Source organism: Allobosea sp. 05T438 (genome assembly GCF_056396025.1).
In genome coordinates this window covers 1-115,343 of sequence record NZ_JBFTKQ010000012.1, presented here as the reverse complement: position 1 = coordinate 115,343, position 115,343 = coordinate 1, and the positions used below count along the sequence as shown (strand labels likewise).

The following is a 115,343-nucleotide window of genomic DNA, read 5'->3' as shown; positions in this document are numbered from 1 at the left end:
GCCGGCGCCCTGGCGGGCCGGCAGGAAGCCGCCCGCAACGCGCAGGTCGACCACGCCGCCGATCGCGGTGCCCTTGGCCTTGTAGCGGATCAGCGTGCCTTCGCGGGCCGCTTCGGTGAAGCCGAAGACATCGCTCAGGATCGCTCCCGTCGGGGCCGCATCGGCCAGCAGCAGGCTGACGCTGTGGAAGCCGCGGATGGCGTTCTCCGGCGCGATGCCGCCTTCGGACCAAGCCGGCTCCTTCTCGACGCCGGGCAGACCGACGAGGGCGAGCCTCATCCCGTCCGGATCGCGGAAGCTCAGTACGCTTTCGCCGAAGCGCTTGGCCGGCGCCTCATGCGGCACACCAAGCTCGACGAAGCGGTGCGTCCAGAAGCCGATCGAGCCTTCGGGAACCCGGAAGACCGTTTCCTGGGTCTCGCCGACGCCGAGCCGGCCGGGAGCGGCATGCTCCCACGGGAAGAAGGTCAGGATCGAGCCCGGCGCCGCATCGGCATCGCCGAAATAGAGATGATAGGTGCCGGGATCGTCGAAGTTCACCGTCTTCTTGACGAGGCGCAGGCCGAGCACGCGATTGTAGAAATCGAGATTGCGGCGGGCCGGACCGGCGATGGCGGTGACGTGGTGAATGCCGTTGATCTGCATGGCTTGGATCCTCCGTGAACTGTGGGCCGCTGCCCTGTTGGCCGAAAGATTGGCCCGGAAGCGGAAAAGTGCCAGAGGGATTTCATTGCAGTAATGCAATGTACGATGCGTCAAATTACAATTTGATTTGCGTCTATGCTTCTCCGAAATTCTGCCTCGAGACCAACCGGTCCCGTTTTCTGGAGGCACCAATGATCGACTCTCGTCTTGCTCCCTATGGCGCTCTTGGCCTGCGCGTCGCGCTCGGCCTGATGTTCATCGCCCATGCCTATCTCAAGCTCGTGATCTTCACCCCCGCCGGCTTCACCGGCTTCCTCGGCCAGGTCGGCCTGCCCGCCTTCCTCGCCTGGCCGATCATGCTGGCAGAGCTTCTCGGTGGTATCGCGATCCTCGTCGGCTTCTACGGCCGTTATGTCTCGCTGGCGCTGATCCCGATCCTGCTCGGCGCACTCTCGGTCCACGCCCCGAACGGCTGGGTCTTCAACGCCCCGAATGGTGGTTGGGAATACCCTGCTTTCCTGGCGCTCACCGCCTTCGCTCATGCCCTGATCGGCGATGGCGCGCTGGCGCTGAAGTCCGGCCGCAGCGATTGGCAGGCCAAGCCCGCCATTGCCTGAGCAAGCGGCACTTGCTGGGACCGAAAGCTTGGCCAAGAGTGCGCGGATGAATCAATCCGCGACACCCTTGGCCTGGGATGATTTTCGCCTGATCAAGGCTATCGCCGAGAAACGAGCGCTGCCGGCGGCCGCCGCAGCGCTCGGCGTCAATCACTCCACCGTCTTCCGCCGCCTCGGCCAGATCGAGGAGGCTCTTGGCGTCAGGCTGTTCGAGCGCCACCGCAGCGGCTATGTCGCGACGCCGACCGGCGAGGAGATGGTCCAGCTTGCGGGGCGCGTCGACGACGACATCACTGCCTTTGCCCGCAAGCTCGCCGGGCAGGAGATCAAGCCCGCCGGCGAGTTGCGCGTTGCCACCAACGATTCCCTGTTGGTCGACCTGCTGACGCCGCTCTTCGCGCAGTTTCTCCGGCAATGCCCGGATATCCGCCTCGACGTGCTGATCGGCAATCAGGCGGCCAATCTGTCCAAGCGCGACGCCGATGTCGCGATCCGCGCGACCGACAACCCGCCGGAAACACTGATCGGCCGCAAGCCTGCCCGGATCGCCTGGGCGCTCTATGGCCGTGCCGCGGATTTTTCCGATGCCGCGCTGCCGGGCGTGGAGAGCCTGTGGGAGCGCAGCTGGATCTCGCTCGGCGAGCAGTTCACCATGCTCAGCGCAGTCCGCTATCTCGCCCGCCACGTTGCGCCCGAGCGCGTGGTCTACAAGCTCAACACGGTGCTGGGGCTCGCGGAAGCGGTCGAGGCGGGCATCGGTGTCAGCTTCCTGCCCTGTTTCATCGGCGACACCCGCCCGGGCTTGACGCGGCTGGCGCCGCCCGATCCTGACCTCTCGGCCGATCTGTGGCTGCTCACCCACCCGGATCTCCGACACACGCCGAGGGTCCGGCTGTTCCTCGATTTTCTTGCGGTCGGGGTCGCGAAGCTGCGGCCGCTGATTGAGGGCGAACTCCCGATCGGGCGCAATCCGCCGCCGAAGGAGCCGATTGCAGAGGCAGGCGCCTGATCGGAGGGGCAGGGCACTTCAAAGCGGTGGGCGATTGCCGCGCGACCGCTGGGCGGGCTACGATCCCGACATGGAGATCCTGATCCCTCTCATCATCGGCCTGAGCCTGATCTGGTTGATTGGCCGGGGCGTGCCGTGGAATGCGAAGCTGATGACGATCGTGGTGGCGCTCGCGGTCGTCATCCTGATCGTCGCGCTGGACCGCGGCGGCTACTGGCCGGAGGCCTGGCGACGCTGAGTTGGACCCTCACGGCGAAACCAGCTTGAGCCCGACGATTCCAGCCACGATCAAGCCGATGCAGAGGAGCCGCAGGACGGCCGCGGGCTCGCCGAGCAGGATGATGCCGAGAATCGCCGTTCCGATCGTTCCGATGCCGGTCCAGACCGCATAGGCAGTGCCGACCGGCAGGGATTTCAATGCCAGGCCGAGAAGTCCGAGGCTGACGATCATGCTGATCGCCGTGAACAGTGTCGGCACCAGCCGGGTGAAGCCTTGCGTATATTTCAGGCCGATCGCCCAGCCGACCTCGAACAGGCCCGCGACAAAGAGATAGAGCCAAGCCATTCCGGCGCTCCTTGACGATGGGGCGCGGTCGTCCGTGCCCGATAGGGGAGTTGTCCGAGGTCGTCCTCGGGCCTTGAAGCTATGGCTCGTGGCGCTGTGATCAAGGACGGCTGCACCTGCGCGAATGCAAACGCCTCAGGCTGGATCGCAAGTGCTGCTCAGGAAGCGTCGGCGGCCGGCTCCAGGGCGCGCTCGAGGATGCGTCGGCACTCGCCGAGCTCCTTCATGACCGCGGTGAGCACGGTGATGTCGTCGAGCCCTTCCGGCACGACCTGCGCACGCGGCGGCACCCAGCCGGCCGCCTCGTCAGGCGGCATGGCGGACGGGGGCTCGGCCGCGGCCGCAGCAAGTGCTCCGCTGGCGGCGCCGATGGGCGCGCCGCGGCCGATCGCCTGGACATGGCGCGGCCCCTGTTCCTTCAGGATGCGCTGGAGGCCCTTGATCGTATAGCCTTCGCCGTAGAGCAGGCGCCGGATGCCCTTGAGCAGGGCGACGTCGTCAGGCCGGTAGTAGCGGCGTCCGCCGCCGCGCTTCAGCGGCTTGATCTGGCTGAAGCGGGTTTCCCAGAAACGGAGCACATGTTGGGGAATGTCGAGGTCTTCGGCGACCTCGCTGATGGTTCGGAAGGCATCTGGGCTCTTGGTGTCCAATTCGGCCTCGGTTTCGCCGGCGTGGAACTCCAGATTCACTCAGTCTCACCCTCGCCACTCTGCCCGTTGATGCGGGCCTTCATCACGTTCGAGGGCTTGAAAACCATGACCCGACGCGGCTCGATCGGCACTTCAACGCCCGTTTTCGGATTACGCCCGATTCGCTCGCCTTTGTCTCGCACGACGAAGGAGCCGAACGAGGACAATTTCACATTTTCGCCGCGCGCGACGGCATCGCAGATCTCGTCGAGCACCGCTTCGACGAGTTTTGACGACTCCGTCCGCGACAGGCCGATCTTTTGGTAGACAGCCTCGCACAAATCCGCGCGAGTGACCGTTTGCCCCGCCATTCATATCCTCCAAGGCGTATTGCAGGCATCGGCGGCAACCGCCGGCCTGTCGCCATTACGGATGGCGGACGCTAGGCGTCCGCGCCGCGCGGGTCAATCCTCCAGCAGCCTTGCCGGGCCGGATTTGGCCTGAATCAACCCAAATTGGCGATGAAATCTGACAATTTTCGCGAATTTGCTGCCGCAGCGTCACCAGCGGATCAAGGCCGAGCCCCAAGTGAAGCCGCCGCCCATCGCCTCGATGAGGACGAGCTGGCCCGGCTTGATCCGGCCGTCAGCATGCGCCTCCGCCAGCGCCAGCGGGATCGAGGCCGCGGAAGTATTGCCGTGGCGGTCGACGGTGACGACGACATGGTCGTGGCTGATGCCGAGCTTGTCGGCCGTGGCGTCGATGATGCGCCTGTTGGCCTGATGCGGCACGAACCAGTCGATGTCGGCGCCGGAAAGGCCCGTCTGCGCGAAGGTATGGCGCACGGTCTCGGCGAGATTGGTCACCGCGTGTCGGAAGACTTCCTTGCCTTCCATGCGCAGGAATCCGACCGTCTTGGTCGAGCCCGCGCCGCCATCGACATAGAGCTTGTCCTTGTAGCGTCCGTCCGAGCGGATATGGGTCGTCAGGATGCCGCGGTCGGCGAGGGTGCCTTCGCCCGGCACCGCCTTGAGCACCACCGCGCCGGCGCCGTCGCCGAACAGCACGCAGGTGGCGCGGTCTTCCCAGTCGAGAATGCGCGAGAAGGTCTCGGCGCCGATTACGAGCGCGGCCCTGGCTCCGCCCGTCGTCAGGAACTTGTCGGCCGTCGCCAGCGCGAAGACGAAGCCCGAGCAGACGGCCTGCACGTCGAAGGCGGCGCCGCCATGGATACCGAGCGCCGCCTGGATCTGGGTGGCGGTCGCCGGAAAGGTGTGGTCCGGCGTGGCCGTCGCCACGATGATCAGGTCGATCTCGGACGGGTCGATGCCGGCGTCAGTGATCGCTGCCTGCGCGGCCCTCAGACCGATGACCGACGTCGGCTCGTCATCGGCGGCGATGTGGCGCTGGCGGATGCCGGTACGCTGGACGATCCACTCGTCGCTGGTGTCGACTTGTTCGGCGAGCTCGGCATTGGTGACGACGCGGGCGGGCAAATAGGAGCCGCAGCCGACGACTTGTGAGCGCAGAATGGACAAGGAAACCGTTCCCTATTCGGCGTCGGCCGGCTGCGCGGCGGGCAGCTCGGGGCGCGTGCTTGCGGCGACCATCTCGCGGACCTTCGCCATCAGATCTTCTCGCGCCATCTCATAGCCGAGTTCGGCGGCGCTGGCGAAGCCGATAGCGTCAGTGCCGCCATGGCTCTTGATGACGATGCCTTCGAGCCCCAGAAAGACGCCGCCGTTCGATTTGCGCGGATCGAGCTTTTCGCGCAAGGCTGCAAAGGCGCCGCGCGCAAAGATATACCCGATCTTGGCCATGAGCGAGCGGTTCATCGCCGCGCGCAGGTATGAGGCGATCTGCCGGGCGGTGCCCTCGGCGGTCTTCAGCGCGATATTGCCGGTGAAGCCTTCCGTGACCACGACGTCGACCGTGCCCTTGCCGAGATCGTCGCCCTCGACGAAGCCGTGATAGGAGAGGTGCGGCAGGTTGCTCTCGCGCAGGATGCGGCCGGCCTCCTTCACCGCCTCGACGCCCTTGATCTCCTCGACGCCGACATTGAGCAGGCCGACGGTTGGCCGGTCGAGATCGAAGACGACGCGGGCCATCGCCGCACCCATCACCGCGAGATCGACGAGATGGCGTGCATCGGCGCCGATTGTGGCCCCGACATCGAGCACGATGCTCTCCCCGCGCAGGGTCGGCCACAGTGCCGCGATCGCCGGCCGATCGACCTGTGGCATCGACTTCAGGCAGAACTTCGACATCGCCATCAGCGCGCCGGTATTGCCGGCCGAGACAGTGACATCGGCCTCGCCGGTCTTGGTCGCGTCGATCGCCCGCCACATCGAGGATTTGTAGCGGCCGTAGCGCAGCGCCTGGCTCGGCTTGTCATCCATCTTCACCGAGACCTCGGTGTGATGGAACGTCGTCACCGCCTTGAGCTTCGGATGCTGCTCGATCAGCGGCAGCACCTGCTTCTCATCGCCGAAGATCACGAAGCGGGCGTCCGGGCGGCGCTCCAACATCAGGGCAGCGCCGGGAATGACGACGGAGGGGCCGTGGTCCCCGCCCATCGCATCGAGCGCGATTGTAACCGGTCTTGTCATGGAGTTCTGGCGTATCCCGGAAATGGCCGACCTTCGATCCGGGGCGGCTCACAGCCGGCCGGACAATAGCGACTTGGACGGATGCCGCAAGAAGCGCAAGGGCCAGTGAGCGTTTCAGTCACCGCGTTTCAGTTTCGCGAGGGCAGCAAAAGGCGATTCCGCACCGGCCTCGCCGGCGGGCGCCTCGAAGCTCACGCCCGGCTTGCGCGGATAGGGATCGAGCGCCAGTGCCAGGAATTCGAGCGTGACGCTGCCCAGGTCGATGATGCCGTCGACGAACGGCTCGGGCGGATCGTCCTCGTTGAGCAGCACCTCGATGTCGATTTCGGTATCGTCCCGTTCTGCGCGGTGCTCAGCAGCCTCTGCCTCGGGCACGAAGTCGAGCTTCACCGGGACGTCGAGCTGGACCGGGAAGGGCTCGAGCGTGACGACGCAGGTCTGATGCAGCCGTGCTGCAATCCGGCCTTCGAGCTTCACCCGGTCGCCGTTGCGCGAGAGCAGGTAGCGTGCTTCCAGGGATTCGAGCGAGGCAAGACCGAGCAGCCGCGCGATCGGGGCGACCTGCTCCGGCTCGGCTCGGACCATGATCTCGGTACCGCGCTGGCGGATCGTCTCGACGCGGATGGGATGGCGCAGTGGCGAAGCTGGCGCGTGCTCAGGGGTCATGGCGAGCCTCCTCATGGGGAAAGGCCGGGAACAAGGTGTCGCGCTCGAGAATCGCGGTTAGATCGAAGCGCGCGAGGGCTGCCTGCGCCTCGCGGACATAGGCGGCGAGGTACGGGGCGCCCTCCGGCGAGCAGGCATTGCGCCGCAAGACTTCGGCGAGGGCATCGACCCCGGGAGCAGCCAGGGCCGCCTCATAGGCCTGGACGCGGCCATAGAACATCTGCCCGATCTTTTTCATCCGCTTCGGCACCGCGATGTCGCTGACGCCGCCATTGCGGAAGCCCAGTTCGAGATAGGAGAAGCAGGCGTCGACCAGCTCCTGCGCCAGCTCGGAGGCCGGGGGCGGCAGCTCGCGCAGGCGCCGCAGCACCAGCAGGACATGCAGGGCGAGCGATTCGAAACGGCCCTCGAAGCTGTCGGGAATGCCGCCGGCCAGATACAGGCCAGGCTGGCGCGACGCTTCGGCAACGCGCCCGAACAACGCTTCCACAGGTGCACGCCGCTGGGCGCGCTTGCCAAACAACCCGAAAATCACCTGTTTGCCTCCGCCCGCCATTCATGCGGGCGTCCTCGCCTTGCCAAAGCCATCCTCGGGCGTTACGCCAACCCTCACCCTTTTGACAAGCGGCTTGGGGTTTTCCCGAGCCGTGCTGCCTTGGATCGTGCCCGCATGACCCACATCACCCGCCGCACGGCTCTGCTCGGAGCCCTCGCGACCTCTTCCCTTTTGCTTGCCGGCTGCGGACCCGATGCGGGCGGCTTCGTGCTGCCCACCTCGACCGGCATGAACGATACCTTCACCCGCGGCTTCGTGATGGATGACGGGCTGGTCGCGCAGATCAAGCCGGGCATGGACGTCCAGTCGGTGCTGCAAATCCTCGGCACGCCTTCGACGACCTCGACCGTCGGCAACCGCACCTTCTACTACATCAGCCAAACGATGCGGCGTCGCTTCCAGTTCCAGGATCCGCAGGTCATCGACCAGCAGGTGCTGGTGATCTACTTCAACAAGGGCTTCAAGGTGGAGCGCATCGCTCGCTATGGCCTGCAGGACGGCGTGATCTTCGACTTCATCAGCCGCACGACCGCGACCGGCGGCGAGGAGCAGAGCTTCCTGCGGAACCTCTTCCGCGGCGTTACCAAGTTCAACCCGCTCGGCAGCTGAGTTCGGTCTTCGCTTCCAAACACGAAAAACCCCGCGGCCTTGGTCGCGGGGTTTTTCGTTATGGCCGGAACGCTGGATTCCGAGGAAGGGCCGATTCGGGTCCGGCGGAGCGCGGGATTCGGCGAGAAGCGAACGAAGCCAACTCCGTCAACGCGCAGCTGCGGTCGCCGCACAGAATGGGGGCGTCCTGCAAACTGCTGAAAATCAGAGATTTTATGGCTGGAGCGAGGATTCGAACCTTATACGACGTCGGGGTGTGAAGTGTTCAGTAGCGCGCTGGCGGTGAGCCGGAGAAAATGATTCCAATCCGACGATGTCTGTCCGCGTCAAAGCTTGAGGCAAAATGGCAGCCGCAAAGCGGTCGTGGGCGGGGCAGCGCCGCGCCGGCTTGCGAGGCAATTATGTCGAAGTGCTGCCGGGCGTTCTTTTCCGGAATATGTGCGACAAACCGATGCCGGAGAGGTCGTACGGGCTGATCACTTCGCGAACCGCGAGAGCATAGCTCAGCGGGATGGCGCACCGGGGCCCCAATACGTCGTGCTCGCCGAGGACGACAAGAGGGCGCCATATGAGCTTCGCCGGCCAGTGACCGAAGCGAAGTGGTTCGCCACCCACAGCCAAGACGGACGATCGCGAAACACCTTGCCATCGCGATTCAGACCATCGGTGCTCTTAATTCTCAGATCGACGAGCGCAGTCCGGTGCTACTTGAAGCCAGGCCTCCGCCGCGCTTTCATGCTGACCTGCGCCGCGAGTGCTGCCTGCCTGTCGGAAGCCTCCTTGGCCAATCGCAGCCCACGCTGCCTGAGCATGTTGTCTGCCCGCTGCTGGATCAGCCTCTCCGTTTCGGAGACGATTCTGGCGTGAGAAATCGACCGGGTTTGGATCTTCAAGAATTGGTTGTCAGCGGCCAAGCGCTGCTTCGAGAGTTCGATCACATGGTTTCCGTTCGGATCCAGATGGAATGCAAAAAGGCCGAGCGAATGCCCGGCCTTTAGAGTGGCTGTAGTCGCTGGTGCCAGTACATCCGTGGTCAGCGGCGACCATTGCCAAATCACGCAGTCTGGAGCTGTTCCGCGGCCATCTTGCCTGACTTGTTGTCGCGTGCGACCTCAAATCCAAGCTTCTGGCCTTCCTGCAGGTCCCGCATTCCAGCGCGTTCGACAGCGGAGATGTGCACGAACACATCCTGGCCGCCGTCATCTGGCTGAATGAAGCCGAACCCCTTGGTGGAATTAAACCATTTCACTGTGCCGGTGGTCATCAGAAACCCTCCTTTTGGCAAGACCTGTCGCTCGCCGACAGAATGTTCGACGAGTTCAGAACGATTTCGAAAGGGGGGAGTTTATCAGAGCCGCGCCAAAGCGCGAAAATAACAACGGCCGTCCAAGCAATCTCGATAGAAACATTCCTACCCCAGATCGCCGATCAATGCAAGATAATTATCAAATGATCGAATTTTTCTTTCGAGTGTGACGGTTTAAACTATCCTTTTCGGGGAATTTATTCAGAGAAAATTATATCAATGCTCAGCCGCTTCAGATCGGTATCAGCAGGCGCTTCGAGGCGGACAACGCTATCTGGCTGCCCAGAAGCCAAGCACAAGTCCAACGGCAAACGCCCAGCCCACAGCCGCCCGGTGCGAAGTCGTTTCCGGGCTTGACGAATGGCCCGGGCCGCTAGGCGGCGCCGGGCACCTTATCAGGCACGGCCGCGTGAACCTTCCCTTCGGCAGCCGATGAACGCAGCGACATCGGGCGCGAGAAGATCGTGCTTTTCAGCCCATGACTCGAACAATCCGCGTGCCGTTTCCGGCTGGATCTCGCCGGCCACGAGCAGGACGAACATCTCCTTGTGGTAGTCGGACAGCCTCAGATTCTTGAAGATCGCGTTGGTCAGATCGATGACAGGTATGAGAGTGCCTGCGCTTTGACCCCCAGCATCCGGAAGAAGTTCACTTTCGTCGGCAGGGCCTCGAACTTCTCACTAACGGCCTGAGGCAAGTGGGTGAAATCCGGGTACTCGACTCAATTTTCGAGCTGATCCTGGCATTGGAGCCGGCTTCCTTGCCCATATTGCGTTCCTCTGCCGATCAGTTGTTCGTTTGGTCCGCTGGCACATCCTGAAGAAGGTCGGCGACGCCCTCCGCGCTGAACGGCAGGTTGAGTTCCGGGCCGATATTGTAGCTGGTCATCGACAACGAGCCGAGCGGTGCTCTTGATGCCGCGCAGGCCATCCTTCACGCCGTCCAGAGCTTCGTTGCAGTCGCCGAACTTCATGCCAGCGAAGTAGCGGATTTCACACTCGTGCTTCCATTGCTCGGACCACGTGGACACCTCGCGGCCGGAGAGGATGGAGAACAGGCGGGTAGGGCGTGCGCCGGCCGTGCAGATTCGAGTGCTGTCCGAAATGATCTGGCCGTCCGCGACGCTATCGCGCAGGTTAGGGAGTTGCCATAGCATCGTTCGGCGCCGTGCATGCTCCTTGCGCTGATGCGGACGCTCAGGATCCAATAATGTATTCTATACTTCGCTCCGTCCTCTCCCAACTGGTCTCGCGCGGCACATTGAAGGTGACCGGACCAGACGGCAGGAGCTTCAGATGCGGGGACGGCAGCGGCGATCCGGTTGCGATCCGTTTCATGGATGCCCGCGCGATCGTGGCTTTCCTGGCCGACCCAGAAATGAAGCTTGGAGAGCTGTTCATGGATGGGCGCCTTTGCGTGGAAGAAGGTTCGGTTCACGGCTTCCTCGCCTTGATATTGGCCGGCGCGCGCGAGCAGCCGCCGGGGTGGTGGGAAGGCGCGCTCGATCGGGGCCGCTTCCTGCTGCGGCATCTGACGACACGCAACACCCGAAGCCGTTCGCGCGAGAATGTCGCCCATCACTACGATCTCGACGACAGGCTCTATGCGCTCTTCCTCGATCAGGACTGGCAGTATTCCTGTGCCTATTTCGAGACGCCGGAACAGGATCTGGACGCAGCGCAGCTAGCCAAAAAGCGCCATGTTGCCGCCAAGCTCCTGATCGAACCGCAACATCGAGTCCTCGATATCGGCTGTGGCTGGGGCGGGCTTTGCCTCTACCTCACCGAGGTCGCGCAAGCCCGCGAAGCTCTCGGGGTGACGCTTTCGCGCGAGCAGCTCGAAGTCGCAAATCGCAGGGCGCAAGAGGCTGGAGCTGGCGAGCGGGCACGCTTCGCCTTGCAAGACTACCGCGACGTGAATGGCGAATTCGACCGCATTGTCTCCGTCGGCATGTTCGAGCATATCGGCCCGCGCTTCTTCGCAATGTTTTTCGAAAACTGCCACCGGCTGCTACGGGAAGACGGCGTGATGCTGCTTCACACCATCGGCTGTTCAGACGGGCCGAACCATCCCAATCCCTGGCTTAATCGCTACATCTTCCCCGGCGGCTATCTGCCCGCCCTGTCGGAAATCGTGCCCGTGGTGGAGAAAGCCGGATTGATCGTCACCGATGTTGAGGTGCTGCGACTTCACTATGCCAAGACACTGCAGGCTTGGCGCGAGCGCTTCATGAGTCGCAGGGCGGAGGCTGCGGCTCTGTATGACGAGCGCTTCTGCCGCATGTGGGAATTCTACCTGGCGATGAGCCAGGCCGCTTTCGAGCATCAGGATGTTGTGGTTTTCCAACTGCAGATCGCCAGGCGGCAGGACGCTGTGCCATTAACGCGCGACTACATGGAACATCAGAAGGCTCGCTTGCGCCGAGGGGAGCAGCAGTCGGCGGACTCAAGATAGCATTCCATGGCTTGGCGGATGTCTGGCAGGGCCGCTTCTCGGCTTTGGGCTCGCCCGCTGACCGCAGTGACCCGCCGAACGCCATTGCCGAAGCGGCCGGCATGCATGTGGATGGCCCATTGCCACTCTGAAGGCTCGTCTGAGCGGCCTCAGTGCTGGACGAGGGAGCCGACGTAATTGCCGTCGCAATCCACACACCAGAACCTGTCGTCGTCGGCTGGACTGGGGTGGCCATTGTAGGTTCGGCGCAGCGTGAGGTTCGGTCTCATCGTGCTCTGATCTGCTCTTCGAACTCCTCCGGAATGTCGCCGTGTCGGGCGAGGACATCGATCGACGCRACTTCRCCTGTCTCATCATCCGCGACSACATGSACGACCGCCAAGCCTTCGGTCGTGCGTCCAAGCCGCTCGCCCTCATTGAGCACGTGGTGCTTGGTTTTCGCCGGCACGCGCAGTGGAGGAGCGTGCGGAAGGTGAAGGAGGGCGATGTAACGGCCGATCTCTGTGCCTTCCTCACCACCGATCCGAATGCCGAGGTGAAGGCCATCCATCCCAAGGCGATGCCGGTCATCCTCACGACGCCGGAGGAGTGCGAAACCTGGATGACGGCGCCGTGGGAACAGGCGTGGGCGCCGCAGCGACCTTTGCCGGATGGCTCGCTGAACATCGTCGCCAGCGGTGTGAAAATGGACGGCGGAGACCCGGAGGTTGAGCGGCCGGCGCAGGCCTCCTTGATCTGTCGGAACCCTCGCCGCGACGCGCGTAGTCGCGGCATGCCGCTCCACTGGTTCACGCCTCCGGTTTACATCGCGGCCGAGAACGCGGGGGTGAGGTATGCCGTCCCCAACGTCGAGCGTGCCGCAGAATTCCTGCTCAGTTGGAACGAGCAAGGCGGCGAACAGCCTGGCGCCTTGCTGTCGCCACCTGCATGGCTGCCATGAAAGATCTACTGCCGGTCTCTGATGCGAGAGAGGCTTTTGAGGCCGCCGCGGCCCGATCTAGCGGCCGTCTCCTCTAGCGAAACCGTGCTAGCCGCCAGACGCCGACGAGTCTCACTACGTCAGGTTTTTTTGGCGGGCGCGGTCAAGCGGGCTGATGCCTCGGCAATCATTTCCCGACCATGTTGGGTCATGCCTTCGTTTCCAAGCACCGATCCTGCCAACTTCACAAAAGCTCCGCCCACCATGCTAAAGGTGCTGATGGTGGTGCGGGCCATGCTGCCGGCTCCCGCAACGGCGTCGAGTTCGGCATCGTTCAACGGAACAGATTTGTCGCTGTCATCGCTCATGATCAGGCTCCCTCGCAAAGCATTGCGTTTCACGGACTCGATCAGAGGATCTAAGCGTGCTCGTCCTTACGGGAGCCTTACTTCCCTGCGCCCGGATGGTTGCCAGACGATAAGGCCGGCCTTCCTTTGAGCGGTGGCCCTTCGCAGCAAGCCGCGCCAGGGCGCCGGCCGCAAGGGGATCGACGACTTCGACTGGAGCTGTGGCTACTGGCGCGAGGTGTCGGGCGTTGTTCCCGTGGTTCCGGCAGTAGATTCCTGCGCGAGCTGCTTGGCCAACTCCTGCGCCCCAGTCGGTGTCAGTGCGATGGTGACCGACTCCTTGGTGCCCGGCGCTGTCATCAATTCGAAGCGAACTGCGATGGCGTCCGGCCCTCGGAAAACCTGGAAACCGGCTACCCGAACTGCGGGAATCTCATTGCTTTCAGCCATGGGTTTTCTCCCGTTCCGAAGGTGTGACAATCCACTGCTGGCGTCCTCGGAGTCAAAGGCGGCTTGTTGCCGCTTGCTGGCGGTCGTCGACGGCCGGAGCCAGTACCGAGCGGGCTGGTATCGACTATTTCCAGTAGCACTTACCTGGCACGGCCGAGCTCGGGCTATTCCCGAAGACGCGGTGATAAGAAGGACGTGCGGCCGGCGCAGGGGTATTCTGACCAGTCTAATCACCAGCTAGCTCCGCCTGCCAGCTTTTTCGCTCTGCGATTTCAGACAGAGCGATCTGACGCAGATCGTACCCCTCTCGAACGGTGTGGTCGATCTGCTCGTTCAGATGCCCGAGAAAGGGGTTTTCGCGCATATCGGGCGGAGGAAGAGGTTCATTGTCGAACCAGCTCACTTGCGCGTGATTTCGGAGTTCTTGCAGACGCTGTGTCCAGAGCGAGTAACGAAACACAGCTTTGGAGTTTGGAATGAGGACAAAGCCGACATTCGTTGGAAGTGTCGCATGTTTCAGCATGGCGACAAGCCAGCACTCGCTCCGAGGGTTAGCGCTTTTTCCCGGCCCGGATCAGCTCGACGTCACGCGCGACCAGGACGGTCCGCTTCAATATCCCGACTGGTTTGTCCTCGCCGTAGCGATCTAACCGGAAGCGCGCCGTGACCCGGCATTTGCGCATGCTGGCCTCCAACTCGGTCTTGCACTCGCTGCGCAGGAAACGGGCATCGGTTGAGCTGACGCTCCGCGCGAGCAGCATGACATTGGTGTTGGCGGTGATCCGAACGTCATCATCGTCAGTCCAATAGACCTGAACATTCGCAAATTCGATATCGCGCCCCTGCCATTTGTCCGGCGCATTGCGCAGGTCTCTCGGGCTGACACGCTTATAGGTGCGTTTCTCGGCCCCTTCGGGAGGCGAGGCAGGTGCCCGGGCCGGCGTTGCTGGTGCCGGCGGCGGGGCAGCGACATCGTCCTGGTAGAGCACGAATGGCACGGCGGTTTTCCCATCAAACCGGCCAAGGCCGTACAAGAGACGACCGCCCTTGTCCGTCGAATCCGCCTCGACGGTCGCGTTCGCGTCGATGATCTTGCAAGAAGGGCCGACCGCCGCGAGGGCATTCTTGTATTCGCCCTTCAGCGTCTTCTCGAAGTCATTAATATCGGCGCACCAGAACCCGCCGCGCTTGCCGGCCTGGACTTTCTCAGCCGCAGCCGGACCGCATGCCGCAAGCACGACCGCCAATGCGAGAAGAAGCCTCACTTCACCCTCCAGCGCCACCGGGTGCGCGTATTCATGGAGCGTGACGTCGCGTTGCGTCAATCCAGCGAAAGCGGCCGACCGCGCAAGGATCGCCCGTCGCATCGAGATTGGTGATCGATGCTCCATCCGTGGAGGTCGGATGGTGCGGCGCCATGGATAAAGCGGCGAGGCCATGTCATTTGGCCTTTTCCACCAGATCGGCTCCGGGCGTCGGCGAGCATCTCGATCTCGCTGACCGACCGCTCTCGCTCTGGCTTGAGATGGCTCCGCTTCTCCTTGCGGTGCTTCGTCTTCTTGGCCGACCGATGTCGCCATATGCTGCGACACCGCTGGTGTGCGTGATGCAGACGCTGTTCGGTACACCGACGTGCTGCCCGCTCTTCTGGTGGATGCCGGGGATCGGGTAGACCTTAACCTTGATGTCTTCTGGCAGAAGCCTGCCCATCCCTCACGCCTCCCTAAGGGCCGCCAGAGCTTGCTTGGCGATATCGACGGGGTAGGACAAGCGGCTTGCTGTCTTCGCCGCCATAGCGCTCCCAGCGAGAGATGCGCTCCAACGCAGCCCTAAGCCCGACTATCTCCGGATCCTTGGAGAGGGTGGGGTTGAGGGATTTGGAGTTGGCATCCGCGAGTATCCCAGCTTCACCGGAAGGCGGGGGCGGCAGCGGCAACTGCGGCGCGGCGGCATAGCGAGTCGCATCCTCGCGCAAATGGACATAGGCGAGGGCGCACCGATCCTTGCCGGCCGCAGTCAAATGGTGGAACCCCGCGATCGTGCAGAGGCCTGATGATGGATCGTAAGCGGTCCCGGCGTGAGCATCGCCCGCTCACCCACGGCCGTCCCTCCACTGTGGAGGGGAGGGGCGCCAAGAACGTCAGCAGAACATCTGTCGGGACTTTTTGTCCCGCTATGGCCGATTCCCTCCCGTTCGGTGCCGATCTGTTCTTCGGCACCAGAAAACGGGTGGCTGGCAACATATTGATTTTGTGAGGTTTTATGGTCGGAGCGAGAGGATTCGAACCTCCGACCCCTTGTCCCCCAGACAAGTGCGCTAACCGGGCTGCGCTACGCTCCGACGGCTCGGCTTATAGTGGCGGGCCGCAGCAGATGCAATGCGCTTCGCTGCAATCTTGCTCGCTCTCGTGGAACGACTTGTGCGGAAAGGCCCCCCGCCTCGTTTTGCGGTGCGACAAATATGAATGGCGTCCCCCAAATGGGGGGTGTCGATCATGCTCCCCGCTGCAATCATCATTGCGCGGCGCGGGAATTGGTATCCATGAAACGCAGGCATCAGATGTCGCTGATCGTGCGGCGCGCACAGATTCGCCGCGCAGCCGCTAGCAGGAAAGACGCCTCTCGGGCTCTGGAGGCCGCGCGCCCCAAGCTTCGGCTGGTCTTCTCCAACGACAACGTCCAACACCTCAAGGCGACTTGCGGAGGCGACGGGCCGTCGCGGTCCTTCGAATAGGCTTGCCTCCGGTTCTCTTGCCGGCCAAGCGACCGTTCAGTAATCAGTCATCTGCCGTCGCCTTTGATGCGGTCGCGGTCGACGCTCCGTCGCCGTGCGAGAATGAATGCAGGCGAGGCCGTGTTGAGGCAGGACTGGTTCCATTGCGAGGATTGCGGTTCGCCGGGGGTTTCGATCCCCCAGGCTCTCACCGATGCCAGCATCGTTTCATGCGGCAATTGCGGTCGCAGGGTCGGCTCCTGGGCAGAGTATCGCCGTCACATCGATCTGGCTCTGCGGGCGGAGCAGGCGCGCAAGACGAGCCGCGTCATCGTGGCGGACCCGATCGGATGCGGTTCAGCCGGGGTCTGAGCTGCTGGCCCGGCGGCCTGCGTCCATGCCGGCGCCCGCGGGGCCACCGGCGTCATCCCTGATCGCGGCCGAGTTCGGATCGAGAGGCGCGTTCTGTCCGCGAGGTGGGCTTCGGCAGGGCAGCCAGACCCCAGATCAGGCCGAGCATCAGATAGAGATGGCGCCAATGGTCGGTGTCGATCTGAAGGCCTTGCAGGATCGTCACGAACAACACCGGCCACAGCACGACGGCATGCTGCTGCCACGGCCGGCGCTGAAACACGAGGCGCCAGCCGACATAGCAGGTCGCGGCCATCAACCCGAGCCACGCCACGCCGCCCAGCCACCCATAGGAAGCGAAGGCGTTGATGTAGACGTTGTGCGGATCTTCCGTGAAGTGCCAGCGGAAGCGCAGAGGCCCGAACCCGTTGGGCGCTTCGAGCAGAAGCGAGATCGAACGAAGCTGGTTGCCGAAGCGCCCCGTCACGCCCTGATCGTAGCTCTGGTCGAGACTCGCCCGGGTCTCGAAGACGTCGCGGATGTTCTCGAAGGAGAGCGCGACGGCAAGCGCGGCTGCCGCCGCCATGAACGCGACGAGCGTGAGGAGCGCGATACGACCGCGCTGCATGGCATTCGGGGCGGTCAGGAATGCCAGCCCGATCATGAGCAGGGCCGAAGCTACCAGATTGCCCCAGGCGCCGCGGGAGAAGGTCAGGAACAGCGCGAACAGCGGCATGCTGATCAAGGCTAAGCCGCGCACCAGCCCGGCCTGCCCGGTGAGGATGCGATGCAGGACGTAGAGAATGGGCAGGACGAGGAACGGGCCCAGCACGTTCGCATCCTTGAAGGTGCCGGACGCGCGCCCATAGAGCGTGAAGCTGCTGCCCAGACCGGCGACGTCGAAATAGCCGAGCACGCCTGCGATGCCCGCGTACCAGGCGGCGAAGAGATAGCCCTGCCACAGGGTTTCCAACCGGCCTGTCGCATCCTCCGCCATGATCGCCGCGAAGAAGATGCCGGTGATCATCAGATAGACGGAAACGGCCGTGAAGCGGACCGAATCGCCCTCGTCCATCCACGGTATCAGCGAGAAGATGCCACCGATATTGTAGAGGAGCAGCAGCACGGCCAGCGGCAGCAGCTTCTGCGAGAAGCGGATCCCGGTGACGGCGAAGACGAAGAGCGTCAGCAGGAAAACGAGTTCGTAGGGCGAGGGCTCTATTAGCGCGAAGCCGCTTGACGCGCCGAGGAGCCAGAGCGTCCCGCGCTTGATCGCGGCATATGAGATCGCGAGCCGGGGGCCCGGCGCCTCATGCGACGGGTGCTCGGCGACGGTGCTCAATACGCGTTCTCGTTCTTGGTCAGCAGCGAGAGCGGCGTCTTGAACAGGATGTAGAGATCGAGCAGCACCGACCAGTTCTCGATGTAGTAGAGATCGTGCTCGACGCGCCGCTGGATCTTCTCATCTGTGTCCGTCTCGCCGCGCCAGCCGCTGATCTGGGCCCAGCCGGTGATGCCGGGCTTGACCTTGTGGCGGGCGAAGTAGCCGTCGACGACCTGCTCATAGGCGCGGTTGGCCGTCGAGGCGTGGATGGCATGCGGGCGCGGCCCGACCAGCGACAGATCGCCCTTGAAGACCACGTTCAGCAGTTGCGGCAGTTCGTCGATCGAGGTCTTGCGGATGAAGCGGCCGACGCGCGTCACGCGCGGATCGTCTCGCGTCACCTGCTTGGCCGCCTTGAAGTCGCTCTTGTCGTGGTAGAGCGAGCGGAACTTGAAGACCTCGACGGTCTCGTTGTTGAAGCCGTAGCGTTTCTGGCGGAAGAAAACCGGCCCCTTAGAGTCGAGTTTGATGGCGATGGCTGTCGCAAGCATCACCGGCGAAAGCGCGATCAGCGCCAGCACGCCGACGACCTTGTCGAATATCCATTTGACGACGATGTCCCAGTCGGCGATCGGCCGGTCGAAGACATCCAGCACGGGCACGGTGCCGAAATAGGAGTAGGAGCGCGGCCGCAGCCTCAGCTTGGAGAGATGCGCCGACAGACGGATGTCGATCGGCAGTACCCAGAGCTTGCGCAGCATGGTCAGGAGCCGCGCCTCGGCCGAGATCGGCAGGGTGAAGATCACCAGATCGAGCTTGGTTCGGCGTGCGAATTCGACGAGGTCGTCGATCGTGCCGAGCTTGGGGTAGCCGGCGACAAGATCGGGGGAGCGTTCGTCATTGCGGTCGTCGAAGACGCCGCAGATGCGCAGGCCGGTGTCCTTCTGGCTTTCCAGGGCGCGGATCAGGGCCTCGCCCGCCTCGCCGCCGCCGACGATCGCCGTGCGTCGCTCGAGCCGGCCGTTGCGGGTCAGATGACGCACGCCGAGCATCACGACGATCCGGCCGCTCAAGAGAGCGCCGGCGCCAGCGAAATAAAAGCCGATCAGCCAGCCGCGGGAGACCTGATCGCTGATCTTGAGGATGAAGAAGACCGCCATCGTGATGAGGAAGAGTATCGTCCAGCCGGTCAGGAGCCGGACGGCACTGGCGATGAGGTTGCGCAGCGCGCCGATCGGATAGAGCTGCAGCGCCTGGAAGGTGCCGAGGGCTGTAACCGCCAGCGTCGGGATCGCGATTTGATAGGGCAGGGCGTATTCGTCCTTGCCCGCCACGTAGAGCCAGTAGATCAGGGCGCCCGTTCCGATCACCGCGAGCGCATCGACAAGCCGGGCGACTCCTTCGATCATCACGGGCGATAGCGTCGGCTTGACGGGGATGGCGGCGATGCGCTCGGCGAGGGGATGAAAGCGCCGCGTCGGGCCCGCTTCCGCTCCGCCGAACATCGCCGGCGTTGCCGAGGCGGCCGCGTCCGCCTTCATCATATCGCGGACATCGAAAGTCCCCATAGCGTCCAATCCTCAAGCCGGATCGCAGCGCCGGGCGCGGCGGTCCCGGTCGCGGTCTACCCGAAATTGCTCTCGGAACGCTTAACCCGACCGCGTCTTGTTTCGCAGGATCAGTAAGGGATCGGGCAAAACCGAGGCGTTCCGGACCTCGAAAATGCCTGAGCGCGGGGCTTAAAAAAACATGGCGTGAAATGCTGATTTTGTCTTGGAGGGCCAATGGCTTGCTCGGGGGTAAAGCTACGTATAAATCAGTCGGTTTCCCGTAAGTCGTTGTTATTGCAAGTTATCGAGAGTTGACATTAGCCGAGGGTGGCGGCATATTCCTCTTCGATGAGTGTCTGAGAAGCATATATCGCCCGCTTGGGGCATGGCGTCGGGATCGTTGTTTTTCCCATGACGCCGATTGTCGAGGTCGAGCCTCTGCAACTGCTTCTTTTCGGATCTGTCGATTTAAAACTCTAACGATTGCTTGGCTGTCCCTGCGTCGCATCTGCGATGTTCAGCGTCGGCTTCGCCCGTGTGCAAAATGTCTTTTCATTGGTTGGTTCTGCTCGCGGCCATTGCCGTCGAGATCGTCGCGACGGCCGCGCTGAAGTCGGTCGTCTCCGCACCCTGGCTCATCGGCACGCTGCCGCTGGTCCTGATCGGCTTTTCTTTCATCCTGCTCAGCATTGCGCTGCGCGTCATCCCGATGGCGGTGGCCTATGCCGTCTGGGAAGGGGCGGGCATCGTCGGCATCGCCGTCATCGGCCATCTCCTCTTCGGGGAGCACCTCACAGTTGGCCGAATGCTCGGTTTCGCTGCGATCCTGGTCGGCATCCTTCTCATCGAGAATGGCGTCGGCCATGGCCGCAAGCAGGACGAGCCGCTCGCTGGCGGGAGGCTTGTGTGAATGCCTCGTTCATTCAGGCCGCTCCCTTCCTCTGGCTGCTGCTGGCGGTCACTTTCGAGATCGCCGGCACCTACCTGCTGAAGCTGTCGGACGGCATGAGCCACCGCGTGGTCGGCGCCGGGGGCATCGTCTTCGTCATGGGGGCCTTCGCCGCCCTGGCGCAGGCGATCAAGGGCATGGATCTGGCTGTCGCCTATGCCGTCTGGGGCGGTGCCGGGCTGGTGATCACCGCGGTTGTCGGCGCATTGGCCTTCGGTCAGCGCATCCGGCCGGTCGGCTGGCTCGGTATCGTGCTGGTCGTTGCCGGCGTCGCCGCGCTGAAGCTGGTCTGACGCCGCTTCAGGCCATGCCGCGCGCGACCATTGCGTCGCGATAGGCGGCGATGATGCCGTCGACCATTGCGTCAATGCAGAAATTCTGCCGGACATGTGCGGCCAGGTCGACAGCCTGGGCCAGCCGCTCCGATTCCGGTGTTTCGAGCATGGTGCGGATCGCGCCGGCGAGGACCTGCGGATCGTCGGTCTTGATCAGTCGGTCGCGGTGCCGCGCTCCGTAGATTTCGGCGATCCCGCCGACATCCGTCGAGATCAGCGGCTGCGCCGCGGCCGCGGCCTCGAGGATGACGTAAGGGAGGGACTCGGCGCGCGACGGGATCACCATCACATGCGCTTGCGCCAGCGCCTTGCGGATGGGCCCGGGTGGTTCGAACACGCATTGATCGGCGATGCCGCGGTCCCGCGTCATCTGCTTCAGCTCGGCCTCGTCCGGCCCCGATCCGACGATCAGGATGCGCGGCCTCAGCCCGTCGCGCTGACGCAGCAGCTGCAGCGCATCGATCAGCGTGTCGACCCCCTTCGCCGAGCGCAGTTCGCCGAGATAGAGCAGGTCGAATTGCGCCTGCGCATGGTCGATCGGCTCGAACTCGGCATTCGAGACGCCATTCAGGACGACGCGGTGGCCGGTCCGCGGTGCGTGCCCGATATGCGCTTCGAAGCGCCCGGCGATGAAGCGGCTTTCGAACAGGAACATGTCCGTCGCGCCCTCGAGCAGGCGCTCGACCGCCATGTAGACTCTGTGTTCGCGGCTGCCGGGCTTGTAGTTGAAGCTGCCGCCATGCGGCGTATAGGCGGTGACATAGCGCCGTCCGGGCGAGAGCAGTGCCGGGAACCGGCCGTAGACCCCGCCTTTCGAGCCATGGCAGTGCACGATGTCGGGTGCCAACTTGCGCCGCAATGCGACGGCCGAGAGCTGCGCCTTGGCGTCGGTCAGGCTCGGATAGCGAGACATCGGCACGCGGGTCACGCCCAGTGCCAGCTGGCCCGACAGCTCCTGGAAGACTTCGTCGGCTCTCTGGCCGCCGGTGTTCGAGTCACAGAAGATGCCGACGGCGTGGCCGCGTTCCACCTGCCCGCGGGCTACATCGAGGACGTGCCGGAACAGCCCGCCGAGGGGGGCGCGAAAGACGTGCAGAATTCGCAAGGGGCGCGTGCCGGCGGCGTCCGTCATGGCAGGAATCCGCGGGGCTTCAGAACCAGCGTTCCTTGATGACGATCGTGTCTCCGGGCTGGACCGGGTAGGTGATCGGCACGGTCGCAGTCACGGTCTGGCCGTCGATCTGCCGGGTGACTTCCGCCGAGGAACGCTGTCCGCGCGGAGTGAAGCCGCCGGCGATCGCAACCGCCGTCTGCACGGTCATGCCGTTCACGAAGGGGAACTGGCCGGAATTGGTGACTTCGCCCAGCACGAAGAACGGACGATAGGTGTCGACCTCGACCGAAACCTTGGGCTCGCGCAGATAGCCGCCACGCAGCTTGGCTTCGATCGCCTGTGCGAGCTGCTGGGTGGTGCGGCCCTGCGCTTCGACGGTGTTGATCAGCGGCATGGCAATCCGGCCGGAGCCGTCGACCGCATAGATGTTCGACAGGTTGTCCTGCCCGAACACGATGATGCGCAGCCTGTCGCCGCTGGCGAGCCTGTAGGGACCCGCCGGCTCGGCAAGCGTATAGTCCGACGCCACATATCGGGGGGCGCATGCGCCCGCCAGCATGGCGGCGGCCAAGGCGAGAGAGGCGAGGCGTCGACTCATCACAAAGGCTATCCGTGCAGAATACCCCCGAGCTTTAGGCGTCATATGGTTAACAAAGGCTTCCCGGTGGCCAGCGGTAACCGCTCAGGAACCGTCTTAACCGGGCAATAACCTTACTGAGGCTTCAATGACGCCCGCGTCCCTGTCCGGGATGCATGAGTTTTGCGTCCAGAGGTGTGTCATGACCGCTCAGGCAGGGATTGAAGCGCGCAGCGCCGGCGATGGCCGGGGCGACATGCTCGACCTCTCCGCGTTGTGGGCCGCGATCAAGCGCCGCAAGCTCTGGATCATCGGGCCGACGCTTGCGGCGCTCGGCCTGTCGTTCCTTGCGGTCAATATCGTCACGCCGCGCTATACGGGCGAGGCGCGGCTGCTGCTGGAAAGCCGCGGCACCTTCTACGCACTGCCGGGCCAGTCGCTGCCGGATTCCTCCGGTCAGTTCGACGCTGAAGCGGTGCAGAGCCAGGTCCAGGTCATCATGTCGCGCGATCTGGCCCGCGAGGCGATCAAGCGCATCGGACTCGTCGGCAACCCCGAGTTCGATTCCGGCGTCGGCGCGCTCAGCAGCGTACGCAAGCTGGCGGTTATGATCGGGCTGGGTGGGCACCCTGCCGATCGCTCGCCGGAGGACCGCGTCCTCGAAAAATATTACGACCGGTTGCTGGTCTTCCCCGTCGGCCGTTCACGGATCGTGTCGATCGAATTCACCTCGGTCGATCCGGCGCTTGCGGCGAAGGCGGCGAACACCATCGCCGAGACCTATCTCGAGTTCCAGGAGGCGGCGAAGCAGGAAAACGCCCGCAGCGCCTCGAACTGGCTTTCGACCACGATCGAGCCGCTGCGCAAGCGTGTGGCCGAGGCCGAGGCGAAAGTCGAGGATTTCCGGTCCAAGAACGGCCTTTTGGTCGGTTCCAACAACACGACCATCACCTCGCAGCAGCTCACCGATCTCTCGAGCCAGCTTTCGGCGGCGCGCAGCCAGCAGACCGAGGCACAGGCCAAGGCAGGGCTGATACGCGATGCGATCAAGCAGGGTCGGACCTTCGAGATCCCCGATGTCGCCAATAATGATCTCGTGCGCCGCCTGATCGAGCAGCGCGTCAATCTGCGCGCGCAGATCGCGGCGGAGTCGCGCAGCCTCCTGCCCGAGCACCCGCGGATCAAGGAGCTCAACGCCCAGCTTCTCGACCTCGAAGGACAGCTGCGCGCCGCCGCCGAGCGGACCGTGCGGACGCTGGAGAACGAAGCCAAGATCGCAGGCCAGCGCGTCGAGAGTTTCCAGGCTGCGCTCGACGGACAGAAGAAGAATGTCTCGTCCGCCAATGACAGCGAGGTGCAGCTGCGGGCGCTCGAGCGCGAGGCGCGCACCCTGCGCGACCAGCTCGAGCAGTACATGCAGCGCTATCGCGAGGCGGTGGCGCGGGACACCATGAATGCCACGCCGGCCGATGCCCGCATCATCTCGCGTGCCGTGCAGCCGACCGAGCCGTCCTTCCCGAAGAAGGTTCCCGTCATGCTGGTCGCTACGCTCGCGACCTTCCTGGTCGCGCTGGCAACGATCGTCACGCGCGAGCTGCTCAACGGCCAGGGCCGGCCGCTGCCGGAGACTCCGCGCCGGCCGCGCTGGGTCTCTGCCGGCAAGAACGAGGACGAGACGGAGCAGGCTGGACCTGCGCCGCAGGAGCCCCGCCACGAGCGCGTCGCCGGCTTGCTGACCCATGCCGGGCGCCTGGGCCAGTTGCGGCTCGACCTCGACCGGCCGGAGCGGACCCTCGCGGAGATCGCCGAGCGGACGCAGGAGGCGCCGCGCGGCATGGCCCCGATGATGCTCGTGCTCGATGGCGGCGCGGAGGGGGCTGCCAACGCGCGCGACCTCGCCAAGCTGCTTGCGCAGCGCTGCCGCTGCATTCTCGTCGACCTGACGGTGGATGATGAGCACGACGAGCCGGGCTTCTCTGAACTCCTTGCAGGCGAGGCCTTGTTCTCCGACATCATCATGCGCGCGCCGGGCTCGCGTCTGCACAGCATCGGTCCCGGCCGGGCGGGGCGCGCTGCCGTGCTGGCGGCGCCCGACCTCGTGGATATTGCCCTCGATGCGCTCTGCGAGACCTACGACTGGGTGCTGGTTGCCGCTGCCTCCAGCGACGATGGCGCCATGCTGAGCCCCGTCGCCCGTCGCGCCCAGGGTGGCTTGGTGATGAGCGGCCAGTTCGGCAACGGTCACGCCCTCGAAGCCGCTTATCGCCTGAGCGAACTCACCGAAGCGCCGGTCACGCTCATCCTCGACGCCGAAGGCGGTGTTCCCAAGGCGCCTTCGGCGCGCACCGAGGTGCCGGCCGAGGCGTAGTCGCCCCGGCGGGCCTCAGTCTTCGTCCCGCTCCTTGCGGTGCAGCCAGCCCGAGGCTCGCTGCGCCAGCTTGAGCGCGACGGGCGAGGCCTTGATCCGCCGCTTCAGTTCGCGTTTCGCCCGGGCCATCATGGCGAAGAGCCGGCCCTTGAAGGTCAGCGGCAGGAAGGTGTCGACCAGATCGTCGTGGTCGTCGCAGAAGGTGGTTTTGTAGCGCGCTTCGCCCACGCCGAGATCGAAAGCGGCCGAGCCATCATTGCATTTCTGCCGGATCAGCTCGGCCAGCAGCAACTCGCCCGGGCTGGTCCGGACGGTCTCGCTCTCCATGTCGAACGAGGTCGCCATTCCCGAGAACCGCTCGCCCAGTGTGGCGCCGACATAGGTGGCGGTGCTTTTTCCCACCAGATCGAGCGAATAGAGCTCGATGGCGGGCGCAGCATTGCCCTCGCAGCTCGCCGCCCGTGAAAGGAAGCTGCGGACCGCCGGCTCTGCGAAGGGATCGGGCACGCCCATCGCACGAAAGCGCGCGGCCTTCTGTTCGAGGAAGGCCGAGAGAACGCGCTCGATCTCATCGGGCGTCCTCGCTCGGTTCATCGCCGACGGGCCGAAATCCCTGAAGCGGCTGTGCTTGTTCTTGAGCTTCTTGCGCGCATGACTGCTCATCGAACGCTTCAGCGTGGCATCGCCATCACCCGTGATCAGCGCGAGCTTGTAGGCCCGGCTCGGGCTCGGGCCGGCTGCAAGGAGGGCGGCCGGATTAAGATATCCGCGCCAGTGCGTCGGTTGGTTGACGAAGACGAGTGCATCGAGGCCGCCGATCGCCGCGCCGATCTCGGCCAGCATCTGCTGTGCGAGCGCTGCATCGAGCCTGGCGGCGAAGGCGGGAGCATAGAGCCCCATATGGTAATTGGCATGCTTGCCGCCGATGATTTCGGCGAAGCGGATACCGCTGCGCCGGGTGATGACCAGCGGCAGCAGCGCACAGAGGGTGCCCTGCGCATCACGCAGGAGCGAATACCGAAACGTCATCCCGTGGGCGGCGCCCATCGTCTCCACGAAAGGACGGATCCAGCCATAGGCCTGATAGGGGGTCGCCAGTGCCGTTGCTTCGAAGGGCCGCCAGATGTCTTCGAGCGACCGGATATCGCTTTCGATGGCGATCGACGCCCAGGCGCGCTCGCCCGCGCGACTGTCCATGGCCGCGGTTCTGGGATGCGATGTTTCGGCGGCAATGGCGGGCATGGTCCCTCGGCCCCTTGGAGGATTGAGGCCGTCCTCCTTAACCCGCCATTGTGAACGGATCGGTCATGATCGTTCGGCCAGGCAGCGCTATTGCGCAACAGCGTTAGCGGGCAGTTGCATGGATTGGCGATGAACGGACGTCACAAGGCCATCGCGGCCGCATTCAAGCTGATGGCGGCGACGGGGGCCGATCGTTGGAGCCGCGGCTTCGCGCAAGGCGCCGGGATGATCCTGACCCTGCACCATGTGCGTCCGCAGATGGCGCGCGGCTTCGCACCAAATGCCTTGCTGGAGATCACGCCCGAATTCCTCGACGAGGCTCTGAGCCTTATTAAGGCCGAGGGCTACGACATCGTTTCGCTCGACGAGGCCATCCTGCGACTGCGGCAGCCGAAGCGCGGGCGCTTCTTCGTGGCGTTGACCTTCGACGACGGCTACCGAGACAATGTCGAGCACGCCTGGCCGGTGCTGGCGAAGCATGGCGTGCCCTGGACGCTTTTCGTCACGCCCGGCTTCGCCGATCGTACGGCGCGGCTCTGGTGGCTGGAGCTGGAAAAGGCGATCCGTGCTCTGCCGCGCCTCGACATCGCCTTGCCTGACGGCCCCTTCGCCGCCCGCACCGAGACCGACGCCGAAAAGAACCGTGCCTTCGACAGCATCTACTGGCGCCTGCGCAAGGGGCCGGAAGCGGTCCTGCTGTCGGCAGCCTCCGAACTGACGGCCCGGGCCGGCATCGATCCGGCTGCACTCGTCGAACGCGAATGCCTGCCATGGGAGACGCTGCGCGCGCTCTCCGGCGCGCCAGGCGTTACCATCGGCGCTCATACCCTGACGCATCCGATGCTGGCCAAGCACGATGCCGGGACGGCACGCCGCGAGATCACTGAAAGCAAGGCGCGACTGGAGGCGGAGCTGGCCATGCCAGTCCTGCATTTCTCCTATCCCGTCGGCGATCCCGGCTCCGCCGGGCCGCGCGAATTCGCGCTGGCGCAGGACGCGGGGTTCGTCAGTGCGGTGACGACGCGGCCGGGGCATCTCTTCCCGGACCATGCAAGCCATTTTCACGCGCTGCCGCGCGTCTCGCTTAACGGGCTGCACCAGAACGAGACGGCGCTGCGGGCGCTGCTGTCGGGGTTGCCGTTCTGGCTGCGGAACCGCGGGCGCAGCCTCGATGTCGGGTGAGGCGAGGCCTCAAGCCTGGTCCTTGCGCTCCATCCACTTGATCAGCGGCAGCAGCGGCAGCACCCAGGCGAGGCCGAGCGCGATATAGGCGATCGTCTGCACGAGCTTCGGCGCCTCGGTGATCCGTCCCTGCGCCAGCGCCATCGCGACCAGCGCGTAGACGCAGACGAAGACAAGGATCAGCACCGTCCCGAGCAGCTTGCGGTTGCGTTGTTTCATCAGACTCTCCGCCGCGCGGACGCGGCTGCTGCGGCATTGCGGGCGTTGTCGCGCCGTCGCGAGGGGTCTATGTCACCGGCGAAGGCGCTTGTGAAGCGCCAGCCAGCTTCTGCGACCGAAAGCCCCGCACCCGTGACCGTTGCGCTCAACCAGACTGCCGGCGATATCGCCAAGGCCGATCATGCCGGCATCCGCCGCTGGCTCTGGACAGTGGCGGGCCTCGTCTTCGTGATGGTCGTGGTCGGCGGCGCGACGCGGCTGACCGGTTCGGGCCTTTCCATCACCGAATGGAAGCCGATCACCGGTGCCTTGCCGCCGATCTCGGCACAGGCCTGGGCCGAGGAGTTCGCCAAATATCAGGCGAGCCCGCAATACCAGATCCTCAACAACGGCATGAGCCTCGGCGAATTCCAGTTCATCTACTGGTGGGAATGGGGCCATCGTCAGCTCGGCCGCTTCATCGGGCTCGTCTATCTCGCCGGGTTCCTCGTCGTGGCGCTGCGCCGCCTGCTGCCGGCGCGCCAGATCGCGACGCTGTTCGGCATGGGGCTGCTGCTCGGCCTGCAGGGCACGATCGGCTGGATCATGGTGGCTTCCGGCCTGCAGCCCGGCATGGTCGCCGTCGCGCCGGTGAAGCTGACGCTGCACCTCACCTTCGCCGGGTTATTCTTCGGCTCGGTCGTCGCCTTCGCGACATGGCTGACGCCGCTGCGCCGGCCCGAAACCGTCGGCAGCCGCGCCATGGCCTGGCTGCTCCTTGCGCTGACCTTTGTCCAGATCGCGCTCGGCGGGCTCGTCGCCGGCTCGAAGGCGGGCTTCACCTTCAACACCTGGCCGCTGATGGACGGAGCGCTTGTGCCGTCCGGCTCGTTGCTCTTCGCCCAGACGCCGTTCTGGGAGAACTTCGTCGACAATGTCGCGCTGGTGCAGTTCAACCACCGCCTCGGCGCCTATGTGCTGTTCGCCTTCGCCCTCTGGCAGGCGGTTCACCTGCGGCGGGTCGGCCCTCAATCGAGCGCGGCGAAGCGCGCGACGGCGATCGCCGGCCTGATGACGGCGCAGGCTGCGCTCGGCATCGTCACCTTGCTGCTGGTCGTGCCGCTCTGGGCCGGGCTGGCGCATCAGGCGCTCGCCTTCGCAGTGCTGGCGATGGCGGTGGTCCATGTCACCCGGACGGGGCGGGTGGCGGGAGCATGAGGCTCGTCATGCTCGGGCTCGCCCCGAGCATCTCTTGACGGTGAGCTCCCGATTGCCAGCGCGGAAGGGCGCCCTTTCCAGCAGGAGATTCCCGGGTCGGCGCATGGCGCCGCCCGAGAATGACGCGGGACGTCACGCCAGCGCCTGATCGAGATCCGCGACCAGATCCTCGACATCCTCGAGGCCGATCGAGAGGCGGACGACCTGCGGGCCGGCGCCTGATGCCGCCTTCTGCTCGTCGGTGAGCTGGCGGTGGGTGGTCGAGGCCGGGTGGATCACCAGCGAGCGCGTATCGCCGATATTGGCGAGGTGCGAGAACAGCTTGAGGTTCGAGACCAGCTTCACGCCGGCGTCGTAGCCGCCCTTGAGCCCGAAGGTGAAAACCGAGCCCGCGCCCTTCGGCACATAGCGCTTGGCAAGCTCGTGGTACTTGTCGCCGGGCAGGCCGGGATAGCTGACCCATTCCACCGCCGGGTGCTTGGCAAGATGCTCGGCGACCTTCTGCGCGCTCTCGCAATGGCGCTGCATGCGCAAGGGCAGGGTCTCGATGCCGGTCAGCAGCATGAAGGCATTGAAGGGCGAGAGCGCCGGGCCGAGATCGCGCAGGCCGAGCACGCGGGTCGCGATGGCGAAGGCGAAATTGCCGAAGGTCTCGCCCAGCACCATGCCGTTATATTCAGGCCGGGGCTTGGAGAGCATCGGGTAGCGGTCGTCGCCGACCCAATTGAACGAGCCGCCGTCGACGATCAGCCCGCCGATCGAGTTGCCGTGGCCGCCGAGGAACTTGGTGGCCGAATGCACGACGATGTCGGCGCCGTGCTCGAAGGGGCGCAGCAGATAGGGCGTCGCCATCGTGTTGTCGACGATGAGCGGGATATTGTGCTTCTTGGCGATCGCGCTGATCGCAGCGATGTCGACGACGACGCCGCCGGGATTGGCGATGGATTCGATGAAGATCGCCTTGGTCTTCGGCGTCACCGCCTTGGCGAAGCTCTCGATATCGTCGGAATCGGCCCAGATCACGTTCCAGCCGAAGTTCTTGTAGGAGTGGTTGAACTGGTTGATCGAGCCGCCATAGAGCTTGCGAGCCGCGACGAACTCGTCGCCCGGCTGCAGCAAAGCGTGGAAGCTCAGGAACTCGGCCGCATGGCCCGAGGCCACGGCGAGCGCCGCCGTACCGCCCTCCAGCGCCGCGACGCGCTCCTCCAGCACCGCATTCGTTGGGTTGCCGATACGAGTGTAGATGTTGCCGAAGGCCTGCAGGCCGAACAGCGAGGCGGCATGGTCGACATCGTCGAAGACGAAGGAGGTTGTCTGGTAGATCGGCGTGGCGCGAGCGCCCGTTGCCGCATCGGGAGCCGCTCCGGCATGGATGGCGAGTGTGCTGAAACCGGGTGCACGATCGGACATGGCGTTCTCCCTGACACTTTTGATGAAACCGTTCGTTCGATTTAACGAACGCTGCCGGCAGCGTCAATTCAGGCGCGCGGCGCCAGCTCCGTCCCGATATGCTCGGGCCTGAAACCCATGCCTACGAGCCGTGCCGGTATCCGGCGCAGCAGCGGGAACCATTGCAGGAGCTTGAGCAGGAAGGGCGGCTGCACCGGTCCGCTACCGGCGAGGATAGGCGTGATGACGCGGTTCTGGATCGCGACCTGAAGGCCTTGCGTCGTCTTCGTGGGGAAGGTCCGGCGCTCCTGCACGGCGGCAAGGTCGCTGTCTGAGACTCGTCTCTCCCGCAACGGGGCCGCCAACTGGTTGGCGGCGGCCACAGCATCCTGGATCGCCAGATTCACGCCGACGCCGCCTATCGGCGACATCGCATGGGCGGCATCGCCGATGCAGAGCAGCCCCAGCTGCCACCAGCGCTCCAACCGGTCGACGGCGACCGAGAGCAGTTTGAGATCGTCCCAGCTCGCGATCTCGCCGGCGCGATCAGCCAGGATCGGCAGCAGTTCGGCGAGGTTCGCCTTGAAGGCGTCGAGGCCGGCAGCCTGAAGCTTTTCCAGCGTGCCCTTTGGGATCACATAGGCACATTGCCAGTAGTCGCCGCGGTTGAGCATCACCGCGAAGCGCCCGCGCGCGACCTGCCCGAAAGTCTGCGCCGCGTCGCTCTCGCGCCGGGACAGGCGGAACCAGAGCACATCCATCGGCGCGCCGATCTCGTTGACGGTGAAGCCGCCCGCCCGCCGCAGGTCCGAATGGCGCCCGTCCGCCGCAACGACGAGATCGGCCGTGATCGTCGTCTCGCCGTCCTCCGTTTCCGCGGTGATGCCGGTGACGCGCCCATCCTCGCGGATGAGCCCGGTCGCCTTCGCCCGCATCAGCAGGTTGAAACGCGGCAGGTCCCGGCCTCGATCGGCGAGGAAATCCAGGAAATCCCATTGCGGCATGAAGGCGATGTAGGGCGCCGCAACCGGCAGATGGCTGAAATCCGCTATCGGCACGTCCTCATTGCCGAAGCGCGCGACGATGCGCCGTTCCTCGGTGTGCGGCAGCTTCAGGAAGTCGTCGAGCAGGCCGAGTTCCTGCATCAACTGCATCGTCGAGGGGTGAATGGTGTCGCCGCGGAAATCCCGCAGGAAGTCGGCGTGCTTTTCCAGCACCGTCACGTCGACGCCGGCCCGCGCCAGCAGGAAGCCCAGCATCATCCCGGCCGGTCCGCCGCCGGCGATGCAGCAGGTCGTCGCGAGCTCGCGCATTGTCCTGCCTCTCCCTTGCGCGTCATTCTCGGGCTTGACCCGAGAATCTCGGATTTATGTCCCCGGCCGATTGATCGTCAGCTTCTGGAAGCCCTTGCCGGCCAGTACCGGTTTCTTGGCGGAAAGAATGCGCGAGTTGATGCCCTGCCAGCCGATCTCGCCCGACAGCCGGCCATACTCGATCTTCGGGCAGCGATTCATGATGACGGTGACGCCCTTCGCCTCGGCGCGGGCCGCGGCCTCGTCATTGCGCACCGAGAGCTGCATCCAGATCACCTTGGGCAGGGGATCGAGCGCCAATGCCTCGTCGGTGATCGGCCCGGCGGCTTGCGAGTTGCGGAAGATCTCGACCATGTCGATCGGGCCGGGGACGTCCTTGAGCGAGGCGTAGACCGTCCTGCCCAGGATGGTCTGCCCGGCGAGGCCGGGATTGACCGGAACGACATCGTAACCGCGGTCGAGCAGGTATTTCGTCACGATCCAGCTTGGGCGCGCCTCATTCGCGGAGGCGCCGACCAGCGCGATCCGCTTCGTTTCGCGCAGGATGCGACGGATCGCAGCATCGTCGTAGGAATCGTGGCTCAATTGCGGGCACTCGCAGAAAAGTGAAGGGTATCAAAACGCTCCTGCGGCATGTCAAGGCACGCTCAACATAGGCCCGCCATGCTTTCGTGCTTTGCTGATGCGTCGGGGATGGCCCCCGACCTGTCAGTGAAAAGGAGGGCCTGCCATGTGCGACTATAGCCTGCACAATGTGATGTCCACTCCAGCCAAGGTCGGCGACGAGCTGGTTTCGACCCGCTTTCCGCAAGCGAGCACCCGCGGCTTCTGCGCTGTCGGCCGGGCGGACGTGGCCGTCTGCGTCATGCCCGGGACGGAGCTGGCCTTCGCGGCCGATATCGAGTGTGATCGCGGCATGGGGCTGCTGCCCAACCGGAGATATCGTGCCAGGGTCGCGCGTTTCCGCCAGGTCGATCTCGACAAGCCCTATGTCCATCACGATGCGCTCGAACTGCCGGACGGCCGCTTGGTGATGGTGACGAGCTTGGTGGAGGGCCAGCGCGCCACAGTCCTGCAACTGCCGGCGGAGCCGGCTCGTGAGGGCGAGGCCGCCACGCCTGCACCGGTCGTGGAACACCACTATCGGGAAATCGTCTGAATACACTGCAGGACAAGCCCGGCAGTCGACGTGCCGGGCCTGCTATGACTCCCAGATCGGCGCGCGCTTTTCCATGAACGCGCCGATCCCTTCCTCGGCGTCGCGCGCGAGCATGTTCTCGACCATGACCGCCGAAGCGTGGTCGTATGCGGCCTTCAGCCCCATCTCGCGCTGCTCGTAGAAGGCGCGCTTGCCGATCTTGACCGTCGCTGATGACTTCGCGGCGATGGTCGCGGCGAGCCGACGGGCTTCCGCCGGGGCTCCGCCCGCCGGCACGGCGCGGTTGACGAGCCCCATCCGCAAGGCCTCGTCGGCTGGCACCATCTCGCCGAGCAGCAGCATCTCCATGGCGTGCTTGGCCGAGAGGTTGCGTGAGAGTGCGACCATCGGCGTCGAGCAGAACAGGCCGATATGGACGCCCGGCGTGCAAAAACGGGCGTCGCTGCCTGCGACAGCGAGGTCGCAGCTCGCGACGAGCTGGCACCCTGCGGCGGTGGCGGTGCCTTCGACGGCCGCGATGACCGGCTGGGGCAGGGCGGTGATCTGCTGCATCATCGCCGAGCAGCGCCCGAGGATATCTTCGAAATAGGCGCGGCCCCGATCCGCATCGGCACGATGGGCGGTCATTTCCTTCAGATCATGCCCGGCGCTGAAGACGGGGCCTGCGGCGGCAAGGATGACGGCCCGCACCGAGCGGTCGGCGGCGATGGCGGTGAAGGCCTCGCTCAGCGCGGCCAGCATTGCTTCGCTCAGAGGATTGCGAGCCTGCGGGCGGTTCAGCGTCAGCGTCGCGATGCCCTCGGCATCCTCGCGCAGGAGGATGGCGGTGTCCGGTTGGTGATGCGCGTTCATGACGATCCTTCCCGATACCGCCCGCGCCGCCATATTTGCGCGAGCCGCCTTCGTATTTTGCCCTATTGTCGGGGGCGGCCGACCATGCTGCAAGGGGAGAACTTCCGCCTTAGGCTTCGGTTTTTCGCATGACGATCCGTATGAGCGCCGCCGAGATCGAGAGCTATCTCGACGAGGTATTCCCGCAGCTCCACCATGGCGGCCGCACCTATTTCATCGAGGAGGTCGGGCCCATGACGGCCCGGATGCGCTGCGACTACCACGAGAAGCATCTGCGCCCGGGCGGGACCATTTCGGGGCCGACGATGATGGCGCTGGCCGACCTAGCGCTCTATGCGGCGATCCTCGCCCAGATCGGCCCGGTCGGCCTCGCGGTAACGACGAGCCTCAGCTTCAACTTCCTGCGCAAGCCCGGGCAGGCGGCCCTGATCGGCGAAGCGAAGCTCCTGAAACTCGGAAAGCGGCTCGCCGTCGGCGAAGTCCGCCTCTATTCGCAGGGGGAGACCGAGATGGTCTGCCATGCGACGGGGACCTATTCGATCCCGGCGGAGCGGTGAGTCGATGTCCGTTCTGGAAGCCTATCCCGTCATTGCGAGAAGCGAAGCGACGAAGCAATCCAGGAGGACTGGTTGGGACCGTTCGGCCCGGCTCTCCTGGATTGCTTCGCTGCGCTCGCAATGACGGGGGTGCACAAATTAATGCGGTATCATGATACCGTTTTTCTCAGGCAATTGAAAAATCGGCGTTTTCTGCTTTTGAGTGTCGACGGCAACGCTTGACAGCCGGCTTCCTTGCCCCTATCCCGACGCCACACCGCCGCCGGGCTCTCCGGCGGCTTGTCCTTTTTTACGCAACCGAAGGGGTACCGCGATGAAGACCGTCTCGCTCAAGCCCGCCGATGTCGAAAAGAAGTGGGTTGTGATCGACGCCTCCGGGCTCGTCGTCGGCCGTCTCGCCTCCGTTGTGGCGATGCGTCTGCGGGGCAAGCACAAGGCCGCCTACACCCCCCACGTCGACTGCGGCGACAATGTCATCGTCATCAACGCCGAGAAGGTCTCCCTGACCGGCCGCAAGCGTGACCAGAAGGTGTACTACCACCACACTGGCTTCCCGGGCGGGATCAAGGAGCGTTCGGCCAAGTTCATCCTGGAAGGTCGCTTCCCGGAGCGTATCGTCGAGAAGGCTGTCGAGCGCATGCTGCCGCGCGGCCCGCTCTTCCGCCAGATCCTCGGCAACCTGCGCGTCTACAAGGGCGGGGAGCATCCGCACGCTGCCCAGTCGCCGGAGGCGCTCGACGTCGCCGCGCTCAACAGCAAGAACAAGAGGGTCTGACCGTGGCCGAAGTTCTTCAGTCTCTCGCCCAGCTCGGCGACGTCGCCAAGCCTGAGCAGCCCGCTGCTCCCGTCCACGTCAAGAAAGTCGATGCGCAGGGCCGCGCCTATGCCACCGGCAAGCGCAAGAACGCGATCGCCCGCGTCTGGATCAAGCCCGGCTCGGGCAAGGTCACCGTCAACGGCCGCGATCAGGAGATCTACTTCGCTCGCCCGGTGCTGCGCCTCGTGCTCAAGCAGCCGCTGCAGCTCGTCGACCGTGTGACCCAGTACGACGTCGTCGTCTCGGTCAAGGGTGGCGGCCTCTCCGGCCAGGCCGGCGCGGTGCGCCATGGCATCTCCAAGGCGCTGACCTTCTACGAGCCGGAGCTTCGCGGTCCGCTCAAGAAGGAAGGCTTCCTGACCCGCGACTCGCGTGTCGTCGAGCGTAAGAAGTTCGGTAAGGCCAAGGCCCGCCGCAGCTTCCAGTTCTCGAAGCGCTGATTACACTCTTCAAAAGAGTTTCAAAATCAGAGGGTTGGCAGAAATGCCAACCCTCTTTTTTATTGACATAGGCTCGGAAACGCCCCTGACGGGGCCGGGATTCCAGCCTCGGTTTTTGACATCTCCACATTGAAACGATCGCGCCGCACGGTCCATCTCCGGTGCGATGGACCAAGCTTGTCGATGACTGGAATTCGGGCGGGGCACGTCAATGCGTCCGAGGGATTGCGGGAAATATAAGATGGCAGAATCTTTGGAAGCGCCGGTACCGGCTCTGATTGGCTTTCACAGGCGCTCCAGTTTTCGCAAATTGACCGAGAAGACCGGCAACCGGGTTCGACAGAGTGGAAACTTGAAGTCAGTTACGGAATGTAATAGGTTGAAACTACGATGAATTGTTATAAGCCGATTATATCGACATATAAATCAAGTTAAGCCGTGTAGTTGTCTTAAAAAGAGAGATTTTTATGAATTTTTAACGGGGCGCCAACTGCATGTCGAACAATCGGAGCAGTTACCAAAGGACGTCTGTGGCCGCATCGGCCTTTTTTTTAATAGCGATACTGGCCGGAAGTGCAGCCTTTGCTGTTCCCTGGCTCATTGCGATCCTGTTCTTCGTGTTTTGTTTGGCGGCCGCAGCCCTCGCTGGTCTCGTCGTGTTTGGCGGACTCATTGGTCTGTCCCGTGACGCGATGGAACTGCGCGGCCAACCCTACTACTCCAAGCGTCCGCGCGAATGCGCCGCGGGTGCTTTCGTTCACCTACGACGGAAGCTGCTAAGCCTGCTTCCCGGCTCGCCGACTCGATTGCGGCTCCGGCCGGGCGAGTGGGTCAAGGTCCGGCCCTTCGCGGAAATCGCGGCGACACTCGATGACGAAGGTCGGTTGGACGGCCTGCCGTTCATGCCCGAGATGTCGCGCCACTGCGGTAAACGTCTCCGCGTCTTTCGGCGTGTCGAGAAGATCCACTATTATTACGGCCCTACGGCACCTCATCTGCGGCGTTTGCAGGACGCGGTGCTGTTGGACGAATTGCGGTGTGATGGCGCAGGACACGGTGGCTGCCAGGCCGGTTGTCAACTCATCTGGAAAGAGGCTTGGCTCGCCCCCAGCGACAGCGCCGAGGTGGATTTGCCCGCGCTGGAAGCGGCCGACGCGTCGAGGCTGAACACATACACGAAGGTCAGATCGGCCGATGGCGAGGAGCGGTACGCTTGTCAAATGACCGAGCTGCCGACGGCGACAGCACGATTGAGTTGGCGTGATCCGAGGCACTACTGGCGTGAATTGCGTTCGGGCAATGTCCGGCTCGGTCCGTTCATCGTGGCCGTCGCACTCGCGCTGTTCAACACCGTGCAGCGCAAACTCCGCGGTGCGGAGGCGCCCTACCGCGAGCCGACAGACCGCAAGACCAGTCCAAAGGAAGTGCTCGATCTCCAGCCGGGAGAAATCGTGCGCGTGAAGACGCGATTGGAGATCGAACAAACGTTGAATTACCTGTCGAAAAATCGTGGGTTGTGGTTCGATCGCGAAATGCATCGGTTTTGCGGCGGGGAGTTTCGCGTCGCGTCGGTTGTGCGAACCATTGTCGACGAGGCCAGCGGAAAAATGTTGTCGATGGGCAGTGCTTGCATTGTCCTTGCAGGTGTGGCCGCGACCGGAGAATATCTCGGGCTATGCCCCCAGAATGAACTGATCTTCTGGCACGAGATCTGGCTCGAACGCGTCACATCACGTCCTTGACCGTCTCGACCGGTGGGAGCGCTCAGGCGGTTCGTGTCGAAGGCCGTGCGACGAACGCGTGATTGACCTTCGCGCGCGACGCTATTCGTTAATGTAAGATTCTATTTCTCGAAGCGCTGATCGTTTCCGGATCATCCGATATGCGGAGGGGCGGCTCGCAAGAGCCGCCCTTTTCGTATTCTCTGGCGCCTCTTCGACCGATCAACTGGAGCCCGCCATGACCCGCCCCGTCCTTCTCGTCACCGGTGGCAGCCGCGGCATCGGCGCAGCGACCTGCATCATGGCGTCGGGGCGCGGCTACGATGTCGCGGTGAACTACCAGAGCAACGACAAGGCCGCGGCCGAGGTCGTCGAAGCCTGCCAGGCCGCCGGCGCGAAAGCTGTCGCGTTGCGGGGCGACATGGCGAGCGCAACCGACATCATTCGCATCTTCGCGGAAGCCAAGGCAGCGCTCGGCCCGCTCACCCATGTCGTCAACAATGCCGGCATCACCGGCAAGTCGAGCTCGTTGGCCGAGGCTGATACCGCCGTGATCCGGGAGTGCATCGACGTCAACGTGACCGGTGCGATTCTGGTCGCGCGCGAGGCGGCCCGGGCGCTTCTCGCCAACGAAGCGGCGCCGGCACGGGCGATCGTCAACATCTCCTGCGTCGCGGCGGAATTGGGCTCTCCCGGCGAATATGTCTGGTACGCCGCCTCGAAGGGGGCCGTCGATTCCCTCACCATCGGCCTCGCCAAGGAACTGGCGGGCCATGGCATCCGCGTGAATGCGGTGGCGCCCGGCATCACCGAGACGGAAATCCACGCGCTTTCGACGGGGGAGGCCGGCCGTGTCGCGCGCATCGCGCCGCTGATCCCGCTGAAGCGCGCAGCGACTGCCGACGAGATCGCCGAGGCGGTGCTGTTTCTTCTGTCGGAAGCATCGAGCTACACGACGGGCGTGATCCTGAAGGTCTCGGGCGGCCGCTGATGTCGCCGCGCGGGCTTCCGCCGGAGGCTGTAGCTCGGCGGCTTCGAAGCGCGCAGGCCTCGTGATCCGGGCCTCGGAGCGAGCGGGTCGGATGACCCGCTCGCGACGCTACGCAACGCAACGCTACACTCAACAACTCGGTGCGGGGCAAGGATGGCCCCGAGCAACTCGAGATCGTCAGTCGCAGACCTCGACCTGCTTCATCACGCCATCGATGGGAGCCTGCGTGAATCGGCAGGGATTGGCCTTCAGGGGCGGCGAGTAATAGGCGTCCGTCGCCTGGTCGTGGTACTTCGGATATTCCTGCGGCTCCTGCTGGGTTTGCGGAGAGAGCTTGCTCTCGGCCGGCTGATGCGCCTTGGCGGCTACGGTGGTGACCAGGCCCCCGGTACCTATCAGCGTCGGATTTGGTGCTGCCGGATGGGCTGAGGCAGCCGATTGCACGGCGATGCCTCCAAGGGCGAGGGTCAGGGCGAACGCCGTTGCGGCCAGTGTCGTCTTCATAAGCTGCCTCCGAAACCACTGCATTGATAGGCAAGGGTTATTCGTTCCCGCAGGCTTGCAGGAACACCGAAGGATGCTTCCGGGAAAGAGACGCTCCTGCGGCTTGATCCGTGGCATTTTGGAGGCGGCGATCACAATCATGTGCTTCCTTATTATGCGGAGGCTTACGAATTGCGCTCGGGCGTGAAGGAGAGAGCTGCCTCTCGCGCGCTGTTCGCCCCTGATGTAGCAAGAGTCCATGCGCGTCATTCTCACTCTCATCGCCTTCGGCATGATTGCGGTGCCGGCTTTGCTGATGCTGGCGCGCGAGGATATGCCGCGTGCGCGGCGCATCGGCCGGGCGCTGGCCATCTTCCTCGCTCCGGCGGTGGCGCTCGGCTTCATCCATGGCGTGCCGGAGCTGGACGGCCGCGCGCTCAACAATCCCAACGCCTGGACGATGTTCCGGCTCGTGCTGACGGCGCTCGCGCTGATCCTGCCCTGGTGCCTGTTTGTCTGGTTCACCGCGCGCCGCTGATTCGAAGGACGATCATGACCGAAGCCAGCGACAAGCCGCCTATCGATCACGCCTTCACTGGCGGCAGGCGCGGCGGGGCTGCGGATCCGACCTATGCCGGCGCGCTGTCCTTCATGCGCCGGCCTTACGGCAAGGACGTCGCGGGCTGCGATCTCGTGATCTGGGGCGTACCCTTCGACATCGCCGTCACCAATCGGCCGGGCGCGCGTTTCGGGCCTCAGGCGATCCGGCGCGCCAGCGCGATCTTCGACGGCGATCCGCAATACCCGTCCGGTATCGACCCCTTCGCGCGGCTTTCGGCCGTCGACTATGGCGACTGCGCCTTGCCGCGCGGCGATCTGCCGGGCTGTGCCGCGGCGATCGAAACGGAGGCTGCTGGCATCCTCGCCACTGGCGCCCATCTCGTCACGCTGGGCGGGGACCATTTCATCACCCTGCCGCTGCTGCGCGCCCATGTCGCCCGCCATGGCAAGCTGGCACTGATCCAGTTCGATGCCCATCAGGATACCTGGGACGACGGTCCCGGCGGGATCGGTCATGGCAGCTTCGTGCTGGAAGCGGTCCGGGAAGGGCTGATCGATGTCGAGCGCTCGATCCAGATCGGCATCCGCACGGTCGCACCGCGCGACTGCGGCATCGCCAGGATTGACGCCTATGATGCGCATGCGCTCGGCGTCGCCGGGACGGCGGAGCGCATCCGGGAGCGGGTGGGGCAGGGGGCGGCCTACCTCACCTTCGACATCGATGCGCTCGACCCGGCCTTCGCGCCCGGCACGGGCACGCCGGTCTCGGGCGGGCTCAGCGCGGATCTGGCCCTGCGTATGCTCTGGGCGCTCCGCGAGCTCGACATCCGCGGCATGGATGTCGTCGAGGTCTCGCCGCCCTACGACCATGCCGACATCACCGCGATCGCCGCCGCGACCATCGCACAGCACCATATCCAGTCGCTGGCGCTGAAGAACGCGGGTTGAATCAGTTTGCGAAGCCGCGGATTTGAAGTCGGAGCCAGCGCCTGCAAGCCGTTGCAGCGACTCGGAAAAGACGAGCGCCGCCGTCGACCACCGGAGCCGCCGCGAACATGGCGCGGTGCCGTTATGCTTCAGGCTGCGCCGTGTCGTTATTGACAGGGGGCGGTGGCTCCCTCATATCGAGCCTATGGTCAGCAACCTTTCCCGACGTCGCTCGTTTCCGGCCGCTCCGGCGCGCCCGCGATGACGCTCGGCCTGTGACCGAACGCCCGCGACCGCGCCGTGAAGCGCGGTTTTTTTATGCCTGAAGCCCATCCATTGACGCGCGTGTCCAGCGATCGGGGGTCCTGATGAGCCAGAACCTGAAAACCATCTTCATTGACGGCGAAGCCGGCACCACGGGTCTCGGTATCCGCGAGAGGCTGGCGGCCGTGCCGGAGATTGCGGTCAAGAGCATCGACCCGGGCAAGCGCAAAGACCCGGCTGCCCGCAAGGACATGATGGCGAGCGTCGATCTCGTGGTGCTCTGCCTGCCGGACGAAGCTGCCAGGGAATCGGTTGCGCTTGCCGACCAGCTAGGCACGGACGCGCCCAAGATCGTCGATGCCGCGACCGCCCATCGCGTTGCGCCGGGCTGGGTCTACGGCTTTGCCGAGCTCGAGCCGGGCCATGCCGAGAAGATCGCCAAGGCCGATCGCGTCGCCAATCCGGGCTGCTACCCGACAGGCGCCATCGCGCTGCTGCGCCCCCTCGTCGATGCCGGGCTGATGGCGCATGACTATCCCGTCACGGTCAACGCCGTCTCCGGCTATTCCGGCGGCGGCAAGTCGATGATCGAGGAGTTCGAGACCGGTATCGCGCCGGCCTTCGAGCTCTACGGGCTCGGCCTGCGCCACAAGCACCTGCCCGAGTTGCAGGCCTATGCGCGGCTGACCCGGCGGCCGATCTTCGTGCCCTCCGTCGGCAATTTCCGGCAGGGCATGCTGGTTTCGGTTCCGCTGCATCTTGATACGCTGCCGGGGCGGCCGAGCGTCGGCGATCTCCACCATACGCTGGCCGAGCGCTATGCCGGCTCGACCTATGTCAGCGTGCACTCCCAGGACGGCATGGGCGGCAAGATCGAGCCGGAAGCGCTGAACGACACCAACAAGCTCGAGCTGCGCGTTTTCGGGCAGGACGATCTCGGCCAGGCCGTGCTCGTCGCTCGCCTGGACAATCTGGGCAAGGGTGCCTCGGGCGCGGCTGTCCAGAACATCCGCCTGATGCTCGGCCTGCCGGAAGGCTGAGCGCGCGCCGAGGGCTATCGACCGCCGATTACGTCTAAAGGCTAAGCTGGCCTCCCCCAATTGGGGGAGGCCAGCTTGCTGCGGCAAGGTTACCCTCCTGGGCAGAGGGAAATCGTGGCGGGCAGTGAGTTCGAAAACACGCTGATCGACGGCATTTATGAAGCCGCGATCGTGCCTGAGGGCTGGTCTCGCGTCCTGCGGGATACGGCCAGACTCGCCGGCTGCAAGGAAGCGTTGCTCGGCACCGTTCTTGATGAGGACGCGCGCCTGATCGCGTCCTCTCCCGAGTTTGGCGAGGCTTACGAGGAAGTGCTGCGGCGCATCCCGTTCGGCGTCAACGAGAGGGCGCAACGTCTGCTCGTCCATGGCCGGCATGGCTTCATCACGGACAAGGACGTTTTCAGCCCGGACGAAATCGCGAGCGCGCCGCTCTATCAGGACATCCTGATTCCGGCCGGCTATGGTTCCGCTGTCGCGACCGCCATCGCGGCGCCTTCAGGCGACATGACGATCGTTCATTGCGAGCGATCCTTGACCGAAGGCTATGTCGACGCCAGGGGCATATCCGCCTTGGACAGCCTGCGGTCGCATTTCGCGCGCGCTGGTTTGCTTGGGCGTCGGCTGGCGATGGAGCGGGCGCGAGCCGCCTCGCAGGCCCTCGAAGTGATGGGGCTTCCCGCCGCCGTCCTTGGGTTGCGGGGGCAGGTGATCGATGCCAACGCTCTGTTTCAGGATCTGATGCCCGGTGTCTTCCAGGATCGCGCGGCACGCCTTGCCGTGGCGCATGCTCCCGCGGACGATCTGCTGGCTGCCGCCATTGCGGCTCTGTCGCGGCCTGATCTGCCCCAACCGGTACGGTCTCTGCCGATACCGGCACGCCGTGGCGGGGCGCCGATGGTGCTGCATCTCTCGCCGGTACGCGGGCAGGCCCGTGACGTGTTTTCCTTCGCCAGCGCCATCGTGGTCGCGACGCCGGTAACGGCGGGGGCCGGGCCTGAGGCCGGGCTGATCGGCGGGCTCTTCGATCTGACGCCGGCGGAAGCGCGTCTGGCGGCTGCGATCGCGGGCGGGCACACGCCCCGCGAAGCGGCGCAGCGCCTCGGCGTGACCGAGGCGACGGCCCGCACGACGCTGAAGCGCATTCTGGCAAAAACGGGCTCACGCCGGCAGGCGGACCTCGTCGGACTGCTCAAGACGGCCGCGCCGCCGCGTTGAGTGCGGGACCCCCCATTTGGGGGATGTAAGCCCGTCGAAAGCGGGTGAGAGTGGCGAGGCAAAGACGGCGTGGCCGTCAGCGAACGTAACTTTGCGCCGTCAAGGCCGGGTCAAGCGGCTCTGGCGGCGTTTTTTATGCGCGCTGGCCACCGGTTGCGCCGCGCATCCATCGGATGGCTTGCCGCGTTTCCATCGATCAAACAAAAAGACGCCGGCAATGGCCGGCGTCTCATGCTGTCGCTGAGCGGGCGCCTGGCGCGTCCCGCGCGAGAACTCAGCCCTTGTAGGCGACGAAGTTCTGCTTCTGCTCGCCGAGGCCTTCGATGCCGAGCGTCACCACTTCGCCGCCCTTCAGGAAGCGCGGCGGCTTGAAGCCGAGGCCGACGCCGGGGGGCGTACCGGTGGTGATCACGTCGCCTGGATCGAGGCGCATGAACTGGCTGATATAGTGGACGAGATAGGCGGCGCCGAAGATCATCGTCTTGGTCGAGCCGTTCTGGACTCGCTCGCCATCGACCTCGAGCCACATGCCGAGGTTCTGGATGTCCTTGATCTCGTCGGCGGTCACCAGCCAGGGGCCGAGCGGCCCGAAGGTCGGGCAGCCCTTGCCCTTGGCCCACTGGCCGCCGCGCTCCTGTTGGAATTCGCGCTCGGAGACGTCGTTGCAGACGCAGAAGCCGGCGATCGCGGCCATCGCGTCCTTTTCTTCGATGTAGGAGCCGCCGTCGCCGATCACGATCGCGAGCTCGACTTCCCAGTCCGTCTTCTTCGAGCCCTTCGGGATGATGACGTCGTCATTGGGGCCGACGATGCAGTTCGGCGCCTTGTTGAAAAGGATCGGCTCTTTGGGGATCGCCGCGCCCGTCTCGGCGGCATGGTCGGCGAAATTCAGCCCGACGGCGATGAAGTTGCGCACATCGCCGACGCAGGCGCCGATGCGCGGCGAGCCCGACACCAGCGGCAGCGATTCAGGCGAGACCGCCTTGATCTTGGCGAGCGAGGCCGAGGTCAGCGCCTTGCCAGCAACATCGGAGATGACGCCGGACAGGTCGCGCAGCTTGCCCTGGGCATCGAGAAGGGCCGGTTTTTCCTGGCCGAGCGCGCCGTAGCGGAGCAGTTTCAAGGTGTTTCCCCCGTTTCAAACGATCTAAATGGGTTTTCGACTCTGAACGGATGTGACGGCGAAACACAAGTCCGTCTCCGTGCATGGCCCGCCCGCGGCAGCAGGGTGCCCAAGATGTTGCCCGATTGCAACGACGCGCTCCAAAGCGACTTTCTCAACGATGAGTGCGCGGCAGGCCGGGGAGATGCTGCCGGCGCAAAATCGGCAATAGTTCTGATATAAACCATCCTTTTCTGAACGATCGAGCGAGCGATATCGCGAAATCGGTCGCTTTTGGCCATTTTTGGCCTCTCGCAACCGCGAATAAGGAAATCGAGAGGCCGTTTTTGGGCGATGCCGGCGGGATTGCGGCAGGAAACCGCTCGCGGCATGCTTCGAATCAAGCGAGGGCGCGTAACCTCGAAGAACCTCAGCCGGGATGGATTCGATGAAGGGCCTCGTTCGTACTGCCGCAGCCGCCACGGTTTCGCTTGCTGCTCTCCTTGCTGCTGGCGCTGCTTCGGCGAGCTCCTTTGCGATCCGCAGCGGACAGAGCGCCGAAGGCCTCGGCATGGCGTTTGCCGGCGCGGCGTCCGGCGGCATCGGCATGGGCGCGATGGCCTGGAACCCGGCGACCATCACCATGTTCCCGGGGCGCACCAGCAACTGGAACTTCACCTACCTCAACGCCAATGCCAGCTACGATCCGACTTCGGTCACACGCCTCGGCTCGCCATTCGGGCCGGCCAGCCCGATCCAGAACGGGACGGGCAATATCGGCGGTGACGGCGGCTTCATCCCGGCCTCCTATTCGGCCTGGCAGCTCACGGATCGCCTCTGGATCGGTATGCACACCGGCGCGCCCTATGGCCTGCGTTCGAAGGCCGAGGATCAGGTGAATGCCGCTCAGATCTATGGCCGTTCCGCCAAGGTCACGACCATCAACGTCTCGCCGACCATCGGTTACCAGGTCAATGATTGGCTCTCCGTCGGTGCCGCTTTGCAGGTCCAGTACCTCAATACGAGCCTCAAGCAGGCAGCCGGCATCGGCCCGACGGCACCGCCGATCATCATCGAAGGCGACACGATCGATTTCGGCTACCGCTTCGGCTTCACGCTGACGCCGTTCCAGGGCACCAACATCGGCTTGGCCTATCGCTCGGAAGTGCGCCAGACGCTGGAAGGCACGCTGCGCACCCCACTTGCGGTCATCCCGGTCAGGGCCAATCTCAACCTGCCGGATTCGGTGGTGTTCGGCGTCTCGCAGGTCATCAACGACCAGTGGCAGGTGCATGCCGGCGTCGAATGGACGAACTGGAGCCGCTTCCGCAACATCCCGGTCGTCAGCAAGGCCGGCATCCCAGCGACGAGCCTGAACTTCCAGTATGACGATGCCTGGTTCTTCTCGCTCGGCGCGGAATACAAGTACAGCAACGCGCTGACCCTGCGCGCTGGCGTCGGCTATGAGCTCTCGGCCGTCAACGACCGCAACCGCACGATCTTCATCTCCGACAACGACCGGCTCTGGCTCTCCGCCGGCGCGAGCTACCAACTCACCGACAAGATCAAGCTCGATCTCGGCTACACCTATATCGATGTGAAGAAGGCCAAGGTGAACTACGACGGCGCGCACCCGCAGCAGGGCGCCGTGTTCTACACCGCCGAAGCGAAGCCCTATGTTCACGTTGCCTCGGTCGGCATCACCTATCGCTGGGACGACCCGACTCAGACCGTCCCGGTCCATCCGGTGGTTCGCAAGTACTGACTTCAGCGCAGAACGTGCTCGAAAAGCCGGCCCTCGGGCCGGCTTTTCTGTTTCCGATGCTGGCAAGGTCGTTGGCGGCGATCCGCCCCGAAGGGTTCAGGCCGATATTTCAGCCGCAGGCGCGGATCGGCCGCTCGTTCATCTGCTCGCGAGCGCGCCAATCCACCTGCTTATTCCGGGGCTCCGATGCCTGGCCCTCTCGATGACTTCGACGAGGCGGCGCGGGCTTGCGCAGCGTATCGGCCCATCCGCCGATGATGGCACGCCTCGGACCGTCTCAGACCCGGACCTTGACATAGGTGCCGGGCGCATCCGCGAGCGCCGGCAGCCTGCCGCCCCCCGGTTCGCGCGCCGCCACCTTCTTCGGTGCCTGCGCTTCGAGCCATGCGAACCAATGCGGCCACCACGAGCCCGGGTGTTCCTCGGCCTTCGCCTGCCAGTCGGCATAGCTTCCCTTGGCCGGGCCGCCCGTCCAGTACTGGTACTTCGCCTTGCTCGGCGGGTTGACGACGCCTGCGATATGGCCGGAGCCCGCGACGACGTGCTCCACCGGGCCGCCGAAACATTGCGAGCCGTTGAAGACGGATTGCGCCGGGGCGATGTGATCCTCCCGCGTGGCGAGATTGTAGACCGGCATCGTCACACGCCGCAGATTCAGCTTCTTCCCGTCGATCGTCATCTCGCCCTTGGCGAGCTTGTTGTCGAGATAGCAGTTGCGCAGGTAGAAGGAATGGTTCGCCGCCGGCATCCGGGTCGAATCCGAGTTCCAGTAGAGCAGGTCGAAGGCAGCGGGCGTCTTGCCCTTCAGGTAATTGTTGACCGCGTAGGACCAGATCAGGTCGTTGGGCCGCAGCATGTTGAAGGCGCCCGACATGCGCGAGCCATCGAGATAGCCGGTCTTGGCCATCTGCTCTTCAATCGCGTGGATCTGTTCTTCGTCCACGAAGACCGAAAGCTCGCCCGGCTGCGAGAAGTCGACCTGCGTGGTGAAGAAGGTGGCGCTCTCGATCCGCTTGTCGCCGATGGCGGCCATATAGGCGAGCGTCATGCCAAGTAGCGTGCCGCCGACACAGTAGCCGATGGCCGAAACGCGCTTCTCGCCCGTCGCGCGTTCGATCGTATCGAGGGCGGCGAAGATGCCCTCATGCATATAGCTTTCGAAATCCTTGGTGGCATGCCGGGCGTCGGGGTTGACCCAGGAGATGCAGAACACCGTCAGCCCCTGCTCGACACACCAGCGGATGAAGCTCTTTTCCGGGTTGAGGTCGAGGATATAGAACTTGTTGATCCAGGGCGGCACGATCAGCAGCGGTCGCTTCAGTACCTGCGGCGTCGACGGCGTGTACTGGATCAGTTCCATGACGTCGTCGCGGAAGATCACCTTGCCGGGCGTCATCGCGATGTTGACGCCGACCTCGAAGGCTTTGGCGTCGGACTGGCGAATCTTGAGCTCGCCGCCGCCGGCCTCGACGTCCTCCGCGAGCATCTTCATGCCGCGCACCAGATTCTCGCCATTCTGCCGCAGCGTCTCGCGCAGCAGTTCGGGATTGGTCGCGACGAAATTGGTCGGCGAGAGCGCTCCGGCGATTTGCTTGATGTAGAAACGCGCCTTGTTGCGCGTATGCGGGTCGAGGTCGTCGGCCTTTTCGACCATGGTCTCGGCCCAGCGCGAGCCGATGAGATAGGCCTGCTTGATGAAGTCGAAGGTCGGGAGGTTCGTCCAGTCCGGATCCTTGAAGCGATTGTCGCGCTTGTCGGGCTCGGCGACCGGGGCGACCTCCTCGCCGCTGGCGCGCTTCAGCGCCGCGCTCCACAAATTCATGAAGTCGCGGGTCAACGAAGCCTGCGCCTCGATGATCTTTGCGGGGTCGTTGACCCACTGCTCGGCGACACGGCCCAGCGTCTTGACCATGTCGCTCGCCTCGTCGGCCTGGCCGGTCTTGGTCTGGCCGCGTTCCAGAGGCTTCAGATAGGCGGCGGTGACCTTGCCGTATTCCTCTACGAGCCGTCCCATGTTCTGCGCGAACTGGTCGAAGTCAGGAACCGGAGACTCGGCGGAACCTTTGTGGTCCTTGGCTCGGTCGTCGACATGGCGGTTCATGAGTCGTCTTCCCCCTTGTCGTCATAGGATAGCGCATGGCTTCCCACTTTGGTCCTATTAAGGACGCAACCGCTGTGCTTTACCAAGCACATTCGACAAACTTGCTGGAAGAACCCATGCCGATCGAGATGCCTGCGAGGAAGCCGCTTCGGATTGCGGTGGTGATGGCCGCTGCTGGCATCGCCCTGGCGGGCTGCGCCGGGGATGAGGGCGTCAAGGGCGTGGCGGAAGCGGCCGGCATGGCGACGACGCCGCAGGAGGCAAAGAGCTTCGTCCGCGAGACGCGCCCTGCGGATGCGCAATACATCCCCGTCGGCAGCACGATCGGGGTCGATCAGCTTTGCCCGGGGCCGAATCCACCGGCTCCTTATGTGCCGACGGGGCAGGCGGCCCGCTTTGCGGCGCCGAAGCCGGCCCGCGGCCCCAATGACCCGTGCAAGAAGCGCTCGGACTTCCAGAAGATCGAGTCTCAGCTCGAGGCCAAGCGCCAGGCCAATGAAAGCGCCGGCACTCAGGCGAAGTCGCTGGGCGAGACGCCCGCTCCTCAGCCTGCGAAGATTCCTCAGAACTGATTTTCGGCCTCGGCGAAGAGAGGGGGTGTTCAGCGCTCGTGTCGCCATTTCGTCGCAGTGGCAAAATATTGCGTTTTTTGTTCTGTGCGGACGAAAGATGCGGTGCTAAGCACCTCCTGCGCAAAGAAGTGACATGCGCCCGAAAAGACACTGCCGGCGCCGCCGGCCGAGGACCTGTTCGAAATGACCGATTTTCACCGTATCAAGCGCCTGCCGCCCTACGTTTTCGAACAGGTCAACAAGATCAAGGCAGCCGAGCGCGCCAAGGGCGTCGACATCATCGATCTCGGCATGGGCAATCCCGACCTGCCGGCGCCGAAGCATGTGATCGAGAAGTTGGTCGAGACGGCCGGCAAGCCGCGCACAGACCGCTATTCCGCCTCGAAGGGCATTGTCGGCCTGCGCCGCGCCCAGGCGAATTATTACGAGCGCCGCTTCGGCGTGAAGCTCAACCCCGAGACGCAGGTCGTCGCGACGCTGGGCTCCAAGGAGGGCTTCGCCAACATGGCGCAGGCCATCACCGGCCCGGGCGATGTCGTGCTCGTGCCGAATCCGAGCTATCCGATCCACGCCTTCGGCTTCCTGATGGCGGGCGGCGTGATTCGCTCGGTTCCCGCCGAGCCGACCCCGGCGATGTTCCCTGCGCTGGAGCGGGCGATGGCGCATTCGGTGCCGAAGCCGATCGCGCTCGTCACCTGCTATCCCGCGAACCCCACGGCCTATGTCGCGACGCTCGACTTCTACCGTGACCTCGTCGCCTTCGCGAAGAAGCACGACATCATCCTGCTGTCGGACCTCGCCTATGCCGAGGTCTATTTCGACGACAACAACCCGCCGCCCTCGATGCTGCAGGTGCCGGGCGCGATCGACGTCGCGGTCGAATTCACCTCGATGTCGAAGACCTTTTCCATGGCCGGCTGGCGCATGGGCTTCGCCGTCGGCAACGAGCGCCTGCTCGCCGCGCTCGCGCGGGTGAAGTCCTATCTCGACTACGGCGCCTATACGCCGATCCAGGTCGCGGCCGCGGCTGCGCTTAACGGGCCCGACGACTGCATTCGCGAGATGCGCGACATCTACCGCAAGCGCCGTGACGCCCTGGTCGAGAGCTTCGGCAAGGCGGGCTGGGAGTTTCCAGCGCCGGAAGCCTCGATGTTCGCCTGGGTCGCGATCCCCGAAAAGTTCCGCCATCTGGGTTCGCTGGAGTTCTCCAAGCTCCTGATCGAGAAGGCCGAGGTCGCGGTCGCACCCGGCATCGGCTTCGGCGAGCATGGCGATGACTATGTCCGCATCGCCATCGTCGAGAACGAACAGCGCATCCGCCAGGCGGCGCGCAATGTCGGCCGCTTCCTGAAGGGCGCCGACGCCACGCTGCACAACGTCATCCAGATGCCGAAGGCGGGGTAGGGCGGATCTCCGGAGGGTGTGGTGCTGCGGCCTCTGGACACGGGGGCGCAAAACATGGGAACCGATGCGGTGCGGACAGCCTGCTCCGCACCGCGTCCGAGGCCCGTCTCCATGCTCCGAAAAGGCCGCCTGCTCGGCGTCGCTTTTGCCGTCTTCGCCCTGGTCTGCCTCGTTGCGACCTATGACTACTCGAAGGGGCGCATCCCACAGACCCGCTCGGCGCTGGTTTCCGACGTGCTGTCGGTCACGAACGGGCGTGAATGCGCCCGCGACGCGACCGAGATCGTCTCCCGTTTCATCCCCGTCGGGACGGAGCGGGCCGAGGCCGAGCGCAAGCTCACGGAGATCACGATCGATCCGCCGAAGCCCTGGTTCTGGACCCCGGCGGTCGAAAACAGCACGGTTTCCGAAGGCAACTCCATCGAGGCGTTGCACACCATCAAGGCGACGGCCTTCGGCAGCAACCTGCTGCGCATCTATCTCGGCTTCGAGGACGGCAAGGTGAAGCGCGTCGCTGCCGAGGTCGTCTGCCATTTCGGCTGAGACAGGTTGCGGAGATCGCTGAAGCGCCGCGTCCTTCGGGCCGGTGCTTCACCACCGCGCGCATGCGCGCGGTGGCTTGAACAATGCGGTTTCGTTACGTCAGTCGCTGAGCTATCCTGTCCGAGGGGTGCTGTAACAGGTGCTGCCATGGAAGCGACGGACAAGGTTTTCGCCGGTCCCATTCCGCAGATCTACGACCGGCTGCTCGTACCTCTGATCTTTCGACCCTATGCCGAGGATCTGGCCGCTCGCGTCATGGCCTCACGGCCCTCGCGCATTCTCGAACTTGCAGCCGGGACGGGCGCGCTGACGCGCGCGATGGCTGCGCGTCTCGATGGCGCGAGCATCGTCGCGACCGATCTCAATCAGCCGATGCTCGACCTTGCCGCTGCGCAGCTGGCGGGCGACGACAGGGTCGTCTGGCAGCAGGCGGACGCGCTCGATCTGTCGTTCGCCGACGAGAGCTTCGATGTCGTAGCCTGCCAGTTTGGGGTGATGTTCTTTCCCGACAAGCCGAAAAGCCATAGCGGAGTGCGGCGCGTTCTGCGGCCGGGCGGCCGCTATCTGTTCAATGTCTGGGACGCGGTCGGCAGCAACGACTTCGCGGGGGTGCTGCTGGACGCGTTGGCGGAGACATTCCCGGCCGATCCTCCTCGCTTCATCGAGCGCACGCCGCATGGTTATCACGACGTCGGAACGATAGAACTCGATCTCTTGGCCGGCGGCTTCGCGCGGCCGGTGATCGAGCGTGTCGAGAAGCGCTCCCGCGCCGAATCCGCGATCGATGTCGCGACGGGCTTCTGCCAGGGGACGCCGATCCGCGGCGAAATCGAGGCGCGGGGCGCGCCGGGGCTGATGGCTGCGACCGAGGCTGTGGCGAAGGCGCTGGAGCGTCGGTTCGGCTCCGGCCCGATCGAGGGAGGCATCGCCGCATTCGTTGTTTCGGCCCAGCGCGAGTAGCGCCGACGACATTTCGGAGGGCGGTGCAGCATTGCTCTCCGTTGACTTGCCCCGTGCCGCATGCCAACCCGGCGCCATGATCTCGACCCTGCCGCAAGCTTCATCGTCCCCTCTGCGCATCGGCCTCGCCGGCCTCGGCACGGTCGGCGCCTCGGTGCTGAAGATCCTGCAACGGCAGGAGAATGCGCTGGCGGCACGCTGCGGCCGGTCGATCCGGGTGGTTGCGGTCTCGGCCCGCGATCGCAAGCGCGACCGCGGCGTCGATCTTGGCGGCCTGGCTTGGTTCGATGATCCGGTCGCGCTGGCGAAATCCGACGACGTCGATTGCGTGGTCGAGCTGATGGGCGGCTCGGACGGCCCGGCCAAGGCGGCGGTCGAAGCCGCGCTCTCGGCCGGCAAGCACGTCGTCACCGCCAACAAGGCCCTGCTCGCGGCCCATGGCGTGGCACTGGCGGAACTGGCCGAAAGCAAGGGCGTAGCGCTAGCCTTCGAAGCCTCGTCGGCCGGTGGCATCCCGGTGGTGAAGACGCTGCGCGAGGCGCTGGCCGGCAACAATGTCGGCCGGATCTCCGGCATCCTCAATGGCACCTGCAATTACATCCTGTCGCGGATGGAACTGGAGGGGCTGACCTTCGAGGCCTGCCTGAGGGACGCACAGCGCCTGGGCTATGCCGAGGCCGATCCGACCTTCGACGTCGAGGGCTTCGACACCGCCCACAAGCTGGCGATCCTGACCAGCCTCGCCTTCGGTACGAAGATCGATGCCGAAGCGATTCATGTCGAAGGCATTTCCGCGATCACGCCGCTCGACCTGAAGATGGCCGATGAGCTCGGCTACCGCATCAAGCTGCTCGGCGTCGCCGAGCGCACCAAGACCGGCATCGAGCAGCGCGTGCACCCGACGATGGTGCCGAAATCCTCCGCCATCGCGCAGGTGATGGGCGTGCTCAACGCCGTCAGCGTCGATGCCGATGCGGTTCGCGAGATCACGCTGGTCGGCCCGGGCGCTGGCGGCGATCCGACCGCTTCCGCGGTGGTCGCCGACATCGCCGATGTCGCGCGCGGCACGGCCGGCCTGCCGTTCGGTTTGCCGGTTGCCCGTCTGGAGGAGGCCAAGCGCGCGCCGATGCAGCGTCATGAAGGCGGCTACTATGTCCGCCTCGCCGTCGCGGACCGGCCGGGTGCGGCGGCCGCGATCGCGACCCGCATGGCCGAGGCGGACATCTCGCTGGAGAGCATTGTCCAGCGCCGCTCGCCCGAAGCCGCCAACCGTGATCCGGGAGGCCGTTCCGGCGCGCCGGTTCCGGTCGTGCTGATCACCTATGCCACGAGCGAGACAGCCATCCGTGCCGCGCTCGAAAAGGTCACCGCGGACGGCCATGTCGCGGAACCGCCGCAAGTTATCCGCATAGAGCGGGAATAGGCCTTCGGGTCGATTCCACCCGCAGCATTGCAAGGGGAAACCATTTCATGTCCGTCGCTCTTCAAATCGCCCCCGATCAGATCATCGAGCGCTATCTCTCGATGGAACTCGTACGCGTCACCGAGCGCGCCGCCGTCTCCGCCGCCCGCCTGCGCGGCCACGGCAACGAGAAGGCCGCCGACCAGGCGGCCGTCGACGCGATGCGCCGCGAGCTGAACCGCCTGCCGATCGACGGCGAGATCGTCATCGGCGAGGGCGAGCGCGACGAGGCGCCGATGCTCTTCATCGGCGAGAAGGTCGGCAACAAGCAGGGCCCGAAGGTGCATATCGCGGTCGATCCGCTCGAGGGCACGACGCTCTGCGCTAAGGACATGCCGGGCTCGATCGCCGTGATGGCGATGGCCGGCGCCGGCAGCCTGCTCTATGCCCCGGACGTCTACATGGACAAGATCGCGATCGGCCCGGGCTATGCCAAGGGCGTGGTCGACCTCGATGCCTCGCCGGCCGACAACATCAACGCGCTGGCCAAGGCCAAGGGCGTGAAGCCGCATGAGATCTCGACGCTGATCATGGACCGCCCGCGCCATGCCAAGCTGATCGAGGAAGTCCGCAAGACCGGCTGCTCGATCCGCCTCATCACCGACGGTGACGTCGCCGGCGTGATCTTCTGCACCCAGCCGGAGAAGACCGGCATCGACCTCTATCTCGGCATCGGCGGCGCGCCCGAGGGCGTTCTGGCTGCTGCTGCCCTGCGCTGCGTCGGCGGCCAGATGCAGGGCCGCCTCATCCTCGACACCGAGGAGAAGCGCGTGCGTGCGGCGGGCATGGGCGTCAAGGACCCGAACAAGAAGTACGACATGTCGGAGATGGCCTCGGGCGACGTCATCGTCTGCGCCACGGGGGTGACCGATGGTGGCCTCCTCTCGGGCGTGAAGTTCGGCAAGGACATGATCGAGACCGAGACGCTGGTCTACCGCTCGATCACCGGCACGGTCCGCCGCATCTATGGCGAGCACCGCGAGTTCTCGAAGTTCCAGCTCGACTGAGCGGGTTTCACATGTCGAATGACATTCTAACCTAGCGGAACTTGTGCTAGCCCCGGAAAGCAATCTTTCCGGGGTTTGTTTTGCCCGCATTCGCCCGAGCTATCGACCTCGTCGGCGGCCTCGATCGGGCCGCGTCGCCGATGGCTGCAGGGCTTATTCTACGTCAGGCGCTGTCTCCGCTTGGAAGTTGCGGTTTCTTTGCGGGGTCGTTTCCCGCGTCTCCAGCGCTGCCCCTGGAGCGCATCGTTGCCGGCGGTCGGCGCTATGCGCAGTTCTCGCCGCCCGGCTGGCTGGACGAATATATGAGGCGCGGGCTCGATCGGGGAAACCCCGTGATCTTCGCGCCGGCAAGACGCGTCTCGCCCTTTCGCTGGAGCGCGCCGGGCTTTCCGGAGCTGACCGGTTGGCGCGGCCTCGAGCTTGCGCGCGAGATCGGCGTCGAGGATGGCCTGGCCGTTCCCTGTCACGAGCCGGACGGGCGCGTCGGTGTCATCAGTATCAGCTTCGAGCGCTTCGATTTCTCCCCGCGCGACATTCAGGTCATCGCCCTGGCTGCCGTGATGACACATGAGCGGATGACACGGTTCACCGCCATGCCCGCCCCGCTTGCGCTTGGCCTCAGCCAACGCGAACGTGACTGCCTTGCCTATGTCGCCGATGGCCTGTCCGATGGCGAGATCGCCGAAAAGCTCGGCATCGCGCAGACGACCGCCCACAGCCACGTCGAGAATGCCAAGCGCAAACTCGGTGCCCGCAGCCGCGCGCAAGCCGTGGCGCGGCTTTTCGGAAATACACCACCGTAAGTTGTTGATGGAAGGGATTGCGCCCTCAGGCTATGGCCGCAGCGGCCGCGCGCCCGGCGGCTCGGCCCGAGAAGATGCAGCCGCCGAGAAAGGTGCCTTCCAGCGCGCGATAGCCGTGGACACCGCCGCCACCGAAGCCGGCGGCCTCGCCAGCGGCATAGAGCCCCGGCACCGGCTCACCCGCCGCGTCCAGCACGCGCGACGACAGATCCGTCATCAGCCCGCCGAGCGATTTCCGGGTCAGGATGTTGAGACGCACAGCGATCAGCGGGCCGTGGGCCGGATCGAGGATGCGATGGGGCCTGGCCGTGCGGATCAGCTTGTCGCCGAGATAGTTGCGCGCACCGCGCAGCGCCGTGACCTGCAGATCCTTGCCGAAGGGGTTGGCGAGGGCCCGGTCGCGCGCCTCGATCTGCCCGCGCAGATACGCCTCGTCGATCAGCTTTTCACCGGTCAGTTCGTTCATGCGCTCGACGAGGCGGCTGAGATCGCTCTCGACGATGAAATCCTCGCCCTTGTCCATGAAGGCCTGCACCGGGCGGGGTACGCCTCCGCCGGCGCGACCGAGCACCTGCCGCCAGCTCTTGCCTGTCAGGTCCGGGTTCTGCTCGGAGCCCGACAGCGCGAATTCCTTGGCGATGATGCTGCGGTTCAGCACGAACCAGGAATAGTCGTAGCCGGTCTTCATGATGTGCTCGAGCGTGCCGAGCGTGTCGAAGCCCGGGAAGAGCGGAACTGGCAGGCGGTTGCCGCGTGCATCGAACCAGAGCGAGGAGGGGCCGGGCAGGATGCGGATGCCGTGGCGCGGCCAGATCGGCGCCCAGTTGGCGATGCCCTCGACATAGTGCCACATCCGGTCGCCATTGATCAGCCGGCCGCCGGCAGCCTGCGCCACGGCGAGCATCGCGCCGTCGACATGGTCGGGCACACCCGAGAGCAGCCGGGCAGGGGGCGTTCCGAGGCGCGCCGGCCAATGCGCCCGGACGAGCTCGTGATTGCCGCCGATGCCGCCGGAGGTGACGATCACGGCCTGCGCCTTCAGCTTGAAGGAGCCGGTGACACCGCGCCCGCTCTTTTTGCCGCGCGCGACGTCGCTCGGCTCCAGAACCTCGCCTTCGATGCCGTCGATCGAACCGCCGCGGCGTGGGATGCCGGTGACGCGATGGCGGAAGCGGAAGGAGAGCAGACCCTTTGCCTGCGCCTCCCTCGCCCGACGCAAAAAGGGCTCCAGCACACCCGGGCCCGTGCCCCAGGTCACATGGAAGCGCGGCACCGAATTGCCATGGCCGGTCGCGAGATTTCCGCCGCGCTCGGCCCAGCCGACGACCGGGAACCAGCGCATGCCCATCGCATGCAGCCAGCTGCGCTTCTCGCCGGCTGCGAATTCGAGGTAGGCCTCGGCCCAGCGCCGCGGCCATTCATCCTCCGGCCGGTCGAAGCCCGCCGAGCCGAACCAGTCGTCCCGCGCCAGTTCGCGGGAATCCCGGACGCGCAGCCGCCGCTGCTCGGGGCTGTCGACGAAGAACAGCCCGCCCAGCGACCAGAACGCCTGACCGCCGAGCGATTGCTCCGGCTCCTGATCAAGCAGCACGACCCTGCGCCCGGCTTCCGCGATCTCGCAGGCCGCGACGAGGCCCGAAAGCCCTGCGCCGACGATCGCCACATCGGTTTCGTGCTGCATGACCCGCCCCGGGCGCCGCCTTGGCTGGCGGCTTGGTGGCAGTATGGCGGCGGTAGAGAGCCGGGCCAAGGTCGACGCCGGTTGACCTTGCGCCCAGCTTGCGCGACGCCGTTGGGACGATGAGTCCGATGCAGCAATCCCGCGCTTTCCTTGGTGTGACCCGTTCGGCGCTTGGCCGCCCCTGGCGCGACCGGCTCGATACCGCGGGTCTCGGCCGGGCGGAGGCGCTGTCCCAGCGCGAGGGGCTGTCCGATATCCTGTCGCGCCTGCTCGCCTCCCGCGGTGTCGAGCCCGCCGAGGCTGCGCGCTTCCTCGAGCCGAAGCTGCGCGATCTGCTGCCGGACCCGGCCGTCCTCACCGACATGGAGCCCGCTGCGGCGCGGCTCGCCCAGGCGGCGATGAAGGGGGAGCGTGTCGCGATCTTCGGCGACTATGACGTCGACGGCGCCTGCTCCTCCGCGCTGCTCGCCGGCTTCCTGACACAAGGCGGAGCCCGCCCGCGGATCCATATCCCCGACCGGCTGATCGAGGGCTATGGCCCCAACAGCGAGGCGATCCGCATGCTCGCAGGCGAGGGCGCGACCCTCCTCGTCACGGTCGACTGCGGCACGACCAGCGAGGAGCCGCTGGCGGAGGCCCGCAGGCTCGGCCTCGATGTCGTGGTCCTCGATCACCACCAGGCGCCCGAGCGGCTGCCGGCTGTCGAGGCGCTGGTCAACCCGAACCGGCAGGACGATCTCTCCGGGCTCGGCCATCTCTGCGCCGCCGGCGTGGTCTTCCTCACTTTGGTCGCCACCAGCCGGGCGCTGCGCCGCCAGGGCCATTGGGCGGCGCGCGGCGGCGAGCCCGACCTGCTGGCGGTGCTCGATCTCGTCGCCTTGGCAACGGTCGCCGACGTCGTGCCGCTGCAGGGGCTCAACCGCGCTTTCGTGCGGCAGGGGCTGGCGATGATGCGCAGCCGCGCCCGGCCGGGCCTAGCGGCGCTGATGGATGTCTCGGGCCTCGACGGCCCGATCCAGCCCTGGCATCTCGGCTTCCTGCTCGGGCCGCGCATCAATGCGGGCGGACGCATCGGAGACGCCGCGCTCGGCGCGCGCCTGCTTCTGAGCGATGACGAGGTGGAGGCGCGCGGCATCGCCGCCGAGCTCAACCGCCTCAACCAGGAGCGTCAGGAGATCGAGCGGCTCGCCGTGCTGGAGGCGGTGTCGCAGGCCGAGCATGAGCTTGCCGGCATGGCCGAATTGCCGGTCCTGCTCGCAGGCAGCGCCGATTGGCACCCCGGTATCGTCGGTCTGGTCGCGGCGCGGCTCAAGGAGCGCTTCCGCCGCCCGGCCTTTGCGCTCGCGCTGAACGGTGAGGGGGGGGCAACAGGCTCCGGCAGGTCGGTCGCAGGCGTCGATCTCGGGCGGGCCGTGCGCTCAGCCGTCGAGGCCGGTCTGGCGATCAAGGGCGGTGGCCATGCCATGGCGGCCGGTGTCACGCTGGCAAGCGGGCAGGCCGCGCCGTTCCACGCGTTCCTGAACGATTATCTCGCTCGCGAGGTCGGCGCCGCCGGCGAGGCAGAGGCGCTCCTCGTCGATGCCGCACTCAGCGCGGGCGGTGCCAGCCCGCGCCTGATCGCCGAGATCGATAAGGCCGGACCGTTCGGCTCCGGCAGCCCGGAGCCGGTCTTCGTCTTTCCGGCGCACCGCCTGACGGACGCCATCGAGATCGGCAGCGGCGGCCATGTCCGCATCAAGCTGCGCTCGGGCGATGGCGCCAGCATTGGCGGCATCGCTTTCCGCGCGGCCCAGGAGCCGCTGGGGCAAGCCCTGCTGGCGGCACGGGGCGAGACCGTGCATCTGGCCGCGACGCTCTCGCTCAACCGTTGGGGCGGCAACGAAACGGCGGAGCTGCGCATCCTCGATCTTGCTCGCCCGGTCTAGCCGCCTGCCTGCCAGGGCACGTCATCCACATTTCTTGTGAACGGGCGCTTGCAGAGCGGCAGGCCTGCCACTATACCTCGCCCCGCTTCGGCACGGATCCACACGGTTCGAGACAAAGCGGTCTTCGTCTATCGGTTAGGACACCAGCCTTTCACGCTGGGAAGACGGGTTCGATTCCCGTAGACCGCGCCATTGATTCGGTGTGTGGCGTAAATTGCTGAAAGCAACGAGTCATGTTGTTGCGGGAATCGAGGAAGCCCCTCGTGCTGCCTCGTCGTTGAAGGTGCCGGCGACCAAGCCGCGAAAGCCAAACGCGATGGGCTCGCCTCTCGCCGTTCAGCCCGAGGGTTTGTAGGGCGCTCTTCGTCTGGATCTGGCGCGCCCGGCGGCCCGGGAATGACGCCGGGATGTGATCTCCGCGGTCGGCGCATCCCTCTATATCACGTCCGCCATGGCCTCATCCGGCGCCTCGCCTTATCTTCAGAGCATACGCGACGAATTTCGAGGTAATCCAGAAGGGCTACCTCATTTGTGCGGGCGGGAATCCCTTTGCTCGCTTCGTTGTGCACTGCTCCAAGCGTAAGCTCATTGCTCTCGTGGGTTGAGTAGTGAGGATGTAATCGTGGCATCGGACGCAGAAATCTCCGCGACGGAATTGCATGATGCCGCACAGAGGATCAAGGCACTTCGACGGGCGGCGACTGAACACGCTGTCGAAATCGGGCGTGAACTTCTCTGCATTAAAGAAAAGATGCCCCATGGCGCTTTCGTTAAATGGGTCGAAAAGGCGTGCGAGTTCAAGATAAGGACCGCGCAGGACTTGATGAAGCTTGCGCGTGAGGCAGAGTCCGATACGAAACTTGTCGCGCTGATGGTCCCCTCGACGCTTCGCGTCTACCTCTCCAAGAAAACTCCGCCTGCGGTCCGTAACACCATTCTGAAGCGGCTCGAGAGCGGCGAGCGCGTGTCGCGCAGCGATATTTATTCTCAGGTTTCGGATTCAAGGACGAAGGAAAAGGTGGACGCAGGTGATCGCCCGGTGCGCGAAGAGATTGCCTCGTCATTCTTCTCCAAGCCCGAACTTCTGAGGAGGACCGAGGAGAAGCGAAGCAATGCGGGCGGCGACCGCGCCCGGATGGTGGCTGAACTGATTCTTCGTCGTCTCAGCCCGCAAGACTACGAGAGCATCATGGAAGGAATGAGTTGGGAAGTGTGGAACCGGGCTTTCGTCTGGATGAGGGCCGCGCGGATCGTGGATTCCGAACGGGTAGAGCTCACTTTGTCCAACGCTCCTGCCGCTCAGAGCTTCGAGGCGCTGCCGGCCAAGTTGCAGTGACAATTGTTGCGGTTGTTTTTTATTCGTTCTCTGCCGTACCGAAGTCGAGTGAGGGCGTTAATGCAGTCTTTTCAAGAGACGACATCGCCGCGCGGGCATCGGATGGCGGGTAGATAAAGATCGGAAGCCCGATGCCGGATTATATTGGAGAGCGCCAATCTTTAACACCGCTCGGCTTTGGCAGCCTCCGTCGCCGCTGGAAGCTCGTTGGTGCGTGTGTCGTATTGTCCATGATGCTGGGCTTGTTTTTCGCTTTCCTCAAGCCAGCGAACTATACCGCATCAACCCAACTCCTGATCTATGTGAAGGAAGTTCAGCCGGGTCCGGATCTGGTCATATTTCTGGGGCGTGCCGATCTGACGCAGGTCGAGAACGAGATCGAGATTATCCGCTCGCGCGGCACCCTGACCAAGGTCGTGCAATCGCTGAATTTGTCCGAGGATCCCGAATTCGTTCCGACCGCGATGCCGTTTCATAGCATCGCGCAGCGGCTGTTTGGCGCGCCGTCGGCGACGCCTGATGAAAGCCGCGGCAGACAGGAGCTCGCCGTCGACACGCTCGCCAAGCGCATCGAACTGAAGCGGGTTGGAACAAGCCACACGATTCTCGTCGACGTAACGACCTCCGATCCGGAGAAGTCCGAGCGGATCGCGAACGGCATCAGCCAGATCATGCTTCAGGCGCGAGTCAGCGCGGAGGACGGCAGCAGGTCGCCGTTGCTGCGGGAGCGGCTGCAGGGGTTGGGTCCCAGCGTGTATGTGATGACGCGGGCCCTTGCTCCGGACAAGCCGAGCGGGCCGCGGAAGATTCTCGTCATCCTGGCGGCCGTCATTGCCGGGCTTGCCGTCGGATCGGTGTTGGCTCTGTTGCTGGACTTCAAGGACAAGACGATCCGCACTGCCGCGCAGGTTGAAGATTTCGGCCTGGAATGCATAGGCGCGATCCCTTTGCTGAAAAGCGGCGGTCCGGCGGTTTCGAGGTCGCTCCATTCGACAAAAGAGTCGGCCAGGGACGATCAATTTCTGCCCGCTCCGCTGCTGAACCAGACGCTGCTTCGGATGACGGTGGCGATCGAAGCATCGAAGGCGCGCGTCGTCGGCATTGCTTCTTCGATAGCAGGAGAGGGGGCGACGACCGTTGCAAGGCAGCTCGCGCACCTGGCCGCTCGCAGCCAGCGGAGAGTGTTGCTTGTGGAGCTCGATCGGAACCGGACGTCGCGCACCCCTTCTCAAGAAGTGCCGCCCGGGGGGGCAGCTGCTTCCGATACGAACGTGCGGCCGCTTGACGGCGGCCTCCAGAATAACCGTGGAAGCGGCCCCGATGTTCTCGTGACTGCGGTCTCGGACAATATCGACGGCGCCGCAAACTGGTGGATGCACAGCAATCAAAAGTTCTCGGTCGATTATGACCTTATCGTCGTCAGCTTGCCCCCGCTTGAACGCGGAGCCGAATTTCGCATGGCCGCGCAGAACCTCGACGGAATCCTGCTGGTTATCAAGTGGGGTGAAACGGAGACGGAACGGGTCGAGCGCGCCTTCGCAGTATCTGGCGCTATGCCATCGGACTTCATCGGAGCGGTCCTGAACATGGTCGACGATCGGATGATCGGACAGTTCGGAGACAAGCTCTGGGAGGCGGAAGCAGCAACGACTACCCGACGGCTCCCCTTCGGACTGGCGATGCCAGCCGAGCCTGCCGCCGTGTAATCATGAATCGGAGAGGTGCTACAATGAAGCAGAACCGTTCATGGGTTAACGTCGCCGGATCAATTTCTTTGGTTCTGTGCGTCCTCAGCGGAAGTGCCGTCCGTGCGACATCCGATTACAGTGTTCGTGCCAACGACAAGCTCAAGATCAAGATCTTCCAGTATCCTGAGCTGAGCGGCGAATACACGGTTCGCGCGAACGGTACGATTTCGATCGCTCCCGTTGGAGATATTCCGGTCGACGGCCTTTCGGCCAAGGAGATCGCGAACCAGATTTCCGACCGCTTTATCCGTGCGGGCATTTCCGACAAGCCCGGCGCGTCGGTCGAGATTCTCGAGACACGGCCGGTCTATGTCCTGGGCGACGTGCAGAAGCCCGGTGAGTATCCATTCCGTCCGGGAATGACCGTTCTGCAGGTCGTCAGCCTGTCCGGCGGGTGGCTGCGGTTCAACGATCCCGGCCTGATGCGGCTGGATCGCGACAGCATCAACATAACCGGCGAAATGCGGACTCTCGTCAGACGGTATCAGCAGCTGACGGCGCGCCGGGCTCGCCTGAACGCCGAGCTGGTGATGAAGGCCGATATCCAGTTTCCGTCCGATCTCGTGTCGCGGTCGCAGAACGACACGGGGGTACGGCAGTTGATCGACGAAGAGCGCTCGCTTCTGAACATTCACGTCGACGCGCTCAAAACCCAGATCGATAGCGTCGAGCGGAATCGCGGCCTGTATGAACGCGAGATCGACGCGATCAAGCTCCAGATCCAAGCGACCAAGGCCCAATATGCGAGCGTTGAAAAGGAGCTCGTGGAAGTTCGGGATTTGGTCAAGCGTGGCCTGTCGACCCTGAGCCGTTTGACGAACCTCGAACGGATGCAGGCCCAGCTCGATATGAACGAGCAGGGCTTCCAGACGCTGATCTTGCGGGCGCGCCAGAACATCACGCAGGCCGATCAGAGGATCTTCGACCTGAAGAGCGAACGGAATGCGTCCCTGACTGCCGAAGTGCAGAAAGTTCGGATGGATCTCGACGACATCAGCGTCAAATTCGAGACCAACAGGAGTCTTCTGGTCGAGGCCCAAGTGACGATCCCGACCCTGGTCGGCAATTCCGACGGCGCTGTCGAAACCCGCAGCTTGACGGTCGTGCGCATGCAGGACGGGAAGGCGCAGACGATCGACGCGCTGGAGAGCACCGAACTCCTGCCCGGAGATGTGCTCAGGGTCCAGAGGAGCATCCTTCCGGGCGGCCTGGGTATCGGTCCGCTTGAACAGACCAACGTCATGGTTCCTGCCCGGGTCAAGCAGTAGCAGCGCGGCTGCGCGATCTGCGCAGCCGCGAGCCGGCCTCGTTTCGCTTGCGAGTGATGGATTGTTGCGTCCCGTGGATGTGAGTGGGAGATCGACGATGGCCTTCGGAGACAATGGTTCCGGGAAGACGAAGGAAGCTGGTGGGCCCTCCATTCAGCAGCAGATGCTGGCGTTTGAGCCGCAGCTACGTGCCTACGCCATGTCCATCAGTCGCAGCGCAGACAGGTCCGACGATCTGGTGCAGGAAACGCTGCTGCGTGCCATCAGCAAAATCGACACCTTTCGGCCGGGCACGAACCTTGGCGCCTGGCTGACGACGATCCTGCGAAACTGCTACCTCTCCGATCTCCGGAGGCGCCGGCATGAGGTGGAGGACGCGGACGGCTGCTATTCCGAGGCGTTGCGCTCGGCGCCGGAGCAGGAAGGCCAGCTTGAATATCAGGAGTTCTGCGCGGCTCTGAGAGAAATCCCGTTCGACCAGCGCGAGGCGCTCCTGCTGGTCGGCGCGGCCGGACTATCCTACGAAGATACGGCCACGCTTTGCCGCACCACGACCGGAACGATCAAGAGCAGGATCAACCGAGCCCGCTCGCGACTCGCGGCGCTGCTTGCGATCGAGAGCGTCAGCGAGATCGGTTCCGATAGTCAGACACGCGCGGTCATGGTCGGCCATCAGGGCGGCGATTCCACGCGGTGGTTTTTTTGATCGCCGGAGCAGGTAAGCTCCGGCGATATGGTTCTTGGCTCTCTGAAAGTTCCCGCCCGGAGCTCTGGCGAGACAGCCGCGCTTACCGTTCGCGCAAGCTGTCGTGCTGATAGCGGGAGAGCGGCGAGAGCAGATAGCTGATGATCCGCCGCCGTCCGGTCTTGACCTCCGCCGTCACAGCCATGCCGGGCGATAGATTGACCTGCTTGTCCTCGATCGCCAGTTGCGTGCGGTCGAGGGAAATGCGCGCAGAATAGAGCAGTTCCTGGCCGCGCGGCTCGCTGCTGTCATTGTTCGCGCCCGACGTCTTGTCGCTTGAGCTGTCGGGAATCTTGTCGCGCGCGATAGCATCCTGCGAAACGCTGAGAATGGTTCCGCGAAGCAGGCCGTATCGTGTGAAATTGAAGGTATCGATCTTGATGGCGGCCTCCTGGCCCGCGCTCACGAAGCCAATGTCCCGGTTCGAGATCATCGCCTCGATTTCCAGCCGGTTTTCCGCAGGAACGACGAACATCAGCGACTGTGCGGGCGTCACGACGCCGCCGATCGTGTGAATCGCGAGTTGCTGCACGATGCCATCGACCGGTGCCGTCAGCCTTTGCAGGCTTTTGCGCTGCTCGGCCTTCACGATATCCCGCTTGAGGCCAGCTGCCTTCTGCTGGGCTTTGGTCAGTTCGTCGAAAAGGGTCCGCTCGTACTCGGCGATGGTTTTCGTGCGTGTCTCCATCAGTGCGGTAACCGCGGCATTTGTCTCGTTGCCGCGTTTCTCCTGAACGAGGATGTCCTGGCGCTGGCCGACGAGATCCTGCAGTTCGGTGAGATAAGTCACCTTGGATCCGAGCTCCTTCTGGAAAAGCTGCTCGCGAATTTCGACCCGTTGCTGGAGCGGGACGATGGTGGACTTCAGCTTGTCGACGGAGGCTTGAATCGTATCGCGTTCGGCTCCCTTTTGTGCGAGCTGACCGTCAATGGCGGCGAGTTTGGCCTTTTGCTCGCCGTTTTGGCTAACAAGGAAGCCACGGTACATCCGGAGCAGATCGGCCGGGGCATCCTCAGGCGGGTTGAATGCCGAAAGCGGGTCGTCCTTGTTGGCGATCCCTGCTTGCAGCCTGGCGATATCGAGGCGCGCGGCCATCAGGTCGCTCTGCAGATGTCCGAGCTCGGCATCGGCGGTGGTCGTATCGAGCTCGACCAGCACATCGCCGGCCTTGACGCTCTGGCCGTCATGGACCCGGATCGCGCGTACGACGCCGGTCTCGAATGGCTGGACCGTTTTGGTCCGGCCGCTGGGAATGATTTTCCCGGGTGCGACGGCAACAATGTCAACGGTGCCGATGCACGCCCAGACCAACGCGACGGCGAAGACGGCGATGATGCTCAGGCCGATGGTGCGCCCCAAAGGTGAAGGCGGGGTTTCCACGATCTCGAGCGCAGCCGGCAGGAACGCAAGCTCCTGGGATCTCATACGATTTTCATTCATGGATCGTGCGATAATTGCCTTTTGAAGGGCTTGCGAGCGGGTCGCTAGACCCGTCACCGCCGCGCGGGTACTGCGCTCGCCCCATTGTGCCGTCGTCGTCAGAGCCTGGCGTGCCCGGATCGCGACAGCCTTGTCGAAGCGCGGCATGAGCCCCGCGACTTCCTCGGCCTGTTTCAGCAAGACGAGACGCCCCGCCCATTGGGCCTCGAATTCGGCCCGCGTCAGCAAGGTGGGCTGCGTGATGTTCGAGGCCACGACAACCGCCTTTTCCTCGCTCACTTTGCCAAGCAGCAGGAAACCCCCGCCGCGAAGCTCTGCGATGCAGGGCAGCGGAAGATCGGCGAGCTTGTCCCAGGTGACGGACTGAGACCGCCCTGCGAAGCCGTATGCCCGAGCACCTCGGAGCATCTCGGCGATGCCGACGGCGCCGTTGCCGATATGGCGGCGAAGCTCTTCTACCGTGGCAGCGACGCCGCGCAGCCGCAGCAGCATCTCCAGAGCAAGAAGGCCAGACTGATCGTTTGTGAGCGCGTGCATGGCGTTTGCTTCGCCGCGGCTGTTTCCCTCCGGGAAATCAGCGCGCCGCATGAGTCCCCTGGGCTATGGAAAGAGCGGTTGTCTCGATGGTATTCGTGGTCGCGGATCGCGCGGCCGCTTGGCTCGCCGCCGCCGGCGTGCTTCCGGCCTCCGGCAATCCGGACTGGAGGCGGTGCAACGTGGCGTACCGGCCGCCTGTCCGCATCAGTGTTTCGTGCGTGCCATCCTCGATCAGTCGGCCGCCTTCGATAGTCACGATGCGATCGGCCATCCGCAGGGTGGAAAGGCGATGCGCGATGATAAGCACGGTCCGGGAGCGCGCGATCTGCGCCATGTTCTGCTGGATGATGTGCTCGCTCTCGTAGTCGAGTGCGCTCGTCGCCTCGTCGAAGATCAGGATGCGCGGATTGGTCGCCAGGGCGCGAGCGATGGCGATGCGTTGCCGCTGGCCGCCCGACAGGCTGCCGCCGCGCTCGCCGACGATCGTGTCGTAGCCCTCGGGCAGTTTGAGAATGAAATCGTGCGCGCCTGCCAGTGTCGCGGCCTCGATCACCTTTTCCGCCGGAAGAGCAGGGTCGGCCAAGGCGATGTTGTCGCGGATCGAGCGGTTGAAGAGGATATTGTCCTGCAGAACGATGCCGATCTGACGGCGCAGCCAGGAAGGATCGATCTGGGCGACATCCACCCCGTCGACCAGAACCCGGCCGCTTTCCGGCACGTAGAGCCGCTGGGCGAGTTTGGCCAGGGTGCTCTTGCCGGACCCGGATGGGCCCACGATGCCGATCATTTGCCCGGCCGGAATGTTGAGGCTGACGTCGCGAAGAATCTCCGGCCCGTCGATCCGGTAACGGAACGTGACATGCTCGAAGGAGATGTCGCCGCGGACCGACGGAAGGGCCGTGCGGCTGGGGTTGTAGGCCGGCTCTGGCGTGGTGTTGAGAATATCGCCGAGGCGGGCGATCGACAGCCGCGTCTGGTGGAATTCCTGCCAGATTTGCGCCAGCCGCAGCACGGGGCCGCTGACGCGCCCGGCGAGCAGGTTGAACGCAATGAGCTCGCCGACCGAAAGGCTGCCGCCGATGACCAGCTTCGCGCCGACATACAGGATCGCTGCGGTCACGATCTTGCTGACGAGCTGAACGGTCTCGCTGGCGACGTTGCCCAGGCTCAACACCCGGAAGCTGGCTGCGACATAGGCCGCCAGCTGCTCCTCCCAGCGCTGTTGCATCTGGGGTTCGATCGCCATGGCCTTGAGCGTTTCGACTGCCGTCACGCTCTCGACCAGAAAGGCCTGGTTCTCCGCGCCACGGGCGAATTTCTCGTCGAGATACCGACGAAAGAGCGGCGTCACGCCCGCGGATATCGCGACATAGATGGGTAGCGACGCGAGCACGATCCAGGTCAGCTGCGGCGAATAGAAGAACAGCGCGGCGACGAAGACGACCGTGAAGAACAGATCGATGACGAGGGTCAGCCCTGAACTGGTGAGGAAGTTACGGATGTTCTCGAGCTCGCGTACGCGGGCCACGGAATCGCCGACACGCCTCGCCTGGAAATAGCCGATCGGCAGCGCCAGCAAGTGACGAAACAGGCGCGCGCCGAGCTCGACGTCGATCCGGTTCGTGGTGTGCGAGAACAGGTAGGTTCGCAAGGCGCCGAGGACGACCTCGAACACGGCGATGGCCACAAGCCCGAAAGCGAGCACGTCCAGCGTGCTCATGCTTCGATGCACGAGAACCTTGTCGATGACGACCTGGAAGAACAGCGGCGAGATCAGGCCGAAGAGCTGGAGGAAGAAGGACGCTACCAGAACTTCGGTGAGGAGCCACCGGTACTTATGGATGGCGCCCATGAACCATGTGACGTCGAAACGGCGGGCGAGATCGGTCAGCGAAGCCCGCTTCGTCATCAGCACGAGCCGGCCGTCCCAAGCCGCTTCCAGCTCGGCCCGAGACATCATGCTCGGCCGTGGGGCGTTCGGTGCCTGGACGAGGATGCTGTCTTCGCCGCATCGTCCGAGCAGGAGGAAGCTTCCGTCGCGCATGGCGGCGATGACGGGGAGCGGCGTATGCGCCAGGCGCTCCCAGTTCGTCGTCACAGACCGGGCTTTGAGACCGAGGCTTTTGGCGCAGCGGATCATCTCCACGACGCCGATGCGGCGGCCGGGAAACTGATGCTGGATCTGCTCCGGGGTTACGCTCACGCCCTGACTGCTCAGGATGAACATAAGCGCGGCCAGGCCGCCATCGGGCAACGGAAGGGTGTCGTTATCGGGCTTTTTCAAGCTTTTCTGTCCCGCGTATAAATCGTTGACGCATGCGCGGGGAGTTCCCCCACATGCAAACCACGACGAGCGTCAGAACGCTCTCATGCCGCGTTGATACGAAGACGCCAGATTCGGTGTTTCGTTGATTTTGATTGTCGTTTCAGATCGCCGTGCGCCCTTCCGGGCGCACGGCGTCATCGTTGACGCATCGGATGCCCGAAAGGTGGGATTCCACCTTTCGGGCCTATGCTTTACGCGTGTGGCTTCGCCAGGGTCTGGGCGACGTTGTTCAACCATCCCTGCATCTGAGCAGCGCTGGATGTCGCCGAAGGCGCGGCGAAGCTCGAGGCCGCATACTGACTCAACAGGGCAAGCTTGGGCGTCACCGAGCTGTCGGACGGCGCAGAGCTTGCGCCTTGATCCTGGAAGCCGGGGAAACCAACCGTCTTGCGGCTACCGAACGTCAGGTCCAACAGATTTTTCGCTTGGCTGGTGGTGCTAAGCGAGGTGTCTGTGGCGGTCGGTGATGTCGACGACGAGCTGCTAGCGGACGGGTCCACAGTGGACGCCACCGTCGCAGGGGCCGCAAGAGCGGTCGCCGACGAGGTGAGTGCTGTGGTCCGTTGACTGGCCGACGTCGTGCTGACGACAAGCGTTCCGGCGGGCTGGAGGGGCGCGCCGGAGAGGTTGACGCTATTGCCTGCCTTATCGGTGACACCACCCAGGTTGTACTTGGTGACCGCAAGGTCGGAGGCCTTCTCGCCGGCTCCCACCTTGTAGTCGAACTGCAGGGTGTTGGTGCCGGCGCCGCTGACGTACTTGGCGGTGCCGTTGCTGTTCAGCGACAAGGTCGGCGTGCCGTTGACGGTGACAACTTCGTTGAAGTTGACCGACAACCGGACAGTGTCGCCGGCGCGAACGGTGCCGTTCCCATTGCTGAGACTGGACCYGTTAGCCGCGATCCACTGGACCTTGGGCTTCGTGGTGTCGGCCGACGACGTCTTGGTGTCGACGACCAGCGTTCCGGCAGGCTGGAGCGGCGCGCCGGCAAGATTGACGGCATTACCCGCCAGATCCGTGACACCACCCAGATTGTACCCGGAGACCGCGAGGTCCGAGGCCTTCTCGCCGGCGCCCACCTTGTAGTCGAACTGCAGGGTGTTGGTGCCGGCGCCGCTGACATACTTGGCGATGCCGTTGCTGTTCAACGACAAGGTCGGCGTGCCGTTGACGGTCATCGCCTCGTTGAAGTTGACCGACAACCGAACGGTGTCGCCGGCCTTGACCGTGCCGTTGCCGTTGCTGAGGCCCGTCCCGGTGGCAGCGATCCACTGGACGTTCGGCGCCGTTGTATCGACCGGTTTCGCAGGGTCGACGGGCGCCGTGGTGTTGATGGCAAGCGTTCCGCCGGGCTGGTGCGGGGCACCAGTCACATTGGCGGCGTTGCCGGCCAGGTCCTTCACACCGGACAGGTTGAAACCGCTGATCTCGAGATCGGCAGCATTCTCACCTGCGGCAACCTTGTACTCGAACTGCAAGGTGTCCGTTCCGGCGCCGCCGACATACTTGGCGGTGCCGCTGCTGTTGAGCGACAAAGTCGGCGTGCCGCTGACGTTGACCGACTCGCTGAACTTCAGCGTCAGGCTCACGGTGTCGCCGGCTTTGACCGTGCCGGTACCGTTCGTGACCCCCGGCCCGTTGGCCGCAACCCACTGCACCGTCGGCGCAGTCGTGTCGCCGCTGGGCGTAGTTGGGTTCGTCGGGTTCGTCGGTGTTGTCGGGTTGGTCGGGTTCGTCGGATTGGTAGGGTTGGTGCCCGAATTGCCCGAACCCGGCGTGCCACCGCTCACGCCCTGCAGCAATGKCGTGATGTTCCCCATGTCGTGCCACAACGCGGTCATCGTTGCGTCGTCATAGGCGTTGGATTGCGCACGAATATTGGTCGTGCCGCCGGCTACGTCGATGACATAGGCGCCGTACTGCTGCATGGCCTTAAAGACCTGCTGGCCAAGCGGGGAGAGGCCGGCAGGCATAGGGGTACCCGGCGGGATCGCGAGGTGCTGCCCTTCTTGGACGATGCCCGACGCGCTGCTGCCGTCGCTGTTGATGGCCTGGCCGACAGCACCGGGCTTGGCGAGCGAGAAGTCGACCGCGAGCTGCAGCGCGTGATCGATCACCCCGTCGTCTGTTTCCGCCTTTACGAGCAGACCGCCGAGCTGACTTGCGCCGGCAGCCGTGATGCCCGCGGCGAGGAAGGGCGACTTGCTGCCCCAGCCATCGCCCGTGACGATGTTTTCGGACGCGAATGAAGCGGCCGAACCGCTCGTGTTGCTGGTTCTCTTGAACTGCCAGAAGTTGTAGGCGACGTCGCCATCGATGACGATTAGTTCGCCATCAGTACCCGCGGCGCCATTCGCGGCGGCCGGCATGTGAACGCTGATGGTGCCGCCAGGATAACCCCATCCCGGGGGGTAAGTGACTTGTACAAGTGGATCTGAAGAAGAAGCAACGTAAACCGCTGGGGAATAACTGCTCCATGCAACGCTGTAATTGTAGCCTGTTGACGCGGGCCAATTGAGTTTTGTGAAGTTTGCATCGCTAGCTACTTCTGTATTCCAACTCGAAGACGCAGTAAATGGGCGAGTTTCGAGTGAGCTCATAAGCCTATTTTCCTTAGTTTTATATAGAAAGGAACGGGAGCGGAATTAGTAGGCCAGCCGGGTAGTCCTCGCCGTTCCGTGGAAACGCAGCGAAATAGACAGGCACGCCGCGCGATTAGCGGTCGGATGACGGGTCATCGCCATATGAGGCGGCGAATCAAAGGCCCATCCACCAGCGAACGTGGCCAGATATCGTGTTTGGAATGTGATGCCAAAATGAAATTGTTTGGGCACGAAAATCTGGGGATATCTTGACTATATGATCTGCGCTTTTGGCTAAACGCTATATAGAATCAGCGATTCTCTCGATATGCAGAATGAAGCTGCAATGCGCAAAAGGCGGCCTATCGAGCCGTATGGCTGACCGCTATGCGTTTGATGCAATGATCGAGACGATCGTTTCGAACAGGCCCTTGCCTGCGCCCCTCCCGGGATGGTCAGGGATTTCCCTCGCTTGGCTGCCCCACGCGCTGAAGCAGCGGGGAGATCCGGGCAAGGTCCTGTTGCAGTGCCACGATCGTCATACGGTCGTAGGCATTCGCCTGGGCGCGCAAATTAGTGACGCCTCCAGCCACGTCGATCACAAATGCTCCGTAGACCTGATAGGCGCGAAAGACTTTTTGCCCGAGAGGTGACAAGCCTCGCGGCATCGCCACGCTGGACGGAATGGCCAGGCGTTCGCCTTCCTGAACCAACCCATCCGGATTCACGCCGTCGCCATTGATCGCCTCGCCGACGCGGCCCGGTTTCGCGTAGGCCATATCGACCGCGATCTGCAACGCGTGTGAGATGTCGCCGCGGTCGGTTTCCGCCTGGACCAGCAAGCCGGCGAGCTGGCTCGATCCCGCCGCCACGATGCCGGCGCCGAGAAAGGGCGATCTGCGCCCCCAGCCGTCTCCGGTGACGAGGTTCGTCGCGGCATAGGACCGCGCCGTCGCCGCCTCGGGGCTCAGCCGCTTGAATTGCCAGAAGTTGTGAACGGTATCGCCGTCGATCACCAGCAATTCCCCGTCGGTCCCCGGAGCGCCATCCGCATCCGCGGGAATGCGGATCTTGAGGGTGCCTGCGGGAAGTCCCCAGCTTGCCGGGTGTTCGACGGAAACGACGGGGTCCGAAGCCGAACTCACATGAATGGCAGGAGAATAGCTGCTCCAGGCGACGCCGAACCGGGCGCCCATTGGCCAATCGATCTCTTCGAAAGTGGCGTTCGAGGCGAGGGGCGTGTTCCAGGACGAGCTGGCTACGAAGGGCCGCTCGCCGAGAGTGAACGAACCGTTTGGTCTTTCGTTGACAGCATTCCGCGCGTCATTTGCCAAAGCGGATGAGCAGCACCCTGTGGCCGCGGCGATCGCGAGCGGGCAGGCGAGCAAGGCCAGAACCGGAACGGGCAGAGCCCAAAGGCTTTGCAGTGTGCGATGCGATCTCATCCGACCGACTGCCTCGAGAGGAAAGTGCCAAACCCGGCCGCAGGCCGCCTTTATCGCTCCGTCCGGACCCAATCGATCTGGCGGTTGACGAAGAAGCGGATGAACGACGGGATCTTGAGCAGGCAATACGCCGACCCCGCCGCCAGCTCGCGCCAGGAAATGATCTCCTGGGCGAAGCGCCACCATGCGACGCCGATAGCTCCGGTGAAGCAGGCCAGCACGGTGAAGGAAACGACCAGCGGGCTCGCGGCACCCGTCATGACGAACCATGAGAGGCTCAGGCCCGACATCAGCACGATCGACATCGCCAGCAGTGTTAGCGGTGGAATGCAGAGGTCGAGCGTGAATGCGAAGAGGTGCAGGCTGCGCTTCGAGAGCGCGCGCCTGATCAGCGGAAGGAAGAACTCTCCGATGATCGCAAGATGTCCGTGCTCCCATCGCGTGCGTTGCTGGCGCTTGCCTGTTTCGCCCTGGGGAAGCTGGCTGACGATCTGCGCGTCGGGGCAGAAGAACGGCGCCTTTCCAGCGATTGCGAGCTCGGCGCCGAATTTCTGATCTTCCGCCAGATGGCCGGTCGCAAGATCGAGCTGGCTGGCGAGGGAGAAGGGCAGGGCCATCCCGGAGCCCATCAACTGGCACGGCCATCCCAGATGCGCCGAGCCCAGCGGTCGCACGAAGGTCTTGATCGTCCAGGCCAGCTGCGAGACCTTGTCCGCCGGGCTCGGCGATGGAGGCGCCAGCATCGAGTATCGCGCCTGGACCGGGCGCCCGGTCGCGGCGCATTGCATTGCCAGAGTTTCGAGCGCGCCAGGCATCACTTCGCAATCGGCGTCGATGACGATGACGATCTGCGGCGGATCGGCGCCGAGCGACCGGACCCCGTGATCCAGCGCATAGCCTTTTCCGATCCGGGTCGTGTCCTGGCGGATGGTCACATCCGCTCCCGCGCCTGCCGCCACCTGCGCGGTGCCGTCGGAGCAATTATCGGCCACCACCAGCAGGCGCCCGACCGGGGGCAATTGAGCCATTATCGAAGCAATCGAGTGTGCGACGATCGCTTCTTCGTTATGGGCCGGCATGATCACCGCGAAGCGCGGACAGGGCATGGAGGCGGTCGACGTGGATCGCCTCGTCGGCAGGAGCGCCGCGCCGATCTGTATAAAGAGAAAGGCGACCGGGATCGCGGTCAGGAGACCCAGCATCACCAGTGCGAAGGTGGCTGTCCCGATCACGGCTGTCATGATGAACCCGGTCCCTGAACGCTCGTTGGCATCCGCGCCGGGCCCTCTGCGGCGAGCGCCGCCTGGAGGATCGCTTCGGCCGGCACTCTCGGCGCCAGCGCAAGGTTCTCGGGCGCTCTTGTCGAATCGGTCTGTTCGCGGCGCTCGGTGCTGCCGAGCGACCTGGCGAGCACGTCGAGTATCTGTTCGGAGGCGTGGCCGTCGCCGAACGGGTTTTTGGCTTGCGCCATGGCGCGATACGCTTCGGGGTCCGTTAGCAGGTCCTTGCAGGCCGAAACGATCGCGTCCACTTCCGTGCCGACGAGGCGCGCGGTGCCGGCTTCGACGGCTTCCGGGCGCTCGGTGGTGTCCCTGAGGACAAGAACCGGCTTCCCGAGCGCGGGCGCTTCTTCCTGAACGCCTCCGGAGTCGGAAAGGATGATGTGGGCGCTGTTCATCGCCAGCACGAACTGCTCGTAGCCGAGCGGCTCGATGAGCGACACGCGCGGATGAGAACCCAGCATCGGGCCGACCACCTGTCGGACGCGCGGACTGAGGTGCACCGGACAGACCACCCGCAGATCCGGGAAACCCTCCAGCAGGATCAGGACAGCCTCGCAGATGCGCTGCATCGGTTCGCCGTGGTTTTCCCGGCGATGCGTGGTCAGCAGAAGGGTGGGAGAGGGCGCTCGAACCTGCGCCGCGGGGCGGGCTTTCGCGAGTGTCAGAAAAAGCGCATCGATCGCCGTATTGCCGGTGACCCATATCGTCTCTGGCGGCACATTTTCCTTCAGCAGATTGTACCTGGCCGTTTCGGTCGGAGCGAAATGATAATCTGCGATGACGCTCGTCAGGCGGCGATAGACCTCCTCCGGAAAGGGGGCCCGCTTGTCGTAGGTTCGCAGCCCGGCCTCGACATGCGCGACGGGGACGTTCTCGTAGAACGCTGCGAGCGCGCCGACGAAGCTCGTCGTGGTGTCGCCTTGCACGACGACGACATCCGGCCGGACTTCCGTAATCACCCGTTGCAGGCCTTCGAGGGCTGCCATCGTCACATGCGCGAGGCCTTGATCTTTGCGCATGATGTTGAGGTCGGCGAGAATGGGCAGGTCGAAATAGGCCACGACCTGATCGAGCATCTCGCGATGCTGGCTGGTGCGCACGGCCAGAACCTCGAAGCGCTCGGGGTCGGCCTTCGCCGTCAGAATGAGGGGGGCGAGCTTGATTGCCTCGGGCCGCGTGCCCATCACGACAAGAATTCGTTTGCGGGGAGCCATCTCAGCCCTCGTTTAGGGTCGCGGGGTCATACGTCGGAAATGGGAGGCCTGGGCGATGGCGCTCCAGGAAATCAGGCCGAGGAACTGCGAGTTCGTGACCAGATAGCGCCTGAACAACCGGCGAGGTTCCTGGGCGAGGCGATAGGCCCACTCGAGCCCGACGCGCTGGACGAAGGCAGGCGCCCGTTTTCGCAGTCCCGCGATGACATCGAAGCTGCCACCGACCCCGATGACGATGCGGGCGCCGAGATTGTCCCACTGCTCCTCGATGAAATATTCCTGCCGCGGCACGCCCATTGCGATGAAGAGAAGCTCGGCTCCACTTTCCGCGACGGCTTTCGCGCGTGCCTCGGCCTGCTCGGGCCCGAAATAGCCATCGGCATAGCCGCGGACATCGAGGCCGCGATGTCGGTTCTGGAGCACGTCGACGGTCGCGCGCACCGTGCTGCTCTCGGCGCCGAGAAAATAGACGCCGATGCGCTCCTTCACTGCGCGCGCGCATAGCTGATCGATCAGATCGATCCCGGTGACGCGCTCAGGCAAGGGCTGTTGCCAAAGATGCGATGCCCAGACGAGCGGCTGTCCATCGGCGACCGTCCAGCGCGATGAATCGACGAAGCGCTGCAGCCGTGCGTTGGATCGCATCATCATCAGGATCGCGACGTTCACCGTGGACAGGACGCCGCGCTCTCCTGCGTGGATGGCTCGAATGAGTTCTTCCACGGTCTGCTTTGCCGAGAGCTTGTCGAAGCGACCGTTGAGAATCTGGGTCTGACTGGGCCGTATTGCTTCAGATGCGGGAAGCTGAACTGTGTCTGACGGCATGGAAAATCCCTCAGGCAAAAGTCCTCAAGCGAAAGCAATGGCTGAATCACCAGCCGTCGCGGCGGGAGGCCGTCGCGCGTTGCGTTGCACGCCGTCTGAAGAGCTAACGGTCGAAGCCGATGGTTTGTTCGCGGTGAGGGACTTGCCGCTTTTGGGGATGATCTGGTCCATCGCCAAGAAAGCGAAATAATGACGTTGCGTCACTCAGCGAAACGCGACGACCAAAAAGCGCAACCCGTTGCGTTTTTGGTCGTCGATTACGCTCACGATCTCGTGCGAAAACCAAACTTCACCGAACGTAAAGAACCCGCGCCTCTCGCCCGCATTGAGCTTCTGCGGGCGTCGAGAGTCTTTGGAAAACAGCGGGAGCGTTTGGCGAGCCAATGTCAACAAATGTTGTTTCTCCCGGAACCCAGCATCATTCCGCAACTGCGCTCAGTCACAGGACGCAGGTGTTTTGGACCGTGGTGGTGGCCTGCCTCGAGATGGTCGTGGTCGTCGCCTGCGCATACGGCGCATTTGTCGCCTATTCGGCGGCCGTTTACGGCGTGATCTTCTTCCGGGCCGAATATGCCCTGGCTTCCGTCGCGGCGGGAGCGCTGTACGTCGCCCTGTGCATTGCCGACAACCAGTACGATCTGCTTGGCCCGGAATGGAACGAGCACAGCCGTTCGCGGGGCGGCGCCGCTATCGGCCTTTCATTCGTCATTCTGCTGACGATCGGCTACGTGACCGACAATCTCGACGATTATTCTCGCGGCACGTTCCTCGCGCAGCTGGTGGCCGCGCTGCTGGGCCAGATCGCCATCAGAGCGGTTCTCTGGCAAGTCATCGATCATGTGCGCCGGCGCGGGCAATGGCGTCGGGAAAGCATGGTCGTATTGATCATGCCCGGCGCACAGGCCGTGGGAGATATTCGCGCGCGGCTGGCGGCACGGCACGAGCATATCCTGCGGTGGTACGACTTTCCCTCTGCGTCCGGGCAGGCCGGTGGGAATGCTTCCTTGGAGGAGCAGCTCTCAGAGATTCGGCGTGAATGCCGGGCGTTGCCTATCGACGCGGTGCTCATTCTGTTCGGCTCGGACAATATGGAGGTTGTCGCCGGTACGGTTGGGGCGCTGTCGGAGCTTCCTGTCCGCATCCAGCTTTTGCCGGTGGAACTGGCCGAGCTCATGCGCCGCAGCCGCATCGGACATTATGGCCAACAGCGGGTGCTCGAATTGTTCTGCGGGCCGTGCTCGTTGCGGGACCGGCTGCTGAAGCGCACTTTCGATATCGTCGTCGCCGCGTCGGCGCTGACGCTTCTGTGGCCGTTGTTCGTTGTCATCGCCACCTTGATCAAGCTCGACTCGCGGGGCCCGGTGCTTTTTCGGCAGACCCGTCTTGGTTTCAACAATGAGCCAATTCTGGTTTTGAAGTTCCGCAGCATGACGACTTTGGACGACGCGACCAACGAGTTTCGTCAGGCCGTCCGGAACGACCCGCGCGTGACCCGCATCGGACGGGTGCTGCGGCGGACCAACATCGACGAGCTACCCCAGCTGTTGAACGTCCTCAGGGGTGAGATGTCCATCGTCGGGCCGCGGCCGCATGCCGTCGCGCATAATCACATGTTTGCGGACCAGATCCGCAGGATGTTCCGCCGGCATAACGTCAAGCCGGGCATCACCGGCTGGGCCCAGGTCAATGGCCTTCGGGGCGAAACCGATACGTTCGAGAAGATGCAGAAGCGGATCGAACACGATCTCTACTACGTCGATAACTGGTCATTCTTCTTTGATCTGAAGATCATGGTCCTGACCGTCATATCGAAGCGCGCGTACACCAACGCCTATTGAGCGACAAGGGAAGCGTCGATGCGGATCTGTTACTTCGTGTCCGAATATCCCGCGGTCTCGCACACTTTCATTCGGCGGGAGATCGTCGAGCTCGAGCGGAACGGGATTTCGGTTCTCCGTGTTTCGCTTCGGAATAATGGCCGCAAGCTGGTCGATCCGGACGATGTCCGCGAGAGGGAGCGCACGCGCTATATCTTCGACGGCAACCTTGCCAAGTTTGCTGCGGCCTTTGCCGACGCCTTGGTGCAAAGGCCAAAAGCTCTGGCGAAAACCACCTGGGCTGCATTGAAAATGATGCGGCGCTCAAGTCGCCCGGCGCCGCTCCACCTGGCCTATCTTGCCGAAGCGCTGGTCCTTGCGCGGTGGGTGATGCAGGAGAACATCCAGCACGTCCATGCGCATTTTGGAACGAATGGCGCGGAAGTCGCCATGCTCTGCCATATTCTGACCGGTGTGCCGTACAGTTTCACCGTGCATGGTCCGGACGAGTTCGACAGGCCCGAGTATCTGGGCTTGCCCGCCAAGGTGAAGCATGCCGCGTTCGTCTGTGTCGTGAGTTCGTTTACTGGAAGCCAGCTCTGCCGCTGGATCCCTCCGGAGGAGTGGGCGAAGATCAAGCTGGTGCGCTGCGGACTGGACTCCGATTTCCTGAGCACGCAGCCGCTCAAGATCGTTCCCAAATCTCAGCTCGTGACCGTTGGCCGCCTGAGCGAACAGAAGGGGCAACTGGTTTTGCTCCATGCCCTTGCCGTTCTCGCGCGTGAGGGCGCGCCGTTCAGGCTGACCATGGTCGGAGACGGTCCGCTGCGGCCGCAACTGGAGCGAAGCATCCGGGAGCTCGGGCTGGAACAGCAGGTCGTGCTGGCGGGCTGGATGAGCAACGCCCAGGTGCGCGCCGCCATACGGGAGGCAAGGGCGCTGGTCCTGCCGAGTTTCGCCGAGGGGTTGCCGGTCGTCCTGATGGAAGCGCTGGCGCTCGGCCGCCCGGTCATCACGACCTATGTCGCAGGCATTCCGGAGTTGGTTACGGACCAGGCCTGCGGCTGGCTCGTTCCGGCCGGAAACATCGATCAGCTCGCAGGCGCCATCAGACAATGCCTGGATACGCCCGACACTGTCGTGAAGGCCATGGGCGCCACAGGGCGAAAGCGTGTGCTGGAGCAGCACGACATCGTCCAGGAATGCCGGAGGTTGGCCGCTCTCTTCAGGGCGGAGGGCCTGGAGATGCCGACTCCTATCGACGGGGCCGAGCAGGTCGAAGAGCCCGCGACCGCTTATGAGACAGCGGTCGCCGATGGCCAGGGAGCGAGAGCGGACAACGTGGTCACGCTTAGGCCCGGCCACTCCGCCTGGGCGAATGGGTGATCAAGCGGTGCTGTGCCATGAAACGGACGAGGAGCGCCTGAGTGGTTGATGTCACCGTCATCGTTCCGACGCATAATCGCCGGCACATGCTGCCTCAGGCAGTCCATTCCATCCTGCGCCAGCACAGCGTCTCGATTGAACTCGTCGTGGTCAACGACGGCTCGACCGACGAAACACGGCCCTGGCTCGATCGCCTCGCTGCAGCGGATCCGCGGGTCACGGTCGTGCACCACGCGCAGCCGCGCTTCATATCGGGCGCTCGGAACGCCGGCCTTGCTCGCGCCACCGGGCGATGGGTGGCCTTCTGCGACGATGACGATCTGTGGGCTCCGGACAAGCTGGCGACGCAGCTTGCCGCATTGCGCGCCGGTTCGGCGCGGTGGGGGTGCACGGGTGTCGCGGTCGTCGACGAGAACCTGCAAATCATCGGTCATCACCACGTCAAGGGTGGAGACGTGCTGCCGGGCCTGCTTGAAAGCAACCGGATCCCGACGGGATCGACGGTGATCGCCGAACGCGATCTTGTCCGGGAGGTCGGAGGCTTCGACACCGCGCTGCGCGGCTCCGAGGATTGGGATCTCTGGATCAGGCTGGCCCAGCATTCGCAGCTGGCGGCCGTCGACCGGCCCTTGATCGCTTATCGCCTGGGCCGGCAATCGCTGTCGATGAACATCAATCCCATGCGGACGGGGCGTCTGGTCATCGCCGAGCGATACGCGGTACTGGCGGCGGCCTATGGCGTCAGCTCGGATGAGGCGGGGCACGAGCGCTATCTCGCCAGGCAGCTTCTGCGAGGGGGGGCGCGGTGGCGGGCCGCATCCATTTTCACGGCGCTTGCGTTCAGGCACGGCAAATGGCGGGAGCTGCCGCGCGTGGCCGCCGCGCTGATCGCGCCGCAGACGACGGATCGGGTCGGACAGGCTCGGGCCGCCGCCGCCGTTCCGGTCTCCTGGCGTCAGGAGGTCGAGCTCTGGCTGCAACCGATCCGTGATGCCAGCCAGGTGAGCGCGGAGCGTCCTCGAGCATGGATCGGCGCCAGGGAGCGGGAAGCATGAAACCGACATCCGGCTCGGTCGGCGCTGTCCATGGCGGCACGCTTCAGGGCGACGGGGATCGCGTCTGGCAGACGGCCTCTGTGCGAGCAGCCAACAATGAAGCGATCTGGAGATTCCTGCGTGCTGCGGTGTTCGGCGTTCTGCTGATCCGGGCCTCTTCCGACCCGATCTTCAATCTGCTGGCAGGAGACGCCGGCGCCTCGTCTATGGGCGTGGGCGCCCTCTTCAACGTACTCGTGATCGCGCTTGCAATCGTCTTTCTCGCGCGGGAGCCGTTGAGGGCGCCATTTCCTGTCTTGGCGCTATGGGGGCCGTTCCTTCTGATCGCCTTTGGCTCGACACTTTATGCGCCGGATTTCACGGCCGCGGCGCGCCTTGCTTTCGTGCTGGTATCCTATTGGGCGTTCTTCGCGATTCCGTTCTTCATCTTGCGGTCTTCCCGCGATGTCTCCCTGTTCGTCCTCGTGGTGATCGGATCGTCCATCCCACCCACGCTTTACGCCTTCGTCGACATTGCGCGCGGGCTGTCCGATCTGACCGAATTCCGCCTGCAGAGCACGTTCTCGCATCCGAACATCTATGCCTTCTATCTCGTGCTGGTGCTGGGGCTGTCGCTTTACGTCAGAGCATCGCGGATCATTCGCGTGAGCCCGCGCATCTACATGCTGGTTACGCTCTACATCCCGCTCCTGACCGCATTTCTGATGCTCACCAAAACGCGCAGCGCCTGGGGGGTCTGCGGGCTCATGTTTCTGGTGTACGCGCTCAAGATCGACCGTCGGTTTCTCGCTGGCCTTCTGCTGGTGCCGGTGCTGTTCGTCGCATATCCGAGCCTGATGGACCGGTTGACGGATGTCACCGCAGCAACAGAGGTGGACAACTTCGCGCAGCTCAACGAAAGCAACCGGCTGAATTCCTACGTCTGGCGGCAGGCGCTGTGGGAATCCGCCATTCCCCAGGCGCTGGAACGGCCTCTCCTGGGTCATGGTCTGGAGTCGTTCAAGCCGGCGACGCCTGGCTTCTTTCCGCTGATTGGCCCCCAGGGCATCGACGGCCATAATTTCTATCTGCAGATGAGCTTCGAATTGGGGCTTCTTGGCCTTCTTGCATTCGCTTGGCTCATCGGTTGGGTGGCCTATCGCCTGGTGAGGGGGCTGCCGCGCGATCCGCCCGGACTTCTGGTCATGTTGTGTGTCCTGATGACCTATGTGCTCGAGTCCTATTCGGACAACATGCACTTCTATCTGTCATTCAATTGGTACTTCTGGTTTGTCATGGGCACGATCTATGCCTGGATCCGCCGGGAAGAAATGCTTGCGGCGCCCAGTAGAAATCGTCGGAAGGTCATATAACGGCTGGAAAGCACCCCAGCGGCCGGCAGTGATCGGACGAAAGCCGCCGGCCGATTTCGCTGCCGAACGATCTCGCTTCGGCCGCAGGCTCCGGCCCATCCGCACCTGACCGATCGGCCCGGCCTCTGCCTTTCATCTTCCCCTGTCCGTCAGGCGTTTCAATGCAGTTCTGAAGCATGCGCCGCAGGAACGGGGGCTGACCGTCCGGCGTTTGCTCTATGAATGCCACTGCAGGCGGACGGCGCCGGGTGGGGGGAAGGGCAGGCGCTAAAGTTACCGTCGCATCACGACGCGACCGCGCCGGCAGGGTGTTTCTCCTCATCTGCAAATCTGTCGAGCCGAACCGGCATCGGAACCGAGGCCCTCTTTTCGATTGAGCCCCATGCTGGACAAGAGCAGCTACCCACCGGTCACAGATAGCACGGAGAGGTCCGACTACCGGATCGATACGCGGCCGCGGCCGTCGTTCGGTCTGGGAAGTCTCCGGAGCCGCAAGCGGCTGCTGGGTATCGGTGCCTTGCTATGTCTGGCGATCGCCGGCTTTTATGTCGGATCCCGCTCGACGACATACACCGCCTCCAGTCAGGTGCTCGTCTACATCAGGCAGGTCCTGACGGGGCCCGATATGGCGGTCCTGCCAGGCCGGGCCGATCTCCCGATGGTCCAGAACCAGATGGAGCTTCTTCGGTCCGGCAACGTGCTGGTCAAGGTCATCGACGAGCTGCAACTGACCAAGGACCCTGAATTTGCGGCCGACGGCCGGGCGCCGTCCGAGCCGCAAAAGGCCGATACCGCGCAGTCTTCGGCGGCCGCTGGCCAGAACGGCTCGGCCTATGGCGCAGCGCTGAAAGCGATGAACAGCAAACTCGGTGTTCGCCAGGTCGGAACGAGCCATATGATCACGGTGAGTTTCAAAGCCTCGGACCCCGAGAAGGCCGCTCGCATCGTCAACAGCGTGATCCGTATTTATTTGCAGGAGCGCGGGCGGGCGTCGGATGCGGCTTCGTCGAAGGCGCCAACGCTACGCGAGCTCTATCAGAGCCTTGGCCCGAGCGCTCAGGTGGTTTCGGAAGCGGAGCCGCCGGTCAAGGCAGACGGACCGCCGGCGATATTGATCCTTGCTGCCGCGGCGTTGTTCGGCCTGGGCGCGGCCGCCGCCGCCGCCATCCTGCTCGACGTGATCAACGATACGATCCGCAGCGCACAACAGATGGAATACGTCCTCGATCTGGAGTGCCTGGGGGTCGTGCCCCGTTTCCAGAGCCTTGGTTCATCGGGCGAGGACACCGCCGCGCGGCATCTGCTCGCATCCGAAGCCCAGGTGTTGCGACGCGTGGCTGCCACGTTGCAGGATACCTCCCTGCGGGGACCGCGGACGATCGGTGTGACGTCGACCTTGCCGGGTGAGGGGGCCACGACGCTTGCCATCGGTCTGGCGAAGATGGCGGCAGCCTCGGGAAAGCGTGTCCTGCTGATCGACGCCGTACCGGAAAACCCCTCTGTCTCGCGCTGGGTTGCGAGCCTCTCGCGCTCTCCGCTCGGTTCTGGAGCAGATCAGGAGACCGAAGTGCTCGGCTGCATCGTCAAGGCGCAGGCCGGGCTGCATGTCCTCCCGCTGGCCGAACGGCCCGAGGGACGGCTCCGTCCAATGCGGCGCGACTTGCTGGACGACATCCTGAGAGCCGCGGAAGGCTCCTATGACCTGGTGATCGTCGACATGCCGTCGCTCGTCGCTGGGCCCGAGGTGCGAGCCGCCGCCCAGTCGCTGGATGGCTTCCTGCTCGTCGTGAAATGGGGAGCGACGGAATCCGAGCTTGTCCGGCAGGCTTTTCAATCCACCGGTCAGGCCCGGCCTAAATTTATCGGCACGGTCCTCAACATGGCCGATGAAGCGACGATGAAACGTTATGGATACAGGCGACCTGAAGAAATGAAGGTCGTTACCGCTTCCTGAGATAAGAAAAACCGGGCCACGGTCCGCGGGCATATACGGAAGGAGAGTATCATGAAGGTCGTACTCTTTTGCGGTGGTGCCGGCATGCGGCTCCGGGGCTATGTGGATGATGTGCCGAAGCCGATGGTGCAAATCGGCTCGCGCCCCATCCTCTGGCATCTGATGAAGTACTATGCCCATTTTGGTCACAAGGACTTCATTCTCTGCCTGGGCCACAAGGGCTATGCCATCAAGGACTATTTCCTGAAGTATGACGAGTCGATCTCGAACGACTTCGTCTGGTCCCGCGGCGGCCAGAAGATCGACTTCATCAATCGCGATAGCGACGACTGGACGATCACCTTCGTGGAGACCGGCCTGCACGCGACGATCGGTGAACGCCTGAAGGCCGTGCAGCCCTATCTGCGCGGCGAGGAGTATTTTCTCGCGAACTACGGCGACGGTCTCAGCGATCTGCACCTGCCGACGATGATCGAGGAGATGCAGCAGAGCAGCGCAGTTGGCTCCCTGCTTCTCGTGCAGCCGACGGCGAGCTTCGACATCGTCAGGACCGCGCCGGACGGCAAGATCGCCGAGGTGTCGGCGCTGAGCCATTCGGACATCTGGATCAACGGCGGCTTCTTCGTCTTCCGGAACGAAATCTTCGACTACATCAATCCCGGCGACGAGCTGGTGCGGGAGCCGTTCGCGCGGCTCATCCAGCAACAAGCCTTGTTGGCGCATAAGTGCACCGGCTTCTGGCAGTGCATGGACACCTTCAAGGACAAGCAGCGCCTTGAGGAACTCAATGACACCAATCCACCGTGGAAGGTGTGGAAGGACTGCGCCGCCGTCTCATACCCCGCGATGACGCAGGTCGCTCCCGCGATACCGCAAGCGGCTCCCGTGATTCCGCAAATGGCTCCCGTGATAACGCAAGCGGCTCCCGTGATGCCGCAAGGGGCTCCCGCCATGCCGCAAGCGGCTCCCACGATGACGCAGGTGGCGTGACCATGCTTCGCCTGAAGCCGGATGGCGGCGGTGCTGCCCCTTTGCAGGTCCTGTGCCTGGGCTGCCACTCCGACGACATTGAGATCGGTTGCGGCGGAACAGTGCTGCAGCTCGCAGCGGAGCGCCCGGACGCGGTGTTCCATTGGGTTGTCTTCAGCGCGAACGGGGTTCGCGCAGCGGAAGCGGAAAACGGGGCGCGACAATTCGTCGACCCCGCCCGCATGAAACGGGTCGTCCTGAAGGACTTTCAGGATGGCTACATGCCTTTCGCTGGAGCCGACATCAAGAATGTCTTCGAAGAGCTCAAGCGAGAGGTGTCGCCGGACATCATCTTCACGCACAACCGTCACGATTCGCATCAGGACCACCGGCTGATCGCCGAGCTGACTTGGAACACGTTTCGCAGTCACCTGATCCTGGAATACGAGATTCCGAAGTATGACGGGGATCTCGGGCAGCCGATCGTCTTCAATGCTCTTTCAGACGACGTCTGCGAAAAGAAAGTCGATCTGATCCTCAATACCTTCAAGTCCCAAAGCAACAAGCATTGGTTTGACCGCTCGACCTTCATGGCACTGATGCGGCTGCGCGGAATGGAATGCAACGCGCCCAGCGGATATGCCGAGGCATTCTATGCCCGGAAGCTGATGCTCTGAACCGGCAATCGAGAACGTCATGCATGATTTGAAGAACAAGACCGTTCGCGCCGGACTTATCAATGTCGGCTCGCGCGGACTCGGCTTCACGGTTCGTATCGGTGCGCTCATGGTTCTCGGGCGATTGCTGACGCCGGACGATTACGGGCTCGTCACCATGGTGACAGCCTTCACGGGCGTGCTGAACATGTTCGGCTGCTTCGGCCTGTTTCAGGCCGCCATCCAGCGCGACACGCTGAGCGAAGACGAGTCGTCGTCGCTGTTTTGGCTGAATCTGACATTTGGCGCGGCGCTCACGCTGACGGCTATCGTCGCTGCGCCCCTTGTCAGCGCGTTTTATCGCGAGCCGCGTTTGCTGGCGATCATGGACGTGATCGCCTTCACCTTCGTCATCACGGCGGCGGGCGTTCAACACGGCGTGCTGCTTCAGCGGCGCATGGCGTTCGGGACGTCGGCGAAGATCGAGATCAGCTCGCTCCTGATCGCGACAGCTGTGTCGATCGGGATGGCGGTGAGCGGCTATGGCTATTGGGCGATTGTCTCGATGACCATCACCCTGCCGCTGGCAACGACCATCGGGCTGTGGTTGTCGAGCGGCTGGATCCCCGGCCGGCCGCGGATCGTCGCCGGGCTCCGATCCATGTTGCGGTTCGGTGTCGGCACAACGTTGATCGGATTTTTGTCCTATATCACCAACAACATCGACAAGCTTCTGCTCGGCCGCGTATGGGGCACGGAGGCGACCGGCCTCTACAGCCGGAGCTTCTACCTGATCAATTTCCCGACCGAGAATCTGAACTCCACCATCGGAGAGGTCGCGTTTGCCGCGCTGTCGCGGACCAAGGGCGATCCCGATCGTTTCCGGCGCTACTTCCTGAAGGGCTATTCGCTGGTGGTGACGCTGACGTTGCCTCTGACGATCGTCTGTACGCTCTTCGCCGATGATCTGATCATCGTCATCCTCGGACCGAAATGGACGAGTGCCGTTGAGATATTCAGGATTCTCGCGCCGACAATCATGGTGTTCGCGATTTCCAGTCCGCTCGGCTGGCTGCTCAATGCGCTCGGCATGGTCAAGCGCGGCGTGCATATCGGGTTGTTCTCTGCCCCGCTCATGATCACGGGCGTGCTGATCGGGCTTCCCTACGGTCCACGCGGTGTCGCAATGGCATATTCCACGGTCATGGTGCTCAAGGTGATCCCGATCACCATCTGGGCGCTGTACGGCACCGGGGTTCGATACCGCGAGTTCGTCGGGGCACTGGCGAGCCCGCTGGCCGCAAGCCTGGTCGCGGGAGCGATCGCCTATGTGGTGCATGGACTCGCCGCGCCGGCGCTGTCGCCGGTGTTGCGTCTCATGCTGGATGTCGGCTCGTTCGGCGCAGCCTATGTCGCAGCCCTGCTTCTCATCGCAGGTGAGAAGGCGCTGTATCTCGACCTCTTTCGCGATGCGAGAGCCACGCCCTCCGTCTGATGCAGCTGCGAAATCCGCCTGATTGACCGCCCGTCAAGACGGACTCCGGCATGCCGGGCGGGCGCGGTCGCGAAACTCTCTGATCCATAAAGCAAATCTCCGGCCCGACGTAGTTCTGCGCCGGAACTCCGGCAATATGACCGGCATTATTCTTGTATAGGAGCCTGAATTCCAGAGGTGGCGGATGCACTTCGCGAAGACAAGTGTCGATGGGGCGATGGTAATCGACCCCGCTCCGTACGCCGATAGCCGCGGGCGTTTCATGCGCGCCTGGTGCCTCAAGGAATTCGCCGATCAGGGCATGGCGTTCGAGCCTGTCCAGGCGAATATGGGGCTCAGCACGAAGCGCGGGACGGTCCGGGGCATGCACTTCCAGGAAGCGCCTGCCCGAGAGGCCAAGTTGGTGCGCTGCACGCGGGGGGCGATATTCGACGTCGTCCTGGATCTGCGGCCGGAATCGTCGAGCTACGGCGCCTGGTACGGCGTGGTGCTGAGCGGCGACAACGGACGCATGCTGTACCTGCCCGAGGGCTGCGCGCATGGATACCAGACGCTCGAGGCGGATACCGAGATGCACTACATGACCTCGGCCTTCTATGCGCCGGCCGCCGTCAGGGGCGTGCGCTTCGACGATCCGGCCTTCGGCATCGTGTGGCCCTTGGAAGTGACCGAAATTTCAGAGCAGGACCGCAACTGGCCGCCGGCAATACCTGTGCCCAGCCATGTCGCATCTGCTCCGTACGTGACCGTGTGATTGCTTTTGCTGGCGTGATCGGATGGGGGGACCAGGCTATGGCTGTCGATACCGTTTTGCGGGAGCGCGAGGCTGCGGGGCACCCGATCCGCGTGGGAATGGTCGGAGCGGGCGCTACCGGCCGCGCGATCGCTCTCCAGCTTGGCACTCCGGTGCCGGGAATGCGCCTCGTCGCAATCGCTAACCGGACCGTCGCGAATGCTGAGCGGGCCTTCCGCGAAGCGAACATCCACGGCTGGAGCCGTGTCTCGTCGGCGCTGGAGGCTGAGCGGTCCATTGCTGGCGGGACGCCGGTTCTGACGGACGATCCGAGCGTGCTGACCGCGTGCAAGGCCATCGACATCATCCTCGAGGTCACCGGGACGATCGAGGCCGGTGCGTCGGTGGTTCTCGACGCGATCGCGCATCGCAAGCATGTGGTGATGGTCAATGCCGAGCTCGACTCGTTGATTGGCCCCATTCTGAACGAGCGCGCCCGCGAAGCCGGCGTGGTGCTCACCAACACGGATGGCGATGAACCAGGCGTTGCCATGACGCTGCTGCGCTATCTGCGGACGCTCGGGCTGCGGCCGGTTGCCGCCGGCAACATCAAGGGAATGGTCGACTACTATCGGAACCCCGACACGCAGCGGGCCTTCGCCGAAAAGAACGATCAGGATGCCCGCAAGGTCACCTCGTTCGCCGATGCCACGAAGCTGTCGATGGAAACGACGGTGCTGGCCAATGCGACCGGTTTCCGCGTCGGTCGCCGGGGGATGTTCGGACCGGCCTGCAAGGACGTTCGGGAGATCGGAGAACGCCTGCCCGCGGACGCGATGCTTGAGACGGGGCTGGTGGACTATGCTCTGKGCGCGGCTCCCCACACCGGCGCCTTTGTCGTCGTGCACGAAGAGTCGCCGCTGAAGAAGGCTCAGCTCGCCTACTACAAGCTGGGCGAGGGGCCGTTCTACGTCTTCTACACACCGTTCCATCTGCCGCATCTTCAGATCGCCTCGACCATCGGGCGCGCGGTCATCCAGCACGATCCGACCGTGGCGCCGCTGGCGGGACCGGTCTGCGAGGTCGTCACGGTCGCAAAGCGCGATCTGAAGGCCGGCGAACGCCTCGACGGCATCGGCGGGTTCTGCGCATACGGCCTGATCGAGAACGCCGTCGATGCGCGCGCGGCAGACGCGCTGCCGATCGGTCTGTCCGAAAACTGCATTTTGCGGCGCGACCGGAAGAAGGACGACGTCGTCTCGTTCGACGATGTCATCCTGCCGGCAGGGCGCCGGGCCGATGTGCTCTGGCGCGAACAGCAGCTGCGGTGGCCGATGCGCGAAGTGGAGGCTTCGCCGCATCGTGTCCTCGTCGCGGCGGCCTCGTGACCGGGCAAGTCGCTGCGCGAACAGTCTCACCGGCGCGGAGTTCGGAAGCGCTCAGGAATAACCGGATAACCTTTTTACCGCGGGGCTAGGTCAGTCATGCTGAACCGTTCTTTCTGGCAGAACCGCAAAGTGTTCGTCACCGGACATACGGGCTTCAAGGGCAGCTGGCTGTCGTTGTGGCTGGATGCGCTGGGGGCGGACGTCACGGGCTACGCGCTCGAGCCGCCGTCCGAGCCGAGCCTCTTCGAGCAGGCGAGGGTCGGCGAATGCGTGCGCTCGATCCGTGGCGACGTTCGGGACTACGCCCATCTCAAATCCGCGCTCGCCGAATGCAAGCCCGATGTCGTCATCCACATGGCGGCCCAGTCCGTGGTTCGCTACGGCTACGAAGAACCGGTCGAGACCTATGCGACGAACGTCATGGGTACGGTCCATTTGCTGGAGGCGGTGCGCCAGCTCAAGCGTCCCTGCGTCGTCGTCAATGTCACCAGCGACAAATGCTATGAGAACCAGGAATGGGTCTGGGGCTATCGCGAGAGCGACCCGATGGGTGGTCACGACCCGTATTCCAATTCCAAGGGCTGCGCGGAGCTGGTGAACAGCGCCTATCGCGACTCGTATTTCTCGCCGGATACCCTGTCCAAACACGGCGTCGCGCTGGCGAGCGTCCGCGCCGGAAACGCCATCGGAGGCGGCGACTGGACAGCCAACCAGCTCATCCCGGATCTTGTCCGAGCCTTTCTGGGTCGCCGGCCCTGCCGCATCCGCAGCCCCTCGGCAATCAGGCCGTGGCAGTTCGTCATGATGCCGCTCCACGGCTACCTGCTGCTGTGCGAGAGGCTTGCCGAGGACGGAGCCCGCTACGCGTCGGGCTGGAATTTCGGGCCGTTGGAGACGGATGCCAAGCCGGTGTCCTGGATCGTCGACAAGCTCGTGACGCTATGGGGCGAGGGGGCTTCCTGGACGCTCGACGCAGCGGCACATCCCGCCGAAGCGCAGCTGCTGCGCCTTGATACCGCCAAGGCGAGGGCAGCTCTCGACTGGCACCCGGTTCTCCAGCTCGACCAGAGCCTGGCCTGGATCGTCGAATGGTATCACGCGTTTCAGGCGGGGCAGGATCTCCAATCCCTCACGCGCCGGCAGATCGAGCGCTACGAATATCTGCTGCAGGACTATGCCGCCCAGAACGCTCACGCTGCGCGACCGAAAGCAGCCGCTCCGATGCCTATGCTCCCGATGGCCGAAGGTTGACACCGCAACAGCGCGGCAACCCAAAGGACGTGCATCAATGCCAAACGTCGTCGTGCTTGGAACTGGAATGGCCGGCTTCGGTGCAGCACACCGACTCCGGGAAGAAGGCATCACGCCGATCATGTACGACAAGAATTCGTACTATGGCGGCCATACGATGTCGTTTCGTCACGAGCCCGGTTTCGTCTTCGATATCGGACCGCATATTTCATTCACGAAGGACGAACGCATTCAGGAGCTGTTCGCCGACAGTGTCGACCAGCTCTATGAAACCATCCAGATCAATCTGAACAACTATTGGCGGGGCTACTGGCCGCAACATCCTGTCCAGCTCCACCTGCATGGCCTTCCGGAAGATGTGATCGTGAAGGTGATCGCGGACTTCGTGGAGGAACGGCAAAAGTCTGACGGGGCGATCAACAACTATAACGACTGGCTGGTGGCCAGCTTCGGATCGACTTTCGCCGAGCTCTTCCCGAAACAGTATACGCGCAAGTATCATCTCACCACGGCCGAGAACATGAGCACCGACTGGCTGGGACCGCGTATCTACCGGCCGACGCTGGAAGAAGTGCTGCGCGGCGCGATTTCGGCGTCGTCGCCGAATATTCATTACATCACGCATTTCCGCTATCCGAAGCAGGGCGGATTCGTATCCTATCTGCAGAAGTTCGTGCCGTTCGGAAGTATCCAGCTGAATCACGAGCTGGTGTCCGTCAATCCGCAGGCGCGCGTGCTCGAATTCTCGAACGGCGTGCGGACGGAATACGACGCCCTGATTTCGTCCGTACCGCTTCCCGACCTCATTCGCATGATCCAGGGGGCGCCGAGCGACGTCCTGGAAGCATCGCGCAAGCTTGCCTGCTCGTCATGCGTTCTGGTCAATATCGGCGTGGATCGTGAGGACATCTCCAGCGCGCATATGTCGTATTTCTACGACGAAGACATTTGCTTCACGCGGCTCGGCTTCCCTCACATGCTTTCCGAGAACAATGCCCCGAAGGGTATGGGGAGCATTCAGGCGGAGATCTATTTCTCTGACAAATACAAGCCATTCACTGGGAAGCCTGACGACTGGGTGCAGCCGGTCATCGACGATCTCCGCCGATGCGGTCTGCTGCGCGACAGCGACCAGGTCGTGTTCAGCACGGCGATGTATCTGCCTTATGCCAACATAATATTCGACCTCGATCGCGCCGCAGCCCTCAAGACGGTCCACGGTTATCTCGATGATATCGGGATCTCATACTGCGGTCGCTATGGCGACTGGGGCTACATGTGGACCGACGAAAGCTTCAAAAGCGGGGAGGCCGCGGCAGCGGCGGCGCTATCGAGATTTGCGGCGTTTCGTGTTCAGCAGCGAGTGCGTTCTGCATGAGCGACAAGATCGACATCTATGTTCGCGCCGCCGAGGCCGTCGATCGACCCTGGTCCGGGCAGCAGGAGAGCTGCGCCAAATCCGCGGATGCAGCGATCCAGAAGCCCAACCGGATCGGGCTTTTGGCGCATTGCGGCACGGGCAATCTGGGCGATGAGGCTTCCATAGCCGCGGTGCTCGATAACATCACGCGCAGGTCCCCCGAGGTCTCCGTCGTCGGCCTCTCGATGGATCCGGCAGACACCACGCGCCGGCACGGAATCCCCTGTGTCGCGATGCGCCAAAGCGTTTTCCCGTTCCAGCAGGAATGGTCATCGGCGTTGCCTCCTGCTGATCCCGGCAGGTTTGCGAGCAGGCTGAAGGCCGCTGCCAAGAAGGCCGGGCCCCTGTTTCTCGTGGCCAAGACATTGAAGGACGTGCTGATCACACGACCCGCTCAATTCATTCGCGAGATCCTGTTTCTAGGGCGTTCGCTTCTTTTTGTCAGCGAACTCGATATGATCATCATCTGCGGAGGAGGGCAGCTCCTCGATTGGGGCGGCCCCTGGGCGTTTCCCTATACGCTGTTCAAATGGATACTTCTCGCCAAGTGCTTGAACGTCAAATGCGTTTTCCTGAATAGCGGTGCAGGTCCGCTGGATTCCTCGCTTAGCCGTTGGTTCGTCAGGCGCACGCTCGACATGGCCGATTATGTGTCTCTGCGAGATCAGGCATCGGGCAAGCTGCTCCGCAAGATCGGCTTCCGGGGCAAGATGAAGGTTGTCGCGGACGCGGTATGGGGGCTTCGGCTGCCTGACCCGCCGGCGACGAAACCGATCGAGTTGGGAGAAGAGCGCGTGATCGGCATTGGGCCGATGGCCTACGGCGACTCGTCCCGGCATTGGGTCAACGACAATCAAGGCTATCGGCACCTGATCGATAACCTGGTCGAATTTTGCGGCCGAATGCTGGCGCGAGGCTATCGGATCAAGCTCTTCAGCAGCGACATCTGGTTCGATTCCCAGGCGATTGCAGATCTTGATGCGGCGATCCGCAAGAATTGCCCGACCTTGGCGTCGGATCGTGTTACGCGAGAACCTGTCGAAAACATCAACGACATGTTTGCGGCGCTCTCGCATGTGGATTTTTACGTGACATGCCGCTTTCACGGCGTGATATTTGCGTCGTTGTCGAACGTGCCGCCTATCGCTTTGGCGCCGCATCCCAAGGTTACCACTTTGATGGAAAGCCTGGGCTTGGCAGAGTACTGCGTCGAAATTTCCCGATCCGATGCGGAAGGGCTGATGGCTATGGCCGATCGCCTGATAGCCAATATGGACGAGGTCAAGGCTCGTATCGGCAGTCGCGCTGAGCAATTTCGATCGCAGTTAAATCTGCAGTTCGATAATTTGCTCCTGGAAATCAAAGAAAACTACGCCGAGGGAACGACTTATTCTCAAGAGGGGGCCTAATATGAACACGAAAGCTGGTCCGCTGGTTAGCGTTGTGACGCCTGTATACAATGGCGGAGAGTTTTTTCGGGAGTGTATCGAAAGCGTCTTGTCTCAGACCTACGAGAACTTCGAATACATCATTCTCAACAATGCCAGCACCGATGGGACGCTCGACATTGCTGAGGAGTATCGTCGGCGGGACAGCCGCATTCGTGTTGTCAGCAATGAAACTCTGTTGCCGATTATAGCCAACCATAACAAGGCGTTTGGCCTGATTTCCGCAGACAGCAAGTATTGCAAAGTGGTCTCGGGTGACGACTGGATCTACCCGGAGTGCCTTGAAAAGATGGTCGGTGTCGCCGAGGAGAATCCGTCGGTAGGGATCGTCGGCGCCTATCAACTGAGCGGTGCCAAAGACATCTGGTACGTTCGGAACGTTGGGTTGCCGTATTCGCAAACCGTGGTTTCGGGTCGAGATATCTGTCGCGCTCACCTGCTCGGGGCGCAGAGAGTGCTGGGAAACCCGACCTCGGTTCTGTATCGGTCAGATCTGATGCGGAATACTGACGAGTTCTTTCCAAATCCGACCCAGGAAGCGGATATCAGCGCCTGTTTGAAACATCTGCGATACGCGGATTTCGGCTTTGTGCATCAGGTTCTCGCGCACGAGCGAATTCACTACCAGAGGGCGACGACCTCCTCTCTCGAATTCAATGCCTATGTCTCGGCAGAAATCAGCGACTGCCAGGAGTATGGCGACTGGTACCTGACCAAGCGTGAGCGTGAAGAGCGCGTCGGAGAGCTGTTGGATCAGTACTATTCTTATCTTTCTGCCAGTGCATTCAAGTTCAAAGACAAGAAATTCTGGGATTATCACGCGGATCGCCTGAGAGAGCTTGGATATCAGTTCGATGGGCGCAAGCTGTCCGTGGGTATCGCCGCAAAGGCGTTCGATTTGATCCTGAATCCGAAGGAAACATTCCGGATGCTAAGTGGACGAATTCGTCTGCATTATATGCTGAGAGGTGCGCGCGCGACATCGAAAGGGGGATGACACTCAACCTTGAGGGTGGGCTCAATCTGGCCCGGAGCTCGCTCCGGCCGAGAAAGTTGAGTGTGAAGCACGCCCGGCGCTGCTTCATGGAATCTCGGGCGGGCGGTGTGTTGGGAAACCACGCTGGGCAATTTACGAGATTCTTGGTGGTCGGCATGTTCGGCCGGCGGCCATGTCGCAGATTGAAGAGCCGATCTCGATCGCGCGGAGCGGCATTTTTCTTACGCCCGGGGCCGGATGAGCTTGTAGCTGTCTATGTCGCGGCGACACTGAGCTATCGGCTCAGAGGCAGGACTCTAACGCGGGGGACGGTCTGTCATTCATATTTTAGGTTAATCCGCCGCTCTTCAGAATTTAATCGATAAAAAACAATTCGCTATTCGACATTCGATGCGGCATGACGCAAGGGCATCGTCAGTGCGAAGCCTTGGTGCGAGAGTTAATGATTTGCTAATTGGCTTGCCGGCCGTGCGAATTTTAGCTAATAATAAGTTCTGCCGATGCCGACCGTTCGACTCCACGTCGAGCTGATGACTGACTCGTTACGGGCATTTCACTGGCTGAAAGTTTCCCTAACGATCTGAGGCGATTAAAAGGCCGATCGAATATCGACCGTCGAAAGTTTGCGTCGATGAGTATTTATTCGTCGAATATTAGCAAGATGGATTTCGTTAGAATATAATCTTGCAATTTCGATATATAAAGTTTTCCGCTGACGACTAAAGCCGATGCCTGGCCTACCTAGAGGGGATATGAGTTTTCCTGATGGTTCAGGAGGGACGAATGAGGGAGAGTAAAGCGTATGGTATCGTCCTCATCGGAAAATACTCCCTGATGAAAGAGGGCATTGCCCGGGTTTTACTGGAGAAGAATTTTCGCATCCTTTCCTCGGCGTCCTATGAAGAGCAATTGGCGAGCAAGATTCGTGCCCAGAGGCTCATGTTTCTCATCGCTCACACCAGCGATGACTTCGACCTCGCGGTAGCGGAAATCGAGCTTGTAAAGGACCAGCATCCGGACGTGCCGATCGCTGTTGTCACGGATCACTACGAGCCGAACGAGCCAGCTTTGGCATTCAAGGCCGGGGCCAGCGGCTACCTCGCCAAGGTCATTTCCTGCGACTCCTTCGTCAAGTCGATTGAACTGGTGATGCTGGGTGAGACGGTGTTCCCCCCGACGTTCCCGTCATCGACGTCCTCCGTCAAAAAAAATCGCCGCCCTAAAGCCGTCCCCGTTCCCGTCGACGACGAGCCGGTTTTGCCATGCTCTCCACCGGAGAGCGCGGGCGCACCGCTGCTTTCTCCGCGGGAAATGGCGATCTTGCGTTGTCTGATCGAAGGGGACGCCAACAAGTCGATCGCGCGAAAGATCGATATCGCCGAGGCGACCGTAAAGGTCCACGTCAAAGCCATCCTGCGCAAGATCCGGGTTCAGAACCGAACGCAGGCTGCGATCTGGGGAATGAATAACGCATTGCAGCTGCAGCCGGCGAACAACAATTCCCAGTTCTCCTCCGCAGATGCGGACAAAACGCTCTTGAAGTCCGCCGTCAGCGTCTATCAAGTCTGATGAGTTCATCAGGTCGCCGCCTCCTCCCTCAGGCGTGGTGAAGGCTTCCGTCTTCGATCGGGCCGGTCCGGCGATCATGTCCGCTTCGCGATCTCGATGCTGAGACGGCTCGGTTCTTCCGCCCCGTTGCGGGGCTCGTCGATGCATTTCGGCTGCGCCAGCACGAGCAGCCCGGCAAAGTCGTCCCCGGGCCCCGCAAGCCCGGGCGATGCCTTCCGTTTCTCTTTTGCCGTAATCTGGCCGAAGTTCGGTCTTGAGCATCCGCGGCAGCTTTCCTAGCCTGTTCGGCAATCGGTCGCGACAAGATCGAATGGATGGGGAGGACGGCCATAGCCTTGCCCTGGCACAGGTTGAGCCCGGATGAGCTCGCGCTGCTCGAAGCGACCTTCTGGTCCGGGGGCGTTGCGCGCTATGCGTTGGCCGACACGCTGCAGTTCTCGCGCAGCAAGACCAATGCGCTCGCAGCTGGACTCCTTGATCAGGGCCTGCTCGACGAGGCCGGGGTCCAGCATTCGACCGGCGGGCGCCGCCCCGAGACACTGCGGGTCAATGGCCGGATCGGCATCCTCGTCGGCGTCGACATCGGCGCGACCAGCCTCGACGTGGCTCTGCTCCAGCCGGACCTTTCGATCATCGCGCGCCATTCGCAGGAGGCCGATGTCGGAGCCGGGCCAGGCCCGATCATGGCCCGGCTGCGCAGCCTGCTGCCCGCGATGCTCGCGCAGAACGGCATCGAGCCGGACCGTGTTCTCGCCATCGGCATCGGCGTGCCCGGCCCGGTCAACTTCGCCATTGGCCAGCTCGTCAATCCGCCGCTGATGCCGGGCTGGGACAGCTACGCGATCCGCGACGATCTCGGCGAGATCACCGATGCCCCGGTCTTCGTCGATAACGACGTGAATCTGATGGCGCTCGGCGTGCTCTGGCGGCAGCGCAAGCAGATAGACAATTTCCTCGTCATCAAGGTCGGCACCGGCATCGGCTGCGGCATCGTCTGCCATGGTGAACTCTATCGCGGCTCGACCGGTTCAGCCGGCGATATCGGGCATATCTGCGCCGATCCTGAGGGGCCGTTCTGCCGCTGCGGCAATCGTGGCTGTGTCGAAGCCATGGCTGCGGCGCCCGCGATCGTGGCGATGGGCACGGAGGCTGCACGGAGCGGACGCAGCCCGGCGCTTGCCGCGAAGCTCGCCGGCAAGGGCAGGGTGGAAGCGATCGATGTCGGCGCGGCCTGCCGTGCCGGTGATGCGGAGGCCGATGCGATCGTGCGGCGCTCCGGCCGGCTGATCGGCCAGGTGCTGGCGGCGCTCGTCAATTTCTACAACCCGTCCCACATCTTCATCGGCGGCGGCGTCGCAGCGATCGGCCCGATGTTTCTTGCCGCCATCCGCCAGAGCGTGAACCAGCGTTCGCTCGCCCTCTCGACACGCCATCTCGAAATCACTGCCGCCCCGCTCGGCTCTGAGACGGGATTGATCGGAGCCGGCGTGCTCGCCATGCGCGAGGCCCTGCGCAGCGGGAGCCCGGCATGAGCGGAACGCGGCAGAAGCGGGCGGGGCTCTCGGTCGCCTTCGACGGCATCGTCAAGCGCTTTGGCCCGGTCCAGGTCCTGCACGGCGTCTCCTTCGCGCTCGAGCCCGGCCGTGTCTACGGATTGCTCGGCGAGAACGGCGCCGGCAAGTCGACGCTGATGAAGATACTCGCCGGCTATGAGCAGCCGAGCGAAGGCCGGGTGCTGGTCGACGGAGAACCCGTTTCCTTCTCCGGCTCCCGCGACGCCGAGGCGCGCGGCATCGTGCTGATCCACCAGGAATTCAACCTGGCCGAGGATCTGACGATCGCCGGCAACATCTTCCTTGGCCATGAGCGCCGCAAGGGCTGGTTTCTCGACGAGCGCATCATGCGCCGCGAAGCTGAAGCCGCGCTCGCGGAGGTCGGTCTTGCCCGCGACCCGGACGAACCGGTGCGCCGCCTGATCGTCGCCGAGAAGCAACTGGTCGAGATCGCCAAGGCGCTCTCGCGCAAGGCACGCCTCCTCATCATGGACGAGCCGACCGCGACGCTGACGCCATCGGAGGTCGCGCGCCTTTTCGGGCTGATCGAGAGGATGAAGGCGCAAGGCGTCACCATCGTCTACATCTCGCACAAGCTCGACGAGGTCGAGCGCATCACCGACGAGGTGGTGGTGATGCGTGACGGCAGGCTGGTCGGCCGCGCGCCCACCGCCTCCCTGACCCGCCACGACATGGCGACGATGATGGTGGGCCGCGCGATCTCCGATCTCTTTCCCGACAAGATCGAACCGGACGCCTCGGCCGCGCCGGCACTGCAGGTCGATGCCTTCACCGTACCCGGCTGGGCGCAGGATATTTCCTTTGCGGTACGGCCGGGCGAAATCCTCGGCTTTGCGGGGCTGGTCGGGGCTGGCCGCACCGAGCTGTTCGAGGGCATCATGGGGCTGAGGGCCGGCCGCGGCGCGATCCGGCTTGGCGGCAAGGCGATCACGCTGCGCTCGCCGCGCGACGCTGCCCGCAACGGGCTCACCTATCTGAGCGAGGATCGCAAGGGAAAGGGATTGCACGTCGCCTTTCCGCTGCGTCCGAACCTGACCCTGATGGCATTGGAGCGTTACGCCAAACCTTGGCTCGACCAGGGCGCCGAGCGCGAGGCGCTGAAGGGAGCCGTCGCCGAGTTCGGCATCCGTACCGGGTCGCTGGAGGCGCGCGCGGGCTCCCTTTCGGGCGGCAATCAGCAGAAGCTGGCGCTCGCCAAGGTGCTCCACCCGCAGCCGAAAGTGCTGGTGCTCGACGAGCCGACGCGCGGTGTCGATGTCGGCGCCAAGCGTGAAATCTACTTCCTGATCCAGAAGTTGGCGGCACAGGGGCTCGCTGTCGTCGTCATCTCCTCGGAGCTGATCGAGCTGATCGGGCTAGCCCATCGCGTCGCGATCATGCGCGAGGGACGGTTGGTGACGACCGTGACCGGCGACGAGATGACGGAAGAGACGATGATCGCCTACGCAACGGGAGCGCGCCATGTCGCAGCCTGAGACCTTGCAGGCCGGACCCGCAGCAGCGCGTCGCGAGGCGGGAACGCCGCTGGCCGAGCGCATCGCCAGCATCGGCCCTATCGTCGGCCTTATCCTGCTCTGCGGCCTGGGCGCGCTGCTCAACGGCGACTTCGCCACGCTGGACAACGGCCTCAACGTGCTGACCCGCACCGCCTTCATCGGCATCATCGCGGTGGGGATGTGCTTCGTCATCATCCTCGGCGGCATCGATCTTTCAGTCGGTTCCATGGCGGCACTGATCGCCGGCTGCGTCATCATGTTCATCAACTGGGCGGCAGGCGCACTGGGCTCGCCTCTGCTCGCGGTCTTCTGCGGCGCAGGGCTCGCCGTGCTGCTCGGCGCGGCCTTCGGCCTGATCCATGGCGTGCTGATCGCCAAGGGGCGCATCGAGCCGTTCATCGTCACGCTGGGCACGCTCGGCATCTTCCGCGCTTACCTGACCTATTTCGCCGATGGCGGCGCGCTGACGCTGGAGAACAGCCTCGCAGACATCTACGCACCGGTCTATTACGGCAGCCTCGCCGGCGTGCCCGTACCCGTCATCGTCTTCCTGCTGGTCGCCGTCATCGGCGCGCTGATCCTGAACAAGACGCCCTTTGGCCGCCACGTCCAGGCCATCGGCTCCAACGAGATGGTCGCGCGCTATGCGGCTGTCGATGTCGAGCGGGTGAAGATCCTCACCTACATGCTGCTCGGCATCTGCGTCGGCATCGCCACGCTGCTCTATGTGCCGCGTCTCGGCTCGGCATCGCCGACCACCGGCCTGCTCTGGGAGCTGGAGGCCATCGCCTCGGTCATCGTCGGCGGCGCCGCGCTCAAGGGCGGGCAGGGCAGCATCACCGGCACGGTCATCGGCGCGATCCTGCTCTCTGTGATCAGCAACATCCTCAACCTGACGAGCCTGATCAGCGTCTATCTCAATGCCGCCGTACAGGGCTTCGTCATCATCACCGTCGCGTTTTTGCAGAAAGGCCGCCGCTGAAGGCGAGCCGGATAGGGAGAGAAGCGATGTCCACGCAGACCAGACGCAGCCTCTTGCTCGCCGCCACGGCAGCGGGCCTCGCTTTCGCGGCGAGCGGTGCCGCCGCCGAGCCTGTCAATCTCGGTGTCTCGATCCCCGCCGCGACCCACAGCTTCATGGGCGGCGTCAACTACTGGGCGAACCAGGCGAAGAAGGATCTCGAGGCCAAGCACAAGGACCTCAAGATCACGATCCGCACGGCGGCCAACGCGACCGAGCAGGCGAACCAGCTTCAGGACCTGAGCACGGTCAACAAGATCAATGCGCTCGTCGTCTTCCCCTTCGAGTCGGCGGCGCTGACCCGGCCGGTCGCCAATGTGAAGGCGAAGGGCGCCTATGTGACGGTCGTCGACCGTGGCCTCACCGATACCTCCGCCCAGGACGCCTATGTCGCGGGTGACAACACCGCCTTCGGCAAGATCCCGGCCGAGTACATCGCCAAGACGCTGAACGGGAAAGGCACGGTCGTCGCGTTGCGCGGCATTCCGACCACGCTCGACACCGAGCGCATGGACGCCTTCAACGGCGTATTGAAGGGCCATCCCGACATCAAGCTGCTCGACGCCAAGTTCGCCAACTGGAACCGCGACGACGCCTACAAGGTCACGCAGGACTTCCTGACGCGCTTCAAGGACATCGACGCCTTCTGGGCCGCGGATGACGACATGGCCTTCGGCGCGATCCGCGCCATCGACCAGGCCAACCGCAAGGATATCAAGATCATCTTCGGCGGGGCCGGCGCCAAGGACATGGTCAAGGTCATCCTCGACAATAAGGACCCGCGCATCCAGGCCAATGTCAGCTATTCGCCGAAGTTCATCTACGACGCGATCAAGCTGACGGCTGAGGCGCGGCTGAAGGGCGAGAAGCTGCCGGCGACCACGATTATCCCCTCGGTGCTGATCGACAAGAGCAACGCCAAGGACTTCTACTTCCCCGACTCGCCGTTCTGAAGGCGTTTCGGATCTCTTCCCGGCCGCTCCGTTTCCGGGGCGGCCACCAGTTCACGCATGGACAGGCCGATGACCGACGCACTTCCCACCCGGCTGCGCTATGCCATGGTCGGCGGCGGTCACGGCGCCTTCATCGGCGCCGTGCACCGCCATGCCATCGCCCTCGACGGGCAGGCGGAGCTGACGGCCGGCGCGCTGTCCTCGACGCCGGAGAAGGCCTTGGCCTCCGGGCGCGCTCTCGGCCTCAGCGATATGAACAACCATGCAAACTGGCAGGCGTTGCTCGAAGCGGAACTGGAGCGCCCGCCGGAGGCCCGTGTCGATGCCGTCGTCATCGTCACGCCGACCGATAGCCATTTCCCGATCGCGCAGGCCTTCGCCGAAGCGGGCTTCAACGTCGTCTGCGACAAGCCGTTGGTCCATACGAGCGCCCAGGCCGATACGCTGGTCGAAACGGTGACGGCAGGCGGAACGGTCTTCGGCGTGACCTATAACTACACCGGCTATCCGATGATCAGGCAGGCGCGCGAGATGGTGCGCTCCGGCGCGCTCGGCGCCATCCGCAAGGTCGTGGTCGAGTATAATCAGGGCTGGCTTGCCACCGCTTTGGAGAAGACTGGCAACAAGCAGGCCGGGTGGCGCACCGATCCAGCCCGCAGCGGCATCGCCGGAGCGCTGGGCGATATCGGCTCGCATGCCGAAAACCTCGTCTCGGCCGTGACGGGGCTCGCGATCGAGGAACTCGTCGCCGATCTCGGTGCGCTCGTGCCCGGCCGGGCGCTGGATGACGACGCGAGCATCCTGCTGCGCCTTGCCGGCGGGGCGCGGGGCGTGCTCGTCGCCTCGCAGATCAATGCCGGATTGGAGAACGACCTCCGGCTGCGCATCTCGGGCGAACTCGGAACGCTGGAATGGCGGCAGGAGGAGCCGAACCGGCTCGTCCATCACCGCAATGACGGCCCGATGCAGGTCCTGACGCGCGCGTCGCCCTGGCTGTGTGCATCGGCACGCCGGGCAGGGCGGATCCCTCCCGGTCACCCGGAAGGCTTCATCGAGGCGTTCGCCAACATCTATCGCGGCGTATTCGCAGACATCCGCGCCCGTCAGGCGGGGCGCGTGGCCGATCCTCTGGATGCCGATTACCCCACCGTGGTCGACGGCGCCCGCGGCGTCCGCTTCATCGAATGCGCGGTCGCCTCTTCGGCGGAGCACCGCTGGCTGCGCTTCGACAGGCAAAAGGGCGGCTGAAACGCCGCCCCCAGCCCTTATTTCTGCTCCACGATCTCCAGCTGCGCCTGCTTGGCGTTTTCTTCCCGGCGGAACAGATTCATCACGAAGACGAAGAACGCCGGGACGAGGAAGACCGCGAGGACCGTCGCCGAGATCATCCCGCCGAGCACGCCGGTGCCGATCGCGTTCTGGCTCGCCGCGCTGGCGCCGGACGCGATTGCCAGCGGCACGACGCCGAGCGTGAAGGCGAGCGAGGTCATCAGGATCGGGCGGAAGCGCAGCCGCGCGGCCTCGGCCGTCGCCTCCAGCAGCGGCTTGCCTTCGGCATGGAGGTCCTTGGCGAACTCGATGATCAGGATCGCATTCTTGGCCGAGAGGCCGATGATCGCGATCAGGCCGACCATGAAGTAGACGTCGTTGGGCATCGCCCTGAGCGTCACCGCCGCGACCGAGCCGATGACGCCGAGCGGCACCACCATCATCACCGCAATGGGGATCGACCAGCTCTCATAGAGCGCCGCGAGCAGCAGGAAGACGAACAGGATGCTGAGCCCGATCAGGAAGGGCGCCTGCGATCCCGACTGGATCTCCTGCAGGGACTGGCCGGTCCATTCGTATCCGAAGCCTTGCGGCAGGTCGCGCGCCAGCCGCTGCATCTCCGCGATCGCCGCGCCCGACGAATAGCCCGGCGCGGCCTGCCCGGCGATGCGCACGGCCGGATAGCCGTTGTAGCCGACGACCTGCGTCGGCCCCTTCTGCCATTCGACCGTAGCGAAGGCGGAGAAGGGCACCATGCCGCCATGCACGTTGCGGACGTTGAGGCGCAGCAGATCGGCCGCCTGCATGCGCTGGCTCGCATCGGCCTGCACGGTCACGCGCTGCATGCGGCCGGCGTTCGGGAAGTCGTTGACATAGGAGGAGCCGAGATTGGCCGAGATCGTCGCGTTGATGTCGGCGAAGGCGACGCCGAAGGTATTCGCCTTCTCGCGGTCGATGATCAGGTTGACCTGGGCGGCGTCGGCCAGTCCCTCGACGCGCACCCCCGCGAGCACCGGGCTCTGCGTGGCGGCATTGAGCAGCTGCGTGCGCGCCGCCGACAGTGCCTCCTGGCCGAGGCCGCCGCGATCCTGCAGGCGGAAGCTGAAACCGGTCGAGTTGCCCAGGCCGGAGATCGGTGGCGGCGAGAGCGCGAAGGTCTGCGCGTCCTTGATCTGGAACATCTTGCCGTTGATCCGCTGCGCGATCGCCGCGGCGGAATCGTTCGGGCCGCGCTCGCTCCAGTCCTTCAGGGTGATGAAGGCAAGCGCCGCATTCTCGCCGGCGCCGGCGAAGCTGTAGCCGGAGATGCCGACCATGCGGGAGACCGCAGGCTCGGCCAGCACGATCTTCTCGACCTGCTGGAGGACTTCGAGCGTGCGGTTGGCGCTGGCTTCCGGCGGCGCCTGGATGTCGACGAGAAGATAGCCCTGGTCCTCGTTCGGCAGGAAGGCCGAGGGCAGGCGCAGGAAGCCCCAGCCGAGACCGGCGAGCAGCGCGAGATAGATCACCATGTAGCGGCCGGGCTTGCGCGTGATCGCGCCGACGGCGCCGGCGTAGCGGTTCGTCGCGCGGTCGAAGCCGCGGTTGAACCAGCCGAAGAAGCCCTTCTTCTCGTGATGGCCGCCCTTGGCGATCGGCTTCAGGAAGGTGGCGCAGAGCGCCGGCGTCAGCGTCAGAGCCAGGAAGCCCGAGAACAGGATCGAGACCACCATGGTCAGGCTGAATTGCTGGTAGATGATGCCGACCGCGCCGGGGAAGAAGGCCATCGGCACGAACACAGCCGTCAGCACCAGCGTGATGCCGATGATCGCGCCGCTGATCTGGCCCATCGCCTTGCGGGTAGCCTCCTTCGGCGGCAGCCCTTCCTCGGCCATGATGCGCTCGACGTTCTCGACGACGACGATGGCGTCGTCGACGAGGATGCCGATCGCCAGCACCATCGCGAACATGGTCAGCACGTTGATCGAGAAGCCGGCGGCGAACATCACCGCGCAGGTGCCGAGCAGCGCGACCGGCACGACCAGCGTCGGGATCACGGTGTAGCGGAAGTTCTGCAGGAACAGGAACATCACCACGAAGACGAGCACCATCGCTTCGAGCAGCGTGTGCATCACCTTCTCGATCGAGACCCGCACGAAGGGCGAGGTGTCGTAGGGAATCTCCTGCTTCAGCCCGGCGGGGAAGAAGCGGGCGAGTTCGTCCATCTTGGCGCGCACCGCCGTCGCCGTCGCCAGCGCATTGCCGGTCGGCGAAAGCTGGACGCCGATGGCCGCGCTCGGCTGGCCGTTGAGACGGGTCGAGAAGTTGTAGGATTCGCCACCGACCTCGACGCGCGCGACGTCGCGCAGCCGCACTGAAGAACCGTCCGTATTGGCGCGCAGCACGATTGCGCCGAACTCCTCCGGCGTGGTGAGTTGGCCCCTGACCAGAACCGTGGCGGAAAGCTGCGTGCCGATCGGATTGGGCTGGGCTCCGACGCGGCCGGCCGCGACCTGCGCATTCTGCGCCTGCACGGCGGCGATGACGTCGCTCGCGGTCAGCTTGAGCCCGAGCAGTTTCTCGGCATCCATCCAGATGCGCATCGAGCGCTGCGTCGCGAAGAGCGTCGCGCTGCCGACGCCGGAGACGCGCCGGATCTCGCCGAGCACGTTGCGGCTGAGATAATCGCCGAGCCCGACGGCATCGAGACGGCCATCTTCCGACGTCAGCGTGACCAGCAGCAGGAAGCTGGTGCCCGCCTGCTCGACGCGCAGGCCCTGCTGCACGACCGAGCGCGGCAGGCGCGGCTCGACGCGGCTGATCCGGTTCTGCACCTCGACCTGCGCCTCGCCGATCTTGGTGCCGGGCGCGAAGGTGACGGTCAGGTTGATGCGGCCGTTCGCCTCCGAGGTGGACTCGAAATAGAGCAGGCCGGGAACGCCGTTCAGCTCCTCTTCCACCGGGCGCGTGACGCTCTGGTAGATGTCCTCCGGCGAGGCGCCGGGGTAGTTGGTGCTGATCGTGATCTGCGGCGGCGCGACGTTCGGGTATTGCGCGATCGGCAGCATCGGGATCGTGATGATCCCGCCGAGCATGATGAAGATCGCGACGACCCAGGCGAAGATCGGCCGGTCGATGAAGAAGCTCGGCATCGTATCAGCCCTGCTTGCCGGCGGTCTTGGCCGGAGCGGCTGCCTGCCAGGGTGCGCCGGTGAACTTCGCGCCTGGGCGGATCTTCTGGAAGCCTTCGACGACGACCTGTTCGCCGGGTTTCAGCCCGTCATCGATCACCTGCCGGTTGTCCAGCGTCCGGCCGGCGCGGACCGGCCGCAGCTCCAGCGTGCCGTCCTGCTTGAGGATGTAGAGCTGCGCCTGTCCGCGGCCATCGCGCTGGATCGCCTGCTGCGGCACGGCGATGGCGTTGCTCTGCACGCCCTGCTCGATCTCGACGCGGACATACATGCCGGGCAGAAGATCGCCTTCCGGGTTCGGGAACTCGCCACGCAGCGTCACTTGCCCGGTCGTCGCATCCACGGTGGCCTCCGAGAACAGCAGCTTGCCCGAATGGCGATAGCGCTCGCCATTGTCGAACAGCAGCTGGACATTGGCTGCACCTGGGTCCGAGCTCGTCAGTGCGCCGAGCTTGAGAGCGCGGCGCAGCGCCAGCAATTCACCGGCGGATTGGGTGAAGTCGGCATAGACCGGGTCGAGCTGCTGGATCGTCGCCAGGATGTCGGCGGCGCCGGTGCCCACGAGCGCGCCTTCCGTGATCAGCGCGCGGCCTATCCGGCCGCTGATCGGGGCGMGGACCTCCGAGTATTGCAGGTCAAGCTGCGCCGCGGCGAGGCCCGCCTGAGCAGCCGCAACATCGGCATCGGCCTGGGCCAGCGCCGCGGTCGCGCTTTCCTGCTGCTGCGCGCTGGCGACGTTGCGCTCGCGCAGCTCGATGATGCGGTCGGATTGCTGGCGGGCCTGCAACTGCGTCGCTTCCGCGCGCTTCAGGGTCGCCTCGGCACTGGCCACGCGCACCCGGAACGGGGCCGGGTCGATCCGGTAGAGGACGTCGCCTTCCTTGACGAGGCTGCCCTGCTGGAACACCCGTTCGACGACGATGCCCGTGACGCGCGGGCGCACCTCCGCGATGCGCGTCGGCGCGATGCGGCCCGGCAGGTTGTTGGTCACCGGCAGGTTCTGCGCCTCGGCCGTGACGATGCCGACCGTCACGGGTGGCATCTGGGCAGCGGTCTTGGTCGGCTGCTTTTCCTCGCTGCAGGCGGCCGCGAACAGCGGCAGCGCGATGACGAGGATGCGGGAGAGGGTCAAAGACGAGAAAGGCATGGGTTCGGGCTCGGCGCTCGATATGTGATCTGGTTGCGTTTCAGGTTTGGGGAAGTGCGCTCGGCGACTGCCCGACCAACCAGCCGATCTCGGCGATCAACCTGTCGCGCTCGGCTTCCGGGAAGCTGAGCAGCCCGAACCAGTCGAGCAGGGTCAATCCCTCGACGGCGAGGAAGGCGAGCAGTGCACCGCGCGGATGTGTCGAGGATGCGGCGATGGCGGAGAGCGTGTTCTGCAGCGACTTCTGCACGGGCCCGCGCAACTCGGCATCCTGTGCCAGGGCGACGCAGAGGTTGAGGGCGACCGCGCGGTCTTCTTCCGACGATGAGCGCGAGGCGGCGGCGAGGCGCCCGTGAATATCCGCATCCGGCTTGCCGGCTTCGGCCGCGATGAAAGCCTGGATCCGCTTTTCCTCGGTGCCGACGCGACGTTCGATGACGGCGCCGATCAGTGCGCGCTTGCTCTTGTAGTCGTAGAGGACGCTGGCCTTGCTGATGCCGGCCTCGGCCGCCACGGCATCCAGCGTCAGATGCGCGGCTCCCGCCCGCATCACGACCCGTTCTGCCGCGTCGAGAACCGCCTCGCGGTCGATGGTTCTGTGCCTGCCCATGGGTTTTCCAATAAATATCCAACCGGTTGGATATTTATTCGGGCGCGACAAGTCAAGGTGGGCGCAGGCGCGGCGCGCCCGACATCCGTCGGGCAGCGTCGGATTGCATCGTTCTGAGAGGTGAGGGCGCTTGCGCTTAAGCGGTGGGAAGCGCGTGGGCTTCGCTCACTTCACGACGAAGCCGTGGGCGAAGGGGTCGCGATCGTCGATGAAGATCGTGTTGATGCCGGTCATCCGCGCCCAGCCGGCGATGGAGGGGATGATCGCCTCGCGGTTGGCGACGGTGGTTGCCGCCTCGACACGCCCCTTGAACAGCGAGCCAATGATCGACTCGTGCACGAATTCGTCGCCGACCTTGAGCTTGCCCTTGGCGGCGAGCTGGGCCATCCGCGCCGACGTCCCGGTGCCGCAGGGCGAGCGGTCGATCGCCTTCTCGCCATAGAACACCGCGTTGCGGGCATGGGCTTCCGGCTGGATCGCCCGGCCGGTCCACTGGATATGGCTCAGGCCCCGGATCTCCGGGTGCTCCGGGTGGACGAATTCGTATTTCGCGTTGAGCGCTGCGCGCAGCTTCGGCGACCAGCCGACGAGCTCGCCGGCGGTATGGTCGGCCATGTCGCGGAAGTTCTTCTGCGGCTCGACGATGGCGTAGAAATTGCCGCCATAGGCGACATCGACCACGATCTCGCCGAGGCCTTCGACCTCCGCCGTCAGCCCCTCGGCGTAGAGGAAGCCCGGGACGTTGGTGAGCCGCACCTCTTCGACGAAGCGGCCTTCCTGGCGGTAGGTGATGTCGACCTTGCCGGCCGGTGCGTCGATCGAGAGCCGGCCGGGCTCGCGCGGTGTGATCAGGCCGTTCTCGATGCCCATGGTGATCGTGCCGATCGTGCCATGCCCGCACATCGGCAGGCAGCCCGAGGTCTCGATGAAGAGGACGGCGACGTCGCAATCGGGCCGGGTCGGCGGATACAGGATGGAGCCGGACATCATGTCGTGCCCGCGCGGCTCGAACATCAGCCCGGTGCGGATCCAGTCGAACTCGCGCAGGAAATGCGCGCGCTTCTCCAGCATGTTTGCGCCTTCGAGCCTGGGGCCGCCGCCCGAGACCAGGCGGACGGGGTTGCCGCAGGTGTGGCCGTCGAGGCAGGAGAAGGTGTAGCTGGCCATGGATCCGGTCTCTCGAGGCGCCTTGGAGCCTGTGGCGAAGGGGCTGGCCTCCATCGCCACAGGCGCGGTCGATGCTCGCTCGTCAGGCGGCGTATTTCTGCACGGCGCCGGGCTGCTTCGTCCAGGCGGCATACCAGCTGTTGAACAGCTTGAACTGCGCCTCGGCATAGCCGCGCTGGCTCTCGGTCAGCATGTCCGTTTCGTTGAAGTGCAGACCGTATTCCTTGTCGCCTTTCAGCACCATCAGGTGCTTGAAATAGAGCACGAGATCGGGGCCTTCGTCGAAGGAGGAGAGGATGCCGAGCGCCTGCTCCAGTTCGAGCGCGCGCTGGCGCGCCTCGGCATCGCCCTGGGCTGCCGCCTCGGACAGCCTGCACAGATGCAGCACTTCCTTCGGCAGCACGTTGCCGATGCCGGTGATCGCGCCGGTCGCGCCGCAGTTCACATAGCCATGGAAGACTGCGGTATCGACGCCGATCATCAGCGAGACGTCGTCGTCGCGGCTGGTGATGTTCTCGGCCGCGTAGCGCATGTCGGCCGGGCCGCCGAACTCCTTGAAGCCGACGAGGTTCGGATGCTCGGCCCGTAGGGCGAAGAACAGGTCGGCCCGGGTGGCGAAGCCGTAATAGGGGCTGTTGTAGATCACGGCCGGCAGATCGGGCGCGGCCGAGAGGATCGCCTTGAAATGCGCCTTCTGGGCGAGGACGACCGTGCCGCGCGAGAGCACGCGCGGGATCACCATCAGACCCTGCGCACCGACTTTCTGCGCATGGGCGGCAAGCGCCACGGCGGAGGCCGTATTGACCGCGCCGGTGCCGACGATGACCGGGATGCCGGCCTTGACCAGCCGCTCGACGCCTTCCATGCGCTGCGTATCGGTCAGCAGCGGCCAATCGCCCATCGAACCGCAATAGACCACGGCCGACATGCCTGCGGCGATCAGCTCCTTGCCCTTGCGCACCAGCGCATCGAAATCGGGCGTCCGATCCGCCTTGCAGGGCGTCATCAGGGCGGGGATCACGCCCGAGAAAATCCTGGCCTTCATCGCGCTCTCCTGCTGGCTTTGTGGGACGGGAGAGGAACCGTGTCGCGCAGCGATCCGCCTCTCCCCGGCGCTCTTATCTCACATTGCATATTATTTGTCGACAAGAATTCGACAGGCAGTTCAGAGGGCAATCTCCAGTCGCTTGTCGCCCACTGTAAGCTTTTGGATCTGCTGGATGATCTGCTCGGCATGGGCGCGGCCGAGGCGTTCGGCGGCCGCCATGTCGCGCGCCGCGATAGCCGCGATCATGTCCTCGTGCTCGTCGACGAATTGCTGCGGAAGCCGGTCGTCATAGGACTGATAGTAGAGCCGCAGGAAGCGGCGCCCTTCGTCGAGCAGGCGGTTGAAGAGGCTGTTGAAATACGGATTGCGGCCGGCTTCGGCTATGGCGGCGTGGAAATCCGCATTCGTCGCGATCATCGCGAGCGCATCCTGGGCCTTCACCGCCGCGGCGAACTCCGCCTGCCGGGCGCGGATCACGTCCAGATCCTCGGGGCGATGGTTCTGCGCCGCAAGCTGTGTCGTCACCCGGTACATCAGCATCAGGGCGTCGAAGAAGGGCGACAGATTCAGGAAGTCGAGGTTCGACACCATCGTCGAGCGGTTGGGCAGCGTGACGATCAGCCCTTCACCGGCCAGCCGCACCAGCGCCTCGCGGATGGGCGTGCGCGACATCTCGAAGCGTTCGGCGAGCTGCACCTCGTCGATCGGGCTGCCCGGCGGCAGCACCAGATCGAGGATTTCGTCGCGCAGCAGGTCGTAGACCAGCTTCACGCCGGAGCCGCGCTTGCGCTCGGGCACTGCGCTTGTGGTCGTCTTCGCCGGTTTCATTCGCAGACCTCTTGTCGACAAGAGGGATAGTGAAGCTGCGTGGCCCGATCAACGAACCACGCGCCCGGCCCCGACATTTCTTCAGAACAGCGCCAGCAGGTGCAGCCCCACGAAGCAGCCGGCGCCGCTGGCGATCAGCAGCAACGGATTGATCGGCGTCAGCATCAGCAGCGCCGTCGAGACAAGCGCGGTGCCGCGTCCGAGCCAGCCGCCGTCGAGCGATTGGATCAGCACATAGCTGGCGGCCAGGATCATGCCGGCCGCGACGGGGCGCAGGCCTTTTTCCAGCGCGCGTAGCAGCCGGGCGCCCTCATAGCGCGACCAGATATGGGCGACGCCATAGATGAGGAAGGCGGTCGGCCCGAAGATGCCGACGGTCGCGGCTAGCGCGCCCCAGAACCCGGCGATCTGCCAGCCGATCAGCGTCGCCAGGAGCGAGCCCGGGCCCGGCGCCAGCCGCGCGATCGCGAAGGCGTCGACGAATTGCGCAGCGCTCAGCCAGTGATGCACGTCGACGATCTGGCGGTGCATGTCGGCGATGGCGCTCTGGCCGCCCCCGATCGTCACCAGCGAGAGCGGCAGGAAGACCACGAGGATGCTGAGCGGCAGATTGGGCATCGTCCGGTGCTCAGCCCCGATAATAGGTCACGGCGACACTCAGCGAACCGGCGCCGAGCACAGTCCAGAGCAACGGCAGTTTCAGGATCGCGACGGCAAAGAAGGTCGCGGCCATGATCGCGAGCGGAAAGACCCGGCGCGGCACGCGCCGTGCCGCGGTCAATCCCATGGCCAGCGAGAGGCCGATCGCGGCCGAGGCGGCACCGTTGAGGGCGACATGGGTGACGGCATAGCCGCCGAGTGAAGAGAAGAGCGTGCCGATCAGCACGATGACGATGGCGGCCGGCACCACGATGCCGAGCCAGCAGGCGATCGCCCCGCTGCGTCCGCCGAGTTTGTAGCCGATCCAGATCGCCATGTTGGTGACGTTGACGCCGGGTAGGGCTTGCGCGATCGAGAGCCCGTTGAGGAAATCCTCCTCGCTCATCAGCCGGCGCCGTTGCACGAATTCCCGCAGCATCCAGCCGCTCAGGCCGCCGCCGAAGCTGGTCAGCCCGATCCGCGCGAAGATCAGGAAGAGTTGCAGCGCGCTTGGGCGCTCGGCCAAGGCATCCGGCATCTGATTCCACGCCATCTTGCAGCTGACAGGGCCAGAAAGCAGCATTTGTCGGATGTTGCCAGCGTCGGAACGCATGCGCGTCATGACGCAGGACCGCGATAGCTTCCAAGGAGGTGTGTCAGGCCCGGCGCAGGGTCCGCTTGACCGCGCGCTTCAGCCGATCGCCCGCCTTGCGCACGAGCGCCCGGTTGCTGCCTTCGCTTCCGTCCGGAAGCTCCGAGATCGGCAAGGGACCCTCCTCTGGTCCCGCAAGCGCGGCGCCGCTCCGAAAGCCGATGATCGCGGCAGCCGGATTGACCGCGTGCCCGAGCGCGGCAGTAGGCAGGGGAAGGCCCGCGAGGCTCGGGGCGAGGATGGCCTTGATCGGCAGGTGATCGGAGGCGATGCGCGCCAGCGGCGTATCATGGACCGTGACGTCGGACAGCATCTCCGGCCGGTTGGCGATGATCCGGTCGAGTGCCAGCAGCGGCAGGCCCGAGGGAAAGCTCGGCACGGGCATCGGCAGCGTGCCGAAAGTGGGGCCGAGTTCCTTCAGCGACGAGCGGTCGCCGAGGCGCCATTCATTGAGGTCTCCGAGCAGAAGGGTGGGGCGTTCGTCGCGGTTCCTCATCACGTCGAGGAGCATGCGCGTCTGCTGCGAGCGCGAGCGGCGCAGAAGGCCGAGATGGGCGGCGACGATGCGCACCTCCCTGCCGCCCTCCAGATCGAGGTCGACGACCAGCGCGCCGCGGGGTTCGAGCCCGGGCAGCGAGACCTGATGGACGTCTCGCACCAGCCCCTGTCGGAACAGAACGACATTGCCGTGCCAGCCATGGGCGGCGGCGTTGGCACTCTCGATGGGAACGGGGAGGAGACCCGTCTCCTCCTTCAGCTTGGTAAGGTCGAGCAGGCCGTGGCGTGCGCCGAAGCGCTTGTCGGCTTCCTGCAGCGCGATGATGTCGGGGGCGATCTCGCGGATCACCTGCGCGATGCGGCCAGGATCGAAGCGGCCGTCGACGCCGACGCATTTGTGAACATTGTAGGAGGCGACCAGCGTGCCTGCCGGCCGCTCGCCCGGCCCATGCCTGGACGCTTCATCGCGGTTCTTCCGCTGGCGGAGCGAGGCGATGATGCTGGCGCGCAGGCTCGGGCTCTTCTTCTGCATCGCTCTGCCGTTTGAGGCTTTGGCCCGCTCGAATCGAACAGGACGAAGCTTTGCATATCCGTGGCGCCAGGGCTGCGACCAGATCGGCTCAAAGATAGGGCGAGCCGAGCCAGATCAACCTGTCCATCAGACGCAAGACATAAGGGCGTGCGCGCAGGCCGGCAAGCGTGACCGGCGTCGCCTGGGCCATCACAGCCTCGACGCGCTCGGCGATTCCGCCTGCGAAATGATGGTCGAGCACTTCGATGTCGATCTCGAAATTCAGCCTGAGCGAACGTGGGTCGAGGTTGGAGGAGCCGACATAGGCCCAGCAGTCATCGACGACGAAGAGCTTGGAATGGTCGAACGGGCCGGTCGAGCGCCAGATTCGGCAATAATTCTTGAGAATCTGGTCGAATTGCGCGGTCATCGCCCTGTCGACCAGCACCAGATTGTTGACGGAGGGGACGATGATGTCGATGTCGACGCCGCGCCGCGCCGCCGTGACGAGCGCGCTGATCAATTCCTGATCCGGCAGGAAATAGGGCGACATGATCCTGACGGAGCGCCGCGCGACCGAAAGTGCGCCCATCAAGAGCTTGTGATTGGTCTCCAGATAGCTGTCCGGACCCGACGGCACGGCCCGCACGAGCGCGGCGAATTCACCGGCGGCAGGCAAGGTGATTTCCCATACCGGGCCTTCGAGCGCCTCGCCGGAGGCGAAGCGCCAGTCCTCCGCCGCGACCGTGAAAAGATCGGCGACGATTGGCCCGGTCAGGCGGAAATGCGTGTCATGGGCAAAGGCGTCGCCGGCGAACTCGCGGGTGAAGCCCTGGCGGATGTTCATGCCGCCCATGAAGGCGACGGTCCCGTCGACGACGATGATCTTCCGGTGCGTCCGCAGATTGGCATAGGGCAGCCTGAGGCCCATGATGATGTTGCCGTTGAACACGTCGACCGCGACGCCGCCCTCGCGCAGATGGCCGGCGATGCTGGGCACGGAATAGCGGGCGCCGACCGCATCGATCAGCACGCGCACCGCAACCCCGCGCCGATGCGCGGCGATCAGCGCATCGGCGATGCGCAGGCCGATCGGGTCGCGGTCGAAGATGTAGCTTTCGAGGATGACGCTGCGCTCGGCCGCCGCGATGGCGGTCAGCATGGCGCTATAGGCTTCGTCGCCGGTTCGCAGGGTTTCGATGCTGTTGCCGGTGGTCAGAGGGTGGCGGGCCACACGGTCGCCCAGCGTCTTGAGCGCGGTGAAACGTTGCCCGAACCGCGCCCCGACCGCCTTGTCGCCGACGTGGAAATGCGTCGCTGCCCGGCCGTGGCCGGTCCGTTGCGCGAGGAGCGAGGCGCGCCGGATGCGGTTCACGCCGGCAATCGCATAGAGAAGGGGGCCGACGATCGGCGAAAGGATGATGACGCCGGTCCAGCCGATGGCGGCGCGCACTTCGTCCTTCGTCATCACCGCATGAGCGCCGGCGATGGCCGCCATCACGACGGAGATGGCGGCAAGGATATGCGGCCAGTAGGCTTGGAGAATCCCCCACATGTCTGTGAAGCTAGCGCGTGGGCGGCCGATCCGCCATGGCGGCGGTTTGGGGGCATCCCGACGGCCAAGAAGGCCGGAGCATCCCGTTCGGTGTCATCACCCGTCAGGGTGTGCGGAACGCATAGATTGTCGGCAGTCGCCTTTGTAAGTCTCTGATATTGTTGATATCGAATTTCGGCGTTGCAGGAAGTCTGTCGGCATTTGAGGCTATAGTCTGTCGGCATTCTGGCCACGGAAATGAGGCCCTAGGCCGGCAAAACTGGCTTGAAACAGTAGGAAAATCATCGCGCGGACGCGCAACGCAATCGGCCCCGAGCAAAGAGTTGCTCGGGGCCGATTGCGGTTTCGCTAGCGGAAGAAGTTGTAGATCTCCGATTGAGCGCGCCGCGCTCCGGGCGGGCTATCGGCGTCGACCAAGATTAGATCGACCGCCGCGAACTCATCGGTTGGGGCGGCGGTTGTCGCGCAGCGCGCTGGGCTCGAGGATTCTCTCCATCCCCGTGCGAACGGCCCAATTTGCGAGTGATTCCGCCTCCGACCTGTGGGTATAGAACTGCCCCAAGCGCTTACGCACCGAGCTGCTGTCGTCCGCCATCGTCCTCGTCAATCGCTGAACCCGAAAGCGTTGATAGATCGGTTTAAGCTGTAGCGATACGATCCAACGCAGGGATCGACAACTGTGGTTGAAGAGCCCTCTGTCGTCATCCAGAGCGGAGCGGGAATTTTCCGTGCGGGGGGCTAACACAGCACAAGCCCCAAGCATGCCCCTGCGCATTCCCACGCCCTCGCGCGAAATGCGACGTTCAGATCGACAAAATTCCGTCCCGTCGACCGATGCGCCTCAGCGCGGTTTCCGGACGCCATGGACGGATTGGAAAGCGGGGGCATGACAACGATCCCACGATGATCGTTCTGGGAGCTCGGGAATACGACGTCTCGTATCAGAGCCGCGAGCGACCGGTTCCGGGCTTAATTCAACGACCGCTTGTGGCGCAATCTTGAAGGCAGCGCCTACCGCGGAAGAGGCGGATTTTGGGATTGCTCGAACCTAAAATTACGAGCGGGCGCATCCACCCCATCTGGTTTCAGTCACACTCTGCTGAAGGCGCATACGGGCCAACTTAACCTAGCGTCATGGGCAGATTAACGTAATAATGCGGCCGGCTGCAGCGTTCCACATGACAAGGCAGTCAAAAGGGAAAAGGAGGGTACGATGAGCGTGCGCGCTTTTTCTGCTCTATCCGGCCACCTCCGTCTGGAGCTCCCAAGCCTACTGAGATCGCGCTCCACGCGGAGACGTCGATATCGCCCCCTTTCGAGGGCGCCGTTCTGGCTTGCGCTCGTTTTGCTATTTTCGGCTTCACTTCTGCAGCCATTATTTGGCCAATCCTTCGACGGCCGAGATCCCGCGACCGGGAAACTGCTTGCGCCGGGCGCCGCGATTGGTCAGTACCTTCAGGCTTCGGAGGAGCTTAAGCTACGTATACTGACGTTGCGCAAGGCTCTGGATCAATGCGGAAACTGCACCAATAGAGCGGCTCTTCAAAGAGATATCGATCAAGCCATCGAGAGGCGGAACACAATACGCGCCGGCGAAGGTATCGCGCTCAGGCAGCTTGGGCTTCCTGGCAAAAATTTCGAAGAATTCGTCTATCAGATGCGTACCGGATATAATTGGAACAATGTCGCGGCGGTAAAATTTGCGGAGCAACTGAGATTAACGATTCTAAATTATTGCATGATTTCGACCAAAGATGATGGCGACAATCTCAAATGCCGGACGAAATATTTCGACAATTCGATCAGCTCAAACGCCGCGAATTCCGTTGAGATTTGCTTCAAGCGACTTCCAGCGGCCGATCAAGAACTCTTGCATAATTTTCCACCGCCTGACGCAGACCCGAAACTTGTCGCTGCGCACGCAGCGCTCTGGATTGCCAATGGCGCTTGCCTGAAAGAGATGAACGCCTATGAACTCATGCGGAATGCGACGAATGAAGCCTGTGGGTTCCAGGATCTAGGCGCGAGTCTCAATGAGCCCGAGTTCATTTGTGCCTGCAAAGCGTTTCCGGCGGACCGAAAGGCCGCTTGCCCGGCCAACCCCATGCTGCCGCAACCCGCGTTTCCCACCTTCCCTGTCCTTGTCGAACCTGCTGTCCGGATGCTGGACCCCCAAGGGTACGGGCCGGAGTTGCTTGGCGTAAGGCTCGGCCAACCGGTTCGCGAGGCCGACCAGCTGATCAGGCGGAAAATGGCAGTCGAATCTGTCTATGATCTTCCGACAGCCAATCATAAATTTCTCGGAACGGACAGCAGCTTCAGAAACCGGGATGGCCTTTGGCAAGTGGAGTTTGGTGGGCGTTTGTACGTCAACCGTGACGGCTCCGAGTTTGTCGCAATCATGACAGTTCCCAATCTGCCAGGACGGGTTTTTGAACTCATGCACTCCGTCCTTGTTTCGCCTGATAAACTACAAGACGCTCAGAATGCTTTGGTTGCCGAGCAGGGGCCGCCATCTTTTAGTACAGACAATATTTTGCACCACAACATCTGGGGGAGTTCTCGCGACCAACGTGAATGCGCCCCGGCGTTCGCGGGCCTGGCGTTGGAAGAATGGGTCCGCCTAGAGGGTCAACCTACGATTGTCTCCAAGAAATCAGCCGGCCTTGGCACCTCTGAGGGACGCCAGTTTGGACTCTACGGTATGCTTTCCCCCTTGATGGCCACCTACGTATTCAATCGTCAGGATGGTAAGTTATACAATTGCCAACCAACCTTGGCAGCTTCGTATGAGCTTGCTTCTCTTCGGCAGAACGATCCTCAAGGCCGGCTTCGCAATGAGCCCGCGCTCGTAAATGAGAGATTATTCGATACGGCGTTGTTTCGATGGTATGAGATCCAGCAGGAATATAAGAATTCGAAGAGATCGCGACCTATCGCATATCAATAGACGCGAGAGCGTGGTGACAACCTCGCTCTCAACCCAATGCGTAGACTCATAACGAGCTGAGCATGAGGTCCGAGATGCGTCGAATATTCTACGTGATTTGTGCCTTCGTATTGTCATCTGGGGTAGCGCATTCGGCAAACGATTATCCGGTCAGCGGCCCCTGGGCGCTCGTTCTTCCTACCTCTCCTCAACTTCAGGTCGAAGCCTGCAAAGCCTTCGGGCGATTGGGTTTGGCCAAAGTCAGTGGTGAATCCATCGGTGGCGGCGAACTGATCGTCTTCAATGGCTCCAAGCGACATAATTTCGGCGGCTGATCCACCCCCGTTGAATTGGTCCACCCTGAAGTATGTGTTTTGGCAGACAGGAGGACCGAGATGCCGAAGAAACGCCACAAGCCCGAAGAGATCGTCGGGAAGCTACGCCAGGTCGATGTGTTGGTCTCGCAGGGGCAATCCGTTG

101 protein-coding genes, 2 tRNA genes and 2 pseudogenes (1 of these 105 running past the window's edge) are annotated in these 115,343 nt (G+C 63.9%); 57 read left to right on the top strand and 48 right to left on the bottom strand.

Features of this window, described 5'->3' with window-relative positions:
* A protein-coding gene (locus AC1DIN_RS21440) for a ring-cleaving dioxygenase (protein ID WP_476811225.1) crosses the window boundary here: on the bottom strand, positions 1-645 show its 5' portion. 288 nt of this gene lie to the left of the window's left edge; 645 of the gene's 933 nt are visible here — the first part of the coding sequence; its start codon is at positions 643-645; its stop codon lies beyond the left edge, outside the window.
* Between the two features lie 191 nt (positions 646-836).
* Here AC1DIN_RS21440 and AC1DIN_RS21435 point away from each other — a divergent pair, with 191 nt between their 5' ends.
* The 3 genes from AC1DIN_RS21435 (at position 837) to AC1DIN_RS21425 (ending at position 2,509) form a co-directional block, all read left to right on the top strand.
* The gene (locus AC1DIN_RS21435) at positions 837-1,262 is read left to right on the top strand and encodes a DoxX family protein (protein ID WP_441468343.1); all 426 of its coding nucleotides are present in this window, start codon (positions 837-839) and stop codon (positions 1,260-1,262) included.
* Positions 1,263-1,308: 46 nt separating this feature from the next.
* Positions 1,309-2,271: a LysR family transcriptional regulator gene (locus AC1DIN_RS21430; RefSeq protein WP_476811224.1), complete on the top strand. Its 963-nt coding sequence runs from the start codon at positions 1,309-1,311 to the stop codon at positions 2,269-2,271.
* 70 nt (positions 2,272-2,341) lie between these two features.
* Complete coding sequence (locus AC1DIN_RS21425; RefSeq protein ID WP_441468341.1) at positions 2,342-2,509, top strand: hypothetical protein; 168 nt, start codon at positions 2,342-2,344, stop codon at positions 2,507-2,509.
* Between the two features lie 9 nt (positions 2,510-2,518).
* On the opposite strand, the gene sugE is transcribed toward AC1DIN_RS21425, so the two are convergent.
* From sugE to AC1DIN_RS21390, 7 genes are all read right to left on the bottom strand, one after another.
* The gene (sugE, locus tag AC1DIN_RS21420) at positions 2,519-2,836 is read right to left on the bottom strand and encodes a quaternary ammonium compound efflux SMR transporter SugE (RefSeq protein ID WP_476811223.1); all 318 of its coding nucleotides are present in this window, start codon (positions 2,834-2,836) and stop codon (positions 2,519-2,521) included.
* A 158-nt stretch (positions 2,837-2,994) separates the two neighbouring features.
* Positions 2,995-3,525, bottom strand: coding sequence for a MerR family transcriptional regulator (locus AC1DIN_RS21415; RefSeq protein WP_476811222.1), 531 nt, complete (start codon positions 3,523-3,525; stop codon positions 2,995-2,997).
* Entirely contained in the window at positions 3,522-3,836 is a 315-nt protein-coding gene (locus AC1DIN_RS21410; protein ID WP_055726295.1) for an integration host factor subunit alpha, read from the bottom strand. The genes AC1DIN_RS21415 and AC1DIN_RS21410 overlap by 4 nt, the downstream gene beginning before the upstream one ends.
* A 189-nt stretch (positions 3,837-4,025) precedes the next feature.
* The gene (locus AC1DIN_RS21405) at positions 4,026-5,003 is read right to left on the bottom strand and encodes a beta-ketoacyl-ACP synthase III (RefSeq protein WP_476811221.1); all 978 of its coding nucleotides are present in this window, start codon (positions 5,001-5,003) and stop codon (positions 4,026-4,028) included.
* A 12-nt stretch (positions 5,004-5,015) separates the two neighbouring features.
* A complete protein-coding gene (plsX, locus tag AC1DIN_RS21400; RefSeq protein ID WP_441468337.1) occupies positions 5,016-6,074 on the bottom strand; it encodes a phosphate acyltransferase PlsX in 1,059 nt (352 codons plus the stop codon).
* A 114-nt stretch (positions 6,075-6,188) separates the two neighbouring features.
* Positions 6,189-6,740 carry a YceD family protein gene (locus AC1DIN_RS21395; RefSeq protein ID WP_476811220.1) on the bottom strand — a complete coding sequence of 184 codons (552 nt, stop codon included), beginning with the start codon at positions 6,738-6,740 and terminating at the stop codon, positions 6,189-6,191.
* On the bottom strand, positions 6,730-7,275 hold the full coding sequence (locus tag AC1DIN_RS21390; RefSeq protein ID WP_476811219.1) for a ubiquinol-cytochrome C chaperone family protein: 546 nt from the start codon (positions 7,273-7,275) through the stop codon (positions 6,730-6,732). Before AC1DIN_RS21390 ends, AC1DIN_RS21395 begins: the two co-directional genes overlap by 11 nt.
* A 135-nt stretch (positions 7,276-7,410) precedes the next feature.
* Here AC1DIN_RS21390 and AC1DIN_RS21385 point away from each other — a divergent pair, with 135 nt between their 5' ends.
* On the top strand, positions 7,411-7,905 hold the full coding sequence (locus tag AC1DIN_RS21385; protein ID WP_476803784.1) for an outer membrane protein assembly factor BamE: 495 nt from the start codon (positions 7,411-7,413) through the stop codon (positions 7,903-7,905).
* A 704-nt stretch (positions 7,906-8,609) separates the two neighbouring features.
* Here the strand turns inward: AC1DIN_RS21385 and AC1DIN_RS21380 are convergent.
* From AC1DIN_RS21380 to AC1DIN_RS21365, 4 genes are all read right to left on the bottom strand, one after another.
* Positions 8,610-8,843, bottom strand: coding sequence for a hypothetical protein (locus AC1DIN_RS21380; RefSeq protein WP_441468333.1), 234 nt, complete (start codon positions 8,841-8,843; stop codon positions 8,610-8,612).
* A 116-nt stretch (positions 8,844-8,959) separates the two neighbouring features.
* Positions 8,960-9,169 (bottom strand): cold-shock protein, encoded by a 210-nt coding sequence (locus AC1DIN_RS21375; RefSeq protein ID WP_441468332.1) that lies wholly within the window; start codon positions 9,167-9,169, stop codon positions 8,960-8,962.
* A gap of 437 nt (positions 9,170-9,606) precedes the next feature.
* On the bottom strand, positions 9,607-9,753 hold the full coding sequence (locus tag AC1DIN_RS21370; RefSeq protein WP_476811218.1) for a hypothetical protein: 147 nt from the start codon (positions 9,751-9,753) through the stop codon (positions 9,607-9,609).
* 179 nt (positions 9,754-9,932) lie between these two features.
* Positions 9,933-10,418 (bottom strand): DUF7696 family protein, encoded by a 486-nt coding sequence (locus AC1DIN_RS21365; protein WP_476811217.1) that lies wholly within the window; start codon positions 10,416-10,418, stop codon positions 9,933-9,935.
* Positions 10,419-10,420: 2 nt separating this feature from the next.
* Here AC1DIN_RS21365 and AC1DIN_RS21360 point away from each other — a divergent pair, with 2 nt between their 5' ends.
* Positions 10,421-11,665, top strand: a complete 1,245-nt coding sequence (locus AC1DIN_RS21360) for a class I SAM-dependent methyltransferase (RefSeq protein ID WP_476811267.1) — start codon at positions 10,421-10,423, stop codon at positions 11,663-11,665.
* A 454-nt stretch (positions 11,666-12,119) separates the two neighbouring features.
* Positions 12,120-12,356 (top strand): annotated as a pseudogene (locus AC1DIN_RS21355) (SOS response-associated peptidase); the annotation flags it as partial.
* 368 nt (positions 12,357-12,724) lie between these two features.
* On the opposite strand, the gene AC1DIN_RS21350 reads toward AC1DIN_RS21355, so the two are convergent.
* The 7 genes from AC1DIN_RS21350 to AC1DIN_RS21320 all read right to left on the bottom strand — a co-directional run bounded on the left by AC1DIN_RS21350 (position 12,725) and on the right by AC1DIN_RS21320 (position 19,337).
* The gene (locus AC1DIN_RS21350; protein WP_476811216.1) at positions 12,725-12,952 is read right to left on the bottom strand and encodes a hypothetical protein; all 228 of its coding nucleotides are present in this window, start codon (positions 12,950-12,952) and stop codon (positions 12,725-12,727) included.
* Positions 12,953-13,156: 204 nt separating this feature from the next.
* The gene (locus tag AC1DIN_RS21345; RefSeq protein WP_476811215.1) at positions 13,157-13,381 is read right to left on the bottom strand and encodes a hypothetical protein; all 225 of its coding nucleotides are present in this window, start codon (positions 13,379-13,381) and stop codon (positions 13,157-13,159) included.
* A gap of 226 nt (positions 13,382-13,607) precedes the next feature.
* Entirely contained in the window at positions 13,608-13,904 is a 297-nt protein-coding gene (locus AC1DIN_RS21340) for a hypothetical protein (RefSeq protein WP_476811214.1), read from the bottom strand.
* A gap of 28 nt (positions 13,905-13,932) precedes the next feature.
* Positions 13,933-14,820 (bottom strand): hypothetical protein, encoded by an 888-nt coding sequence (locus AC1DIN_RS21335; RefSeq protein WP_476811213.1) that lies wholly within the window; start codon positions 14,818-14,820, stop codon positions 13,933-13,935.
* Between the two features lie 824 nt (positions 14,821-15,644).
* A tRNA-Pro gene (locus AC1DIN_RS21330) sits at positions 15,645-15,722 on the bottom strand.
* Positions 15,723-16,518: 796 nt separating this feature from the next.
* The gene (locus AC1DIN_RS21325) at positions 16,519-17,787 is read right to left on the bottom strand and encodes an O-antigen ligase family protein (protein WP_476811212.1); all 1,269 of its coding nucleotides are present in this window, start codon (positions 17,785-17,787) and stop codon (positions 16,519-16,521) included.
* Entirely contained in the window at positions 17,784-19,337 is a 1,554-nt protein-coding gene (locus AC1DIN_RS21320; protein ID WP_441471976.1) for an undecaprenyl-phosphate glucose phosphotransferase, read from the bottom strand. The genes AC1DIN_RS21325 and AC1DIN_RS21320 overlap by 4 nt, the downstream gene beginning before the upstream one ends.
* A 526-nt stretch (positions 19,338-19,863) precedes the next feature.
* Here AC1DIN_RS21320 and AC1DIN_RS21315 point away from each other — a divergent pair.
* Both AC1DIN_RS21315 and AC1DIN_RS21310 read left to right on the top strand, forming a co-directional pair.
* Positions 19,864-20,229 carry a DMT family transporter gene (locus AC1DIN_RS21315; protein WP_476811211.1) on the top strand — a complete coding sequence of 122 codons (366 nt, stop codon included), beginning with the start codon at positions 19,864-19,866 and terminating at the stop codon, positions 20,227-20,229.
* Entirely contained in the window at positions 20,226-20,561 is a 336-nt protein-coding gene (locus AC1DIN_RS21310) for an SMR family transporter (protein WP_441471978.1), read from the top strand. Before AC1DIN_RS21315 ends, AC1DIN_RS21310 begins: the two co-directional genes overlap by 4 nt.
* Positions 20,562-20,568: 7 nt before the next feature.
* On the opposite strand, the gene AC1DIN_RS21305 is transcribed toward AC1DIN_RS21310, so the two are convergent.
* Positions 20,569-21,735 carry a glycosyltransferase gene (locus AC1DIN_RS21305; protein ID WP_476811210.1) on the bottom strand — a complete coding sequence of 389 codons (1,167 nt, stop codon included), beginning with the start codon at positions 21,733-21,735 and terminating at the stop codon, positions 20,569-20,571.
* A gap of 19 nt (positions 21,736-21,754) precedes the next feature.
* Positions 21,755-22,315, bottom strand: a complete 561-nt coding sequence (locus AC1DIN_RS21300; RefSeq protein WP_441471980.1) for a polysaccharide biosynthesis/export family protein — start codon at positions 22,313-22,315, stop codon at positions 21,755-21,757.
* A gap of 181 nt (positions 22,316-22,496) precedes the next feature.
* Between AC1DIN_RS21300 and AC1DIN_RS21295 the strand changes: the two genes are divergently transcribed.
* Positions 22,497-24,662, top strand: a complete 2,166-nt coding sequence (locus AC1DIN_RS21295; RefSeq protein ID WP_476811209.1) for a GumC family protein — start codon at positions 22,497-22,499, stop codon at positions 24,660-24,662.
* A gap of 15 nt (positions 24,663-24,677) precedes the next feature.
* Here AC1DIN_RS21295 and AC1DIN_RS21290 read toward each other — a convergent pair whose 3' ends face one another.
* On the bottom strand, positions 24,678-25,859 hold the full coding sequence (locus AC1DIN_RS21290; RefSeq protein ID WP_476811208.1) for a GNAT family N-acetyltransferase: 1,182 nt from the start codon (positions 25,857-25,859) through the stop codon (positions 24,678-24,680).
* A 174-nt stretch (positions 25,860-26,033) separates the two neighbouring features.
* Here AC1DIN_RS21290 and AC1DIN_RS21285 point away from each other — a divergent pair, with 174 nt between their 5' ends.
* Complete coding sequence (locus AC1DIN_RS21285; protein ID WP_476811207.1) at positions 26,034-27,086, top strand: polysaccharide deacetylase family protein; 1,053 nt, start codon at positions 26,034-26,036, stop codon at positions 27,084-27,086.
* A 9-nt stretch (positions 27,087-27,095) separates the two neighbouring features.
* On the opposite strand, the gene AC1DIN_RS21280 is transcribed toward AC1DIN_RS21285, so the two are convergent.
* Positions 27,096-27,305, bottom strand: a complete 210-nt coding sequence (locus AC1DIN_RS21280; protein WP_441471984.1) for a DUF2842 domain-containing protein — start codon at positions 27,303-27,305, stop codon at positions 27,096-27,098.
* Between the two features lie 69 nt (positions 27,306-27,374).
* On the opposite strand from AC1DIN_RS21280, the gene AC1DIN_RS21275 reads away from it, so the two are divergent.
* Positions 27,375-28,502, top strand: a complete 1,128-nt coding sequence (locus AC1DIN_RS21275; protein ID WP_476811206.1) for a COX15/CtaA family protein — start codon at positions 27,375-27,377, stop codon at positions 28,500-28,502.
* A gap of 132 nt (positions 28,503-28,634) precedes the next feature.
* Here the strand turns inward: AC1DIN_RS21275 and AC1DIN_RS21270 are convergent, their stop codons facing one another.
* From AC1DIN_RS21270 to AC1DIN_RS21260, 3 genes are all read right to left on the bottom strand, one after another.
* Entirely contained in the window at positions 28,635-29,912 is a 1,278-nt protein-coding gene (locus AC1DIN_RS21270; RefSeq protein ID WP_476811205.1) for an O-acetylhomoserine aminocarboxypropyltransferase, read from the bottom strand.
* A gap of 68 nt (positions 29,913-29,980) precedes the next feature.
* On the bottom strand, positions 29,981-31,204 hold the full coding sequence (locus AC1DIN_RS21265; RefSeq protein ID WP_476811204.1) for an FAD-dependent oxidoreductase: 1,224 nt from the start codon (positions 31,202-31,204) through the stop codon (positions 29,981-29,983).
* 54 nt (positions 31,205-31,258) lie between these two features.
* A complete protein-coding gene (locus AC1DIN_RS21260) occupies positions 31,259-31,789 on the bottom strand; it encodes a CoA-binding protein (RefSeq protein ID WP_441471988.1) in 531 nt (176 codons plus the stop codon).
* 145 nt (positions 31,790-31,934) lie between these two features.
* Here AC1DIN_RS21260 and AC1DIN_RS21255 point away from each other — a divergent pair, with 145 nt between their 5' ends.
* Positions 31,935-32,363 (top strand): hypothetical protein, encoded by a 429-nt coding sequence (locus tag AC1DIN_RS21255; RefSeq protein WP_441471989.1) that lies wholly within the window; start codon positions 31,935-31,937, stop codon positions 32,361-32,363.
* A 42-nt stretch (positions 32,364-32,405) separates the two neighbouring features.
* On the opposite strand, the gene AC1DIN_RS21250 is transcribed toward AC1DIN_RS21255, so the two are convergent.
* The gene (locus AC1DIN_RS21250) at positions 32,406-33,215 is read right to left on the bottom strand and encodes an enoyl-CoA hydratase (protein WP_476811203.1); all 810 of its coding nucleotides are present in this window, start codon (positions 33,213-33,215) and stop codon (positions 32,406-32,408) included.
* Positions 33,216-33,343: 128 nt separating this feature from the next.
* Here AC1DIN_RS21250 and AC1DIN_RS21245 point away from each other — a divergent pair, with 128 nt between their 5' ends.
* From AC1DIN_RS21245 to AC1DIN_RS21225, 5 genes are all read left to right on the top strand, one after another.
* Positions 33,344-33,772, top strand: coding sequence for a PaaI family thioesterase (locus AC1DIN_RS21245; RefSeq protein WP_441471991.1), 429 nt, complete (start codon positions 33,344-33,346; stop codon positions 33,770-33,772).
* 313 nt (positions 33,773-34,085) lie between these two features.
* A complete protein-coding gene (gene rplM, locus AC1DIN_RS21240) occupies positions 34,086-34,547 on the top strand; it encodes a 50S ribosomal protein L13 (RefSeq protein ID WP_199090932.1) in 462 nt (153 codons plus the stop codon).
* Positions 34,548-34,549: 2 nt separating this feature from the next.
* A complete protein-coding gene (rpsI, locus tag AC1DIN_RS21235) occupies positions 34,550-35,029 on the top strand; it encodes a 30S ribosomal protein S9 (RefSeq protein ID WP_476811202.1) in 480 nt (159 codons plus the stop codon).
* Positions 35,030-35,523: 494 nt separating this feature from the next.
* Entirely contained in the window at positions 35,524-36,771 is a 1,248-nt protein-coding gene (locus tag AC1DIN_RS21230; protein WP_476811201.1) for a hypothetical protein, read from the top strand.
* A gap of 217 nt (positions 36,772-36,988) precedes the next feature.
* Entirely contained in the window at positions 36,989-37,741 is a 753-nt protein-coding gene (locus tag AC1DIN_RS21225; protein ID WP_476811200.1) for an SDR family oxidoreductase, read from the top strand.
* 177 nt (positions 37,742-37,918) lie between these two features.
* On the opposite strand, the gene AC1DIN_RS21220 is transcribed toward AC1DIN_RS21225, so the two are convergent.
* On the bottom strand, positions 37,919-38,245 hold the full coding sequence (locus tag AC1DIN_RS21220; protein ID WP_476811199.1) for a hypothetical protein: 327 nt from the start codon (positions 38,243-38,245) through the stop codon (positions 37,919-37,921).
* A gap of 238 nt (positions 38,246-38,483) precedes the next feature.
* Between AC1DIN_RS21220 and AC1DIN_RS21215 the strand changes: the two genes are divergently transcribed.
* The 4 genes from AC1DIN_RS21215 (at position 38,484) to AC1DIN_RS21200 (ending at position 42,231) form a co-directional block, all read left to right on the top strand.
* Entirely contained in the window at positions 38,484-38,762 is a 279-nt protein-coding gene (locus AC1DIN_RS21215; RefSeq protein WP_441471996.1) for a hypothetical protein, read from the top strand.
* 14 nt (positions 38,763-38,776) lie between these two features.
* Positions 38,777-39,733: an agmatinase gene (gene speB, locus AC1DIN_RS21210; protein ID WP_476811198.1), complete on the top strand. Its 957-nt coding sequence runs from the start codon at positions 38,777-38,779 to the stop codon at positions 39,731-39,733.
* A gap of 347 nt (positions 39,734-40,080) precedes the next feature.
* Positions 40,081-41,016, top strand: coding sequence for an N-acetyl-gamma-glutamyl-phosphate reductase (gene argC, locus AC1DIN_RS21205; RefSeq protein ID WP_476811197.1), 936 nt, complete (start codon positions 40,081-40,083; stop codon positions 41,014-41,016).
* A 114-nt stretch (positions 41,017-41,130) separates the two neighbouring features.
* The gene (locus AC1DIN_RS21200) at positions 41,131-42,231 is read left to right on the top strand and encodes a helix-turn-helix transcriptional regulator (protein ID WP_476811196.1); all 1,101 of its coding nucleotides are present in this window, start codon (positions 41,131-41,133) and stop codon (positions 42,229-42,231) included.
* 274 nt (positions 42,232-42,505) lie between these two features.
* Here the strand turns inward: AC1DIN_RS21200 and AC1DIN_RS21195 are convergent, their stop codons facing one another.
* Entirely contained in the window at positions 42,506-43,354 is an 849-nt protein-coding gene (locus AC1DIN_RS21195; protein ID WP_476811195.1) for a fumarylacetoacetate hydrolase family protein, read from the bottom strand.
* A gap of 427 nt (positions 43,355-43,781) precedes the next feature.
* Here AC1DIN_RS21195 and AC1DIN_RS21190 point away from each other — a divergent pair, with 427 nt between their 5' ends.
* Positions 43,782-45,098 carry an OmpP1/FadL family transporter gene (locus AC1DIN_RS21190; RefSeq protein ID WP_476811194.1) on the top strand — a complete coding sequence of 439 codons (1,317 nt, stop codon included), beginning with the start codon at positions 43,782-43,784 and terminating at the stop codon, positions 45,096-45,098.
* A gap of 277 nt (positions 45,099-45,375) precedes the next feature.
* On the opposite strand, the gene AC1DIN_RS21185 is transcribed toward AC1DIN_RS21190, so the two are convergent.
* Positions 45,376-47,199, bottom strand: coding sequence for a PHA/PHB synthase family protein (locus AC1DIN_RS21185; RefSeq protein ID WP_476811193.1), 1,824 nt, complete (start codon positions 47,197-47,199; stop codon positions 45,376-45,378).
* Between the two features lie 116 nt (positions 47,200-47,315).
* Here AC1DIN_RS21185 and AC1DIN_RS21180 point away from each other — a divergent pair, with 116 nt between their 5' ends.
* The 7 genes from AC1DIN_RS21180 (at position 47,316) to AC1DIN_RS21150 (ending at position 53,950) form a co-directional block, all read left to right on the top strand.
* On the top strand, positions 47,316-47,771 hold the full coding sequence (locus AC1DIN_RS21180) for a hypothetical protein (RefSeq protein ID WP_441472003.1): 456 nt from the start codon (positions 47,316-47,318) through the stop codon (positions 47,769-47,771).
* Positions 47,772-47,954: 183 nt separating this feature from the next.
* Positions 47,955-49,175: an LL-diaminopimelate aminotransferase gene (locus AC1DIN_RS21175; RefSeq protein ID WP_441472004.1), complete on the top strand. Its 1,221-nt coding sequence runs from the start codon at positions 47,955-47,957 to the stop codon at positions 49,173-49,175.
* A 111-nt stretch (positions 49,176-49,286) separates the two neighbouring features.
* Positions 49,287-49,718: a hypothetical protein gene (locus AC1DIN_RS21170; protein ID WP_441472005.1), complete on the top strand. Its 432-nt coding sequence runs from the start codon at positions 49,287-49,289 to the stop codon at positions 49,716-49,718.
* A 147-nt stretch (positions 49,719-49,865) separates the two neighbouring features.
* Positions 49,866-50,678 carry a class I SAM-dependent methyltransferase gene (locus AC1DIN_RS21165; protein WP_476811192.1) on the top strand — a complete coding sequence of 271 codons (813 nt, stop codon included), beginning with the start codon at positions 49,866-49,868 and terminating at the stop codon, positions 50,676-50,678.
* Between the two features lie 76 nt (positions 50,679-50,754).
* Positions 50,755-52,101 carry a homoserine dehydrogenase gene (locus AC1DIN_RS21160; RefSeq protein ID WP_476811191.1) on the top strand — a complete coding sequence of 449 codons (1,347 nt, stop codon included), beginning with the start codon at positions 50,755-50,757 and terminating at the stop codon, positions 52,099-52,101.
* Positions 52,102-52,148: 47 nt separating this feature from the next.
* A complete protein-coding gene (gene glpX / locus AC1DIN_RS21155) occupies positions 52,149-53,147 on the top strand; it encodes a class II fructose-bisphosphatase (RefSeq protein WP_441472008.1) in 999 nt (332 codons plus the stop codon).
* A gap of 140 nt (positions 53,148-53,287) precedes the next feature.
* Positions 53,288-53,950 (top strand): helix-turn-helix transcriptional regulator, encoded by a 663-nt coding sequence (locus tag AC1DIN_RS21150; protein WP_476811190.1) that lies wholly within the window; start codon positions 53,288-53,290, stop codon positions 53,948-53,950.
* A 25-nt stretch (positions 53,951-53,975) separates the two neighbouring features.
* Here the strand turns inward: AC1DIN_RS21150 and AC1DIN_RS21145 are convergent, their stop codons facing one another.
* Positions 53,976-55,631, bottom strand: coding sequence for an FAD-binding dehydrogenase (locus AC1DIN_RS21145; protein ID WP_476811189.1), 1,656 nt, complete (start codon positions 55,629-55,631; stop codon positions 53,976-53,978).
* Between the two features lie 128 nt (positions 55,632-55,759).
* On the opposite strand from AC1DIN_RS21145, the gene recJ reads away from it, so the two are divergent.
* From recJ to AC1DIN_RS21115, 6 genes are all read left to right on the top strand, one after another.
* Positions 55,760-57,556 carry a single-stranded-DNA-specific exonuclease RecJ gene (gene recJ, locus AC1DIN_RS21140; protein WP_476811188.1) on the top strand — a complete coding sequence of 599 codons (1,797 nt, stop codon included), beginning with the start codon at positions 55,760-55,762 and terminating at the stop codon, positions 57,554-57,556.
* Positions 57,557-57,673: 117 nt separating this feature from the next.
* A tRNA-Glu gene (locus AC1DIN_RS21135) sits at positions 57,674-57,748 on the top strand.
* A gap of 430 nt (positions 57,749-58,178) precedes the next feature.
* Complete coding sequence (locus AC1DIN_RS21130; protein ID WP_476766792.1) at positions 58,179-58,892, top strand: DUF3102 domain-containing protein; 714 nt, start codon at positions 58,179-58,181, stop codon at positions 58,890-58,892.
* Positions 58,893-59,023: 131 nt separating this feature from the next.
* Positions 59,024-60,598, top strand: a complete 1,575-nt coding sequence (locus AC1DIN_RS21125; protein ID WP_476811187.1) for a Wzz/FepE/Etk N-terminal domain-containing protein — start codon at positions 59,024-59,026, stop codon at positions 60,596-60,598.
* Positions 60,599-60,621: 23 nt separating this feature from the next.
* Positions 60,622-61,908: a polysaccharide biosynthesis/export family protein gene (locus AC1DIN_RS21120; RefSeq protein ID WP_441472014.1), complete on the top strand. Its 1,287-nt coding sequence runs from the start codon at positions 60,622-60,624 to the stop codon at positions 61,906-61,908.
* Between the two features lie 97 nt (positions 61,909-62,005).
* A complete protein-coding gene (locus tag AC1DIN_RS21115; RefSeq protein WP_441472015.1) occupies positions 62,006-62,614 on the top strand; it encodes a sigma-70 family RNA polymerase sigma factor in 609 nt (202 codons plus the stop codon).
* Positions 62,615-62,696: 82 nt separating this feature from the next.
* On the opposite strand, the gene AC1DIN_RS21110 is transcribed toward AC1DIN_RS21115, so the two are convergent.
* The 7 genes from AC1DIN_RS21110 to AC1DIN_RS21080 all read right to left on the bottom strand — a co-directional run bounded on the left by AC1DIN_RS21110 (position 62,697) and on the right by AC1DIN_RS21080 (position 74,204).
* Positions 62,697-64,682, bottom strand: a complete 1,986-nt coding sequence (locus AC1DIN_RS21110; RefSeq protein ID WP_476766794.1) for an HlyD family type I secretion periplasmic adaptor subunit — start codon at positions 64,680-64,682, stop codon at positions 62,697-62,699.
* A complete protein-coding gene (locus tag AC1DIN_RS21105) occupies positions 64,669-66,915 on the bottom strand; it encodes a type I secretion system permease/ATPase (protein WP_441472017.1) in 2,247 nt (748 codons plus the stop codon). The genes AC1DIN_RS21110 and AC1DIN_RS21105 overlap by 14 nt, the downstream gene beginning before the upstream one ends.
* 233 nt (positions 66,916-67,148) lie before the next feature.
* Positions 67,149-69,326 carry a hypothetical protein gene (locus tag AC1DIN_RS21100; RefSeq protein WP_476811186.1) on the bottom strand — a complete coding sequence of 726 codons (2,178 nt, stop codon included), beginning with the start codon at positions 69,324-69,326 and terminating at the stop codon, positions 67,149-67,151.
* A 668-nt stretch (positions 69,327-69,994) separates the two neighbouring features.
* Positions 69,995-70,984 carry a hypothetical protein gene (locus AC1DIN_RS21095; protein ID WP_476811185.1) on the bottom strand — a complete coding sequence of 330 codons (990 nt, stop codon included), beginning with the start codon at positions 70,982-70,984 and terminating at the stop codon, positions 69,995-69,997.
* Between the two features lie 50 nt (positions 70,985-71,034).
* On the bottom strand, positions 71,035-72,225 hold the full coding sequence (locus AC1DIN_RS21090; RefSeq protein WP_476811184.1) for a glycosyltransferase family 2 protein: 1,191 nt from the start codon (positions 72,223-72,225) through the stop codon (positions 71,035-71,037).
* Positions 72,222-73,481, bottom strand: a complete 1,260-nt coding sequence (wecB, locus tag AC1DIN_RS21085) for a non-hydrolyzing UDP-N-acetylglucosamine 2-epimerase (RefSeq protein WP_476811183.1) — start codon at positions 73,479-73,481, stop codon at positions 72,222-72,224. Before wecB ends, AC1DIN_RS21090 begins: the two co-directional genes overlap by 4 nt.
* 12 nt (positions 73,482-73,493) lie before the next feature.
* Positions 73,494-74,204, bottom strand: coding sequence for a WecB/TagA/CpsF family glycosyltransferase (locus AC1DIN_RS21080; protein WP_476811182.1), 711 nt, complete (start codon positions 74,202-74,204; stop codon positions 73,494-73,496).
* A 554-nt stretch (positions 74,205-74,758) separates the two neighbouring features.
* On the opposite strand from AC1DIN_RS21080, the gene AC1DIN_RS21075 reads away from it, so the two are divergent.
* The 20 genes from AC1DIN_RS21075 (at position 74,759) to AC1DIN_RS20980 (ending at position 100,088) form a co-directional block, all read left to right on the top strand.
* The gene (locus AC1DIN_RS21075) at positions 74,759-76,144 is read left to right on the top strand and encodes an exopolysaccharide biosynthesis polyprenyl glycosylphosphotransferase (protein ID WP_441472023.1); all 1,386 of its coding nucleotides are present in this window, start codon (positions 74,759-74,761) and stop codon (positions 76,142-76,144) included.
* Between the two features lie 18 nt (positions 76,145-76,162).
* Complete coding sequence (locus AC1DIN_RS21070; RefSeq protein WP_476811181.1) at positions 76,163-77,509, top strand: glycosyltransferase; 1,347 nt, start codon at positions 76,163-76,165, stop codon at positions 77,507-77,509.
* 41 nt (positions 77,510-77,550) lie between these two features.
* The gene (locus AC1DIN_RS21065; protein WP_476811180.1) at positions 77,551-78,564 is read left to right on the top strand and encodes a glycosyltransferase family 2 protein; all 1,014 of its coding nucleotides are present in this window, start codon (positions 77,551-77,553) and stop codon (positions 78,562-78,564) included.
* Entirely contained in the window at positions 78,561-79,916 is a 1,356-nt protein-coding gene (locus AC1DIN_RS21060; RefSeq protein WP_476811179.1) for an O-antigen ligase family protein, read from the top strand. Before AC1DIN_RS21065 ends, AC1DIN_RS21060 begins: the two co-directional genes overlap by 4 nt.
* Positions 79,917-80,298: 382 nt before the next feature.
* Complete coding sequence (locus tag AC1DIN_RS21055) at positions 80,299-81,870, top strand: tyrosine-protein kinase family protein (protein ID WP_476766805.1); 1,572 nt, start codon at positions 80,299-80,301, stop codon at positions 81,868-81,870.
* A gap of 51 nt (positions 81,871-81,921) precedes the next feature.
* Positions 81,922-82,860 (top strand): glycosyltransferase family protein, encoded by a 939-nt coding sequence (locus AC1DIN_RS21050; protein ID WP_441472028.1) that lies wholly within the window; start codon positions 81,922-81,924, stop codon positions 82,858-82,860.
* A gap of 2 nt (positions 82,861-82,862) precedes the next feature.
* The gene (locus tag AC1DIN_RS21045) at positions 82,863-83,516 is read left to right on the top strand and encodes a PIG-L deacetylase family protein (RefSeq protein WP_441472029.1); all 654 of its coding nucleotides are present in this window, start codon (positions 82,863-82,865) and stop codon (positions 83,514-83,516) included.
* Positions 83,517-83,535: 19 nt separating this feature from the next.
* The gene (locus tag AC1DIN_RS21040) at positions 83,536-84,990 is read left to right on the top strand and encodes a lipopolysaccharide biosynthesis protein (protein ID WP_476811178.1); all 1,455 of its coding nucleotides are present in this window, start codon (positions 83,536-83,538) and stop codon (positions 84,988-84,990) included.
* A 184-nt stretch (positions 84,991-85,174) separates the two neighbouring features.
* Positions 85,175-85,744 (top strand): dTDP-4-dehydrorhamnose 3,5-epimerase, encoded by a 570-nt coding sequence (gene rfbC / locus AC1DIN_RS21035; protein ID WP_476766809.1) that lies wholly within the window; start codon positions 85,175-85,177, stop codon positions 85,742-85,744.
* The gene (locus tag AC1DIN_RS21030) at positions 85,642-87,111 is read left to right on the top strand and encodes an NAD(P)H-dependent oxidoreductase (RefSeq protein ID WP_476811177.1); all 1,470 of its coding nucleotides are present in this window, start codon (positions 85,642-85,644) and stop codon (positions 87,109-87,111) included. The genes rfbC and AC1DIN_RS21030 overlap by 103 nt, the downstream gene beginning before the upstream one ends.
* 96 nt (positions 87,112-87,207) lie before the next feature.
* Complete coding sequence (gene rfbG / locus AC1DIN_RS21025) at positions 87,208-88,362, top strand: CDP-glucose 4,6-dehydratase (protein WP_441472033.1); 1,155 nt, start codon at positions 87,208-87,210, stop codon at positions 88,360-88,362.
* Between the two features lie 37 nt (positions 88,363-88,399).
* Positions 88,400-89,740 (top strand): protoporphyrinogen/coproporphyrinogen oxidase, encoded by a 1,341-nt coding sequence (locus AC1DIN_RS21020; RefSeq protein ID WP_476811176.1) that lies wholly within the window; start codon positions 88,400-88,402, stop codon positions 89,738-89,740.
* Positions 89,737-91,191 (top strand): polysaccharide pyruvyl transferase family protein, encoded by a 1,455-nt coding sequence (locus AC1DIN_RS21015; RefSeq protein WP_476811175.1) that lies wholly within the window; start codon positions 89,737-89,739, stop codon positions 91,189-91,191. Before AC1DIN_RS21020 ends, AC1DIN_RS21015 begins: the two co-directional genes overlap by 4 nt.
* 1 nt (position 91,192) lies before the next feature.
* Positions 91,193-92,227, top strand: coding sequence for a glycosyltransferase family 2 protein (locus AC1DIN_RS21010; protein ID WP_476811174.1), 1,035 nt, complete (start codon positions 91,193-91,195; stop codon positions 92,225-92,227).
* Positions 92,228-93,010: 783 nt separating this feature from the next.
* Positions 93,011-93,796 (top strand): LuxR C-terminal-related transcriptional regulator, encoded by a 786-nt coding sequence (locus AC1DIN_RS21005; protein WP_476811173.1) that lies wholly within the window; start codon positions 93,011-93,013, stop codon positions 93,794-93,796.
* 314 nt (positions 93,797-94,110) lie between these two features.
* The gene (locus tag AC1DIN_RS21000; protein ID WP_476811172.1) at positions 94,111-95,328 is read left to right on the top strand and encodes an ROK family protein; all 1,218 of its coding nucleotides are present in this window, start codon (positions 94,111-94,113) and stop codon (positions 95,326-95,328) included.
* Positions 95,325-96,845 (top strand): sugar ABC transporter ATP-binding protein, encoded by a 1,521-nt coding sequence (locus AC1DIN_RS20995; protein ID WP_476811171.1) that lies wholly within the window; start codon positions 95,325-95,327, stop codon positions 96,843-96,845. The genes AC1DIN_RS21000 and AC1DIN_RS20995 overlap by 4 nt, the downstream gene beginning before the upstream one ends.
* On the top strand, positions 96,832-97,848 hold the full coding sequence (locus tag AC1DIN_RS20990; RefSeq protein ID WP_476766475.1) for an ABC transporter permease: 1,017 nt from the start codon (positions 96,832-96,834) through the stop codon (positions 97,846-97,848). Before AC1DIN_RS20995 ends, AC1DIN_RS20990 begins: the two co-directional genes overlap by 14 nt.
* A 26-nt stretch (positions 97,849-97,874) precedes the next feature.
* The gene (locus AC1DIN_RS20985; RefSeq protein ID WP_476811170.1) at positions 97,875-98,840 is read left to right on the top strand and encodes a substrate-binding domain-containing protein; all 966 of its coding nucleotides are present in this window, start codon (positions 97,875-97,877) and stop codon (positions 98,838-98,840) included.
* Between the two features lie 69 nt (positions 98,841-98,909).
* Positions 98,910-100,088: a Gfo/Idh/MocA family protein gene (locus AC1DIN_RS20980; RefSeq protein ID WP_476811169.1), complete on the top strand. Its 1,179-nt coding sequence runs from the start codon at positions 98,910-98,912 to the stop codon at positions 100,086-100,088.
* 17 nt (positions 100,089-100,105) lie between these two features.
* Here the strand turns inward: AC1DIN_RS20980 and AC1DIN_RS20975 are convergent, their stop codons facing one another.
* From AC1DIN_RS20975 to AC1DIN_RS20930, 10 genes and pseudogenes are all read right to left on the bottom strand, one after another.
* Entirely contained in the window at positions 100,106-103,240 is a 3,135-nt protein-coding gene (locus AC1DIN_RS20975) for a multidrug efflux RND transporter permease subunit (protein WP_476811168.1), read from the bottom strand.
* A gap of 4 nt (positions 103,241-103,244) precedes the next feature.
* Entirely contained in the window at positions 103,245-104,426 is a 1,182-nt protein-coding gene (locus AC1DIN_RS20970) for an efflux RND transporter periplasmic adaptor subunit (protein WP_476811167.1), read from the bottom strand.
* 40 nt (positions 104,427-104,466) lie between these two features.
* Complete coding sequence (locus AC1DIN_RS20965; RefSeq protein ID WP_441472045.1) at positions 104,467-105,036, bottom strand: TetR/AcrR family transcriptional regulator; 570 nt, start codon at positions 105,034-105,036, stop codon at positions 104,467-104,469.
* 165 nt (positions 105,037-105,201) lie between these two features.
* Entirely contained in the window at positions 105,202-106,203 is a 1,002-nt protein-coding gene (locus AC1DIN_RS20960; RefSeq protein WP_476811166.1) for a 4-hydroxyproline epimerase, read from the bottom strand.
* An 82-nt stretch (positions 106,204-106,285) separates the two neighbouring features.
* Positions 106,286-107,248 (bottom strand): dihydrodipicolinate synthase family protein, encoded by a 963-nt coding sequence (locus AC1DIN_RS20955; RefSeq protein ID WP_476811165.1) that lies wholly within the window; start codon positions 107,246-107,248, stop codon positions 106,286-106,288.
* Between the two features lie 120 nt (positions 107,249-107,368).
* Positions 107,369-108,079 (bottom strand): GntR family transcriptional regulator, encoded by a 711-nt coding sequence (locus AC1DIN_RS20950; RefSeq protein WP_476766473.1) that lies wholly within the window; start codon positions 108,077-108,079, stop codon positions 107,369-107,371.
* 81 nt (positions 108,080-108,160) lie between these two features.
* Positions 108,161-108,697, bottom strand: a complete 537-nt coding sequence (locus AC1DIN_RS20945) for a chromate transporter (RefSeq protein ID WP_476811164.1) — start codon at positions 108,695-108,697, stop codon at positions 108,161-108,163.
* Between the two features lie 10 nt (positions 108,698-108,707).
* Entirely contained in the window at positions 108,708-109,256 is a 549-nt protein-coding gene (locus tag AC1DIN_RS20940; protein WP_476811163.1) for a chromate transporter, read from the bottom strand.
* Positions 109,257-109,605: 349 nt separating this feature from the next.
* A pseudogene (locus AC1DIN_RS20935) lies at positions 109,606-110,400 on the bottom strand (endonuclease/exonuclease/phosphatase family protein); the annotation flags it as partial.
* Positions 110,401-110,488: 88 nt separating this feature from the next.
* Positions 110,489-111,934: a phospholipase D-like domain-containing protein gene (locus AC1DIN_RS20930; RefSeq protein ID WP_476811162.1), complete on the bottom strand. Its 1,446-nt coding sequence runs from the start codon at positions 111,932-111,934 to the stop codon at positions 110,489-110,491.
* A 1,213-nt stretch (positions 111,935-113,147) separates the two neighbouring features.
* Here AC1DIN_RS20930 and AC1DIN_RS20925 point away from each other — a divergent pair.
* Entirely contained in the window at positions 113,148-114,884 is a 1,737-nt protein-coding gene (locus AC1DIN_RS20925) for a hypothetical protein (RefSeq protein WP_476811161.1), read from the top strand.
* A 62-nt stretch (positions 114,885-114,946) separates the two neighbouring features.
* Entirely contained in the window at positions 114,947-115,198 is a 252-nt protein-coding gene (locus AC1DIN_RS20920) for a hypothetical protein (protein ID WP_476811160.1), read from the top strand.
* The last annotated feature ends 145 nt before the right edge of the window (positions 115,199-115,343 follow it).

Coding starts and splice junctions, on each gene's coding strand:
- AC1DIN_RS21145 (WP_476811189.1), bottom strand. CDS start 55,631: ATGCAGCACGAAACCGATGTGGCGATCGTCGGCGCAGGGCTTTCGGGC.
- AC1DIN_RS20960 (WP_476811166.1), bottom strand. CDS start 106,203: ATGGCCAGCTACACCTTCTCCTGCCTCGACGGCCACACCTGCGGCAAC.
- AC1DIN_RS20940 (WP_476811163.1), bottom strand. CDS start 109,256: ATGCCGGATGCCTTGGCCGAGCGCCCAAGCGCGCTGCAACTCTTCCTG.
- AC1DIN_RS20985 (WP_476811170.1), top strand. CDS start 97,875: ATGTCCACGCAGACCAGACGCAGCCTCTTGCTCGCCGCCACGGCAGCG.
- AC1DIN_RS21220 (WP_476811199.1), bottom strand. CDS start 38,245: ATGAAGACGACACTGGCCGCAACGGCGTTCGCCCTGACCCTCGCCCTT.
- speB (WP_476811198.1), top strand. CDS start 38,777: ATGACCGAAGCCAGCGACAAGCCGCCTATCGATCACGCCTTCACTGGC.
- AC1DIN_RS21040 (WP_476811178.1), top strand. CDS start 83,536: ATGCATGATTTGAAGAACAAGACCGTTCGCGCCGGACTTATCAATGTC.
- AC1DIN_RS21320 (WP_441471976.1), bottom strand. CDS start 19,337: ATGGGGACTTTCGATGTCCGCGATATGATGAAGGCGGACGCGGCCGCC.
- AC1DIN_RS21005 (WP_476811173.1), top strand. CDS start 93,011: ATGAGGGAGAGTAAAGCGTATGGTATCGTCCTCATCGGAAAATACTCC.
- AC1DIN_RS20930 (WP_476811162.1), bottom strand. CDS start 111,934: ATGTGGGGGATTCTCCAAGCCTACTGGCCGCATATCCTTGCCGCCATC.
- AC1DIN_RS21285 (WP_476811207.1), top strand. CDS start 26,034: ATGAACGGACGTCACAAGGCCATCGCGGCCGCATTCAAGCTGATGGCG.
- AC1DIN_RS20995 (WP_476811171.1), top strand. CDS start 95,325: ATGAGCGGAACGCGGCAGAAGCGGGCGGGGCTCTCGGTCGCCTTCGAC.
- AC1DIN_RS21170 (WP_441472005.1), top strand. CDS start 49,287: ATGCTCCGAAAAGGCCGCCTGCTCGGCGTCGCTTTTGCCGTCTTCGCC.
- AC1DIN_RS21215 (WP_441471996.1), top strand. CDS start 38,484: ATGCGCGTCATTCTCACTCTCATCGCCTTCGGCATGATTGCGGTGCCG.
- AC1DIN_RS21070 (WP_476811181.1), top strand. CDS start 76,163: ATGCGGATCTGTTACTTCGTGTCCGAATATCCCGCGGTCTCGCACACT.
- AC1DIN_RS20990 (WP_476766475.1), top strand. CDS start 96,832: ATGTCGCAGCCTGAGACCTTGCAGGCCGGACCCGCAGCAGCGCGTCGC.
- AC1DIN_RS21305 (WP_476811210.1), bottom strand. CDS start 21,735: ATGACGGACGCCGCCGGCACGCGCCCCTTGCGAATTCTGCACGTCTTT.
- AC1DIN_RS21230 (WP_476811201.1), top strand. CDS start 35,524: ATGTCGAACAATCGGAGCAGTTACCAAAGGACGTCTGTGGCCGCATCG.
- AC1DIN_RS21045 (WP_441472029.1), top strand. CDS start 82,863: ATGCTTCGCCTGAAGCCGGATGGCGGCGGTGCTGCCCCTTTGCAGGTC.
- AC1DIN_RS20950 (WP_476766473.1), bottom strand. CDS start 108,079: ATGAAACCGGCGAAGACGACCACAAGCGCAGTGCCCGAGCGCAAGCGC.
- AC1DIN_RS20955 (WP_476811165.1), bottom strand. CDS start 107,248: ATGAAGGCCAGGATTTTCTCGGGCGTGATCCCCGCCCTGATGACGCCC.
- AC1DIN_RS21125 (WP_476811187.1), top strand. CDS start 59,024: ATGCCGGATTATATTGGAGAGCGCCAATCTTTAACACCGCTCGGCTTT.
- sugE (WP_476811223.1), bottom strand. CDS start 2,836: ATGGCTTGGCTCTATCTCTTTGTCGCGGGCCTGTTCGAGGTCGGCTGG.
- argC (WP_476811197.1), top strand. CDS start 40,081: ATGAGCCAGAACCTGAAAACCATCTTCATTGACGGCGAAGCCGGCACC.
- AC1DIN_RS20920 (WP_476811160.1), top strand. CDS start 114,947: ATGAGGTCCGAGATGCGTCGAATATTCTACGTGATTTGTGCCTTCGTA.
- recJ (WP_476811188.1), top strand. CDS start 55,760: ATGCAGCAATCCCGCGCTTTCCTTGGTGTGACCCGTTCGGCGCTTGGC.
- AC1DIN_RS21280 (WP_441471984.1), bottom strand. CDS start 27,305: ATGAAACAACGCAACCGCAAGCTGCTCGGGACGGTGCTGATCCTTGTC.
- AC1DIN_RS21090 (WP_476811184.1), bottom strand. CDS start 72,225: ATGACAGCCGTGATCGGGACAGCCACCTTCGCACTGGTGATGCTGGGT.
- AC1DIN_RS20965 (WP_441472045.1), bottom strand. CDS start 105,036: ATGGGCAGGCACAGAACCATCGACCGCGAGGCGGTTCTCGACGCGGCA.
- rfbC (WP_476766809.1), top strand. CDS start 85,175: ATGCACTTCGCGAAGACAAGTGTCGATGGGGCGATGGTAATCGACCCC.
- AC1DIN_RS21290 (WP_476811208.1), bottom strand. CDS start 25,859: ATGGACAGTCGCGCGGGCGAGCGCGCCTGGGCGTCGATCGCCATCGAA.
- AC1DIN_RS21410 (WP_055726295.1), bottom strand. CDS start 3,836: ATGGCGGGGCAAACGGTCACTCGCGCGGATTTGTGCGAGGCTGTCTAC.
- AC1DIN_RS21425 (WP_441468341.1), top strand. CDS start 2,342: ATGGAGATCCTGATCCCTCTCATCATCGGCCTGAGCCTGATCTGGTTG.
- AC1DIN_RS21345 (WP_476811215.1), bottom strand. CDS start 13,381: ATGGCTGAAAGCAATGAGATTCCCGCAGTTCGGGTAGCCGGTTTCCAG.
- AC1DIN_RS21315 (WP_476811211.1), top strand. CDS start 19,864: ATGTCTTTTCATTGGTTGGTTCTGCTCGCGGCCATTGCCGTCGAGATC.
- AC1DIN_RS21395 (WP_476811220.1), bottom strand. CDS start 6,740: ATGACCCCTGAGCACGCGCCAGCTTCGCCACTGCGCCATCCCATCCGC.
- wecB (WP_476811183.1), bottom strand. CDS start 73,481: ATGGCTCCCCGCAAACGAATTCTTGTCGTGATGGGCACGCGGCCCGAG.
- AC1DIN_RS21120 (WP_441472014.1), top strand. CDS start 60,622: ATGAAGCAGAACCGTTCATGGGTTAACGTCGCCGGATCAATTTCTTTG.
- AC1DIN_RS21250 (WP_476811203.1), bottom strand. CDS start 33,215: ATGAACGCGCATCACCAACCGGACACCGCCATCCTCCTGCGCGAGGAT.
- AC1DIN_RS21275 (WP_476811206.1), top strand. CDS start 27,375: ATGTCACCGGCGAAGGCGCTTGTGAAGCGCCAGCCAGCTTCTGCGACC.
- AC1DIN_RS21225 (WP_476811200.1), top strand. CDS start 36,989: ATGACCCGCCCCGTCCTTCTCGTCACCGGTGGCAGCCGCGGCATCGGC.
- AC1DIN_RS21295 (WP_476811209.1), top strand. CDS start 22,497: ATGACCGCTCAGGCAGGGATTGAAGCGCGCAGCGCCGGCGATGGCCGG.
- AC1DIN_RS21335 (WP_476811213.1), bottom strand. CDS start 14,820: ATGGCCTCGCCGCTTTATCCATGGCGCCGCACCATCCGACCTCCACGG.
- AC1DIN_RS21020 (WP_476811176.1), top strand. CDS start 88,400: ATGCCAAACGTCGTCGTGCTTGGAACTGGAATGGCCGGCTTCGGTGCA.
- AC1DIN_RS21350 (WP_476811216.1), bottom strand. CDS start 12,952: ATGAGCGATGACAGCGACAAATCTGTTCCGTTGAACGATGCCGAACTC.
- AC1DIN_RS21115 (WP_441472015.1), top strand. CDS start 62,006: ATGGCCTTCGGAGACAATGGTTCCGGGAAGACGAAGGAAGCTGGTGGG.
- AC1DIN_RS21185 (WP_476811193.1), bottom strand. CDS start 47,199: ATGAACCGCCATGTCGACGACCGAGCCAAGGACCACAAAGGTTCCGCC.
- AC1DIN_RS21255 (WP_441471989.1), top strand. CDS start 31,935: ATGTGCGACTATAGCCTGCACAATGTGATGTCCACTCCAGCCAAGGTC.
- AC1DIN_RS20945 (WP_476811164.1), bottom strand. CDS start 108,697: ATGCCCAATCTGCCGCTCAGCATCCTCGTGGTCTTCCTGCCGCTCTCG.
- AC1DIN_RS21270 (WP_476811205.1), bottom strand. CDS start 29,912: ATGTCCGATCGTGCACCCGGTTTCAGCACACTCGCCATCCATGCCGGA.
- AC1DIN_RS21110 (WP_476766794.1), bottom strand. CDS start 64,682: ATGCGGCGCGCTGATTTCCCGGAGGGAAACAGCCGCGGCGAAGCAAAC.
- glpX (WP_441472008.1), top strand. CDS start 52,149: ATGTCCGTCGCTCTTCAAATCGCCCCCGATCAGATCATCGAGCGCTAT.
- AC1DIN_RS21265 (WP_476811204.1), bottom strand. CDS start 31,204: ATGCGCGAGCTCGCGACGACCTGCTGCATCGCCGGCGGCGGACCGGCC.
- AC1DIN_RS21340 (WP_476811214.1), bottom strand. CDS start 13,904: ATGCTGAAACATGCGACACTTCCAACGAATGTCGGCTTTGTCCTCATT.
- AC1DIN_RS21015 (WP_476811175.1), top strand. CDS start 89,737: ATGAGCGACAAGATCGACATCTATGTTCGCGCCGCCGAGGCCGTCGAT.
- AC1DIN_RS21375 (WP_441468332.1), bottom strand. CDS start 9,169: ATGACCACCGGCACAGTGAAATGGTTTAATTCCACCAAGGGGTTCGGC.
- AC1DIN_RS21180 (WP_441472003.1), top strand. CDS start 47,316: ATGCCGATCGAGATGCCTGCGAGGAAGCCGCTTCGGATTGCGGTGGTG.
- AC1DIN_RS21360 (WP_476811267.1), top strand. CDS start 10,421: ATGTATTCTATACTTCGCTCCGTCCTCTCCCAACTGGTCTCGCGCGGC.
- AC1DIN_RS21055 (WP_476766805.1), top strand. CDS start 80,299: ATGCTGGACAAGAGCAGCTACCCACCGGTCACAGATAGCACGGAGAGG.
- AC1DIN_RS21050 (WP_441472028.1), top strand. CDS start 81,922: ATGAAGGTCGTACTCTTTTGCGGTGGTGCCGGCATGCGGCTCCGGGGC.
- AC1DIN_RS21000 (WP_476811172.1), top strand. CDS start 94,111: ATGGGGAGGACGGCCATAGCCTTGCCCTGGCACAGGTTGAGCCCGGAT.
- AC1DIN_RS20975 (WP_476811168.1), bottom strand. CDS start 103,240: ATGCCGAGCTTCTTCATCGACCGGCCGATCTTCGCCTGGGTCGTCGCG.
- AC1DIN_RS21160 (WP_476811191.1), top strand. CDS start 50,755: ATGATCTCGACCCTGCCGCAAGCTTCATCGTCCCCTCTGCGCATCGGC.
- AC1DIN_RS21175 (WP_441472004.1), top strand. CDS start 47,955: ATGACCGATTTTCACCGTATCAAGCGCCTGCCGCCCTACGTTTTCGAA.
- AC1DIN_RS21165 (WP_476811192.1), top strand. CDS start 49,866: ATGGAAGCGACGGACAAGGTTTTCGCCGGTCCCATTCCGCAGATCTAC.
- AC1DIN_RS21010 (WP_476811174.1), top strand. CDS start 91,193: ATGAACACGAAAGCTGGTCCGCTGGTTAGCGTTGTGACGCCTGTATAC.
- AC1DIN_RS21385 (WP_476803784.1), top strand. CDS start 7,411: ATGACCCACATCACCCGCCGCACGGCTCTGCTCGGAGCCCTCGCGACC.
- AC1DIN_RS21300 (WP_441471980.1), bottom strand. CDS start 22,315: ATGAGTCGACGCCTCGCCTCTCTCGCCTTGGCCGCCGCCATGCTGGCG.
- AC1DIN_RS20925 (WP_476811161.1), top strand. CDS start 113,148: ATGAGCGTGCGCGCTTTTTCTGCTCTATCCGGCCACCTCCGTCTGGAG.
- AC1DIN_RS21190 (WP_476811194.1), top strand. CDS start 43,782: ATGAAGGGCCTCGTTCGTACTGCCGCAGCCGCCACGGTTTCGCTTGCT.
- rfbG (WP_441472033.1), top strand. CDS start 87,208: ATGCTGAACCGTTCTTTCTGGCAGAACCGCAAAGTGTTCGTCACCGGA.
- AC1DIN_RS21150 (WP_476811190.1), top strand. CDS start 53,288: ATGGCTGCAGGGCTTATTCTACGTCAGGCGCTGTCTCCGCTTGGAAGT.
- rplM (WP_199090932.1), top strand. CDS start 34,086: ATGAAGACCGTCTCGCTCAAGCCCGCCGATGTCGAAAAGAAGTGGGTT.
- AC1DIN_RS21245 (WP_441471991.1), top strand. CDS start 33,344: ATGACGATCCGTATGAGCGCCGCCGAGATCGAGAGCTATCTCGACGAG.
- AC1DIN_RS20980 (WP_476811169.1), top strand. CDS start 98,910: ATGACCGACGCACTTCCCACCCGGCTGCGCTATGCCATGGTCGGCGGC.
- AC1DIN_RS21095 (WP_476811185.1), bottom strand. CDS start 70,984: ATGAGATCGCATCGCACACTGCAAAGCCTTTGGGCTCTGCCCGTTCCG.
- AC1DIN_RS21435 (WP_441468343.1), top strand. CDS start 837: ATGATCGACTCTCGTCTTGCTCCCTATGGCGCTCTTGGCCTGCGCGTC.
- AC1DIN_RS21430 (WP_476811224.1), top strand. CDS start 1,309: ATGAATCAATCCGCGACACCCTTGGCCTGGGATGATTTTCGCCTGATC.
- AC1DIN_RS21060 (WP_476811179.1), top strand. CDS start 78,561: ATGAAACCGACATCCGGCTCGGTCGGCGCTGTCCATGGCGGCACGCTT.
- AC1DIN_RS21370 (WP_476811218.1), bottom strand. CDS start 9,753: ATGTTCGTCCTGCTCGTGGCCGGCGAGATCCAGCCGGAAACGGCACGC.
- plsX (WP_441468337.1), bottom strand. CDS start 6,074: ATGACAAGACCGGTTACAATCGCGCTCGATGCGATGGGCGGGGACCAC.